Genomic DNA, 115,343 nt, shown 5'->3' with positions numbered 1-115,343 from the left:
CAGCAGTGCCCGGCAGGGCGATGAGCTTACGGTAAGGCTACGGCTGCGTAGCACCAATAATAGCTGGCACAACAATGTGGCAGTGGTGGATTTGCTGCCTGCAGGCTTTAGTGTGGTGCGCAGCTCGGTACCCCGCCAGCAAGGGCGCTGGCGTGCCGATTATGTTGATATTCGTGAAGACAGGGTAGTGTATTATGCGGGCTTCGGGCCGCAGATGACGGAGCTGCGCTACCAGGTAAGAGTGACCGCAGTGGGTGATTTTACCTTGCCGGCAGTCACTGCTGAGTCAATGTATGATCGCAGTGTCCGGGCTAATACTGCCGCCGGGCGCTTTGTGGTTGCAGCGGCGCAGTAAGGCCAGCCGGGAATGAAGGCGCTGACTGTTTGGTCGGGCTGGCGCAGCAGATTTTTATTGCTGCTGCGCTGGCTGCTATTGCCGCTGCTGGCACTGCTACTGCTGGCGGTTTTGCTGCTGGGGTTGTCCGGCAAGCCTGATTTATATGCCAATTACCAGCAAGGTAGTGCGTATTTTGCCAGCGATGGCGAGCTGCTGAGTTTACGGTTAGCACCGGATCAGCGGTATCGCTTAAAACTGCCGCTGGCAGACATTGCCCCCGCCTTACAACAAGCCACCCTGTTATACGAAGATAGGCGTTTTTATCAGCATTTTGGCCTGGATATCAATGCCGTTGGCCGGGCGTTATGGCAAGGGGTAGTGCTTAGGGGGCGCCGTCAGGGCGCTTCTACTCTCAGCATGCAACTGGCGCGGCTGCGCTTTGGTTTAAACACCAGCAACCTGGCTGGTAAGCTGCAGCAGCTGGGTTATGCGCTGTATCTGGAGCGGCATTTTAGTAAAGATGAGTTGCTTGAAGCCTATTTTAACTATGCACCCTATGGTGGCAATATTGAAGGTGTGGCTGCTGCCAGCCTGATTTACTTTGGTAAAGAAGCGCGCGAGCTAACGTTACCTGAGGCGCTGGCGCTTAGTGTGATCCCGCAAAACCCTAACCAGCGCAGCCCCCTTAGCCAAAGCGGCCAGCAACAGTTAGAGCTGGCCCGCCAACGCTTAACCCTTATCTGGCAACAACAGCATGGTGCGAGCTTGCCCGCCGGCGCTTTACCGCTGGATTTGCCCTTGCGCTATTTCAATCGCAGCGACTTACCTCAGCAAGCGCCACATTTTATTAATCAGTTACGCCAGCAGGGCCACTTGCAAGGGCGTTTTTACACCAGTTTAACCTTATCGGTGCAACACCAATTTGAGCGGCAATTAAGCCGCTATTTAAAACGCCACCAGGCACAGGGTTTTAGTAATGGCAGCGCTTTATTAATAAAACGCAGCACCCTGCAGGTGCAGGCCTGGCTGGGCTCTGCTGATTTTAATAGTGAAGCCATTGCCGGCCAGGTAGACGGTGTCACGGCGTCGCGCTCGCCGGGTTCGGCATTAAAGCCCTTCGTTTATGCGCTGGCGCTGCAGCAAGGCCATATTCATCCCAACAGCCTGTTGACGGACGTGCCGCGCCGCTTCGGCAGTTTTAATCCGGAGAATTTCGACCGCCAGTTTGTCGGGCCGATAAGTGCCACCGCCGCCTTGATCAACAGCCGTAACCTGCCGGCGGTGCAGCTGCAGGCCAGGCTGCAACAGCCTGATTTTTATCAGTGGCTGCAAGGTGCCGGTGTGCCGCTAAGTCAGCCTGCCAGCCACTACGGCCTGGCATTAGTATTAGGTGGCATGGAGCTGAGCATGGCGCAACTGGTGCAACTATATGCGATGCTGGGCAATGGTGGCAGCTGGCAAGCATGGCAGTGGTTAGCTGAGCCGGCAACGCCGCAAGGCCGGCAGCTATTAAGCCCGGAAGCAGCCTTCTTAACCCTGGATATGTTGCGCCAGCACCCCGGGGTACAAAGCGCGCTGCTGACCACCTTGACAGACAGCAAGCCGGTCGCCTGGAAAACCGGTACCTCGTACGCGTTTCGTGATGCCTGGGCTATTGCGCTAAGTGGTGACTACGTGCTGGCCGTATGGCTGGGTAATTTTGATGGCAGCAGCAACCCCAACCTGGTGGGGCGCACAGCTGCAGGCCCTTTATTATTTGAATTACTGTCACTATTGCCACAAAACCGGCAGGCCGAGCAGCAGTTATTCAGCCCGGCGGCCAGTTTAAATTTGAAAAAAGTTCCCTTGTGCAGCCGCAGTGGTGATTTACCCAATAAATTCTGCCCGCAAACAGAGCCAGGTTGGTTTATTCCGGGAGTATCGCCGATTAAAGTATCCGAAGTGCATCGGGCCGTACCAATTGATCTGAACAGCGGCCTGCGCGCTTGTAGTCATCAGCCTGGGGTGACTGAGCTGAAAGTATTTGAATTCTGGCCCTCTGAAATAAGCCGCGCGATGCAGCAGGCCGGTATTATGCTGGCGCAGCCACCGCGTTATCAACAGCCATGCCCTGATCAGTTGTTGCGAAGCCGCCAGCCGCCACAAATCCGCTCGCCCCAGCCCCAGCTCACCTATTTGCTGGGAGAGCAACGTGAGCAGCAGCAAATTGCGCTTAAGGCCAGTTTTGATGGAGCCGTTACGCAGGCCTACTGGTTTGCCGACAGCCGTTACCTGGGTTCTGTCGCGCCAGCAGAAACGTTATTCTGGCAGGCTGAAAGCGGCCGATTTGAGCTAAGGGTAGTAGATGATTTAGGTGGCGTTAGCCAGATAACGCTAAATGTCCACTGATGGCCGAAGATTTCTGTTAAACCACGTTAAATTCGCTACTATAGGCAAATCAGAGTTTTAAGAAGCTAAACAATGAATTCAATATTTAAGCTGCTACTTTTGCCGGCAGTGCTGGTATTTACTCTGTTCCCGGCCAGGGTATGGGCCAGCAGCTCTGCTCAGGTTAGTGAGAAGTTAGCCCCAACCTTAATCATCATTTCGATTGATGGTATGCGTTACGACTATCTGGAGCTGCACCAGGCGCCATTTTTAAGTAACCTGGCTAAGCAAGGGGTGCATGTTAAACAGCTGCAACCGGTGTTTCCAAGTAAAACCTTTCCCAATCACTACTCCTTAGTGACCGGCTTACATCCACAAAAGCACGGTATTACCGACAACAGCATGTATGACCCTAAGTGGGATGCACGCTTTGCGATGAGTATGCCCGAAGAAGTCGGTAATGGCCGCTGGTGGCAAGGCGAGCCTATCTGGATCACTGCTGAGTTGCAGGGTGTTACTGCCGCGACCTATTTTTTTCCGGGTTCAGAGGCAGAAATAAAGGGCACAAGGCCAAGTTACTGGTTTAAGTACCAGCACGACACCCCCAACCGGCAGCGGGTAGACACAGTGCTAAACTGGTTGCAATTACCCCAGGGCGAACGGCCGCAGCTTATTACCTTATATTTTAGTGATGTCGATTCAGCCGGCCATATGTATGGCCCGGCTTCAAAAGAGGTGGCGGAAGCGCTGGAGCATGTTGACAACGAACTGGCTTATTTAGTGGCAGAGTTAACTGAGCTGGGGTTGTTTGACCAGGTTAACCTGATTATCAGCTCAGATCACGGCATGGCAGAGGTAGATCAACGAAAGCATATTGTGCTGGACAGCCTGTTTAGTGCCAACTTAGCCCAGAATGTTCGATATTCGCGGGAGATAGTCAGTATTTTCCCCAAAGAAGGCCAAAAAGAAGCCTTATACCAGCAACTGGCGGCTTCGGTGCCAGAGCAGGTGCGGTTATATCGTAAAAGTGAACTGCCGGCGCGCTTTCATTATCAGCAGCACCGGCGCATAGCGCCGATTATTTTACTGGCAGAGCAACCGTGGATTTTTGTCCGGCAAAGCTTTTTACCTGAAGCGATGAATGATCCGAGTTTTTTACGCGCCCGGGGCAGCCATGGTTATGACAATGAAGAATTGCTGATGCAGGGCATGCTGATTGCCCATGGCCCGGCGTTTAAACAGCGGCAGCAGCTGGAGCGCTTAAGCATGGTTGATATTTACAATGTAATGACTGCTGTACTGGGCTTAACACCAGCGGACAATGACGGTGATGCCAGTATAGTACCGTTATTGTTAAAAGAGTCTGGCAACTAAGGATGTACTGTCCGCATTTTCAGGCTGGGCGTTGTCAGTCTTGTCACTGGCTGGATAAGCCCTATACTCAGCAATTGCAGCTAAAACAGCAACAACTGACGCTGTTAATGGCACCGTTTTCGCCGGTTGAACTGTTAGCGCCGCAGGCAAGTGAAGAGCAGGGGTTTCGTTATAAAGCGAAGATGGTGGTGCTGGGCAGTGTTGACGTGCCGGTGCTGGGGATTATCAACCCACAAGGCGAGCAGATCGATTTAGCCGATTGCCCGTTATATCCGGCCAGCTTTGCGCCGGTATTCGCGCTGTGTAAAGCCATGATCAGCCGCGCCAGGCTTACGCCCTACGATATTGCCAACCGCCGCGGTGAGCTAAAGTATATTTTGCTGAGCCAAAGCCTGCACAGTGGCCGTTTTATGCTGCGCTTTGTGCTGCGCTCGAAAAATTGTCTGGCGTCAATAAGCAAGCATTTGCCCTGGCTATTGCAGCAATTGCCTGAACTGGAGCTGTGTTCAGTCAATTTACAGCCGGCGGCAGCGGCAATTCTGGAAGGTGCTGAAGAAATTATCTTAACGAGCCAAAACGTATTGGCAGAGCAGCTGAATCAGGTGCCTTTGTATTTGCAGCCACAAAGTTTTTTTCAAACCCAGCCGGTATTGGCGGCCAGGTTGTATCAAACCGCAGCCCGTTGGGCAATGGCTATTCAACAACAGCAGGGTGCTTTTAGCCAGATCTGGGATTTATTTTGTGGGGTGGGTGGCTTTGGCTTGCATCTGGTTCAACCCGGCCAACGTTTAGTAGGTATAGAAATAGCGCCAGCGGCTATTAACAGCGCACAGCGTTCGGCAGCTGAGTTGGGTTTGGCGAATGTTAGTTTTCAGGCCCTGGATGCCAGTGCTTTTGCCAGTGCAGCGGCTACAGCGCCCGATTTACTGGTGGTTAACCCGCCACGACGCGGTTTGGGGCAGGCGCTTTGCCAGGATATCGAGCGGCTGGCGCCGGCCTGGCTGCTATATTCCAGTTGTAATGCAGCAAGCCTGGCACAAGATTTAGCCAGGCTTAAGCAATACAAATTAGTTAAAGTGCAGCTGTTTGATATGTTCGCCCATAGCAGCCACTATGAAGTGTTAACGCTGCTGAAAAGAAATGCTTAACGGCTGCTATTCATAACACGTACAATTTCGCGAGTGTTTTCAAATAACTCAATAATAGTATCTTCAATCTGTACACTGATAATACCCTCAGCATTAGGCTGCTTAATAATCCTGGCATGCCGATAGTAATCTTCTGCCAAAAACTGGCCAGGTGCCAGCTTTTTCTGCCAACCGGGTGGCAAAGGCTGACCTCTTTCCAGCTTTTTCTCTAAGCCAGGTGGTAAGCTTTTTTCCTGGTCTGGCTTGGCCATTGCCAACTGACTAAACAGTAAGGTTGAGCTGCAAAGCACTAACATGAAAACTTTCATAAATACTTACCTTTGAGTGATATAACACCCTTTATAACAGCTGGGGCTTAATGCCACCTTAACTGTAATGGTTTAATTCAGCCATCACAGCCGCTACTTGCATCCTGCTTTCGATAATATATACTGTTTATATGTACAGTGCTTTTCTGGTGGTTTATGTCAGCATTATTAGAGCAACTTGCCCGGCGTCAGCTGCTATGGCATGGCGATAGTCAGCAACTGGCTTATCAGGCGGTCAGCTCGGGTTTTCCTGAGCTGGATCAGCAGTTAGGCGGCGGCTTGCCTGCCAGTGGCCTGATTGATATTCAAACGGCAGCCGGCATTGGCGAACTGCGCCTGTTATTACCTTATTTACGGCAGCAACAGCAACAATCGCAGCGTTTACTGGTGTTTATTGCGCCGCCGGCTGAGCTTAGCGCCGATATGCTGGCCGGTGCCGGGCTGGATCTGAGCCAGCTGCTGATTATTACCCCCGGCCAACCTATTAGCCCGCCTAAACCGGCTGGCCGCCATACCAAAGCGGCTAAAAAACTAAACGCTAAGCAAGAAGCCTTGTGGGCTGCGGAGCAGTGTCTGCAAAGTGGCTGTTGCGCCACTGTGCTGATCTGGCCTGCGGCGATTAGTTTAGCGCAGGCCCGGCGCCTGCAACTGGCAGCAGAGCAGGGCGCAGCCAGCATGATATTGTTTAGAAAGCCCAGCCAGACCCTCAGCTTACCGGTTAATTTAAGTATCAGTTTACAGCCGGATCCACAGGGGCTGCAGTTAACGGTACTTAAGCGTAAAGGCTGCTGGCCGGCAGCACCCATTCGGCTGAATATGCAAAGCCGCTGGCCGGCATTGTGTTTAGCTGATGCGCCTGCAGAACCCATGCGCCAGGCAAGCTAAGATGGCGCTGTTTTTGTATTTGCATTTTCCGTCGCTGCAGCTGGATAACCTGCAGCTATCAGCTGAAAATAGCCAGAATTTAGCTATTGCTGTGGTTGACCAGCAGCACCAGCTATTGCAGTTAAATCAGTCCGCTATCAATGCCGGCCTGAAACTGCAAATGGGCCTGGCCAGCGCAGCGGCGCTATGTCCGGATTTGCAGTTACTGCCGTATCAGAGTGAGCAACAACTTAAAGTCCTGAACAGCGCAGCCCAGCAGTTATACCAGTTAAGCGGTGATATTGCGCTTGACCCGCCAGCCGGGCTGATTTTACGGCTGGATGGCATGCTGCAGCTGTATAGCGGCCTTGCCCCTTACTGGCAGGCGCTAAGTGCAAAACTGCACGAGCTGGCTTATCGCTACCAGTACAGCTGCGGTGCCACCCCTTATGCCGCTAAATGTCTGGCGTATCAACAGGCGGCTTTAATCACTAACGATGCTAAGCGATTAAGTGCCGCGCTTCATGCCAGCCCGCTGACTGCTACTGAGCTAACAGCGCCACTACAGCAGCAAATGGCCCGGCTGGGTATTCATACTCTGGGCCAGTTGTTGGCGTTGCCGCCGGCTGAGCTGGCGCGACGCTTTGACAGCCAGCTGCTCAGTTATCTGGGCCGGCTGCGCGGCGATTATTACCATGCATTGGAATATGTGCAGCCAGAATCCGGCTTTAGCCGCTACCTTGAGCTGTTGTATGACATCAGCGATAGTGCTGTGCTGGCAAGGCCCCTGGTGAAATTATTACAGCAGCTTGAGCAGCAGCTCAGCCGGGCTAGCTGTCAGTGTCATCAATTGTTGCTGACTTTGTTTTTCCGGGATAATCCCAAATTGCAGTTGTGTATTGGCTCAGCCCAGGGCGAGTATAAAGCGGCGGCCTGGCTGCAGTTGTGTCAGCTGCAATTGCAAAACCTGACGTTGCCCGAGCCGGTGTATGGCTTGCAGTTAGATGTAAACCGTTTTGCCGGCCAGCAGCGGCCCACTGAGGGGCTGTTTGCGCAGCAGCAGGCCAGTATGTCAGCCTTGCAGTTACTATCCTTATTGCAAGCGCGTTTAGGCCGCGCAGCGGTAAGTGGTTTAACTTTACAAAACCAACATTTACCGGAACAGGCCAGCCAGCGCAGCCTGCCACTGGTGAAAGGCTATGTAGTAAAAGGCCAGGCCGGGCTGGCGGCCTTAGCGCTGCGCCCGGCATTTTTACTGCCTAAACCGCAACCATTAACTGAAGCTGTCACCATCAGCCAGGGGCCGGAACGCTTGTGCCCCGATGGCTGGCAGCTGGGGGCACAGCGCGATTACTATATTGGCCGCAACCGGCAGGGCCAGTGGTTATGGTTGTTTCGTACTGCCAGCCAGCAATGGTTTGTACATGGCTGGTTTAGCTAAGTGCCGGGGGTAAGCTATGGATTACGCTGAACTGTTTTGCCAAAGCTATTTTAGTTTTCTGCAAGGGGCCTCGAGTCCGCAGGAGCTGGTGACCCAGGCCGCCGCGCTGGGATATCAGGCACTGGCTATTACGGATGAGTGTTCGGTAGCGGGAGTAGTGCGGGCTTACCGGGCGGTTAACGAGCAGCAACTGCCACTTCAGCTAATTGTTGGCAGTGTCTTTATGCTGGATAAACTGCAACTGGTGCTGTTATGCCCAACTAAAGCCGCTTACAGCGAGTTGGGGCGGGTGATTACTAATGCGCGGCGGCGGAGTAGTAAAGGCGACTATCAGCTCACTGAGTGGGATTTAATGTCGGTGAGCCACTGCTTTATGTTATGGCTGCCCAGTGGCGATCAGGAGAGTGATCAGTACTGGGCACAATGGCTGCAAAAATATCACGCCGGGCGGCTATGGCTGGCGATGCGTCGGCAGTTAAGTCATAACGAACAACACTTTATCGATTATTGCCAGCAATTAGCCGGCCAATATCAGTTAACGCAGGTAAGCTGTGGCGCGGTATTAATGCACCGGCCCGAGCGGCTGGCATTGCAACACTGCGTTAGTGCTATCCGCGCCGGCAAGCCGCTGCGTGAGCTTGGCCGTGAGTTACTCAGTAATGCTGAACGGGCGCTTAGGCCCTTGCCGAAACTGGCGAAATTGTTTCCACAGAGTTGGCTTAATGAAAGCTCTGCCATTGCCGCGCGCTGCAATTTTAACCTTAGTGAGCTGAAATACCAGTATCCGGCCGAGCTGGTGCCTGCAGGCCAAAGTGCCAGCAGTTACTTGCGACAGCTAGTGGCGCAGGGCAGTAAAATACGCTTTGCCGATGGCGTGCCGCCCCGGGTGCAGGCGCTGATAGATAAAGAGCTGGCACTGATTAGCGAGTTAAAATACGAGTATTTTTTTCTGACCATTTACGATCTGGTGCAGTTTGCCCAGCAGCGCCACATTTTATATCAGGGCCGTGGCTCCGCGGCTAATTCGGTGGTGTGCTACTGCCTGCAAATTACCGCAGTCGATCCACGGCAAATACAGGTGTTGTTTGAACGGTTTTTATCAAAAGAGCGGCAGGAGCCGCCGGATATCGATGTTGATTTTGAACATGAGCGGCGCGAAGAAGTGATCCAGTATCTGTATCAGAAATACGGCCGCGAGCGGGCGGCGCTGGTTGCTACTGTTATTAGCTATCGCTTTAAAAGTGCGCTGCGCGATGTTGGTAAAGCACTGGGCTTACCGGTGAGCCAGCTGGATTTTCTGATTAAAAATATTCAGCGGCGTAACCCGGCCAGCAGCTGGCAGCAGCAACTGGGAACACTGGGGCTGGACAGTAACAGCCAGACCAGCCGCCAGCTGGTACAATTAGTAGACGAGTTGCGCGGTTTTCCACGGCATTTATCGCAGCATGTGGGCGGCTTTGTTATCTCTGAAGGGCCCTTGTACGAGCTGGTGCCGGTGGAGAACGCCGCCATGGCGGACAGAACCGTGATCCAATGGGATAAGGATGATTTAGAAACGCTGCAATTGCTAAAAGTGGATGTACTGGCACTGGGTATGCTGACTGCTATTCGTAAGTGTTTTAAGCTGGTGCAGCAGCATTATCAGCGGTCGCTTAGTATTGCAGGCATTAATGCGCTGGGGGATGATCAGGCGGTGTATCAGCTGATCCAAAAAGCCGATACCGTTGGCCTGTTTCAGATTGAATCGCGGGCGCAAATGAGCATGTTACCGCGCTTAAAGCCGGCCTGTTATTACGATTTAGTGGTGCAAATTGCCATAGTGCGGCCCGGGCCTATTCAGGGCGATATGGTGCACCCTTATTTAAAGCGGCGCAACGGCCTTGAGCCGGTAAGCTATCCGTCAGCGGCAGTGGAGCAGGTGCTAAGCCGCACCCTGGGCGTGCCGATATTTCAGGAGCAGGTGATTGCGCTGGCGATGGTGGCGGCGGGCTTTAGTGGCGGCGAGGCTGATCAGTTGCGCCGGGCCATGGCCAGCTGGCAGAAAACCGGCGAGCTGCTGCAATTTAAAGACAAGCTGATTAACGGCATGCAAAGCCGCGGCTATCAGCTGGAATTTGCCGAGCGGATTTACCAGCAAATTTGTGGTTTTGGCGAGTACGGCTTTCCTGAATCGCACTCGGCCAGCTTTGCTGTGCTGGCGTATGTATCGGCCTGGTTAAAGCATTATTATCCGGCGGCCTTTTATACGGCGTTACTCAACAGCTTACCTATGGGGTTTTACAGCCCATCGCAGCTGTTACAGGATGCGAAAAGGCATCAGGTTGTGGTGTTGCCGGTGTGCGTTAATGGCTCGCAGTGGGATTATACTTTACAGCCTCAGCCTCAGCCTTATGCTATCCGGCTGGGGTTACGCCAGGTAAAAGGCTTAAGCGCCGCCGGCGCTGCGTTGTTGTTACAACACCGGCCGCTGGCCGGTTATAAAGAGCTGCAGCAGTTACGCCAGGCAGGCCTTAACAGCTGTGACTTACAGGCGCTGGCAAGTGCCAATGCCTTAGCGGCCATCAGTGGTGACAGGTACAACAGTCGCTGGCAGTTGCTGGATAAGCAGCAGAGCTTGCCATTATTTTCTAATCAGCAGACTGAAGACGTAAGCACGGTCGCTGCGGTGGCTGAACAGCCCGCTCACTATCAATCTGCGCTCTTGCCAGCCCCCTCCGAGATGGATGAGGTACTGGAAGACTATGCCGCCACCGGCCTTAGTTTACAGCAGCACCCGCTGGCACTGCTGCGCCTGGCCGGCAAATTACCGCGCAGTACTACTGTAGCTGGCCTTAGCGCTGTGCGGCATAAAAGCCCGGTGCGGATTAGCGGCCTGGTGACTTTACGGCAACGGCCGGGTACTGCCGCCGGGGTCACTTTTATCTCACTGGAAGATGAAACCGGTACCGCTAATGTGGTGGTCTGGCTGGCTACCGCCCAGGCCCAGCAGCAGGCGTTTTTAACCGCGCAAATATTGCAGGTAGACGGTATTTTAGAGCGCGAAGGCGAGGTAACCCATGTGATCGCCGGCCGGCTGACTGATTTAAGCAGCGAATTAACCGCCTTTGTCAGCAAGTCGCGCGATTTTCATTAGCTGATATTTAAACTACCGCATTATTAACTCAGCCCGATAATCTGCTACAGTGCCTGCTTTTTAGTGTTCAGGGTAACGACGGTAAATGTTGTTTGGCTATTTTTCATTGTTTGCGACCGGCTTTATTGCCGCAACCCTATTACCTGCATCGTCAGAGCTGTTGTTAATAGCCTTGCAGCAGCAAGGTTATGCTGTTTTGGGCTTATGGCTGGCCGCTACCAGCGGCAATACCCTGGGTTCTTGCGTTAACTGGTATCTGGGCAAAGAGTTACTGCGTTTTCAGCATAAACGCTGGTTTCCGGTAAGCCCTGAGCAGTTAGCCAAAGCGGAGCTGCAGTTTAACCGCTACGGCAGCTGGAGTTTGTTACTGGCCTGGTTGCCGATAGTGGGTGATCCGTTAACTCTGGTAGCCGGTACCCTGCGGGTACGTTTTGGGCTGTTCTTACTGTTGGTTACCCTGGGCAAAGGGGCCCGTTATGCGCTGCTGTTATATTTAGCTAGTAAGCTGTTTTAATGCTTCTGTTGCAATGATCGCTTTTACCTTTAGCCTCAGACAAAAAACGAGACCTGCCCATATATAAAATTGCAGATAGTCGTTTGGCAAAGTGGCGTTAGGTCGCTTCTTTTTATTGGCTTTATAGGGTCAGATCCGTCATCATTAGCCAATATTTTCTGACAGGACACTATTATGGAATACCAATTATCAACCGAAGAGCTGGGCCGGATTTTGGCACTGGATGCCGAGCAGCGTTATGATTACTTTGTTCAGGCGGTAGCTGATTTAGAAGAAATCTGGATATTAACCGACGAAGAAGGCTTTGTGCTGGTTAGCGCCGAAGATGATCGCTGCATTCCGGTATGGCCACATGCTGAGCTGGCCGAGCAATGGATTGAAGGTGAATGGCAACATTGCACCGCCAAGTCTATTGATGTTGCCACCTGGCTGGATAAATGGACCTCAGGCTTAAATGGCGACGAGCTGGCCATTGCGGTACTGCCTGATGCCGATGGCCCGGGTGTTGTAGTAACACCGGATGAACTGGCGGAAACCTTAATTGATGAAATGAGCGACGACGCCTGAGCGCCGCGCTTGCTGCACTAATTTAGTAGTTAGGGTACTAATTCGTTGCCGGTGGTGTTACCGCCGGCAAATGCCATTAGGTTGTCACTGGTAATACTACTGATTTGCTGGAGCGCTTCTTTGGTGAAAAATGCCTGATGGCTGGTGATCAGCACATTGGGAAAGGTTAGCAGCCGTTTAAATACTTCATCGTCTATCACCTGCTCGGATAAATTCTCGAAAAAGATATCGGCTTCCTGTTCGTACACATCCAGCCCCAGATAACCAATTTTGCGGCTTTTTAAGCCTTCAATCACCGTCTTGGTATTGACTAAACCACCGCGGCTGGTATTGATCAGCATCACGCCATCGCGCATTTTCGCCAACGAGTCGGTATTAATCAGGTGTTTGGTGGCCGGGTTAAGTGGGCAGTGCAGGCTGATAATATCGCTTTGGGCATAAATCTCGTTCAGGCTGACATAGTGGCCTGCCAGTTCCTCTGCTGGCTCAACGTCATAACACAGTAGCTTACAGCCAAAGCCTTTTAAAATGCGGGCGGTGGCCTGGCCAATCCGGCCGGTACCAATTAAGCCGACCGTTTTGCCGTGCATATTAAAGCCCAGTAAGCCGTCGATGGCAAAGTTATCATCCCGTACCCGGTTAAAGGCTTTATGCAGCTTACGGTTTAAGGTTAGCATCATGGCTACGGTATGCTCGGCCACGGCTTCCGGTGAGTAGGCCGGTACCCGCGCAATCCGGATGCCTAAGGCTTTGGCTGTGTCCAAATCCACATTGTTAAAGCCGGCACAGCGCAAGGCGACCATTTCGATGCCCATCACCGACATTTGCTGTAATACCTCTGCCGATAAATCATCGTTTACAAAGGCACAAATAGCATGACAACCCTGTGCCAGTTTGACATTAAGTGAATTTAAGCGGCTGTCAAAATAGCTAAATTGCAGACTGGGATCAGCCCACTGCCCAAAGCCATCCTGATCATATTTTTTTGCACTAAACACAGCAACTTTCATCGGTAACCTCGTACTTTCTGGCCCGCTATTGTGTGGTAAGTGTAAATCAGTTGAACTTGTCATAATTAGCGCCAGATCAAAGTTACAGCAGTTCTTCTATCGCCTGGGCGATGCTGCCGGGTTTAGTGCGGGGGGCGTAGCGTTTAACCACTTCGCCCTGCTTATTGATCAGAAACTTAGTAAAGTTCCATTTAATCGCCCGGGTTTTCAGTAAGCCCCGGGCGCTGTCTTTTAAATGCTCAAACAGCGGTGCCGCTTTTACGCCATTAACATTAAGTTTGGCCATTACCTCAAAGCTTAACCCATAGTTTAGCTGACAAAACTGCTGAATGTCCTGATTATCACCAGGCTCCTGACCGCCAAACTGGTTACAGGGAAAGGCCAGAACCACAAAATCGCGATCTTTGTACTGCTGATACAACTCTTCTAACTGCTGGTACTGTGGGGTAAAACCGCACTGGCTGGCGGTATTAACGATTAACACCACTTTACCGCGATAGGACGCCAGATCCACTTCCTTGCCCTGGCCATTTTTAACTTTAAACTGATGTATATTGGTCATGCTACTTCCTGATTATGCTTTAAGCTGCTTTCTTTTATGACGCTAAGTTTGTAAGCTAACAGCCTATCATTTCACAGCTATAAGTCATTTTTATGTCAATTGAAAGCAAAGGTAAAGTCGCTTTTATCGGTTTGGGCGTTATGGGCTATCCGATGGCAGGATATCTGCAGCAAAAAGGCTATCAGGTTTGCGTGTATAACCGCACGCTTAGCAAGGCTGAAGCCTGGGCTAAGCAACACACTGGCCGTTACGCGGCCACACCGGCCGAAGCTGCGGCGGGGGCGGACCTGGTGTTTATATGTGTAGGTAATGACGATGATGTGCGCTCGGTAGCATATGGCGTTGATGGTGTACTGGCAACGATGCAGCCAGACAGTGTGCTGATTGACCATACCACGGCCTCGGCCGAGTTAGCCCGCGAGCTGAGTACGGCTTGTTTGGCGCAAGGTGTTGGCTTTTTAGATGCGCCAGTATCCGGTGGCCAGGCCGGTGCTGAAAATGGTGTGTTAACAGTGATGCTCGGCGGCGAGCCAGCCGCTTTTGCCAAAGCTGAAACGGCCATTATGAGTTATGCCCGCTGTGCGAAATTGCTGGGCCCGGCCGGCTCTGGCCAGCTGGCAAAAATGGTCAATCAGATTTGCATCGCTGGCGTAGTGCAGGGCCTGGCCGAGGCACTTAATTTTGCCCAGCATGCCGGCTTAGATGGTGCGGCGGTAGTGGAAGTGATTTCACAAGGTGCGGCGCAGTCATGGCAAATGCAGAACCGCTATAAAACTATGCTCGATGGCAAATACGATTTTGGTTTTGCGGTTGACTGGATGCGTAAAGACTTGGGCATAGCGTTAAACGAAGCCCGTAAAAACGGCAGTCATTTGCCATTAACGGCTTTGGTTGATCAGTTTTACAGCGAAGTACAACAACTGGGCGGCGGCCGCTGGGATACCTCCAGCTTACTGGCGCGTTTGAAGAAATAAGATTAAAAATAAAAGGGGCGCTTTTTAGCGCCCTGTTTATCAGTTATTAGCAGTCGCCATTTTAACCCAGAACATCAGCAAACCTCCGCCAACTATTCCTGTTTTTGCCACATAGAAAAGCGTACCAATATCTGCTGAACCACCCAAGCCAAACACAAAAGTACATAGCAGGACAAAAAAACCAATATAACTGTACAGTGTTTGTTCGTATAACTTAGTCTTGTTTTTCATGGTGCTATTTGTGCCAGCAATCACCAGGAAGGGGCTCATAATATCCGATAGAAACACAAAATCATCAAATTCATTGGTGATAAGCAACCAGCGCCCGATAACCAGCAGTAGAAAAGACAAAAACGCTGTGATAATTACCCGGCGCCAGCTGAATTTGTTTGAGTTAAATGCTTCGTTAATTTGCTCCGCCGTTAATTCCGGTTGTTGCAAAATTTTTCTCACCTGACATAAACGACTATAAGCCTTTATTGGTGAAGGAGATAACGCAGTTTGACTAGCATTGTTAATGCAAACACAGGTGATAAAAACCTGACTTTTGGGATTGAATCTTATTGTCAGCTTCGCAGCATCCTGCAACATTGCACTGTCGTCCTGGCCAATAAAAAACACTTCATATTGCATGATAAACTTCATCGGGCCAGAGGGTTGAGTTTCATTTTCGGCCAGCAGTTTATCGCGCAGGGCTATCGCCTGTTCAATAAATTCCTGTTTGGTTGGCAAGTTCGCAGCACTGTAGTTAATAAACAGGGCGATCTTACAGGTCATTGGGCTTAATTTAACTAAAATGCGGCGGGCGTAAGGTTTAAAGTACAGTAGTTCTGGTAAACTGATAGGCATCAATACAGCGGTGTCATTATCATCTGTGGCTACTTCCACATTTTCAAACTGTCCACCAACCGGTTGCCATTGCAGGCGGTGTTCCAGCACTTTTTGTTCAAGCTCCTCGAGCAAGCCGGGTAGTTCATCCTCAGTACAGTGTTCTGTTTTTTCCAGCCATTCTGCCTGATCAGGAAGTGACATTTCTTCTTCTGTTACGTCGGCGAGCAAGGTATATTGCTGCTCTATCATCAGGTGCAACATTAGTTGTCTTAGGAAAGACGGATCTAAGGTATGCAGCGACGGCGAACCTTCTTGTAAGGTATCGATAGTAACTAACGAGCTTTCCATAGCGATGTTTCCGGTTATTAAGCAAATCATAATAAAGGTGGAATGTTATTTAGTTGTGATGCTGGTGTCAACTAGATATTTCGGTGGCTTGCTGGCACGGTTAAAGCGTTAGGCGTAGGTCGGGAATAAAATCCAGTTCAGTAATATTGCTAAGGCACTGGCTGAATTTGGGATGTTGCGGGTTTAGCAATATATTGTGTTCCCGCGGCGCCAGGACACTGGGTACTGATAAAGCGAGACTGGCTTGTTTTGCCAGCCAGTCATCGCCAATGCGGGCAGTGTCTGCGGTTGCTGGCTGTGCCTGCCAGCTGTCTGGCAGTTTGCTTAAATCTATTCGCAGTAAGTCCTGCTTAGCTATATTCAGTTGAAACAACCGGAACTGAGTGAGTGCCGCGCGGTTATTTAGGTGGACCAGAATTTCCAGAATAGCTAAGGCTTCAGAGCCTGCGGTGTAAATACAGCGTTGGCCTTTGCTGTTCCAGCGACCACCGTACAAGCGAGCACCTTCGCCATCAAAGGCCTGAGACGCCCATTTAGTGTGGACTAAGCGATAGAGTTGCACTGAACTTATGCTGCGAAAGGGTTATGGTGTGCATTGCCGGTTGCAACACCCGCCGTGCTCGTTACAGTAACTTGGGCTTGCCTCAGACACTCTGTGCCTGCGCTAATGGGGTTCCAACCTTGATGCGCATAAAGTATCGTCATGAAAAGACACCATGTTCCAGGCGACCAATTAAATCGAGCACAGCCTGAGTTTCAGCTGAGGTGGCCAGCATCTCCAGCGGCGCTTTATCACCCAGGCCATATACCGGCTCGGTAAGCCAGCGCTTCGTTGCTGCCATATCGTCATTAAACAACGCATTGGCGGCCACCAGCACAGTGGTAAAACGGTGCAGCCGGTCACTTTCATCCTGGGTGAACTTACCCGTTTTAGCCCGCCGTGCCAGCGTGGCAGGCGCTAACTGACATACTGCCGCCAGCTGCTTCTTATCCAGAGTTGATAGTGTAGCCAGCTTATCAAATACGCTGTAACTAAAGCCATTGTGCAGCGCCTGATATAATTTAGGACCCCGCTCAGCAATACCCAACTGTTGCCACAGATTTTGTATAGTATATAAACTGGGCGTGTATTCTTTAACTAAGGCTGTCATTAGCCACCCCGCTGCCAAGTGATATGGTTTTAGTTTATCACTTGATTTTAATGTGGTCAAAAAAAGAGCGCGCTGATCGTAGTTATCAGCGTGCTCTTATTCATGCTAAATGCCGAAAAACGGCAACTTAGTTAAACACCATCTCCGGTATCTCGCCGTCGACGACCAGCTTGCCAGCGGTTTTTTGCTGAATTTCTTCAACAGTAATACCGGGGGCGCGCTCCAATAAATGGAAAGCGCCGTTGCGCACTTCCAGTACTGCTAAATCGGTAACAATTTTCTTCACGCAACCGACACCAGTTAATGGCAGGCTGCAGCTTTCTAACAGTTTGCTGTTGCCGTATTTGTCAGCGTGGGTCATGGTGACCACGATGTTCTGCGCACCCGCCACTAAGTCCATAGCGCCGCCCATGCCTTTAACCAGTTTGCCCGGGATCATCCAGCTGGCGATATTACCGTTCTGGTCCACTTCAAAAGCGCCTAGTACGGTTAAATCAACATGGCCGCCACGGATCATGGCAAAGCTTTCCGCTGAGCTGAAAATGGCCGCGCCCTTAATGGCGGTAACCGTTTCTTTGCCGGCGTTAATCATATCGGCGTCAAGCTCTGCTTCAGTCGGGTAGGGGCCCATGCCGAGCAGGCCGTTTTCTGATTGCAGCATCACTTCAATGCCTTTTGGCACGTAGTTGGCGACCAGGGTAGGAATACCAATACCCAGGTTAACGTAGTAACCGTCTTGCAGCTCTTGCGCCACGCGCATTGCTACCTGTTCACGAGATAAAGCCATGGTTGCCTCCTTAACCTTGTTGCACCATACGACGTTCGATGCGCTTCTCAAAGTTGCCTTTGATCACGCGCTGCACGTAAATACCCGGGGTATGAATTTGCGAGGGTTCCAGCTCACCTGGCTCGACAATTTCTTCCACTTCTGCCACGGTGATTTTACCGGCAGTGGCGGCCATGGGGTTAAAGTTCATTGAGGTATGGCGAAATACCAGGTTGCCGTAACGGTCGGCTTTCCAGGCGCGTACTATGGCAAAATCGCCGGTAATCGCCGGCTCCAGCACGTAGTTACGGCCATTAATTTCGCGGGTTTCTTTGCCCTCAGCAACTGGCGTGCCGTAGCCGGTGGCGGTGAAAAATGCCGGTATGCCGGCACCGCCGGCGCGCATTTTTTCCGCCAGGGTGCCTTGGGGGGTCAGTTCTACTTCCAGCTCGCCGCTAAGCAGCTGTTTTTCAAACAGCGCGTTTTCGCCAACATACGAGGCGACCATTTTTTTAATTTGGCGATCTTCCAGCAGAATACCCAAACCAAACCCATCCACGCCGCAGTTGTTAGAGACTACGGTTAAGTCGGTAGTACCCATTTTTTTAATCTGGGCAATTAAGCCTTCCGGAATACCGCATAAACCAAAGCCACCGGCAATCACGGTCATGCCGTCTTGCAGGCCTGCCATGGCGTCTTCGTAGCTATGTACGACTTTATTAAACCCTGCCATTTGTTGTCCCCTGTGCGATATTTTAGTTAATAGTTTGCGTGCACTTCGCCTTAAGTGCCAATCCTACTTTAGAACTAGGCTGCTTCCCCAGCTTGTCGGTAATAAACCAACCGGCCTGCGCCAGCGCGGTTAAATCTACTCCGTGGCGAATACCCAGGCCATTCAGTAAATACACCACATCTTCAGTGGCCACGTTGCCAGAGGCACCGGCAGCGTATGGGCAGCCGCCGAGGCCTGCTACTGCACTGTCGACAACAGCAACACCGCGGTTTAGCGCCACGTAAATATTAGTTAACGCCTGGCCGTAAGTATCATGAAAATGCACCGCTAACTTTTCTGCCGGCACCATCGACAGCACCGCATCCAGCATCGCATTCACTTTTTGCGGCGTGCCGACACCGATAGTATCGCCCAGTGATATTTCATAACAGCCCAATTCCAGCAGCGCTTTCGCCACCAGCGCCACTTCGGTTGGTGCAACCTCGCCCTGATAGGGGCAGCCCACCACGCAGGACACATAGCCACGCACCTTAATGCCATCGGCTTTTGCCGCTTCTAGCACAGGCGCAAAGCGCTCCAGGCTTTCACTAATTGAGCAGTTAATATTTTTCTGACTAAAGGCTTCAGAGGCAGCGCCAAAAATCGCCACCTCAGTGGCGCCGGCTGCCTTAGCTGCCTGATAGCCCTTTAGGTTGGGGGTAAGTGCGGCATAAGTAACACCGGCTTGGCGGGCAATGCCGGCAAATACCTCGGCGGCGTCGGCCATTTGTGGCACCCACTTGGGGGAGACAAAGGCGCCGCTTTCAATGTAGCTAAGGCCAGCAGCGCTAAGCATGTCGATTAAGGTAATTTTATCGGCGGTGCTAACGCTGTGCTCGTTTTGCAGGCCATCACGCGGGCCTACTTCGACGATACGGACACTTGCGGGTAAGCTCATGCTTCCTCCGGACTAAAATCAACCAGCTCGGCGCCATCTTTTACCAAGTCACCGGCGGCATAAAACACCTCATTTACCAGGCCATCTTTGGGCGCTTTAATGCTGTACTCCATTTTCATCGCCTCCATAATGACCAGGGTATCACCGGCTTTAACCATGGCGCCGGGCTTAGTCATCACCGCCACTATAGTGCCGTTCATCGGTGCCGTTAAGCTACCGGCATGCTCACTGCCATCTTGCTCGGTGGTGACTTCAGTACGGTAAATAAAGTCGTAGCGATGGTGTTTAATAAATACGCTAATGGTGTCCTGGTAGCGGCTAACCCGCACCTTGGTTTTATGATCGCCCAAGGTCGCGCTAAGCTCATCACTATTCAGTTCGGCCAGACAGCAAATTTGCTGGCCTTGCAGCTCAACCACATAGTGCTGTTGCTGCTCGCGAATGGTTAATTGCTCAGCCTTGTCGCCGCACAGTAACGTCAGCAGTACAGTAGGCGTTTCATTTAAACGCCAGCCATGGCTGTATTGCCAGGGGCTGGGTGTCGACGGCGCTGTTACGGGGGCTTTTTGTTGCTCCAGAATAAACAATGCTGCCAGCACCAGCGCCTGGTTATTTTCGCTATTGGCCGGGGCAAATAAGCTAGCCTGGTGCTGGTTAATAAAGTTGGTATCCAGCTCAGCAGCTTTAAACGCCGGGTGCTCGGTTAAGCTGGTTAAAAAACTCAGGTTGGTGGTTACGCCGGCAATCCGGTAGTCATCCAAGGCGCGCAGCATACGGGCGATAGCGCGGTCACGGCTTTCATCCCAGACAATGAGCTTGGCTATCATTGGGTCGTAGTAGGGTGACACTTCGTCATTTTCCACCACACCGGTATCTACCCGCACATAACGGCTCTGTTCAGGCTGGCGTAAATAGGTCAGTTTACCGGTCGCCGGCATAAAGTCGTTATCAGGATCTTCTGCGTATACCCGCACTTCAATGGCGTGGCCATCAATTTGCACTTCATCTTGGCTTAACGGCAGTTTTTCACCGGCAGCCACTAACAGTTGCCATTTAACTAAATCCTGACCGGTGATCATTTCGGTAACCGGATGCTCCACCTGCAGCCGGGTGTTCATTTCCATAAAATAAAATGAACCGTCTTCATCAAACAAAAACTCGACCGTACCAGCACCACGATAATCGATAGCTTTGGCCGCTTTTACTGCTGCTTCGCCCATCGCCTGGCGCTGCTCAGCGCTAAAATTAGGTGCCGGCGCTTCTTCAATAACTTTTTGGTGGCGGCGCTGAATCGAGCAGTCGCGCTCGGCTAAATACACCGCATTGCCGTGGTTGTCACAAAATACCTGAATTTCAATGTGGCGGGGTTTGGTTAAATAGCGCTCCAGCAACATTTTATCGTTGCCAAAACCGGCTTTGGCCTCGCGGCGGGCACTGGCCAGCGCATCGGCAAATTCCTCTTTTTTCCAGACCACCCGCATGCCTTTACCACCGCCACCATAGGCGGCTTTTAGTAGCTGCGGATAACCAATTTTCGCTGACTCAGCGGCCAGTAACACATCGGACTGATCATCACCGTGATAACCCGGCACCAGTGGCACGCCAGCTTTGGCCATAATATGTTTGGCAGCGCTTTTTGAGCCCATGGCGGTAATGGCGCTAACCGGCGGGCCAATAAATACTACACCGGCGTCGCTACAGGCTTTGGCGAAATCTTCGTTTTCGGATAAAAAGCCATAGCCCGGGTGAATGGCTTCGGCGCCACTTTGTTTGGCAATGGCAATAATTTTATCGCTGCGCAGGTAAGAGTCTTTACTCGGCGCCGGGCCCAATAAGTAGGCTTCGTCGGCCATTCGCACATGACGGGCATTGGCGTCGGCTTCTGAATAAACAGCCACACAACGAATACCCAGTTTGTGGGCCGTGTCGATAACCCGGCAGGCAATTTCGCCACGGTTAGCGATTAATATTTTGCGAAACATAAGTTATTTATCCTGTGACGTATGCGGCAACCAACCAGGGCGGCGTTTTTCAAGAAAGGCACTCAGGCCTTCCTGGCCTTCTGCCGACACCCGAATTTCAGCAATGGCCTGCGTAGTATGCGCTACCACATTGTTGCTGATTTTACGGTTATAAATATTGTGCAGTAGGGTTTTCGCGGCGCTGATCGCAGCCGGGCTGTTTTGTAACAGGTTGTCGATAAACCCGTTAGTTTTATCGGTTAACTCGCTGGGGGTTGTTACTTCATGCAGCAGCCCCAGGGTTTTCGCCGTATCGGCACTAAAGCGCTCGGCGGTTAAAAAGTAACGCCGGCTTTGCCGTTCACCCAGCGCGCGCATTACATAGGGGCTTATTACGGCTGGAATAAGGCCAATTTTCACTTCGCTTAAACAAAAGCTGGCCGTGTCGCTGGCAACAGCGATATCGCAACACGCCACTAAACCGACAGCGCCGCCAAAGGCGGCGCCTTGTACCATAGCAACGGTGGGCTTGGGAAATTTATCCAGCTTATGCATCAGCAGGGCCAGCTCGTTGGCATCGTCCAGATTTTGCTGATAGTCTTTTTCAGCCATCGAGCGCATCCAGTTTAAATCGGCGCCGGCAGAGAAATTTTTGCCATTGGCGCTAAGCAATAGCACTTTTACCTGATCATTGGCGGCCAGGCTGTCCAGTACCTGAATAAGCTCGGCAATCATCAAGTCGTCAAAGGCGTTATGCACTTCTGGCCGGTTAAGTACCAGGTTGGCCACGCCGCGCTGGTCGATACTTACTTGGGTGTAAACCTGGTTCATCTTTTCTCCGAAAGTGTTTTAGCTTTTGGTATGGCTCAATAAAAACCGGCAATCGAATCTCTCCGACATCGCGGTTGCTGCGTCTATGGCCGAAGCGCCTTGCAACTAACTACATCCGAAACACACCAAACTTAGTCTCTTCAATTGGCGCATTAAGAGCTGCCGCCAACGCCAGACCCACTGTCATCCGGGTTTGGGCCGGGTCGATAATACCGTCATCCCACAAGCGACCACTGGCGTAGTAAGGGTGGCCCTGCTTCTCGTATTGCTCAATAATCGGCTGCTTCAGCGCTTTTTCCGCCTCTGCCGACAGCGTCTCGCCTTTACGGGCCAAACCATCTTTGGTGACCTGCGCCATTACGCCGGCGGCTTGCTCGCCGCCCATAACTGAAATGCGCGCATTGGGCCACATCCACATCATGGTAGGGTCGTAAGCGCGGCCGCACATACCGTAGTTGCCAGCACCATAGCTGCCGCCAATTAACACGGTAAATTTCGGCACCTTGGCACAGCTTACCGCCATCACCATCTTGGCGCCGTGTTTGGCAATGCCTTCAGCTTCATACTTTTTACCAACCATAAAGCCGGTAATGTTCTGTAAAAACAGCAGTGGAATTTTGCGCTGGGCACACAGCTCAATAAAGTGCGCACCTTTTTGCGCCGACTCAGAAAATAAAATCCCGTTATTGGCAACTATGCCTACCGGATAACCGAAAATCCGTGCAAAACCGCATACCAGGGTGGCGCCGTAAAGTTGTTTAAACTCGTCAAAATCAGAGCTATCAACAATCCGGGCGATCACTTCTTTGACATCAAAAGGTTTGCGTAAATCGGTGCCAACAATGCCGTATAACTCTTTGGCATCATACAGAGGCTCTTGCGCGGGTTTGACATCCATTTGCTCTGCGGCAGGGCGGTTTAAGCGGGATACTGCATTACGGGCCAGCTGCAGCGCGTGCTCGTCATTTAAGGCATAGTGATCGGCCACGCCGGAAATTTTACAGTGCACATCGGCACCGCCCAGCTCTTCTGCCGACACTTCTTCACCGGTGGCGGCTTTCACCAGCGGCGGCCCGGCTAAGAAAATGGTGCCCTGATCTTTAACAATAATGCTCTCATCCGCCATCGCTGGTACGTAAGCACCGCCGGCGGTACATAAGCCCATCACCGCCGCAATTTGCGGAATGCCTTTGGCTGACATATTGGCCTGGTTAAAGAAAATACGGCCAAAGTGCAGTTTGTCGGGAAACACATCGTCTTGACGCGGCAGGTTAGCACCACCCGAATCAACCAGATATATGCAGGGCAGGTGACAGCGCTCGGCAATCTCCTGCGCCCGCAGGTGTTTTTTCACGGTAAGCGGATAGTAAGTACCGCCTTTTACCGTGGCGTCGTTAGCAACAATCATGCACTCAATACCGCTAACCCGGCCAATACCGGCAACGACACCAGCACAGGGCACATAATCTTCATAACATTCCCAGCCGGCAAACTGACCCACTTCTAAAAAGGGCGAGCCCGGGTCGAGCAGCTTTTGGATCCGATCGCGTACAAATAATTTACCGCGGGCGGTGTGGCGGGCAATTAACGCCTCACCGCCGCCCAGTTTAATCTGTTGCACCTTAGCATTCAGATCGTCGACCACGGTCTGCATCGCCGCCGCGTTTTTCAAAAACTCTTCGCTACGCGGATTAACCTTGCTGATAAATTTGCTCATATCAGTTCGACTCAGTAAATAACTCGCGGCCAATTAACATACGGCGGATTTCAGAGGTGCCGGCGCCAATTTCATATAGCTTGGCATCGCGCAGTAAACGGCCGGTAGGGTATTCGTTAATGTAGCCATTACCGCCTAATAACTGAATAGCATCCAGCGCCATCTTGGTAGCCAGCTCAGCGGAATATAAAATAACCGCAGCCGCGTCTTTACGGGTGGTTTCACCGCGGTCGCAGGCTTTAGCGACGGTATAAACATAAGATTTAGCCGCGTTCATCTGGGTGTACATATCGGCCAGTTTGCCTTGAACCAGTTGGAATTCACCAATAGCCTGGCCAAACTGTTTGCGGTCGTGAATATAGGGTACTACCACGTCCATACAGGCTTGCATAATGCCCAGCGGGCCAGCTGCCAGCACTACGCGCTCGTAATCCAGGCCGCTCATTAATACTTTAACGCCGCCACCTACCTGGCCCAGCACGTTTTCGGCCGGTACTTCGCAGTCAACAAACACCAGCTCGCAGGTGTTAGAACCGCGCATGCCTAGCTTATCCAGCTTTTGAGCGGTGCTAAAGCCTTTAGTGCCGCGCTCCACAATAAAGGCAGTAATGCCTTTGCTGCCGGCATTAATGTCGGTTTTGGCGTAAATCACATAGGTATGGGCATCGGGGCCATTGGTGATCCACATTTTATTGCCGTTTAAGACATAAACATCGCCTTTTTTATCGGCGCGCAGCTTCATACTTACCACGTCCGAGCCGGCATTAGGCTCGCTCATGGCCAGGGCACCGATATGCTCGCCAGTGCAAAGCTTAGGCAGGTACTTCATTTTCTGTTCTTCCGTGCCGTTACGGAAAATCTGGTTAACACACAGATTAGAATGGGCACCGTACGATAGGCCTACTGAAGCTGAGGCCCGGCTAATTTCTTCCAGAGCGACCACGTGCTCTACATAACCCAGCCCCGAGCCACCGTATTTTTCGTCAACGGTAATGCCAAGCAGGCCTAAATCACCAAACTTGCGCCACAGCTCATTCGGGAATTCGTTTACCTGGTCAATGTGTTCAGCACGCGGTGCTATTTCTTCCCGGGCAAAGGCGTTAACCTGCTCGCGGATCATATCGACGGTTTCGCCTAAATCGAAGTTAAGGCCTTTGTAACTGCTAATCATGGTAAATCCCCGTTTGCTAAATACTGAAAACCGCCTAAGCGGTTTTGGATTGTTTGGCGTCGGCTAAGGTGTCGCGGCATCGTTTTTCAACGGTGACCAGCTCCATTAGCACCACTTTAATGTCGTCCAGTTGCTGATGCAGTTCGGTTTTCTTCTGCTCGATTAATTTCAGCATGGTACTTAATTGGGTGACGCTGCTTTTGTCAGCATCGTACAACTCAAATAACTGGCCGGTTTCAGCCAGGCTAAAACCCAGCCGTTTGCCACGCAAAATAAGTTTTAAACGTACCCGGTCGCGTTTACTGTAAATGCGGGTCTGGCCATTACGCAGCGGCGCAAGCAGCCGCTGATCTTCGTAAAACCGAATGCTGCGGGTAGTAATGTCGAACTCTTTAGCCAGCTCGCTGATACTGTAGGTTTTTTCTTCTTTTTCTGTCATAACCGCCTTCCCGAAAAACGCCATCAACTATAAGTGAAGTTTACGTAAAGGTAAAGCTGACTGCGGGCGCTTGAAATGAACAAAAGGGCGATTTGACTGGCTTTGTAAAGCAAAAATGCCAGATTTTACTGATCCGACTGTACAGTTTACTGCACCATTTCCAGAACTATAACCAGCAGACACTACCATAGTGTTAGATAGTTGACGTTGGCGTAAACGTAAATTTGGTGTAGGCTCTTGGGCATCTTTTCAGGCCAACCTTATACAGGAGAGCAAAATGGCTTCTGACAATAAAGAACATAACTCAGCAAACAATATTGTGATCGTTGCCGCCAAACGCACCGCCATGGGCGGCTTTATGGGCGGCTTAACCGAAGTTGACGCCACGGTACTGGGCGCAACTGCGATTAAAGCGGCATTAGAGCAGGCTGGCGTAAGCGGCGATAAGGTCAGCGAAGTGATTATGGGTAACGTGCTGCCAGCCGGTTTAGGCCAGGCCCCGGCACGCCAGGCCACTTTAAAAGCCGGCTTACCGTTAAGCGCCGGTGCCACCACTATTAACAAAGTATGTGGTTCAGGCTTAAAGGCGGTAATGCTGGCCAGCGATTTACTTAAAGCCGGCAGTGCTGATGTAGTAGTGGCTGGCGGTATGGAGTCAATGAGCAACGCGCCTTATCTGTTGCCTAAAGCCCGTGCTGGTTATCGCATGGGCCACGGCGAGATAAAAGATCATATGATGTTAGACGGCCTGGAAAATGCCTATGACGGCAAAGCCATGGGCTGTTTTGCTCAGGGCACTGCTGATGAGAAAGGCATCACCCGCGAGCAAATGGACGCCTTTGCGGTGCAATCTACCACCCGTGCTCAGCAGGCCATTAGCAATGGTGCTTTTGAAGCCGAAATTGCCCCGGTAACCTTCCAGACCCGTAAAGGCGAAGTGACCTTTAAGGTGGACGAGCAGCCAGGTAATGCCAAACTGGATAAAATACCCAGCTTACGCCCGGCCTTTGCCAAAGACGGTACCATTACCGCGGCGAACTCCAGCTCTATTTCAGATGGCGCAGCCGCACTGGTGTTGATGCGTGAAGCAGATGCCAAGGCCCAGGGCTTAACGCCACTGGTGCGGGTAGTAGCACATGCAACCAATGCAATGGAACCGGCGCTGTTTACGGTGGCGCCGGTTGGCGCTATGCAAAAAGTACTGCAAAAAGCCGGCTGGGATAAAGAACAAGTCGATTTATGGGAAATTAACGAAGCCTTTGCCATGGTAACCATGCTGGCGATTAACGAACTGGGCCTGGATCACGCCAAAGTAAACGTTAACGGCGGTGCCTGTGCGCTGGGCCACCCGATAGGTGCTTCAGGCGCCCGTATTCTGGTTACCCTTATTCATGCGCTGCGACAGCGCGGCCTGAGTAAAGGCGTGGCCTCGCTGTGTATCGGTGGCGGCGAAGCGGTCGCCTTAGCCGTAGAAGTTTTATAACGATTTTCAGAAAGATTATCGACACGAAAAATAAGAGTGAGGTTGGGAACCCGATAGCGCAGCCACAGAGTGTTTGAGTGAGCGCGCAAGCAGCGAGCGAGTTGCTGTGGTGAGCATAGCGGGTATCGCAACCGATCTCTTTGCACCAAACTCAAATTTAGCGTGAGAGTAAATCTCAACCCGCGGCGTAAATAGTGTATTAAAAATTTTAATAATGCCGGCGGCAAAACCCAACAACCGGGAGAAGCAAGATGACACAACAGGTTAAGCATTTTATCGACGGCGAGTTCGTCACATCAAACAGTGACAAACTGATCCCCGTCACCAACCCGGCCACCCAGGAAGTAATAGCGCAGGTACCTTGCGCCACGCCTGAAGAAATGACCCGCGCGGTTGAATCGGCCAAAGCGGCCTTTTTAACCTGGAAAGAAGTGCCGGTATCAGAGCGCGCCCGCTTAATGATGCGCTTTGCCCATTTATTAAAAGAGCATCAGGGCGAAATTGCCGACATTATTTGTCAGGAACTGGGTAAAACAGTAGAAGACGCTAAAGGCGATGTCTGGCGTGGCATTGAAGTGGTCGAGCAAGCGGCTAATATTCCGTCATTAATGATGGGCGAAACGGTTGAAAACGTGGCGCGCAGTATCGATACCTACAGCTATATTCAGCCACTGGGTGTCTGTGCCGGTATTACCCCGTTTAACTTCCCGGCGATGATCCCATTGTGGATGTTCCCGATGGCCATTGCCTGTGGTAACACCTTTATTTTAAAACCGTCAGAGCAAGACCCGATGACGGTAAACAAAATTGCCGAGCTGTTTGTCAAAGCCGGTGCACCCAAAGGCGTATTACAAGTAGTGCACGGCGCGAAAGAGCAGGTCGATGCCATACTGCACCACCCGGATATTAAAGCCATTTCCTTTGTTGGCTCTGTTAACGTGGGCCAGTATATCTACAAAACCGGCACTGATAATTTAAAACGGGTGCAAGCCTTTGCCGGCGCGAAAAACCATATGGTGATTATGCCCGATGCCAATAAGCAGCAGGTAGTAAACGCCCTGGTCGGCGCTTCAGTCGGCGCAGCCGGTCAGCGTTGTATGGCCATATCCGTTGCCGTGTTTGTTGGTGCCGCCGCAGAGTGGATCCCGGAAGTGGCCGCTGCCATTGGCAAAGTACGGCCAGGTGTCTATACCGACCCGAATGCCGCTTATGGCCCGCAAATCAGCCCGCAGGCACGTGCCCGGGTGTTGTCGTTAATTGAGCAAGGCAAAAAAGAAGGCGCAACCTGCGTACTGGATGGCTCAAATTGCACCGTTGAAGGCTACCCGAACGGTAACTGGGTTGGCCCAACCGTGTTTAGCAATGTCACCACCGAGATGGAAATTTATAAGCAGGAAATTTTTGGCCCGGTATTAACCACTATGCAGGTGGATTCACTGGCTGAAGCGTTAAAAGTAGTTAACGACAGCCCATACGGTAACGGTACTTCAATATTTACCGCCAGCGGCGCTGCTGCCCGTAAGTATCAGCATGAAGTGGAAGTAGGCCAGGTGGGTATTAACATTCCTATTCCGGTGCCACTGCCGTTTTTCTCGTTCACCGGCTGGAAAGGCTCGTTCTATGGCGACCAGCATGCTTATGGTAAACAGGCGGTGCGTTTCTATACCGAGACCAAAACCATTACTGCCCGTTGGTTTGATGACGATATTCCGGTATCTGGCCCAAATATGTCGATTAACCTGCGTTAGGCTCAGGGCTTAGAGTAATTAAGCGGCGTGGCAGACTTTACTAAGCCGACCGTTGTAGGCCATGGATGGCCGGAAAGGAGCCCCAGGGACGGTTTATGGCGTGTCGGCGTGTAAAGTGTGCCTAAGCCCGCTGTAAATACTATTTAGTAAAAATGCAGGTGTGAAAATACCTCAACCTGAAAAGGTGTAGCAATGAATTTCAATTTAACAGAAGACCAACAAGCCTTTGTTGATGTGGCCAAACAGTTTGCCGAACAAGAACTGGCGCCACATGCCGCCCAGTGGGACCGCGACCATCATTTCCCGAAAGACGTGATTCAAAAAGCCGGTGAGCTGGGATTTTGCTCGCTATATACCGCCGAAGAAGATGGCGGCATGGGCTTATCCCGCTTAGATTCGTCGATTATTTTCGAGCAACTGGCGATGGGCTGTACTGCCACTACCGCTATGTTAACTATTCACAATATGGCCACCTGGATGATTGCCACCTGGGGCACGGCGAACGCCAAAGCCGAATGGGTAGAGCATTTGGTCACCGGCCAGAAGCTGGCGTCTTATTGCTTAACCGAGCCGGGTTCAGGCTCGGATGCTGCGGGTTTGCGTACCTCTGCCAAAAAAGATGGCAACGACTACATTTTAAATGGCTCGAAGATGTTTATTTCTGGCGCCGGTGAAACCGAAGTGTTAGTGGTAATGGCGCGTACCGGTGAAGCGGGCCCGAGAGGCATTTCAGCCTTTATCGTGCCGGCCGATGCTAAAGGCGTCATTTACGGCAAAGCGGAAGAGAAAATGGGCTGGAACGCTCAGCCAACCCGCTTAATTACGTTTGAAGACGTGCGTATTCCTGCGCATTACCTGCTGGGCAACGAAGGCGAAGGTTTTGGCTTTGCGATGAAAGGCCTGGACGGCGGCCGGATTAATATCGCTACCTGTTCGATTGGTACCGCCCAGCAGGCGCTGAATACCGCCCGTAACTATATGCTGGAGCGCCAGCAATTTGGTAAGCCACTGGCGGCGTTTCAGGCATTGCAGTTTAAACTGGCCGATATGGCCACTGAGTTAGTTGCGGCCCGCCAGTTGGTGCGCTTAGCGGCATTTAAACTGGACCAGAAAGACGGTGAAGCCACCGCTTATTGTGCAATGGCTAAACGCTTTGCGACCGACGTGGGCTTTCAGGTGTGTGACCAGGCGCTGCAATTGCACGGTGGTTATGGCTACATTAAGGAATACCCGCTGGAGCGGCATTTCCGTGATGTGCGGGTGCATCAGATTTTGGAAGGTACCAATGAAATTATGCGGCTGATTATAGGCCGGCGGTTACTGGATGAAGCCGCAGGCGACATTCTGTAACCAAGACAACGGATAATGTGTAGGGACAATACTGAAAGGTGAAACCGGTTTGCTCTAAGCCGACCGTTGAAGCCCTGGACGGGCGGAAACGAGCCCCCAGGGATGGGTTTACGGCGTGTCGGCGTGAACAAACCGGTTTTACCTAAGCTCCTGCCTGCATACTGCCAAAAAAGGAGACATTAATGGCTCAATTAAAATTAGAAAAGCGCGGCCACACAGCGCTTATCACCATGGCGAACCCGCCAGCCAACACCTGGACCCACGCCAGCTTAACCGAGCTGCGCGACACGGTTATCAGCCTGAACAACGATAAAAATATTTATGCGTTAGTGATTACCGGCGAAGGTGACAAATTCTTTTCAGCTGGCGCCGATTTAAAACTGTTTGCCGATGGCGACAAAGCCGTGGCCAGTGATATGGCACGTATATTCGGCGAAGCTTTTCAAACCTTAAGCGCCTTTCGTGGCGTGTCGATTGCGGCTATTAACGGCTATGCCATGGGCGGCGGTTTAGAAGTGGCGCTGGCCTGTGATATCCGTATTGCTGAGCAACAAGCGCAAATGGCGCTGCCTGAAGCCAAAGTAGGCTTATTGCCTTGCGCCGGCGGCACCCAGAACCTGGCCTGGCTGGTGGGTGAAGGTTGGGCTAAGCGAATGATATTATGCGGCGAGCGGCTTAACGCTGAAAAGGCGCTGCAAATAGGCCTGGTAGAAGAAGTAGTGCCAACCGGTACTGTATTAGAGGCCGCAATGGCGTTAGCCGACAAAGTGGCCGGCCAAAGCCCGGTGGCGGTAACTGCCTGTAAAAAACTGATCCAGCAAGGGCGCAGTGGCAGCATAAACGCCGCCTTACCGTTGGAGCGCGAGCTGTTTGTTGGCTTGTTCGACAGTAAAGATCAGGTTGAAGGCGTGCAGGCCTTTTTGGAAAAACGCCAGGCTAACTGGATAAACGGGTGATAAACATGAGCACAGACGTAGTGTTATACCAGGAACTTACGGCTGACAATGGCAAAAAAATTGCGGTTGCTACCCTTAACTCAGAAAAATCGTTAAATGCGTTAAGTTTGCCGATGGTGGAGTCGTTATTACCCCAGATGCAAGCCTGGAAAGACGACCCGAGCATTGCCATGGTATTGCTGCAAGGTGCCGGTGACAAAGCCTTTTGTGCCGGCGGCGATATTCGTGATTTATACCAGGCAATGAAAGAGAGCCCCGATTATTATCATCCGTATGTGGAAGAGTTTTTCACCAAAGAATATACCCTGGATTATTTAATTCACACCTTTGACAAGCCGGTGCTGGTTTGGGGTAACGGTATTGTGATGGGCGGCGGTTTAGGCCTGATGGCTGGCGCCTCGCACCGGGTGGTTACTGCTACCAGCCGCATCGCCATGCCGGAAATGGCCATTGGCTTATACCCTGATGTCGGTGCCAGCTGGTTTTTAAACCGGATGCCGCCGGGCTGCGGTATCTTTTTAGGCTTAACCGGCGCGTCGATTAATGCCGCTGATGCTAAATTTATTCATCTGGCCGATCATTTTATCGAACATGAAGATAAAGCCGCGCTGCTAGATAAACTGTTAACTGTGAAGTGGGGCGAGACGGTCTCACTGAATCATCAGAAGCTGTCGGATATGCTGCGAAGTGCTGAAGAGCAATGTCGGCATAAAATGCCGTTAAGTCAGATCAGGCCGCACCAGAGTGCCATTACTGCGTTGCATGACATTAGCAGTTTGCCAGCGGTGATTAGCGCCATTAATGGCATTGAAGGCGATGATAAATGGCTGGCAAAAGCCAAGCAGTCACTGGCCTATGGCAGCCCTATTACCGCCCACATTGTGTTTAAACTGCTGCAATTGGGCCAAAGCAAAATACTGGCCGACAGTTTCCGGCTGGAGCTGGGCATTAGTGTGCAGTGCGGCCAGCTGGGCGAGTTTCAGGAAGGCGTGCGGGCGCTGCTGATTGATAAAGATTTAACACCCGCCTGGCAGTACCAGACAGTAGATGCGGTGCCGGCAGCGGTAATCGAGCTGTTATTCAGCTCGCCATGGCCTGAAAATGAGCATCCGCTAAAAGAACTAGGCCGGTTAGATAGTTAATTTAACAAGACAACTGCAAGGAATTAAACATGGCTAAAGTTGCGTTTATTGGTTTAGGAAATATGGGTGGCCCGATGGCCATCAACCTGGTTAAAGCCGGCCACGATGTTTCTGCTTTTGATTTATCTGCAGCTGCACTGGCACAGGTGCAGGCTGAAGGGGCTAAGGTTGCCAGCTCAGCCATAGATGCTGTTACGGGTGCCGATTATGTTATTTCCATGCTGCCCGCCGGCAAGCATGTTATTGGCCTGTATTTGGGCGAGCAGGGCATTGCCAGTGCTATCAGCAAACAGGCACTGGTTATTGATTGCTCTACCATTGATGCTGACAGCGCCCGTAAAGTGGGTGCAGGTTTGGCTGAGCAAGGCATTGCCTTTATTGATGCGCCGGTATCCGGTGGCGTAGGCGGTGCCAAAGCCGGCACCTTAACCTTTATTATTGGTGGCACTGCAGCCGATTTTGAGAATGCCAAAACGGTGCTGGGTAATATGGGTAAAAACCTGTTTCATGCCGGCGATGTGGGGGCGGGCCAGGTAGCAAAAATTTGCAATAATATGCTACTGAGTATTTTAATGGCAGGTACCTCTGAAGCGCTGCAAATGGGTATCGATAATGGTCTGGATCCGAAAACCCTGTCAGAGATTATGCTGAAAAGCTCGGGCCGGAACTGGACACTGGAGCTATATAACCCTTGTCCGGATGTACTGCCGAATGTGCCATCCAGTAATGGTTATCAGGGCGGCTTTATGGTCGATTTAATGGCTAAAGATTTAGGCCTGGCACTGGAAGCGGCTACTCAGAGTGGCAGCAGTACGCCAATGGGCGCCCTGGCGCGCAACCTGTACGTCACCCACCAGCGGGCTGGCAATGGCAAACTGGATTTTTCCAGTATTTTTAAGATGTTCGGGAAAAAATGAATGAAGCTGCAAAACAAAACCATCGTAATTACTGGCGGCGCTCAAGGTTTAGGCCTGGAAATGGCGCGTATGTGTGCTGCTGCAGGTGCCAAACTGGCATTAATTGATATGAATGCCGACCAGTTAGCGGCGGCCAAGGCTGAGCTTTCAGCCAGCACCACAGTGCATACTTACAGCGCCAACGTGGCTGACGAAGCGCAGGTAGAAGCAACCTTTGGCCAAATCGATAACGACTTTAACGGCATCGACGGCCTGATTAACAATGCCGGTATTTTACGCGATGGCTTGCTGCTGAAATACAAAGACGGCGAGCTAGTCAGCAAAATGTCACTGGCGCAGTTTCAGTCGGTTATCGACGTGAACTTAACCGGGGTATTCCTGTGTGGCCGTGAAGCTGCAGCCATTATGGTTAAACGCGGTACCAAGGGTGTTATTATTAATATGTCGAGCGTCGCCCGTGGCGGCAATATGGGCCAGACTAACTACGCCGCTTCAAAAGCCGGCGTGGTGGCGATGACCGTCACCTGGGCGCGTGAGCTCGGCCGTTATGGTATCCGGGTCGGTGCTATTGCTCCGGGCGTTATTCGCACCGCGATGACCGACGCGATGAAGCCAGAAGCGCGCGACCGCTTAGAAAAAATGAAGCCTGTTGGCCGGTTGGGTGAGGCCAGCGAAATCGCCCACACTGCCAAATACATTTTCGAAAACGATTTTTTTACCGGCCGGGTAGTAGAAATCGACGGCGGCATCAGCATGTAAGCTGCGCGCTACGGATACTAAAAAAGACGCTGCGGCGTCTTTTTTGTTTTAATCTGCTATTTGTTCTAACATCAGGCAAACATATTTCTTATCTGCCCCTTCGGGTAGTCTCGCAAGCTGATTATCATTTACTTTGACATAAATCAGGCTTTTACCTCTGGATACCCTCGAAATTGACCTGGGGTTATCGCACGCAACATAACTGGCTTTTTCAAACCGGCTTTTCTGTAACTGAGGAATACTGTAGGCGATAACCAAAGTTGCAATAAACCAGGCCAATACAAATTCATTGGCGCGTTTGAAAACAATACTTTTGCTTTTTCTTAGCCCCAAAAATTGGATCAGGCTGAATAACCAGAACACTGAGGATAACAATAGAAAACTGTTACCAGAATCGTATGAAATTATCTCTGCTTGAAGCCGTATAGCCTGTTCAACCCGGTATATGTCATACCCTAAGTAACCCACAGCCATACATGCCAGCAGGTTTAAGCCAATAAACGCTACCTGAGCTGTTTTAAGTGACATTAAAATCCTCTTATGCCCGCACAAGGCCCAAATAGGCAGGGAATAAATTGCGGATTGCGTTCAAGGAAGTTAAGGTTGCGATTAACTTCATATTTAGCCGCTTCAATATCACTTTTTATTTCTTCAAGCGTGTGGCCAAGCCTACTATAGGCTCGGATTAGGGCTTCTTCCTTAATGTTCGCACTTGGTGTTCAAGTTGCTTTTGCTTGCCCAGTAGTTTGCTTTTGCCGGTTCTTTTTCAGCGACAACACCCCTGCAGTAAAAATAGCTGGCGATATAGGCCGCTCTTATATGGCCGCTTTGTGCTGCGGCCAAATACCAATTTAGTGCAGCGTTACGATCAACTGAGGTAAGCTGTCCTTTGTCATAAAGAGCGGCAACACTGAATTGAGCAGCGGTGTCGCCAGCTTGAGCCTTCATTAGCAAATATTCAAAGTACTCTGCTGGTTGATATTCGGTTAACGCACCATCTGGCTCGGTTACAAAAAAAACAGTTTCATCTGGCAAGTTAGAATGTTGCTCTGATTTTCTAAACCAATCCATAGCAATGTATTGGTTCTGAGCAACACCATCACCTGCTTCATAAGCGATACCAAGTTCCCACATTGCCAGTGCATGTCCCAGACTCGCGGCTTTTTCAAAATGTGCCAGCATATTTTTCCTGTTTCGCTGCTTTGCACTGGACATTTTTTCGATAAGACCGAGGTAGTAATGAGCATTTGGGTGTTCAGTTTGTGCTAATTCAGCATAATAGTTTTTTGCAACAACGAGATCGCCTGCATAAAAGGCTTGCTCGGCTTTAATGGCTAAGTCTTCTGAGTTTGCGAGGAGTGGCATAAAGACAAAAATAATTGCGAGTAGTGATTTAAGTAGGAGCATTGCAGCAGAATCTGTTAAACGCATAAGAGATAGCTCATTTAAAGAAATTGCTAAAATTTATATTATTTGTATATTTTTTGCAAATATATTAATTTTAAATTTTGCTTGTAACTCCTCTGAATGGGGTCTGTTATTTCGCTTAGAGCAAATGAAGCCTGTTGGCCGGTTGGGTGAGGCCAGCGAAATCGCCCACACCGCCAAGTACATTTTCGAAAACGACTTTTTCACTGGTCGGGTAGTAGAAATCGACGGCGGTATCAGCATGTAAGCTGCGCGCTACGGATACTAAAAAAGACGCTGCGGCGTCTTTTTTTTTTTTAATGTGACCCGCTAATCTAATCTTTATGCTCAACCTGGCTCTGCCGTCACCGCATTGCGCACTGAAGGGATCAGGCGGCGACTAACCGGGATCTGCTGACCATTAGTTAACAATAATGATGCCGCGCTGCCACTACGCTTGTCTGTGCTGGTTGTCAGCCGTTTCACTTGTTCTAAATTAACCAGGTAAGAGCGATGCACCCGCAAAAAAGTACTGGGTAGCTCCGACTCCAGGGTTTTCAGGGTGCCACTGTATAAATGCTGGCGGCCATCTGTCAGATTAATTTCGCTGTAATCACCGGCTGCCTGACAAAAGCTGATTTGGACGGTATTGATAATATCTACTTTACCCACACCGGCTATTTTCAGTATTGTAGGTTTAGTATGTTGCCGATCCTGCTCCAGCCGTAGCATGAGCTTGGCTATTTTTTCCTGGTCAAGTTGGCGGCTACTTAGCTGAAGATTGAAGTCCCATGCCTGCTGCGCAAATAAAAAGCTAAGTAGCAGCGTTATCAGCACAAAGTACCAGGTTTCATGAAAGTAAGCAGCCGTTAATACCATTACTACTAAAAACAGTACTAAGGCCGCTGATGTTGCGGCGGATTGAAAGGCTTTAGTCCGATACCAATGCAAAAAGGTCAGTACTGCAGAGATTAACACCGGACAGAATGTTGCCGCTGTGGTTTTACTGTCAAAGCCTGATATCAGCAATACCGTGAGTAAAGTAACAATAGCGCCAGCATAAATCCAGTGCAGGGCATAGCGGCTGGCAAAGCGTAGCGCTATAAATATCAACAAACAAAGGCCGAATGCCAATGACATTGCGGTGATAATTAGCAGCCGCAGATCATGTAGTGGGTAGGAATAGGTAAATAAACCGCGCGATATTTCGCTAAACAACTGCAAGGCGGCAAACAGGCTCATTAGTACCAGCAGCACATGGCGGACACGTTGTAATGGCTGCAAGCTGCGGACGGCAAAATACAGGGTTGCGGTCAGTAATATGCCCAGCAGCACCAGCATGCCATTGCTGTAACGTTGTAAATAATGCTGGGGCGCATTGTAGTGGCCGAGGCCGATAAAATGGATCGGGCCAGGCAGTGTCAGTACACCCTGTTGGGCAGACATTTTAATAGCAAGCTGATTGTCACCAATCTGCAGCAGTTCCAGCGGAACATAAAATCGTGCATCCATATCACCGGCTACTTCGTCTGACGGATTGCCGGGCAGGCCATTATTGCCCAGATGATAGCCGTTTAAATAAGTACTACTGGATGCTTTAGCATTTAAATACAGTGCTAACGGTGGCTCAAGCTGAGCCAATGTCTGCTGGTTAAGGTGTAAAGAAAGGCGCAACCATATTACTTTTCCCTGCGGATTTACGCGGGACAACGGCATTTGCTGACACCCCGCTGCAGAAAAATTAACCGGCCAATCTGGCTGTATTGCCACGTCACACACGGTAACCGGCTGTTGTGGCAGCAACGTGGTCGAAGCTATAGCAAGTGAACTAAACAGCGCGAATACACTAATCAGCAACGCAACCACGATAGAGGTAACTCTGGTAAATATCCGTAATCTGTTCTGCATAATCTTTGCTACCGCTTATCGACAATGTGCTACCGCTAACCGGTTTTGCCCGGCAATGGTATACCGGCGGGCGAATAGGGCTGGCCTGCTCGATATTATTTTTGCTGTACTGTCAGCAAGTTAATCATGGAGAGCATGTTATGTTATTGATAAAAAAATTAATAGCGGTACCTTTTTACCTGCTAAAACTGTGTTGCCTGTTACTGCTGACTTTATTGGTTGCCGGGCCGGTGTTGGCGGCTGACAACGAAACCGCAATGACCTTTACTGCAGACAATGGTAAAAGTACCGACGCTTATGCCGGTTCCTATCAGGTACCGGAAAACCGAAACAACCCCGACAGTCGCCAACTGACCATTCACTATGTGCGTTTTCCTGCGCTGCATAATAAACCGGCTGCGCCAATAGTGTATTTGGCCGGTGGCCCTGGGGGCTCTGGTATTACTACCGCTAAAGGACGACGTTTTGAGCTGTTTATGGCACTGCGTCAGCATGCCGATGTGATAGCACTGGATCAACGCGGTACCGGTTTATCGGAGCAGGTAGCTCCCTGTCAGTCCAGTCAGATTATGGATAGCGCCGCCTCATGGAATGAGCAAACTTTGACCGCGCTGCATCAGCAGGCACTGGCAGAATGCAGCGCATTCTGGCAAGCAGCTGGCGCTGATATCCATGGTTATACTACTGTGCAGAATGCGTTGGATATTAATGATCTGCGCACGCACTTAAAGGCAGAAAAAATCAGTTTATGGGGTATATCTTACGGTAGCCATTTGGCACTGGCCAGTATTAAGCTATTTGGTTCGCAACTAGATAAAGTTGTTCTGGCCAGTGCCGAAGGCCTGGACCAAACCGTAAAGCTGCCACAGCATACCGATGCCTATTTTGCCTCCTTGCAGCGGGTAATTGATCAACAACCCCCGCTTAAGGCACGTTACCCTGATATTGTCACAACGATGAAAAGTGTACTGCAAAAACTCGAGCAGGCACCGCTGCTGGTAAAACTGACTGCGGACGATGGTCAGCAAACCGATTTCTTATTTCAGAAACTGCATTTGCAGCTGTTATCGTCGATGCTGATAGCCGATCCCAGCCGCTCTGTTGCCTTATTGCTGGAGCTTTACCGCAGCCTGGATCACGGCGAAACCGAGATGCTACAGTTTGCGTTAAAGCGGGGCTTTTTTTCCAACCAACCGATAACAATGCGCATTATGCCAACGGCGATGGATCTTGCCTCGGGCATATCTGATGGCCGCTTGCAGCTGTTTACCCAGCAAAGTGCCAGCTCGTTACTGGGGGGGGTATTAAACTTTCCCATGCCGCACCTGCACGGCCAAATGCCACAGCTTGATTTGGGGCCAAGCTTTCGCCAGCCACTTAGTTCTGACGTACCCACTTTATTGCTAAGTGGTACCCTGGATGGCAGAACATATCTGGCAGAGCAAGTGGAGGCAGTAGCCGGCTTAACGAGGCTTAGTCAGGTAGTGGTGGAAAACGCCGGCCATAACCTGTTAATGGCATCGCCAGAGGTGGCAACTGCAATACTGCAGTTTCTGACAGAAAGCCAAACTGACATTAGCCATATTGCGCTGCCATTACCAAATTTTGGCATTTAACTGAGGTGGGGTATGCAGCCCGCCATGATTAAAAAGACGCTGCGGTGTCTTTTTAATCATCAGGTTTTGTTATTTACTTTGCTATGTAAATAGGGCTTGCGTATCACTTGCATTGGCTTTTGGTTTGCTGCAAGAAACAAATGTTAATATTTTGATGTTGACAGTGTGCATTCTGGGAACTAGTCTGTTTAAAATAAAATCATATTCACATCGGGACTAGTGATGATAAAAAATAGCAGACTACTATTAGCGACAGCCCTGTTTGTCACACTAATGCAGTTTCCGGTCAATGCGCAGTCAAATGCTCCTGATTCAGTCGACATGGCTTGCAGTGATGGCCAATGCAATAGTGAAATTATAACCCTGCACCGCATGGCGCGTTTTGGTAGTTTTGAAGCCATGACGTTGCTCGGTATGGTCTATGCCACGGGCGATGGCCGTGAAGCTGATCCTGAAAAGGCGCTGAGTTATTTAGAACGTGCTGCAAGCCATCGGCATCCCATGGCCGTCTTTTTGCTTTCAGAGTGGTATCGGCAAGGATTTGTTGTCGCTCAGGATCTGCAACAAGCGGAGACCTTGTTGGCTGATGCCGTGAAATTAAAACACCCACCTGCACAATACAAAAAGGCGTTACTACTATTACAGCAAGTTGATGAGAGCAACATTGCCGAGGGCATGGCGTTGTTGGAACTCGCAAGTGACAAACGCTTAGTTGAAGCTATGTTCCTACTGGCAAGGTTAAAACAGCAAGGTACCTACACTAATACCGATCTGGAAGGGGCAGCCCAACTGTTTAAAAACCTGGTGTTGTCTGGCCATGAAGAGTCGCGGCCTTTTTTACGGGAAAGCATCGCAATGCTGACCCCTAAACCTGAAGCAGCAGAGCTGGTGGCAGATTTACAACAATCATATGATATAGAAGTTATTCAGGTGATAGGCCGTGATTTTAAACCTGATACAGTACTGACCGATGTGGTCACGCAACTGCGACGTACCGGTCTTTACACTAGGGGCAGTTTAAGCAGGATCAGAACGGTTCAATGTGATGGTCGCTTTGGTTGTTATTCGACTACTCCGCAAAGAGGTGACAGAGACCTTAATCAAACGCTTAGTGGTCAACCTTAACGAAGTTAACTTAATTTGCTGCTAAAAAACGCCAGCTAACAGTGCTGGCGTTTTTATTACTGCTTACTACACCAGCATTACTTACCCCAACCTTTGCCATCGCCGACGATAAAGCCTGGCTGATGCAATCAGTAAAATGCATTTTCAGGTTAGGCTTGTTAACTTATATCAGGCAAGGCGATATGTACTTTAAAGGAACTAATGTAAACATATTGAATATTGACAGTATACAATTTGAACGCTAGTCTGTTTAAAAAACAACAACAACACTTAATATTGAGGATTAAAAATGAAATCTTTCAGTAAAGTACTACTTGCTACAAGCTTACTCATTGTTTCACCTCTATTCCCTGTGAGCGCTCAGCCGGATACCCCTGATGCAGTCAATTTGGCTTGTATTGATGGCCAATGTGATCGCGACATTAGAAGCCTGCAGAAAATGGCTCGTTATAACAATTTTGAAGCAATGACCTTGCTTAGTATGATTTATGCCACCGGGGACGGGCTGGATGCCGACCCCAAAAAGGCATTGAGTTACCTGGAACGAGCTGCCAAGCATCGTTCCCCAATGGCGGTATTTCTGTTATCTGAGTGGTATCGTGAAGGGTTTGTTGTTGCTCAGGATCCACAGCAATCTGATAAGCTGTTGTCAGAGGCAGTTAAACTAAACCATCCACCAGCGCAATACAGAAAAGCCCTGCAGCTGCTGCAGCAGGCCGATACGACTGACGTTGCCAGCGCCATTACGCTATTGGAGCAGGCAAGTGAGAAACGATTAGTGGATGCTATGTTTTTGCTTGCCAGATTAAAACAGAATGGTGCATTTGTTGCGCAAGATATTGAGGGTGCCGCTCAGCTGTTTAAAAATTTGGTGTTGTCAGGTCATGATCAATCAAGGCCTTACTTGCGGAATACTATCGAGATGCTGGCAGCTGAGCCAAACAAATCAGCACTCGTAGCAAATCTGCAACAATCTTATGATGTCGAAGTTATCCGGATTATTGACCGGGATTTTAATGCTACCTCGTTGTTGAGTAATGCTGTTAGTCAGATGAATCGGACTGGGCTCTATTCTCGCGGCAGTATGACCAAGTTTCCCGAGATTTCTTGTGATGTCACCAATACCTGCCTGTCATTCAGGCCACAGCCTGGTGAAAAAAGCGTCAGGCAAGCCTTAATCAGCCAAAAATGAATCAGAAATAGATCTTGTTGTGTAAAGCGCCAGCTATCAGAGCTGGCGTTTTCTATGGCACAGGGTGTAGTCGTGACTCAAAGCCCGTATCCCTGGTTACCTTAATGACAAATTATGTGATAGCTTAACTTTCCACAATAAGAGCTATGCCCAACACCCCTGCTGCTTCAAGGATGATGGGTATATAACAGGGAACCCACCATGAGAAATAGCTTATTGCTTGTTACGCTAGTACTGATACCCGCATTACTGACCTCAACCTCTGTCATCGCCGATGATAAAGCTGAACTTACTGCCTTACTGGCCGAGTTTTTAGACGGTGCCACCCGCAACGACCCGGCTATTCATAATAAATACTGGGCTGACGAGCTTATTTACACCAGCTCCGCTGGCACCCGTTTTGATAAAGCGTTTTTAATGCAATCAGTAACCAGCCGCGGCGAACTGAAACCCGATGACATAGGCATGCGCTACAGCAGTGAAGATGTGCAAATTCTGCAATACGGCGACACCGCTGTTATTGCTTTTACCCTGGTAGGAAAATCAGCTACCGAAACCCTGCGCTTTTTAAACAGCGGCACTTTTATCCGTAAAAATGGCCATTGGCAGGCAGTAAACTGGCAGGCGACCAAAAAAGCAGAGTAATGCTGATGCACTATTTACTGATATACGAAACCGCACCCGATTATCTGCTGCGCCGCGCTGAATTTCGCTCGGCTCATCTGGTATTGGCCTGGCAGGCTGCTGAACGTGGCGAGTTGTTACTCGGTGGCGCCACAGGTGAACCGGCAGACAGCGCACTGCTGCTGTTTTGTTGCGACAGTGCCGACATTCCAGCAGCGTTTGCCAAGGCAGACCCATACGTAGTAAACGGCCTGGTAAAAAGCTGGCAGGTGAAACCCTGGCATACGGTGGTAGGTGAGGGCGCCGCCAACCCGGTAAAAATATAGGTAGCAAAATAATGCCAGGGGTAAAACAACAATTAGTGCGCTGCTAAAGCAATCTGCGGCTTGCCCTGTGGCAGAAATACATTGGCGTTACGGCTGCTTTGTGCCAATAGCGGTCTCTGGATATAGCCGTTTCTCCCTCTGATGAGTTATTCTTTAGATATTGAAAAACAGCTTTCAGTTTCTTGGTCAAAGAATTCTCTAGCCCAATGAAACCCTGATAAATAATCACAAAACCAAAGAAATTGTTTTACAGACTCCAATAGTTCATATATCAGCATATCTTTTGGGCCTTCAGCACCTAAATGAGAGGTTTCATTTCTTTTCTCAATTTGTTTATCAATTAATTTAAAGTGTTTTGTTTTTTTAAAAGCTTCTATTTCACTCTTATATTCATCAAATAACTCCGGCAAGTATCTGGCAACTATTTTCACAACCGGAGGACTCGGTATAGACTTGATTAGCCATTCACTGCTCGGAGAGCGTGAGCTAATAAGGTCTTTTAATCTCACTTCAACAGAAGCAATTGCCATGATTAAAGAAGCCCTTACACTAATATTTGATACTTCTTTTGCTTCCCTTAATAGCTCATGCCCAGTCGGCTCTCCGTCTTCAGCTACAGATAACTCTAGAGTATCTTCGGCTGTCGCCAAATCAATCGGAATTACGTTGTCCCCAGCGTATCGAATATGAGTTTCAAGGGGGCTAATTATCCTCCAGTTAGATTTGCCATCGCCTGAGCATAGAGAGTTAATCTTTGACCAAGGTTTCAATTTTGAGTCTATGTTAAACCTCCACCTTAATGTGGAAATGAAGGTTTTGAGTCTATTGGAAGCTTGGTATACCTCATCCTTTAAGAATTGTTCAAGTTGCTTAGGGTACATTGATAAAGGAAGCTCTGGGCCGTCGTGGTTAGTTAAATCACATACTGAAATTGCTCTAGAATTACTGTTTGATTTTGGTTTTTTACCAGAACAATATGCATCAACTAGTTTCTTTAATTGTTCAGAGACCAACACCTCTTTGATATAGGTAAGTTTAAAGCTTCCCCTACACCCATCACTATAATTGTCACGCACATCAAAGAACTCTATTTCGACATCTCCAAATGGAAAAGATACCGATCGCTTATGGTTTCCTCCAGTCGAACGGGCGCTCAATTTAATATCTTCAACGACCGCTGTTGTCTTCAAATACATATCAGTACCTTCCATTTTTTGGGTGAGGTGTCATCGCACTAACCCAAAAGGGATGCATTAGAATTTACATTCTTAGATTCCCAAGATCATTCGAAGAAAGCAAATAAAATCACACGCTAATGTCGGCAATTCGCTCCTTGCTGCCGGTTAACTGACAAGCCGTTGAGTGCCAAAAGCGGACATGCATACACCTTTAGCCAAATTACAAGCGCCCTGATTTTATCAATCCAGTTCATGTCTGGATGCCCTTGGCGCATGTTAGACGTGATAGTCTTTATTTGCAGCTTACTCAAATATTAGCTGTACCTATAAATTGTTGTAAATTTTAAAGATACGGTATAGTGTTTTGTACATTAAATTTACAAAGACAGATTTATCCGGATGAGTTTGTGCGCAAATTCGTATAACCGAGTGTCTACGTTTTATGGATAAGAACAAACATCGGAGTTGTAAATGGTATATTTTCTCGGAATCCTCATGGGGTATTTTATAGGAACAAACTCTCTCGTTGAAAAACAAGCCAAACGATTTGTGGGGTGCCATTATTCCAATAAAACTGTGGGGTTAATGTCAGAACTAGGTGTATTTGGTGGTTGGTTGTGCATTCTTCCAGCGGCATACTTTGTAAGTTCAGATTACGGAAATGGCTTTTTAGAGGGTTTATACTTTATTTTGGCTGTTTTTGGTGGGGCTTTTGTTTCAGGTCTACTACAAATCCCGGGTGTTAATTACCTTTTTAGTGCCCTAACTATATTTATTAACATTGGCTTAGTAATTGCTATATATTCAGTCACTTAATGCTGGCAAGGTAAGTCAGCCTCGTACCTTATCTTTAGTGCTGATCTCGCTATCTCTCGCCACTACTTCCAGTGTTAGCATAAAAAGAGGTTCAAAATGAGAACAATGATTTTCCTTATGTTATTTTCACTAACAAGCTCATCTTTTGGCTCAGATAGATATCAAATGTACAAATGTACAGTCAGTGAGCTTTCAGGAATAAGCGAGTATGAATCTGAAAATTTTGGCGTATCAAATGGTTCGGTAGATGGAGATATCTATATTATCAAAATTCATGATAATGAGCTGGGTTTCACCAATACCAGCAATGACGCCTCCATGACCATGAGTTACGATAAAACATCAGACACCTACATCGAATCTTGGTATACCCTCAGTCTCAACAAAAAAACTATGGAATTCGTCTTTAGTGTAGACAAACCTAATTATTCGGTAGATTACAGAGGATCATGTCAATTTAGTGTGCCACTACATGAGGAGTGCCTAAGTAAATATACGAAGACAGATGTATGCGAATACGCCAGAAACTTAGCAAACGAAATGGCTCCAAGTCTGCCAATGCAACTAAATCAGAATATGTCGTTGGAATCCATAATAGCTATTAAAAACGTTATCCAATTAGTGGCTCAGTTGCATTTCGATAGGACGTATATTGAAAATTTATACGCTTCACGTGGTTTGAAGCTATCCGACTTCGAAGCAGCAATGAGAAAATCTGTAGACAATATGTGTTCTAGAGGAAATCCTGTCGGCGCTTTTATCGGATTAGGTGGTGAATTGAGATATGTGTATAGATTCATTGATGGTGAGCAATTCTTAACAGTGAGCAAGGAGACGTGTGAATGAAGCACCACAAAACCTTTTTGCAACACTCCAGTTGGTCGCGGAAACTCAGTATTCGGCTGAGCTCCGTGCATTAATGACTGCTAATCGCTCGTAGCTGCCAGTAAACCTATGCCGCCTAGCGGCTAAGTGCCAAAAGCGGACTGAATGAGTCTAGTGTTTTAGGGGAAGTCCAATATTAAAACAAAAAAACTATAAAAAATTGTACATACAGGGAATACTTCAGAATGGAACAATCTATGATTCAGCTCCTGCAAAGCCTAAATGCTGGAAGTAATTCAATATGTCAAATGTGTCGGATTGAAAATCCAGATATTGCAAATGCAGTTGGGCCTTGGTTTAGCTGTAAGCTAGCTAATCGAGGAAATTGCATCGCTTTTGTTGGTAAAATTGCACGTGGTGATGACATGGGGGTTTTAGTATCAGATAAGCTGATTGATGTTGAATCTTCTGGAATTAATCTTATTAAGGAAAAAAATTGGGCGTATTGGGCATATACCAGAGCTATCATGGAGAAGGTTTATGGCTCATTAGATATTGCTTTGCTGCACACCAGTTTTACCAATTTGATCAAGTGCAATAACTCGACGACACAAGATACATCAACGTCTTCGCAGGTAAACCGGTGTGTTAAAGAGAACCAGTTTACATTTAAGGAGCTAGAGGTCGTCAGTCCAAAGGTCGTAGTGTTTTATACAGGCAGAGCATATGATGAATACATTAGAGGCATGCAACCTAAGGCCGCTGTACAATATGTGGATGAGTCAGACGTAGATGTGAGCATTCCAATTGGGCAAAAGCAACTTTCATGGTGGTCGCGGAAATATTACGCTGCTGACGGAAGTTTACTGACTTGCTTTTTGAGGGTAGGTCATCCAGAAAGAATGAATAAAGAAGACTATGTTACAGAAGTTGCCAATTGGGTAACTGACTCACTCAATTCGTTTGAGCCAAATAAAGTGATAAATTGGATTTGATAATGGTTGCAACTTCTCGATTGAAAAGCGAAAAAATAATTGTTAAGTGGGTATCACAAGAATGAATGATGGTAGGTGTTTAAAGAAAATATTCACTGTTGGAAATTCTTGTAGCTCAGTTGTTGAGTGTTTTTCAATTGATTGGAAGTTTGGTTGGATTGAGCACATCCGTTTGTCAGATACTCCAAACGATTTCTTTACACTCGAAAATCAAAGTGATTTTTTTAGCATTTTTGTAATTGATGCAGAGATCCGATCTTTAAACTTATTTAAATCAGTTATAGAGAAGTTTGGAAAAAATGTAGCTTCTGAAGTTGTCGTTCTATGTGAGATGTCGCTGACATATGAACAGCAGGAAATCATCAACGAAGTTAACGAAAATACCACTTCATCCGTAATCATAGCCGCTAATAGAGAGTCATTGGATTCCATTATTGAATGCTACGCTCATCTTCTTTGCGGTGAATCATATTGCTGCGTAGACTTCGATGACATGCACGAATGGCTTCATGCAGGAACCACCTTTATGTCTGCCGGTAGCTATATAGACGCAATTGTTAAAAACGAATTGCCTTATATGTTGTATTTGCAGCTTACTGAGCTTAAAGAGCGATCTGAAAAATCAGATCTTGAAGTTGCTGCTATTAATGTGGTTTTTTTAGGTGAATATATTTCTCAAGACTTATTTTCGGCATCATTGGCCATGATATCGGGCAGTTTTTCTCGTGACTTAAACCTTTCTGTTCACAGCAATATTCATGACTCACACCAAAATGGGAAGGTTGGTTTCAGAATATTTGCATCTTTGAAAAAGAAAACACCGCTCTCGTTCGACCATAATGAAATACCACCTTTTCTTTTAGCGTAATGACAGCTGCTCGCTCTTAGTTGCCGTTAGTGACTTTCAGCTTGCTGCTAAGTGCCAACAGCTTACATAGAAAATTAATTATAAATCCGTTAGCTGAAAGGCTACAGCTTACAATTAGCTAAAAGGTGTGAAAATGAGATGCAAGTATACATTTGAGGTTGATGGCACGGTTAAACCTGAAAGGATCATGGCTTTTGAATTAGATGATTATCGTTTTGAGTTTGAGGTGGCAGACGGTTTTATCACAAAGATTTTCTTATCTTTCCCTATTGATATTAGCGAGTTGCCGACTATTGAGAAAGCAGCTTCTGAATTGATTACACCTCAAATAAATCTCAGTTATCCCAAATTTAATGAAGTGATTGAAATTGTCAGTGGGATAGAGGGATCTTGGAGTTTATGGGGAGCCGAAAGAATTGACATTGACGAACCTCTAATATCATTTGAAGCAGAATCAAAAGATGAACAGACGCTTATAACAATTAACAATATAAAAGTATCCATTGCCGATTATGATCATTCAAACTTACCAAGAATCCCTCCGGAACTGTTAATTAAACCAATAATAGCTTCTGTTAAGGAGAAAAGTCATGATGTACGGCTCTCGTTTTACAGACGAGGTATTTTAGATCTCAAAAGCAGAGAATACATAGAGGCGTTTTATGATTTTTATCTGATGCTAGAATCAACATTTAGTGAGGGGAAAACCAAAAACTCACAAATAGAACAGAAACTAATTGAATCAACTATATTGCGAGATTGTGTACTGCAAACAGTATTGTCTTCAGGATATGCTAATACATTGCCTCATGAGATAAAGCCTCTATATTTGAATAAATACGACTCATTGAAATATGAAGAATTTATTAAGAAATTAGTAAGAATTAGAGGTTTCCTTCATCATCATAATATGAAAAGGTCGGATAATTGGAGTCCTACTAAACAAGGAACTTACCGTTTAGAAGCTACTATGCTGTCTGAAATCTGCTGTAGAGTTGGGATGCATATATTCTTTGAAACTAATGAGAGAACAAAAGCAGACGGTGCTTACTTAGAACTGATAAAACGCTTTCTTTCTGATGATGCTGCTTCAATATCTCTGTGTAAGTAGCGTCCGCTTGTCGCTCATAGCAGACTTTCAGTTAAACAAGCTACACTTAGGCTTATTGGTTTTAATGGAGCCGGCTTATGCCTGAGATACACGGCCATATTGGCCAGATTGCACTTACTGTCAGCGATGTTGATAGTGCATTGCGGTTTTACCGCGATGTGCTGGGTTTGCCCTTTTTGTTTCAGCCATCGCCTGAACTGGCTTTTTTGCAAGCGGGTACTATCCGCCTGGTGCTGAGTACGCCCCAGGGGGCGGGCGCTGTTGGCGCCAACTCGGTGTTGTATTTCAATGTGAGTGATATTAATGCGACCTATCAGGAGTTAATTGCCAAAGGGGCTGTGGCCGAGCGGGCGCCGCATCTGGTGACCAAAATGCCGGATCATGATCTGTGGCTTGGCTTTATCCGCGATTTTGATGGCAATCTGCTTGGTTTGATGGAAGAGCAGCGCTGATAGCGGAGGGTAAAGCATGCGCCAGGTAACAAAAAGTAATTTCAGTATTAGCAGGGCTCTGGCAATACTGGCCCGGGACACTGCAAAAAATTAAAGAGATTATGCGAGCAGGCCTAAGGTCAGCATACTTAAAATGAGCGCTACGCTAACCGTAGCGCTTTATCGGCGTTAAAGCTGATTTAACGGCTTAAAAGAAGCCTAAGGGATCTTCACTGTAGCTAACCAGTAAGTTCTTTGTTTGCTGATAATGATTTAACGCCAGCTTGTGGGTTTCGCGGCCAATGCCGGATTTTTTATAGCCGCCAAAGGCGGCGTGTGCCGGGTACATGTGGTAACAGTTGGTCCATACCCGGCCTGCTTCAATTTTACGGCCAAAGTGATATGCCCGGTTCATATTGCGGGTCCAGACACCGGCGCCTAAACCAAATTCTGAACTGTTAGCAAGTTGCAGCGCTTCGGCTTCATCCTTAAAGGTCGACATGGAGATAACCGGGCCAAAAATTTCCTCCTGAAATACCCGCATATCATTGGTCCCTTTCAGGATAGTCGGTTGAATGTAGTAACCCCCGTTTAGCTCATCGCTTAACTGCTCAATGCCACCACCGGTAAGCACCGTTGCGCCTTCTTTTTTACCAATTTCTATGTAGCTTAAGATTTTTTCAAACTGGGCTTGCGAGGCCTGGGCGCCCACCATGGTTTCGCTATCCAGTGGGTTACCGCGTTTTATTTGTAAGGTACGCGCCAGAATTCGCTCAATAAATTGCTCGTAGATATCTTCCTGAATAAACAGCCGTGACGGACAGGTGCATACTTCACCCTGATTAAAGTAGGCTAGCACCGCGCCCTCAATGGCTTTACTTAAAAAGGCATCATCTTTGTCCATTACATCGTTGAAAAAGATATTCGGTGACTTGCCGCCGAGTTCTACGGTAGAGGGAATAATGTTTTCCGCAGCACATTTAAGAATATGAGATCCTACCGGCGTTGAGCCGGTAAAAGCAATTTTGGCAATACGGGTACTGGTGGCGAGCGCTTCACCGGCTTCTCTGCCAAAGCCATTGACCACGTTTAGTACGCCTGCTGGCAGTAAATCACCAATCAGTTCCATCAGCACTAAGATAGAAACCGGTGTTTGTTCGGCCGGCTTTAATACCACGCAATTGCCTGCTGCCAGGGCGGGGGCCAGTTTCCAGGCTGCCATTAGAATCGGGAAATTCCACGGTATGATCTGGCCAACCACCCCTAACGGCTCGTGAAAATGGTAAGCCACTGTGCTTTCATCTATTTCACCAATACTGCCTTCCTGGGCGCGAATGCAGCCGGCAAAATAGCGAAAATGATCGGCCGCCAACGGAATATCAGCAGCCAGGGTTTCGCGAATTGCCTTGCCGTTATCCCAGGATTCTGCCACCGCCAGCATCTCTAAGTTTTGCTCAATGCGATCGGCGATTTTCAGCAAAATATTGCTGCGTGCCGTGACTGACGTCGTGCCCCAGGCTGCTTTTGCCTGATGCGCTTTATCTATAGCTAACTCGATGTCTTCTTTGCCGGAACGCGGAATTTGACAAAATACCTTACCGTTAACCGGGCTAATATTGTCGAAGTATTTACCTTTAACCGGCGCAAGCCATTCCCCCCCAATATAATTGCCATACTGGGCTTTAAAGTGAATGAGGGCGCCTGCTGTACCTGGATTTGCATAAATCATGATGTATCCTCTGTCCAAATTGTTGACTAAATCTGGCGGTACGTTATTGTTTGTTTAGCCGCCGTCACACCACCTTAGCTGAGCCGGTGAATGCAGGCTTGCTTTGCAGTCCAGACTATTTGACTATTTGTCCAGATTTACGGTGTGGTAATGAGAGGTATTATGAATACATCGGTACTCGCAAGAAAACGGCAACGCCTCGATGTACTTATTGAAAACAAAGTGAGCTTTGCCGGAGAAAACGCAGAGCTGAGTATCTACGATACCTATCAGGATGCGCAAAAAGTGGCTTTGCAATCTACTGAGTTACTCTTTTGCGGTATGATCAGCGGCAAAAAGATTATGCATGTTGCCGATAGCCAGTACCACAGTGCTTTTATGCCTCATCAATCCTTTGTGCTGGCGCCGGGGCAACAGGTACTGATCGACTTTCCTGATGCCTCACTCAATAAACCCACCACTTGCTTAGCGATAGAGATTAGTACCGATAAAATCCGCAAAGTTGTTGATGCACTAAATTTTCAGCAGGAAATCAGCCATGCAGATTTTTTTCAGTACGTACCAAAGTTAGTGCATAGCCAGCATAATCCGCAAACCCAGCAATTGTTGCAGCGGATGATCACATTGTTCAGTGAAAACGAGCAGCACCGGGATTACCTGATCGACTTGTCATTAAATGAACTGATTACCCGTTTATTGCAGCAACAAAGCCGTGACCTTATGCTGGCCAGTTGTCAGCAGCAAACCAGGTTAACACCGCTTGGAAACGTATTACTTTATATTGAACAGCACCTGAGCGAGGCCATTGACATAACGACGTTGTGCAAAATTGCCTGCATGAGCCGCAGCAAGTTTTATCAGCAGTTTAAACTGGCGTTTGGGGTGACACCCGCAGTGTGGCAGCAACAACTACGCTTACAAAAGGCCTACGGTTTATTGCAGACGGGTGAGCGTATCAGCCAGGTGTGTTATCAATTAGGTTTTAATGACCCTAGTCACTTTAGCCGGGTGTTTAAGCATGCCTTTGGCTCCGCTCCAAAAAATGTTTGCAAACAGCGCCATTAGAATCTGAAAATCTTCTAGCCGCAGCTGTGAACCTGCTGGCGGGATAAGGGTCTTACTGAGCGGCTGAGCTCGTAAAAGCCGGTAAACGTGAATAACCTGAAAAGTAACAGACAAGGGACGTTATGAATAAACTAAAACAGCTGTGGCGCGCTAACCGCGGCCTTATTGTTTTTATCTGCTTAATGTTTGTATTCAGAAGTGCAGTGGCCGACTGGAACGATGTACCGACCGGGTCAATGCAGCCGACCATTGAAATTGGTGACCGCATTCTGGTGAATAAAATGGCATACGACCTGCGCTTGCCGTTTAGCACGGTATCGATGCTGAAGCGGGCTGATCCTAAGCGCGGTGATATTGTGATTTTTGCCTCTGAAGCTGCGGGCAGCAGGCTGGTAAAGCGGGTTATCGGCGTGCCGGGCGATGTGGTGGCAATGCAGCAAAATGTATTGAGTATTAACGGTCAGCAGCTGGCGTATGAGGCCGAGGACATGGCGAAAGCACGGGTGGATGCCGCAGCAGAGCATGCTGTGCTGCTAACCGAACAACTGGAGGGTATTCGTCATGCGGTAAAGCTGGCACCGGCCTCCGGTGGCCTGGCCAGCTTTGCGCCGGTGCGGGTGCCAGAGGGCCATTACCTGGTGTTGGGTGATAACCGCGATAACAGTGCCGACTCGCGGGTGATTGGTTTTGTACCGCGGCATGAAATTGTCGGCCGTGCCGGTAAGGTGCTGTTTTCCCTTGATTATGACAATTATTACCTGCCAAGATCAGAGCGATTTCTAGCCGCATTATAGTCTGTTAAAAGCCGCTTTGCGGCTTTGGCTTCTTCCACCTTGTAGCAGCTGCCGTTGCTGTATCACACCGCCATCCAACGCAGCCGGCCGTTTTCGGTAAGTGCGCCAGCGCACCGACGACAGGCGCCTGTTGGCCTAATCTAATGGCTCATCCTGAATAGCAGAACATATGGCGATTCAGACTCTTCCTCGTAATATTGCCGGGAAGTAAGCTGTGATGAAAAGGTTATATCGGACATGTTGCCCGACAGCCACAGTCGAATCGACGGAGATTCATATGAAAAAGCTCAATTCAATTATTTTTTATACCCTGATTACCCCAGCCATCAGCCTGGCGACAGGTTCTGTTCTGGCTGAGCAATCAACCACCAAAAATGATCAGAGTACCCCACGGACCAGTCAGGCAGAGCTGCAAAAGCAGACGGATCGGAAAAACATGCCTGGCCAGGCTCAAGTGCAAAAGCGAGGCTACATTGACACCGTTCCTGCTAATGGTATTCAAGCCAGCAACCTGATTGGAGCTGATGTTCGTACCAGTAATAATGAAGATATCGGCTCGGTGCAGGATTTGATTATTGATGGCAATGGTCAGGTAGTGGCTATAGTGGTTAGTGTGGGTGGTTTCCTGGGCATGGGCGAGAAAGACGTTGCTATTAGCTGGAGCAATGTTACCCGTTCTGGCAGTGCTGATGACCAGCAGTTGCGGATCAATGCCACCCGCGAAGACTTAACCTCGGCAACGACTTTTGCTAAGCGAGACTAAGTTTCTGTTATAAAAAAATTATATAAAAACGGCATAGGCATTAGTCTCTGCCGTTTTCTATTACATTAAAAAAAGATATTACCAGCATCGGCTGTGTGTACGACAACGCACACTGCTGCCAGCCGAGTGCAGTAAGTCATATTTGCCAGCATCAAATAAAACGTTGCTTATGTTAGCTGGCGCACAGAATGAGAGTGTCAATTCCGGGTATCGTCAACAGTTTCCCCCACCCATCAGAAAGAGATTGAAATAATGAACAATAGAATTGTCGCGATAGTGTTACTGGTAGTTGGTTTGTTACTGCTTTTCTTTGCGTACCAGTCATCGCAAAGTATGGGCGATCAGCTAAAAGAAGCCGTTACCGGCAGCTTCACCGACTCTACTACCTGGTTTATGATCCTTGGTGCCGCTGCTGCGGTGGCGGGTGTGGGCATGCTGGTGCTTGGTAAATCTGCCCGTCGTTAAGCGAGCAGTGACGTTATACAGGAAGTCACTATGCCCCTGTCCATCCAGCAAAGCGCCAGTGTTGTGCAGGTGCCTGAGGGGCATTACCTGGTGCAGGGTGATCACCGCGATAACAGTGCCTACTGCGGGCGACAAAAATTAAGTTTGTAGTGGATGGTTGCCAGCTAAGTAGCGCTGCGCAGCAATGGCTTTAATAAACGTTAAAGCAACTCCAGCAACATCAGAACTGTTAGCGAGTAAGACACCGTCGTCTTGATTAGAGGCTTTAATAGCGGCTCTATCCAATAGCTGCCTGCCTGAGCCTAAAGCCAGAATGGTTTTGCCATTGCGATACAGATTTTTGATAAATTCGCTGGTATCCAGGCTGGTTGCCAGCGCATGTACAGCTTTATTGCCGTCGGGCAATATCAGGGCATCGAACAGTACTGACGGTGTATGCTCCAACGACTGATTAACCGCTATATTTTCGCCGTTAGTACCAACAAAAATGCCAATTCTGGTGCCGACTAAATGGACTATCGCTCCGGCATCTGTTAATGCACCATAAAGGGCTGCCAGTGAGGCATGCTCGACACCATTTTCGATTAATATGGCAATCTGCCGCTGGCGGATGCTTAGAGCAGTCAGTGCTATCAGTACGGGCATAATCGCATCTGGTTCAGGCAGCGTAGCACTTGTTTTTGGCATGCATTAAATCGCCTCAGGTTATTGCCTTTGAAGAAAAGTAAAAGTCCTTCTCAAACAAAATATTGTCCAATAGGAACGCCATCAGCGTCTTAACCCATTTTGTCGCCGCAGCATCGGCTTGTCTGTGCGCTAGCGAACACTAAAGACAAATGAGAGCCGTTAGCCGGCTTCGGGGATTGGCATATCGGGTCAGGGTTAAAATTGCTGTTTGGGTTACACCATGCGCCCGAACAAAAATCACGTTGCTTACGTTGGCTAGCGTACAGATCATCCGGTATATGCAAGCTAATCTGATGCTTCACCCTGCAGCACTACCTATTGATAGTTGCAGCAGAAGCGAAATGGAACACTTAACAGGAAGGAATCAATATGAACAATGTGATAACCCACCTTAACAGCGGGGCGAGCGCTGCAGGTAACATTTCGCCACACGCCCTGTTACTGAGCGCGGACAGTATTACCGGTGATGAAGTTTGCAATATGCAGGACGAAAAACTTGGCAAGATCCAGGACATCATGCTTGATACCACTGAGGGCAAGATCCGTTACGCTGTGTTGTCTGCAGGCGGGTTTCTGGGCATGGGCGATCGCCTGTTTGCAGTGCCGTGGCAGGCTTTAAAATTGGATGCGGCAAACAAGCGTTTTATGCTGGATGTCGATGCCGAGCGAATTAAGAATGCCCCTGGCTTTGACAAAGATAGCTGGCCGAATATGGCTGATGCAAGCTGGAACTCGACGGTAGAGTCTTACTACGCCCGTTAATGCTACCCCGGGTAACGTGACGAAGTAAAATCGGTACTACCGCTCACTATGATGAGCAAAATAAGTATGTTAACAACTATCAGGAGGCCTATCATGGCTAATCAAAAAGATCAAAGCGGCCGTCCGGCCATGGATGAAGAAAAGCGTCAAAGTGGTAATAAAGATCAAAAAAATCAACAAAAACCTGACCAGCAGAAACCAGGCAGCGGCCCTGGCAAAAGTCAGAAACCCGGCCAGTAATCAGTTCGTCACTGGTTACTGACTAACCCGGCTTAAACGCCGGGTTTTCTTTGTTGAGTTTTCGCTGTTAGCTATTAGCCTTAGGCCGGCGAGTGCGAACCACCAACTCAGGATATTGCTCGCATAGTAATTTAACGTAATGCTGAAACTTCAACAGATTTGGCTTTTCCAGTTCGCTGGCCTGCAGTAACTTAATAGCGTGTTTGCAATAGCGCAACGATGGCGTGGCCAGGGTGCTGCATTTTGTGGCGGTTTGCAGGATATTCAGCGCCAGAATGCTATTTGTTGGCATATGGTCAAAGGTTTCACAAAACAGGCTGAATGCCTGGTTAAAAAAGCCATCTTCGTAAGCCTCTGCCGCCTCAGCACTAATTTGTTTAATGGTTGCTTTAAGTGCTTCATGGCGAACCTTTTCCATCTTCAGCATGATTTTCTGGGTTTCGGTCAGATAATCATCATTAATTAAATAGCCAGCCAGCTTATCAATGTAAAACTGGCTGCTGTGAATATCGCCCAGTTCAAAATAGGCTTTGGCGGCGTCCATGCAGCTATCGATGGTCATTTTTTCTGCTTTGTCGGCCACGCCATTATCCAGCAGCGGCTGGCGTGCTTCGATAAGCTGGCCTTTGGCCGCCAGAATACGACTGCGCAGCACATTAACGGCTTTTTGCCAGCTGCCGTCGGCAAAGCGTTTGCTAACGATATCGACCAGCTGACTGGCATTCTGCAGAACAACTGTGCGTTCCAGCGGGTTTTTGCTATAAGCAACGTCCACTAAACTGCGGGCATGGTTCAGGTAGTTTTCGGCCGAGTCATCCACCGAGTAGCGGGCTGCGGCTACTAACTTGGCGTTAATTCGCGCAGCGGCTTCCTTATCACCAATAATAACGTTCAGGTTACACAGTGTGCGCTGGCGTTTAATATTTTTAGGTGACAGCAGTACGGCCTGATACAGCGTTTGCTGAGCACTGTCGTAGCGGCCATGTTTTACCATCAGGTGCGATAGCCAGTCGAGTGCTTCCACTTTGGTGATGTCAAACTGGGTTAAATCGGCCAGTTGCAGCTCGGTATCGTCCCAGCGCTCCAGATAAAAAGCTGCAATAGCCGCCCCCAGCCTGGCCCAGGGCAGGGGTTTATGCGCTAGTACGCTTTTATAAAAGTGTTCAGCTTGCTGGTACTGGCCGGTTTTCAGCAATAACTCGCCTTTTAACCGCTGTGCCTGTGCAGAAAACTCTGGTTTGTTGATTACCACACTGTCACATTCCCTTATGGCATCGGCGTCGTTGTTGGCAAATAAATTTAAATACACTTTTCGAAGGGCGATTTTTTGTTTAACGGCGCGGATCAGCCGTTCGTTTAATATCGGATAAGTGAAAGGTTTTAAAATGTAGTCGTCGGGCTGTAACTCGATAACCCCATGCACCAGTTGTCGTTGGCTCTCGGCGCTGATCATAACGAAGCAACACAGTGGTGGCATTAAAACTTGCTGTTTTAAGGTTTCAAACAGTTGATAACCGTCTTTACCGTCACCTAAATTAAAATCACACAGAATAAAGTCAAATGGAATGTTATGACATCGGCTAAGGGCATCGTTTGCATCCCGGCTTAAATGTATTGCTTCAAAACCCATGGTTTGCAGCATGGCTTTTACTGAAGCGCGCATTGCTGCGCTGCTTTCGATTACAAGAACTTGTTTACAGCGAAAAAAACTGGCATCCATGGCAGTACTCAAAAAAACGACGCCCTTGGGCATAGCGCAAACGATGTCGCTGATAGTAGCGTCATTTTAAGCCGCAGGTAAAGTAATGAATAGCTTGATCGCGATGGCTAAAAACAGCAGTGGCAAAACAATCTATAATTTATCTTGTTACGTAGGTATCAGGGTTAACCCGTCATAAATATAAATTCACACGGAGAACTGGCATGAATTACCATCGCGTTGCTCATTTAAACCGGCAAGATGTCCGAATTGATGAAATTACTATTCACTCCTTTGAAATGGGGGTGTATCTGGTAGAAGCGCTGTTTGATAGCCGCAAAGGCTTTATTGTCGATGATAAAGACCGACCACAGCAGTTTCATAGTGTAGAAGAGGTAAAGCAGGCCCTGACAGAATGCATGGTGCGCCAGGCATTTCTGGTGCACCAATCGGCTTATGATGAGATGTGTGGCGGGCCAGAGAAAGTGGATAACACCCTTCGTCTGGCCGTGCATTTCAGCAACAAAGGTGAGTAAGCTTTTAGCCAACCCTAGCCGGCAATAAGTGCTGCTGTAACAACTGCCACATATGCTGATTAGCCTGTTTTAGTTGCCCGGCGCGTTCAGCTAACTGCGGTAAAATATCGGTTTTGTTGGCCAGTAATAAGTCGATAGCCAGGCACAGACTGTCAGGGCTCAGGTCTTCGACACAGAAGTCGGCCATCGCAAAATCGCTCATCATGGCGTGGTATTTATGGCTCCAGCTGGTCGCGATGCAGGGAACCCCCTGGCTTAAAGCGTTAACCGCGCCATGAAAACGTGAGCTTATCACCAATTCGGCGCCGCCAATAAAGGCTTTTACCGCTAATGGGTTGTCAATTTGCACTAAACCACAAGGTGACAACTTGGCAATTTCAGCACAAAGCTCTGCGTCTTCCCGCCCTTCATGATTTACCAACACCACCTGATAGCCTAACACTGTCAGCTTGTCTGCGGCCGCAGCAAAGGCGCCAACATAACTTGCCCGCATGGCTTCAGCGTCGGCATGATTATACTTTGACACTACTTTGGAGTTAGGGATGAGGGCGACATAGGGTTTGGGGATAGCCGGCACTTCTTCATTGCTAACCGGTGACAGGCCAACGGTGAAATCGGGGGTTAGCACAACGCTTGCAGGCAAGGGATTAACGCAGCTTTGTAAATGTGACAAGGATACCGGGTCTCGCACAAAAATCAGCCGGGCATGTTGAATAATAGTGCGCATGGCCGCTTTGCTTTGTTCGCTGGCAAAAGGGCCAAACGCTTGCGGCATAAAAATAAAGGGCTTACCGGCTTCGCTGAAGCGTTTTACTTCTTTGGCGGTATTTTGTAAAAACTGCAGCGGCCACTGGTCGCCGTAAGCAAAGCCACTGGCTTCCAGCACAATATCAACATCGCGCTCGGTAACCATACCGTAGCGCTTAAACAGCCGTTGCAATGCGGCAGGCAGTTTGGCAATCAATCCGGTTAAATCGAGGCCTTTACGGCGGAACGCCAGTTTTTGCCAGGCGCCAAGCCTCGCTCGTTCGGGATAGGGCAGGTTGGGGCCGGGTGATAACACCAGCTGATAATCTGGCAGGCTTTTTAAGCCATCCAGGCAGGCCAGTAACATCAGATATGCGCCTTTATTTCGAAACTGAACACCTTTAATTTCAACCATTAGTGGCTTGTTCATATAAAACCCTTTTAGTGTTGGCCAGTGCGGCGCACAGTAATAAGCTGCCATAGTTGTGCACGGGTGCTGGCGAAGAAAAATAAGAAGAAAAATGAGGCAAAAGCATAAGATATCAAAGTAGCCCAGGCAGCGCCGACAATGCCCATGCTGGGAATAAGCCACAGGTTGAGGCCAATATTCAGCAGGGCGCCAATACCATGGCTAACCAGCGACAGCGGTTCTTGTTCGGTGATGACCAGATGTTGGCTAATCAGGTAGCGTACAAAAATAAAGCAGCCGGCCCAGATATGAATGCGCAGTACCGCTACGGCGGCACTGAAGTCCTCTCCAAACAACAAGCTGATGAGTCCGGGCGCCGCCAGGGTCATCAATAATGCGATGCTAAACGCTGCGCCGAAAAACAACAGGGCAAAGCGGCGTAACTTTAAATAATACGGCGCGACACCTTGCTGATAAGCGTTTAACATATCCGGGTAATATCGGGTGGCCAGGGTCGCCGGAAACACATACCACAGTTCTGACAGCCGGCTGGCAGCGGCATAAATACCGGCTTGCTCGGTACCTGCCATGCTGCCTATCATCACAATATCGATTTTCAGATAAACTACCGCCACTATAGCGGATAACCATAACCAACTGGCGCGCTTCAGCAGCGGTATAACCTGAGCGGTACTAAACCAGCGCGGGTGATAAGCCGGCCAGCGCTGTTCGCCCGGTCTGAACGGCTGCTGTTTATAGCGATACAACAAATACTGCGCCAGGCCCACCAGCATAAACTCGATACCGGTCATTAGCAGTAAGCTGGCAATGCCAAAGCCGCTGTACAGTAGCAGCAGTTTGGCCGCAAAACTGAGCAGGGTAATGGCGGTCTTGCAATAGGCAGGGCTGCGAAAAGTACCCTGGTAATTTAAGTAAAATTCAAACAGTAACAGGCCAAAAAAACTCTGCAATAAAAACAATACCGGAATGGCAATGCCGGTATTGCCGCTAAGCATGTCGGGATACAGCAAATAAAATCCCAGCAGCATCAGGCTGCCGCCAAATAAGCCCAGTGCCAGCCTTACGCTTACGGCACTGTATAATAAAATCATGGCTTGCTGGCCATTATCCTGTTGCACCATACGCCGGATCACGTTGTTGTTCAGGCCCATACTGGTTAGCGGCACCAGCAAGGCGCTCCAGGCCATCACAATAGAATAGATGCCCAGCTGACTGGCTCCCAGCACCCTGGCAACAAAAATGGTCAGTACTGCTGCACAGATCAGTTTAACCAGCCGGTCACCCAACATGGCAGTTGCCCGGGCAACTAAGATTTTTTTTAGCATATACCGCTCAATAAAAAGTAGGCAACGAAAACCATGTTCAGCGCCGGTTACCCAGATTGTGGCGCAGCGCAGAGATGATTCGCCAGATGTTTTGCATTAAACCGATGTAAAGCGCAAATACCAGCAAAAACAGCACTAACATAGCCACTTCCGGCACCAGTAAATACTCACCAATAATACCTATGCAGGCAAACACCCAGGCCAGTGCGGTGATCAGAATAAGGGATTCGCGCGCATTCAGGCCCAGGCGCAACGAGATATGATGTAAATGCTCACGATCTGCCAGAAACGGCGACTGGCCTTTTAACATGCGGCGCAGCATGATGGCGACCATATCCATTAAGGGAATCGCAATTAACCACAGCGCTGTTATTGGCCGGAAACTGGCTGTTTCGCTCTGGGTGGCGATCAGCAGCAGCCAGATCACCGATAAACCGATGAGCATGCTGCCGGCGTCTCCCATAAAGATTTTTTTATGCTTAACCCAACCCAGGTTAAATGCCAGATAAGGCAATAACGCGGCAATAAACACCAGTGGTAATAACGCCTGGTTGGCCTGGCCCCAAAGCGTCATAAAAATAGCAATACTGCCAAAGCTAACCACGCTAAGTAAGCCAGCCAGGCCATCTATGCCGTCTGTCATATTAAACGCGTTGATCGCAGCAATAACGGCGAGCAAGGTTAAAGGCACACCGAACATACCCAACTTAACTTCGCCCAGACCAAATAAATTGCCTAAGCTACTGATATGTAAATCCAGGCTGTAAATCATCGCCAGCCCAACCAACAACTGGATGGCCAGACGCAGTTTCACACTTAAATCCAGCGCGTCATCAAAGGCACCAAGGATAACTATTACCGCAGCACACGCCAGATAGTAACCCAGGGTAATGTCAACCGGCACCTGTGAGGCCAGCACCAACAATAAACTGATATAAATCGCCAGGCCACCGATCAAGGGGATAGCGCCGCTATGTTGCTTACGCCCCCGGGGGATATCCAGCAGGCTTAATTTGGGCGCTATTGGCCGCAACAACAACACCGCCAGCAGACTGGCGGCTATCGTTAGCAATACACTAAAACTGGCTTCAGATATTGTCATCGTTTTTCAGTATTCCGCTTTATTCAGCCTGACGTCAGCTGCTATCGGTTTATAATCCGCTTAAGTACATACTTAACTGGTTAGTTTAAGCTAATTAGTTATAAAATAAGTGTTTTTACAGGCCGTTGCGCCTATTGTAGTCAGGAATGCCTCCTTATGGACAGCAAAACCTTGGATAGCGAACCGAACGTACTTATTATCACCAACATGGGGCCTAAACCAGCTGCGCCGTTTCAGGGGCAGTTTGTGCGCCAGCAGGTTGAGGCGTTGGCCACGCTTCAGCCTGGTTATCATTTTATGCGTTGGCATACTGACTCAAGGCTGAACCGGTTACTGAAATATCCGGTGTTTGTTGTCGATTTTATCTGGCGCTATCTGTTGAGCCGGCATAAATACACTATTGTACATGTTCACTTTTTTTATCCGACTATCTGGCTGGCGCTATTGTACCGGGCGCTGCGTAACCCGGCAGCAAAAATTATAGTGACCTGCCATGGCAGCGATATCTACAAGTATCAGCCCGCTGGGTTTTGGTATCGCTGGTGTGCCAGTCAGGTACAGCATTGGATTTTCACCAGTGCGGCGCTCAAAGCACGTTTTAGTTTACCTTGTCAGCACAGCACAATACTGTCAGCCGGCATTGCCGACAGTTTCGCGGCGCAGCCGCAGCGGGGTTTGGCCGATAAACCGGTAGATTTACTTTATGTCGGCAGTCTGGATCACAACAAAGGCATTGACCGGTTAATCGCGTTGCTACCAGCACTAACGGATAAGCAAGTGGTGATAGCCGGTACGGGGCCCTGGCTTAGCCGGTTACAGCAGGCCGCGGCGCCATACCCTAATGTCAGGTTGGCAGGAGCACAAACGGTAAGCGAACTGGCCAGCTGGTATCAGCAAGCGCGCTGCTTTATCAGCTTGTCACGCCATGAATCTTTTGGTCTGGTAATGGCCGAAGCTATGGCCTGTTATACCCCGGTGGTTGCTACCCACACTGATGGCAGTGCAGCCCAGCTGCGACACGCTGAAAATGGCTATCTGGTGGCCCAAAATACAGCAGAAACACCGCTAAATGAGCAACAGCTTATTGCTGACTTGCAGCTCGCACTGCAAACATTGTGGCAGCTGCCGCCGGCGCGTTATCAGCAAATGCAGCAGGCTGCCAGGGCCTGGGCTGAACAATGTTTAGTTAGCGATGTTGCCGCAAAGCTTAGTCGTCTTTATCAGGAAGTGTAATTTATGACAGAAACCAGTGCAGATACGATGCCGGAACAAGTGCAGATCGGGGTAGTTAATGTTGCAGTGTTTAAAGATATGAATGCGCTGTTACAGTATATCGTGCCGGCAGAAGGGCCGGTGTTTGCCGGTTCCGCTATTGCCATTAATCCTGAGAAAGTGCTGAGCGCCGCCAATAATTCACAGCTACGAGACGTGATAGCCGCCGCTGATATTCGTTACGCTGATGGTATCGGGGTGGTCAAGGCAATACGTCGCCGGCTGGGCCGGCATGTTGAGCGGATCCCGGGCTGCGAGCTATGGCAGGCTCTGATGTTAAGAGCTGCACAATTCCAGGTGCCGGTATTTATTGTCGGTGCTAAACCTGAGGTGCTGGCACAGACCCGCACGCAGCTTATAGCCGGCGGTACTAAGCTGGTTGGGGCGGTGGATGGTTATTTTAGCGATGAAGCTAAGCTTATCGCTCAGATCAAGCAAAGCGAAGCCAGAATTGTCAGTGTGGCGATGGGCTCACCCCGGCAGGAGCTGCTTATTCAACGCATTCGTCAGGCGCACCCCAATTGCTTTTATATGGGCGTAGGCGGTACCTACGATGTTTATACCGGCAATGTTAAACGCGCGCCAGCGCTGTGGTGTAAACTGAACCTGGAATGGGCATATCGTTTATTGTTACAACCAAGCCGGATCGGCAGACAACTAGGTTTGCTGCGTTATCTTTGGTGGTACTGGACCGGTAAAGTTTAAACAGGAAGATAAGTATGAATGCACAACAACAGTGGCCGTTAATCAGCGTTTATATGCCGACTTTCAACCGGGTGACGATGGCGATGCGGGCTATTGATTCGGTGCTGGCGCAGGATTATCCCAATTTTGAGTTGCTAGTGGTCGATGATGCCTCAACTGACGATACCTGGGCCAGTCTTACCAATAAATATATTAATGACGAGCGGGTGCGTTTTTTCCGCCAGAGTGAAGGTAAAGGTGCTTGTGCTGCCCGCAACCTTGCTATTAGTGAGGCAAAAGGCGATTTTGTTACTGGCATCGATGATGATGATGAATTTTTAGCACACCGACTCAGTAGTTTATTTCGTGCTTATGATCCGCAGTACAGCTGTATCTGCTCGGGCTATATCTGGGATTACGGCAGCGTGCAGAAAACCTTATTTGCCAAAGATGAAGTGGTCACCCTGAGCAGTTTACTGGATTTACATACCCTGTCGAATCAAACATTGGTGAAGCGTGAACGGATGCTGCAGTTACACGGGTTTGATGAAAGCCTGGCCGCCTTTCAGGATTATGATATGTGGGTGCGGTTAGTGGCAGCCTTTGGCCCTGCGCTGAGGATCAGCGATGCCAGCTACAAAGTAAATGTCGGGCATGAGCTTGGCCGGATCACCAATTCACCCAAGCGGCTGGATGCGCATAAACAGTTTGTAGCCAAACACCGCCCGCTGATGCATGAACGTAATTTGCAGAACCAGATGTTCTATCGCTTAATGATGGAGCAACAGCGGCTCAGTTTACTGGAATTACTGCGCCACTGCCGTTATGGTTTGCAAAAATTGAAATGGCGTTACTACCTGAAACAAAAAATGGCCTGGTTAAGCAGCTTACGCATACGGCTGTTCAGCAAAGGTGTTGCCGGGTTGTTTAAAAAATAATGTGGCAAGGGTTGTTCGCTAATACTAAGCCAGCCGACGAGCTGCCTGCCTTAGCGCCGGGCAGCTGGGCTGCGCTCCTGTTGTGTTATCTGGCCCCCTGGGTACTACTTGTCGACAGTATCAGTGGCGCGCTGCAGCAACTGCCGGCGCCGCTACCCTGGTCGTTGGTTTACAAAGCGCTGTTGCTGGGATTATTGTTATGGCAACTGCTGCTTTGGCGCAGCAAAAGCCTGTGGTTGTTGCTGGGATTGTTGCTGCTGGGGTTAATCGGGCCAGCGTTCAGTTATCTGACATTACCGGTATTACAAGGTGGTGGTATAAGCGGCTTTCTGGCCACAGAGCTGCCGTTATTAGTTAAAGCACTGGCACCGCTATTGGCCTTTAGTTTTGCTGTGCAGCTTTGCCGGCGTTACCCCGTGGCCTTTTTGCAGCTGACAGACCGGCTGATGTTCATCAGTTTCAGTATCATTATCGTTAACCTGCTATTGGGGCTGGCTGGTTTTGGCGACACTGCATATCAGCCAATGGAGAACGTTGAGCAGGCCTTTTTAGGGGTAAAAGGCTTTTTTTATTCGACTAACGAGCTGGCCGCCGTTTTACTGGTGGTCAGCGGTTGGCTATTGTGGCGCAGCTGGCCAGAGCATAAAGCGTGTTATGTGCTGATTAGCCTGTTAAGCCTAGCCAGTGCCTTGCTGTTACTGACTAAAACCGGCCTGCTGGGTAGCGTGTTACTGGTGGTGGCCATACCTTTATTGTCGGTCAGACCTGGATTTTACCGCTTGTATTGGTGGCGGATAGTGTTATGTCTGCTGCTGGTCATGACCGGGCTGCTGGTATTGGTGTGGCAGGCGGAGCCTCTGCTTCGTGCGGCAGGCTTGTTCGATAAACTGGCCTATGCTTACCAGCAACGTGGGGTACTGGGTATTGTCCTGTCATCCCGCGATCTGTATTTAACGACCATCTGGCAGCACACCGAACAATATTATGCGCCATTACACCGGGTATTTGGGGTGGGGGTGGCTGGCGTCAGTATTTTATTAAAAAAATACTTTATAGAAATCGACTTGTTTGATTTAGTGGTGTTTTATGGTTTGGCCGGTGGCCTGATTTTTGGCCTGACGTTTGGCCGGTTTTTCTATGTCAGTATCCGCCAGCTGGCCAGGCATCCGCTGGCCGCCACGGCATTATTTATCAATAGCCTATTGCTGGGTGTGGCCATGCTGGCCGGGCATATTGTCACTTCGGGCATGCTGTGGTTGCCCTGGGCCTTAATGAATGCAGCGGTGTTAAATCCGCTGTTAATGAACACAGCTGCAACTGCAACCAGTAACGCAGCTGTGCCTCGGGGGGGCGATGAAAGATCTGCTTGAACCATTTTTGTATCCGCAGAATATTTTTCTGTATGGCTTGTTAGTTGCCTGTATTTTTTATCGTAAGAAAGGCCTCTGGTTATTGCTGCTGGGGTTTTACCTGGCTGGAAACAGCTATTTTGCCAATATGGTGCGTAGCTATTATGCTACGCAAATCAGTGGCAGTAGCCTGCCATTGCGCGACAGTACCTATGTGGTGCTGGGCTGTGGCGGCTCGGCTGATACCTTACCGGCTTGCGCCCGTGCCAGGCTGGATCGGCTGGGGCAAAGCCTTGGCGGCCAGGTAGCGCCGGTGCTTATTACCACCCGTTACTGCCAGCCTTATCAGGATTATTTGTTAGGTCAGCAGCCGCAAGGGCTGGTGATTGATTGCTTTGATGGCGGCAACAATACCTATCAGGAATTCAGTCGTCTACGCCAGCGCTTAAACCAGCAACAGCGTTTGCAGTTTGTGACCAGTGATTTTCATGGCTGGCGGGTCAGCAAACTTATTAGCTACCATCAGCTAAATGCGGGCTTAAGCACTGTCAGCAGCCAAACCTTCCGGCCGCTTAACTGCAGCTGGAATTGCATGTTTACCGTGAATCTCAGTAACTACGATTTATACAGTAAGCTTAGCGCCGAGTACGCCAGCTATCTGGTGTGGCGGGTTAGCGTAACCTTTGGAGTATGGCAGCAATAGAGTGTTCCGCCCCGGTAAGATATTGCTGCAGTTGCGCCAACGGCATGGGTTTGGCGAATAAATATCCCTGAATAAGCTGGCAATGACGTTGCTTGAGATAGCTGAGTTGTTCGGCGGTTTCCACACCTTCTGCAATACAGGCAAGTGATAAATTCTCTGCCAGGGTCAGAATGGTATCTAAAATTGCATGAGGTTTGCCCGGCACTAAATCCCTGATAAAGCGCCGGTCTATTTTTATCAGATCGACCGGAAACTCCTGCAGATAGGTCAGAGACGAGTAGCCAGTGCCAAAGTCATCCAGATATAAACTAAAACCGGCCCTTTTAAGCTGGTGCATAGTGTCAACTGCCAACTTACGGTTGGTCATAATAGCGCTTTCGGTAATTTCCAGTTTAATCTGGCGCAGCAAATTTGGATGACTGGCCAGCAACGCCTGCAAATTGGCGGCTAAGTTTGCCGAACACAATTGTACCGCTGACAAGTTGACTGAGAGTGCCAGCGGGTAGCCGGCAGTATGCAGCTGCTGTAAATCAGTCAGCGCCTGGCGCAGTGACTGCCAGGTCAGCTGGTCGATCAGCCCCAGTTGCTCAGCCAGCATAATAAACTGATCCGGTGGCACCATAATGCCATTATTATTCCAACGTAGCAGCAACTCAATGCTGGTGACGTCACCTGAATTAATGTCGATCACCGGTTGATAATAATTTTGCAGCTGCTGACAGGCGAGTGCCTGCTTAAACTGGTGCTCCAGCGTCAGATTGTGCAGGGCCAATTGCTGCATTGTGTCCTGATACAATAAATAGGGCTGATGGCTCTGGTTTTTGGCGTGATACATGGCAATATCCGCTTGTTTTAGCAGATCGGCGGCATCGCTGCCATCGGCCGGGTAACGACTGACCCCGATACTGCAGCTGATACTCAATTGCTTGTTTTCCAGCGGCAGTGGCTGTTCCAGTTGCAGTAGCACCCGTTGCAACAGCTCTGCCAGTTGTTCCGGTTGCTGCAGGGTTAACACCAATACAAACTCATCACTTCCCAGATGAGCCAGGATATCAGCCTGGCGTTGCACATTCTGTAGCCAGCTGGCAATGACTTGCAATACCTGATCGCCGGTCTCATGGCCAAATGAATCGTTAATTTGTTTAAAGCGGTTCAAATCGATAAAACATATCGCCAGCATGCATTGAGGTTGCAGCGCGTCAGCCAACAGTTTTAGCAGCATTTTCCGATTAGGTAAACCGGTTAAGCCATCATGGTGAGTTAGCCGTGCCAGTGCCTGTTCGGTTAGTTTACGGGCGGTAATATTGGTATAGATACCGGTGATCTGGCGAGCGAAAGGCTGGCCGGCGGCAGTTACTTTGCCAACATCTTTAAACCACAGCCAATGTCCGTGCTGATCTTTTACCCGGTAAGTCAGGTCCAGCTGCTCGGTTTGCTGTTGCATTAACTGTTGCCAGCTGCGTTGAAAATCATCGAGATCATCCGGGTGAATAAGCTGCAGATAGTCGTGAAATGCTATGCCGGCCTGAGGCTGCCCACAACCCAATAAGGTTAACCGCGTTGCATGAATAAGCAGGTTGCTGTCGGCATGCCACTGCCAGATATTACTGTCAGCCGTTTCCAGTGCCAGCATGAGCCGCTGCTCTGATTGTTGTAATTGCAGGTTATGTGTTAGCAGTAACAAGCGTTGTTGTTGCCGACGATAGAGCCAATAGCCCATGGCAGAGAGTAATATTAACAGATATAAGAGTTTGGCCGGGGTGCTGAACCAGGGAGCGGCTTTGACCACAATTTCGACATAGGCCGGTTTAGTGTATTGCTCTGCAACCGGGTCAAAAGCCGTCACCGTTAACATATGCCGGCCTGCTTTTAACTGCGGCAACAATAACGTCGGCTGACTACTGCTAAAAGCCGGTATGGCGGAGGGGCCGCTTAACTCAAAGCGATAACGGCTTTTGTTCTGTTGTTTATAGCTAAAGGTAGATAAGTGAATTTGCAGGCCATAGTCCTGATGATCAAGCTCGATACGCGTTTTTGCCAGCGGTTGCATGACATCGGGTAGCTTTCTGGACATTAAACTTAGCTGACTTACCGCCAGTTCACTTACCTCGTGTTGTTGCTGGATAAACTGTTTGGGATCAAACAGTGTTACGCCTTTCATGGAACCAAATGCCAGTTGGCCATCAGGCAGCTTGGCATGCACCATACCGTTAAATTCATTGGTCGCCAGGCCATCGAGCACCGTAAACTGTCTGAAATTATCCGCCTTAATATTGTAACGCCATAACCCCCGGTGACTACTCAACCACAAATATCCCGCACTGTCGCCCTGCATGGCATAAAGAGAATAGGCAGGTAATTCATTACGAAATTTTTGCTGTTTTACCGTTAACGTTCTGCGGTCCAGTTCAACCAGAGCTTGCTGATAAAACAGTAACCATATGCTGTCATCCTGTAACACCATGCTTTCCAGATAACTGGATTCTCGCTGCATACCGTCAGGCAACTGATAGAGCAACTGAAGCTGGGCACTGTTTACGTTATAGCGCCAGATTGCAGCGTCAAAGCTGATAATCAGGGTGTTGTTGTGTTGTGGATCAAATGCATAAATGCTGCTGTAATTAACGTTTTTTGCCGCTTCATTCAGAACCGGCAAGGGGTGCAAGTCGGCGCCATCTGCACTGATCTGAAAAAAACCATTATCGTTTTGCAGAAATAAATTACCCTGGCTATCTGCCGCCATACTGTGCGGCAATGCTGACAGTTGGCTGACAACCTCATGGTTTAGGATCGGTACGTCCTGCCGCTTGTCACGGTTAAAAAGCCGGACGTTTTCTCCGGTCATTAGCCAGAGTAGTTGATTAGCTGCAGGCAGAATATGATAAATGCTTGCCGCTGAGCTAACCACATTGGGGTCAGGGTCAATCAGATAGCGATTGACCTGATAGCTGGACAGCTCAATCCGGTTTAAACCATTCTGACTGCCGGCCCACAGCACTTCATTGTCACTGAACAGGCTGAAAATTACCGGGTGGCTCAGTTGCTGCTGCACACCAATATTGGTAAAGCGTTGTTGCTGTGGTTGCCAGTAGTAGGCGCCGTCGCCACGGGTCGCCAGCCAGAAATTGCCATATTTATCTTGCACAAAATCATAGATGGTATTGTCGTAGTGTGGCTGAGAGGTCTGCGATGGTTGAAATAAAGTAGTGATGGCCAAATCAGTGGCCAGATGAAGTAAACCGTTGCCGGTTGCCAGTAATATGCCACCTTGTGGATCAGGTTTAATTAGCCATACATTAATACCTGCCAATAGTTGTTCGCTGTTAACCTGCAACGCGGTGTTACTAAACGCTACTGCCAGTTCGTGCTTAGGGATCCGGTGTAAGCCAGCTACGGCTCCGATATACAAATGATGCTCATCACTATACAAAGACTTACTATCGTGTTGATCCGCATTGCTACTCGACGCTAAAAACTGGATTTGCTGTTGCTGGCCGCTGCTGATGTCCAGTCGCCATAGTTGTTTGTTGGTGGCAATATATACTTGTTGTCCAATGTGCAGCACATCGCGAATATAATGCTGGTTTATATCACTATCGGGGAGTGTGAAAATGCTGACCAGCTGCTTATCCTGCAACTGAAATATCGTATTGAAGTTGGCATAAAGTACCTTCCCTGTTGCATCCCGGCGGATCAGATAAATCATCTGGCTGTACTTGTCAGGCAGGTTCTCGTCAATTTGTTGCAGCGCATTAATGCTATTGTCGTTTAAATTAAGCTGTAACAAACCGTGTCTGCCAGACGCCAGTTGCATAACGCCCGGACGAACCAACAAAAAATCTTCGATAGAGGTGGTGGTGGCTAACAAACCAAAGCGGATGGGGTTTACCCGATAGCCATCATAGCTGTCGAGGCCATCCTCGTTCGCCAACCAGAGTTTGTTATGCTGGTCCAACGCCAATTTAAAAACGTTACCCTGGCTTAAATCGTTGTCGGGTGACAGGCGATGGACGTGTTGTAACGGCGCAGGTAACAGCTGCTCAGCTGTTGTTGCTGCTGCCAGATACCAGGGTATGCTAAGCAATATCACCGCTAAACAATTAATAAGCTGTCTGAATATGATATCTCTTATTAACAAGAAAATGACCGCATACTACTGGCTGAATTTTATTACGCTAACGAGGTTACGGATGAATTGCAATAACAATTAATCATGGTCTGGCTGGTCAGCGTCGGTACTGCCGCCTTTGCGTATGGTTGTTTTACCCCAAACGTATTTCAGATACAGCAAAGCAAATAATACCGCTCCGCTGATTACGCCATAGAGATGGGCATCGATAGCTACGGTGGCATTGATAAGCTGACCCAGCTCTGCATCCGGGCCCTGATATTGCTCGTAGCCTATCTTGGCCAGGATCCCCAGCGTTAATAACACACCGCCGGTTTTGCCGGTTTTAATATCCAGCAGCGCCCCAAAGAACAGCAAACCGTGCAATACGCCGGATAGTCCGACATATTGCTGTACCTGAGGCTGCAACCAATATAGCAGGCCGCTTATCCATAACGCATGGAACAGTAATTGCCAGATCAGGTGCAGCTGCCGCTGATAATTGCCGTGCAGCAGCATTATGATCAGCAAACCACCAGCATTGAGCAGCAAATGGTAAAAATTAGAATGCAGCAAATGGCCACTGAGCAAACGCCAGAGTTCACCATCAGCCAGCGGTTGGCGCTGATAAGCTAACAGTTGCTGCGCTGCATCTGGCAACATAAACAACAATATTGCCAGCAAAAGTACTACGTAATAGGAGAGATAACCCGGTTTGGTGCTAAATAAAGCCAGCATTTACGCCTGTCGTTAAACGGTTGCCAAATATGTAGCGGTATCCCAAACTAAAATGACGTCAATATCAAGCGCTATTTCGTTCAGGCGCAGTGAAAACTGGCTAATCATGCTTGATTTGACCCATGCTTCTGGTTAGGGTGTAAAGCTGCTTGTAACGAGAGTGACTTATGAAACCCTGTTATCTGTTGCTATCTGCTGTCAGCCTGTTGCTGGCGAGCCATAGTGCCAATGCTGCTGCGCCAGTTCAGCAGGAAATTCGCGAGCCGGAAGCGGCAACGGGTTTAACGCAACAGCAGTTAGTGCAAAGCAAACATGCGATGGTAGCGGCAGCGCATCCACTGGCTGTTGCGGCTGGTCAGCGGATGCTGGCCAAAGGCGGCAGTGCTATTGATGCCGCTATTGCAACTCAGCTGATGCTTGGCCTGGTAGAGCCGCAAAGTTCAGGTATTGGTGGCGGCGCCTTTATTCTGCATTGGGACAACCTTGGCCAGCGTTTAACCAGTTTTGATGGCCGCGAAACGGCGCCGGCTGCAGCGAACAGCGAATTATTTACCGATAATGGCAGCACGCTGGATTGGCGCATAGCTTATGTCGGCGGTAAGTCGGTTGGGGTGCCCGGCGTATTGCACGCCATGGCGCTGGCGCATCAGCAATATGGCCGATTGCCATGGCCGGCATTATTTGACGATACAATTAGCGCCGCTGAGCAAGGCTTTGTGGTAACACCGCGGATGGCCAGGCACCTGGCAATGGGCTGGAATGAAGGGCTGAAAACCCTGGCGCCGGCCAATGCCTATTTTTACCCTGCTGGCCAGCCGCTGCAGGCGGGCCAGCAGATCACTAACCCTGAGTATGCCCGGCTACTGCGTGCTATCGCCAAAGAGGGCATCAGTGCTTTTTATCAGGGAGCAAATGCCGAGGCGCTGGTAACAGCAGTGCGTCAGGCGGCGACGAACCCCGGTCAGTTAAGCCTGGAAGACCTGGCAAATTACCGGGCAGTGGAGCGCGACGTTTTGTGCCAGGCCTACCGGCAATATCAGGTCTGTGGCATGGCGCCGCCCAGCTCTGGTGGCATAGCGGTACTGCAGATTTTAGGGATGTTATCTGGCTTTGAGCTGGATAAATTAGCACCCGATTCGGTTGAGGCCGTGCATTTAATCAGTCAGGCCGCCCGGTTGGCTTTTGCTGATCGTGAACGCTATCTGGCAGATGCTGATTTTAGTCCGGTACCGGTAGCGGGTTTACTGGACCCGGCATACTTAACTGCCAGGGCTAAGTTGATTAAGCCCGGGCAAAATTTAACGACGGCAGTGGCGGGCCAACCTGACGGGGCTGTGCCGCTGGCCGATGCGCCGGCAATAGAGTTTGAAAATACCAGCCATTTATCGGTGGTGGACCAGTATGGTAATGGCGTTAGTATGACCACTAGTATAGAAAATGTGTTCGGCTCTGGTTTAATGGTAAATGGTTACCTGCTGAATAATCAGCTGACGGATTTTAGTTTGGCGGCAAAGCATAACGGCAAACTGGTGGCTAACCGGGTTGAGGGCAATAAGCGGCCACGCAGTTCTATGGCACCGATGATGGTATTTAATCACGACAATAGCCTGAAGTTATTAACCGGTTCACCAGGTGGCAGCCGGATTATTAATTACGTGGCGCAAAATCTGGTAGCGGTACTCGACTGGCAGTTGAATTTAGAGCAGGCGGTAAATTTACCACGTTTTACCCATCGTAACGATTATCTGGCGCTGGAGTCGGGCACAGCCCTGACTGAACTTAAACCACTGTTAGAGGCCATGGGTTATCAGGTGCGGCTGCAGGATTTAAATTCGGGTATTCACGCCATCGAAGTCAGCACTGATACTTTACAAGGTGTCGCCGATCCCCGGCGCGAAGGCACTGCAGCAGGTCATTAACGTCAGTTATGACGAAACTAAGAAGAGCAGAATAAATGAGTGTAGACATTAGCCAGAATGCGGCGGGCGTATTAACCCTGAGCTTGCAGCGGCCAGATAAAAAAAATGCATTAAGTCTGGCGATGTACCGCCAGCTAACCACTGCATTGCAGCAGGCAGAACGCGATCCGGCAATAAAAGTCGTAGTATTGCAGGGCTCTGCCAGCTGTTTTTCCAGTGGCAACGATTTACAGGATTTTCTCAGTGCCGGGCCGCTGGATGCAAATCATCCGACGGTGGCATTTTTATACCAGCTAAATGCCTTTAGTAAGCCGATAGTGGCTGCCGTAGCGGGGCTGGCTATCGGTATTGGCACTACGGCACTGTTACATTGCGATTTAGTGTATGCGGCACCTGGCTGTCGGTTTCAAATGCCTTTTAGCCAGTTAGGTTTATGTCCGGAAGCGGCCTCCAGTTTACTGTTGCCGCAATTGGTTGGTTATCAGCGTGCTGCGCAATATTTATTGCTGGGTGACGCTTTTGATACAGATAAAGCAGAGGCGATGGGGCTGGTGAATCAGCAGGTGGCCAGCGACGCTTTACTGGCTTTTGCCGCTGACAAGGCGCTACAGCTGGCAAAACTCCCAGCTGAAGCAGTGCAGCAGAGCAAGGCATTAATGCGGGGCAAAATTAAGCGTAAAGCAGAGAAAACCATCGCTACCGAGCTGGAAATATTCAGTGAGCTATTACAAGCCGATGCCTGTCAGCAACAACTGCATAGTTTTTTTGCTAAAAAATAGTATAACGCAGGCGGCTATACTAAGCCGCATCTGTTACTAGAAGGTGGCAGTATTACTAAAACGGTCGTTTTTAACGGTTTTTACCAGCCATTTGCCACTTTGTTTTACCATACTGACTGTACGCAGATTATCAACCTGGCGGCCATCGAGCTGGCCACTGAATACCAGAGTAACATCGGCATCATTATCATATTGCTGGCGCAGGTTCTGGCCACTGCGGTTTACTTCAATGGTGACTTCATCATATGACATGTTCAGTAAGGTTCGGGCGGCCTGACGGGCGGTAACATAAGATGCCAGCAAGGCAGCAAACTCCTCGGTGCTGAGGCTTTTGGCTTTGTCCAGGTCTTTTTCATTGTACAGCGCATGAAAAAATTCAGTGGCGATATGCTCGGGAGTACCCCAGTGTACGTTGCTTTTTGGTCTTTCACCGCAAGCGCCCAGCAGCAACAAGCTCAGGATTAACGGCAGGATTAATTTCATCAGCAGCGTACCTTAGTAACCAGTTAAGTAAGCAGTGTGGAAGCTTTTTGGCCAGCTGTAAAGCAAAAAGGCCGCAAAATGCGGCCTTAAAACTGACAACAGCATGCTTAAGGCTGCAGTTCCTGCTCGGTAAAGATGTTAGCAAACAAGGGGCTGGATAAATAACGTTCTGCGGCGCTGGCCAGAATCACCACAATATTTTTACCGGCGTTTTCTGGTTTGGCTGCCTGGCGCTGTGCTGCCACTAAAGCGGCACCAGATGAGATCCCTGCCAGAATACCTTCTTCACGCATTAAGCGATGGGTGGCGGCTATGGCATCATCACTGCTAACAGTTTCAACTTCATCAATCAGGCTTAAATCAAGGTTACCCGGAATAAAGCCGGCACCAATACCCTGAATTTTATGCGGCCCAGGTTTTAATTCTTCACCGGCTTTGGCCTGGCTAATTACTGGTGATTCTACCGGCTCAACGGCGACGCTGTGCAGTGGCAGATTTTTAACCTGCTTTAAATAACGGCTTACCCCGGTAATGGTACCACCGGTGCCAACGCCGGCAATAAAGATATCCACTTTGCCGTCTAAATCGTTAAAAATTTCCGGGCCTGTGGTATCAACGTGAATTTGTGGGTTAGCCGGGTTTTCAAACTGTTGCAGCAACACATAGCGGTTTGGATCTGACGCCAGAATTTCATTGGCTTTTTCAATTGCGCCTTTCATACCTTTCGGGCCTTCGGTCAACACCAGGTTGGCTCCGAGCGCTTTTAACAGTTTGCGACGTTCAAGGCTCATGGTGGCCGGCATGGTCAGGGTGAGTTTGTAACCGCGGCTGGCTGCGACAAACGCCAGCGCAATACCGGTGTTGCCTGAGGTGGGTTCAATAATTTCTTTGTCGGCAGTTAACACGCCACGCTTTTCTGCATCCCAAATCAGCGCAGCACCTAAGCGACACTTGACACTAAAGCTGGGGTTACGCGCTTCAATCTTTGCGTAAACATTAGCACCGCCGGGAACGGTCCGGTTTAATTTGACCAAAGGGGTGCGGCCGATAGACAATGTGTTGTCTGCAAATACGTTTGCCATTAATAGCTCCAATTACAAAGAATTTGGTTATAAGGATACGCCACCAGTACAAAAGGTGAAGTAGCGTTTGGCTATAACTTATATCATTTCACGTTAGCTTGAAGCATAGCCAGAAGAGGATCAAGATGGCATTTGAAAGCACCGACAATTATATCGTATCAACTGAGCTGGCACTGGCGGTAAATGCCGCGGTGATCCTGGAGAAGCCATTACTGATTAAAGGCGAGCCGGGTACCGGTAAAACCCGGCTGGCCGAAGAGCTGGCGGCCAGTTTAGGTACCGAATTAATTCAGTGGCATATTAAATCGACCACCAAGGCGCAGCATGGCCTGTACGAGTATGATGCGGTATCCCGCTTACGCGACAGCCAGTTAGGCAGTGACAAAGTGCAGGATATCAACAACTATATCAGGCCCGGTAAGTTATGGCAGGCTTTTAGCGCAGCAAAGCGCCCGGTGCTGCTGATTGACGAAATAGACAAAGCCGATATTGAGTTCCCGAATGACTTACTGCACGAGCTGGATCAGATGGCGTTTTACGTGCACGAGACCGGCGAGCAAATCCGCGCTATTGACCGGCCGATTGTTATTATTACTTCAAACAACGAAAAAGAGCTGCCGGATGCGTTTTTACGCCGTTGTTTCTTTCATTACATTCGTTTCCCGGATGCCGACACGCTGCGGGATATTGTCGCCGTGCATTACCCTAATATTCAGCAGCAGTTGTTAAGCACCGCGCTGGAGATATTTTTTGAGCTGCGCGAGCTGCCAGGTTTAAAGAAAAAGCCGTCTACCTCGGAGTTATTAGACTGGCTGAAGCTGTTGCTGGCAGAGGATATACCGGCCGACGTACTGACCGATAAACAGCAAAAAGGCGGCTTAATGCCGATGTTTGGTGCCTTGCTTAAAAACGAGCAGGATGTGGCACTGGTAGAAAAGCTGGCATTTTTAGCCAAGCGGCAAGGAAGGTAGTTGGTGAATTTATATTGCGGTGATATCGGTGCAACAAGAGCCGACCACAATATTTGCCCTGGCTCGTCGCAGCAACTCGCTGCGGCTGGCGCCTGCGCTCAGACACTCTGCGCCGACCAGAACAAATTTCTGGTCGTCTCTTTTGATGGTTTAGCTAATGACCAATAGAATATGCTAATTGATTTCTTTTTTACCCTGCGAAAATACGGCTTAAAAACCAGTATTACTGAACTGCTGGATTTAATTAATGCGCTGAAGCAGCAGGTTATCTTTGCCGACACTGAGGCCTTTTATCAGCTGGCCAGATTATGTCTGGTCAAAGATGAAACCCAGTACGATAAATTCGACCGCGCCTTTGCCGACTATTTTCAAGGGGTGGCCGAGGTGGATATCGCCGCCAGTATTCCGCCCGAGTGGTTAGTGCCAGAGGTACTGCGCAAGCTAAGCGACGAAGATAAAGCCAAACTGCAGGCGCTGGGTGGCCTGGATAAACTGCTGCAAACCCTGCGCGAGCGTTTAGCCGAGCAGCAAAAAAAGCATGCCGGTGGCAATAAATGGATTGGTACCGGCGGCACCTCACCTTTTGGCGCTTATGGCTTTAACCCTGAGGGGGTGCGGATTGGCCAGCAGGGCAGTGGCCAGCGGCGCGCGGTTAAAGTGTGGGATAAGCGTGAGTTTAAAGACTTAGACACCGATGTTGATCTGAATAACCGCAGTATTAAACTGGCGCTAAAGCAACTGCGCAAATTTGCCCGCAGCGGCGCGGAAACTGAGCTCGATTTACACGGTACGATACAGGCCACGTCAGAGCAAGCCGGCTGGCTGGATTTACGCTTTATCCGCGAGCGACACAACGCCATTAAGCTATTAGTGTTTTTCGATGTGGGCGGCTCAATGGACGATCATATCGAGCAATGCCAGAAATTGTTTGCGGCGGTAAAAACCGAGTTTAAGCACCTGGAATTCTTCTATTTTCATAACTGCGTGTACGAAGGGGTCTGGCGCGACAATAAACGCCGCTACACTGAGCAGGTGAAGGTAGACGATATTATTCATACCTATGGCAGCGACTATAAGCTGATTTTTGTCGGTGATGCCACCATGGGCCCTTATGAAATTGACTATCCGGGTGGCAGTGTTGAGCACTACAATGAATTGCCGGGCAAAGTGTGGTTACAGCGTCTGTTAAACCAGTACCCTAAAGCAGTATGGCTTAATCCGCAGCCGCAGCAGTGGTGGAACCATTATTATTCCATTGACATGATTAATCAGTTGATGGCCAAACGAATGCATCCATTAACGCTGGATGGTTTAAGCAGCGCGATAAAAACGTTGTTATAAAACCATCTACATACTCAGGAAGTGCCGCATGACAGTACCCTTACCAACAAAACCACCATTAAAGCAAAAATTATGGATTTGGTTGCTGTGGTTAGCCGGTTTTTATGCGGTGTGGCTGTATTTAGTGGCGGGTCAGGGCTATTGGCCCACAGCGGTAGCGCACTGGCCCATGGCTGTTGCCATGGCGATTGGCAGCTATGCGGCGGGCTCGACGCCAATGGGGGGCGGTACCGTTGGCTTTCCGGTGCTGGTACTGTTGTTTGAATTGCCGGCCAGCCTGGGGCGGGACTTCAGCTTTGCGATTCAGTCAATCGGCATGACCAGTGCGGCAATTTTTATTCTGGCCAGGCGCCAGCCGCTGGCCTGGGCCATTTTAAAAGGCGCCATGCTGGGGTCGCTAATTGGCACACCCTTTGGTATTTTCTTGATTGCCCCTTACATTCCTGAGCTGTGGATTAAGCTGGTATTTGCCATCGTCTGGGCCAGTTTTGGCTTGCTGCATTTATTTCGCTTAAATGAAATTGCCGGCCATAGTGGGATTACTGACTTTGACGAGCGTTGGGATTTTAAACTGGGCCTGTGGATTGGTCTGTTGGCGGGCGCCACGGTGGCGGCGGTAACCGGTGTTGGTATTGATATGGTGCTTTACACCGCGCTGGTATTACTGTGCCGGGCCGATTTAAAAATTGCTATTCCAACGTCAGTGGTGATTATGGCCTTTACCTCAGTACTGGGGGTAGTGGTAAAAATGGTATCAGGCCAGGGCCTGGCGCCGGGCGTATTTGAAAACTGGCTGGCGGCTGCGCCGGTGGTGGCAATTGGCGCACCGCTTGGGGTGTTTATTGTCGCGAAAATTGGTCGTAAACCCACTTTGCTGGTAGTGGCAACGTTGTGCGTTGGCCAGTTTATCTGGACCTTGTTTACTGAGCAGCAACGATTGGGGCTTAGCGGCATGCTATGGGCTTTACTGGCGGTAGCCGCCTGCCTGGCAGGCTTTGAGCTGTTGCGCCGCTGGGGCGCGGTGCTGGTTGGGGAGAAAGCCGCTAAAGCTGACGCGGCATTATTGACTAAGGCACCGCCAAAAACAGAGTTACCCCAAAGCTGACAGCCCTCCCTTATTAGGGTAACGTGGTGTTTTTAGTAAAAAATGGACGGCGATGTTTAATTCTTTAACCCAGATTGGTTTGCCGCTGGCGCTGATCCTGATTATGAGCGGTGTAGGTATGAGCCTGCGCCCGGCCGACTTTTCCCGGGTATTTGCGGCGCCAAAAGGGTTTATATTAGGCGCTTTAGCCCAGTTATTAGTGTTGCCAGTAACTGCAATAGCGGTTATCGCGCTATTTGGTTTACAGGCTGAGCTGGCAATTGGGCTGTTTATTTTAGCGCTGTGCCCGGGCGGTACCACGTCTAATTTATACAGTTACTTAAGCAAGGCCGATGTTGGCTTGTCGGTATCGTTAACTGCAGTGGTGGGCTTTATTACGCCTTTTAGCATACCGCTGCTGGCCGCCTGGGCCATTGGTTTTTACGGCGGGGCCCAGTCGCACTTGCAGCTGCCAGTGTTGCAAACCTGGTTAACCCTGATGATTGTCAGTGTACTACCGGTGTTGCTGGGCATGGCGCTGCGGGCCAAATGGCCGGGCTTTGCCAAAGCTGCTGAGCCGGTGATCAGTAATTTCTCAATCCTTGTGCTGCTGTTGCTGATTATCAGCATTTCGGTCGATTTAGGTGATGACTTATGGCGCTTTATCGGCAAAGCAGGACCGGCCGCATTAACGCTTAACCTGCTGACCATGTTGCTGGGTTATCTGCTGGGTAAATGGCTGTTGCAGCAAGAGCGCCAGGCCCGGACAATTTGTCTGGAAGTGGGCCTGCAAAATGGCACTTTGGCCTTGCTTATCACCACCGGTATTTTACAAAGTTCCGCCATGTCGATAGCCCCCAGCGTATACAGCCTGCTGATGTTTGGTAGTGCTTCATTGTTTGCGCTTTGGGCCAGGCGAAATACGCCAGCCTGATTTAGTGTAGCGCCTGGATCCATTCTGCGAGCTGGCTGGCGGGCAGGTAGCTGTTATGGCTGCCCGGGTAGCGCATAAGCCGGGCGGTATCGGCATTAAAGGCGCGGTAAAGCGCTTCGCTGCGTCTGCTGTTAATGATCTCATCCTGATCAGCCACCAGCAGTAGTGCAGGGCAGCGAATGTCTGCAGCAAAATAGTGTGACTCAAAGCGGTCTTTTAGCAGCCAGCTTATTGGTACATAAGGCATTTGCTGGCGGGCTACGGCGCTCAGGCTGTCAAAGGGGGTGATCAGCACCAATTGCGCGACAGGCCGGCGTGCGGCAAGTTGCACGGCCACACCAGAGCCAAGGCTGCGGCCTATCACAGTAATAGCCTGATGTTTGCTGTACAGCTGGTCAAACAACGCCAGCGCATCGCCAACCAATGCTGCCTCTGATGGCTTACCACTGCTGCCACCATAGCCACGGTAATGCATCAGATAAATGGCATGGCGGGGGAAGGCCGCAGCAAACTCGGGCAGGGAAACACTGACATCTTCAGCATTGCCACCAAAATAGAATAGTGCCTGCTGGCTATCCAGTGGCCGCTGGCTTATCAGTAAGCTTGCGTTGGGCCGCGGTAAAATCAGCGGCTCGGCTGGTGGCAGCTGCGCTGGTACCGGGAAGTAAATCAGCTGGCGTTGCAGCAGATATAACACCAGGCAAAGCAGGCAATAGATGGCCAGTAAATAGCCGCACAGGGTCAGCAAGGCTCGCATTAAGCTCACAGATATTGGTAGACAGTGAGTATGAGCTTAGCTGGAACCTGCTGAAGATTACAGTGTATTTATAACTCCAGGTATTGCGGCCAGCCCAGTAGCGGGTTGGTTAAGCCTTGTTTGCCTTCAAAACTGTCGAGCTTTTCCGGTGAGGCGTCCTGCCGGGCCAGCGTCTGATAATCTTTAGCAAATTGCAGGGTGCGTAGCAGCGCCGGCACAAAGTGCTGGCCTAAATCGCTGCGGATGGCCTCAGCATTAGCGGCAGGCAGCTCGGCCAGAGCCGCTTCGGTTTGCAGTGCAAAAAAGGTGTCGTTAAACCAATGCGGTTGCAGGCTAATATTAAGCAAACGCTTTTTTAAATCCTGCCGCACCATATCGCCACCGGTTAGCGCGCGATAAAATACCACTTCGGCCAGTACCTCTTCCAGGCTGAAATGCTCAAATTCGTCAAAGTGGCTGCGGGCATAAAACTGCTGTTGCAGCAGCTGCATCGACTGGTTACGCCGGTGTTCAGTTAACGCCTGCTGATAATGCTGCCAGCCGGGCCAGTCTTCGGCATCGGGAGGGCTCGACAATTGCTGCAATAATTGCGCGTCTACCTCGCCATACAGCGATTTTGCGCCACTATGTCGGCTAACGGTACTGAGCATGTTCCAGCCTTTTTGAAAGGGTTTTACCAGGCCTTCCGGCGCCAGCAATAGCGCCAGCGCGCGCTCAGAGTCTTTATCTGCCAGCTCCAGCAGGCCCAGGCTTACCACGCCAATCACATCGTGAGCGGCTTGCTCCAGCAGGTGCATTTTGTATTTATTATAAAATTTGTCGGCAAATTTCAGGCTCATCAGCACGGCTTTGCTTTTAATTTGCGTCAGCTGCAACGCACTGAGTTGCTCTGTTGCCAGTGCTTTATTGATAACCTGGCTTAAAAACGGGCCGGTGCTGCCGTCACGTACCATTAACTGCATTAGTGTTGTCCTATTAATGGGCCTTTCATATCCGGTTTAGTCCAGAAAACTAAACATATCGTCTACTTCAGCAAATTCATCACTGGCCTGATTTTTCTCTTTCGCCTGCATCACCAGCTCGGTGGCAAATTTATTAATAATGCCTTCCCAGCCGGAGTTTTCATTGCGAATAAGGGCTTTAATGGCTTGTTCTACCTGCGGCGTCAATTGCCGGATAAGGGCCAGCAGGCTGCGCGGGTCGTCAATGCCTAAGCCGTGAGCGTCTTCGTTCAGCTGGCGCTCGGTATAACGCACCGCTTCTTCTAAGTCTTCTTCTTCGTCATGCAGCATATCGTGCAGGCCCTCGTCATCAGGCACGGCTTCAGCGCGGTACAGCTCAATAAAAGGAATGGACAGATAAAACAGCCCGGCCGGATCCTCAGCAATGCACTCTAAAATCTCAGCTTGTTTATCTTCGCTGTCCTGAGTACGGATCAGGTAAGTGAGAAAATCGAAGGTATGCTGCTGCAACTCATCGGCATTATTTTTAATTTTCTCTTCCCAGTACAGCGGTTGCTGACAGACAATATCGCGAATGCGCTCCGGGCTCATCAGCTCAGAAATAATCGACGGAAACGAAATGTCATGCTGGCTGTTCATCTGGGTCAGGGTGACAATATCAATATTTTCAATCACTTCAACCAGCTGCTCATCGCTCATGGTATTGGCAATCAGCTCAAACTTTTTACTGGCCTGCTTCGGTTCAATTACCGCCAGTTCTTTAATTTCGGCAACCGCAATTTCAATTAAATTGGTCATTCAGGTTTCTCTCTGTTAAAGCGAATGTCGTCGTACTGGTTGTCGTAACCCGGCTCGTCTGGATCCTCATCATCCTGATAATCATCACTGTCATAGCCATTGGCAGCAAACTCGTCATCATCTGCCTGTTCGTCATGGTCGTTATCTGCGGCAGGAGTAGCGCCAGTGCTGCCAATACTGTCAGCATGCGCCATTAAAAACAGCACGGCACAGCTTTCAATCAGCAGCGGCTCTGAATAAGCGCGGATAGCTTTAACCAGCTCCAGATCAGCGTTGTTAAAGGCCGCCGAGGTTTTAAATTCATCCCAGTCCGGGGCCGTGCCTGTGCTGAGCCATTGCTGCCATTTTACCTTGGCGGCCGGGGGAAACTTTACCCGGCCGAACAATGCCACAGGCAGGTATTCAGGAAGCGATTCCAGCAATTTGGGGTCGCGCAGCAGTACCGCTTTCATTTTGGCGGTGTATTGCTCCAGTGCCCTGGGCGTTTCCGGATCCGAGTATGACTCGATATTTTCTCTGGCGTCGGTTTGCAGGGCGCGAATGCGTGTTAAATTCAGTTTTGCAGCCATAATCAGGTAACAACCCTATTGTAGTAAGCTAGCGATATTAAAAGTAATAATAAATCCTGCTGGCAATAGCAAGTGGCTTAATAGTATTGATCCCACAGCTCCTGCATGGCAGCAGCCGGGTCGGTGACGATAACGTTGTTAAAGTCTTTAATAAAGGCCGATTTGTGTTTCGGATCAGACAGCACATCATAGGCTTGTTTTACCCGTTGCAGCTGGCTGGCGGCCTGCTCTTTCTCGTCTTCGTTCAGCCCCAGCAGTTTATCCGGGTGGTAGCGGTTGGCCAGGCGCTTATAGGCTTTTTTAATGTCGTCATCGCTGGCATTGGTTTTTACTCCAAGTACGCGAAAATGGTTAATCATGGGCGGTCCTGCAAAACGGTTGTGTAAGTGCTGGCGTTATCTGTCAGCTATCAGTTAACAGCTGGCGCTGGTTAGCCAGCAATAATAGCAGAAGCCAGCAGCACCACCTAGTGTTGCTTACTGGCTGTTGGGTCAGACGGCATAAACCAGCGCGGGTCGATATGCAGTTGAAACAATAGCGGCGAAAACTGGTTAAAATTGGCAGCATTGGCCGGGCATTGAATATTTTTAGCATACTGACTTTGCCAGGGGTCATTGATCAGATAAAGCCTGTTGCCGGCAACCGCGACGCCCTCAATCGAGGTATTGCGCAATTTTTCATAAGGCGGGCAGCCAGCGCTCAGGCCAAACTGGTAAGTTGGCGCATAAAAATGCAGCTGCTGCACAAAGGGCGCCTGTTGCTGGCTGATATCAATAAGCCATAACTGGTCATCATTGCGCGCGGCGGCCACTAAATAACCGGGATGTTCTGGGTTCGGGTGCGGCAGATAATCCAGACCATTAATCGGGTGATTGTTAGCATCGGGTACCGGCAGCTTAAAGCCACTGTCGGTGACGGATACAAACTCTTCATTCTGCCAGAAATCAGTGGTATAGGGCGTAACAAAAATCATCGGTGCATTGGCCTGGTTTTTCTCCAGAGCCAGATACAAATTACCGTTGTTATCAAAGGCCAGGCCCTCAATGCCATCATTGGCAAAATTACCCACTTCGGCTGCTTTTGGAAACTGAACCGGGCGTACGGCGACAATTTCCGCTTTAGTAAGCGCTTTATCGGTTGTTATTTTTACCAGTAAGGTCGGGTAGGGCGTTGAGTGAGTATCAGCATAGCGGCTGGCGCACTCAGCACTCAGCTGATAGTCGGAGGAATCCTCTGTTACGGTAATTAAGCTGGTATCGTCCTTACGGTCCCAGCTTAAGGATTCCCAGTCCGGGTAGCCCATTAATAATTCGCCAAAGCAGCCTTGGGTTAATGGCGCAGCCACCGTAAGTTGCACCGGCGGCGCCGTCAGCTGGCCGGTTGCCGGGTTAATTTTCAGCAGCACATTGCGCATCGGCAGGGCAGCACTGTTATCACCAATATGGATCAGTTCACCATGGCGCAGGGTTAAGCCCGAGCTTTGCGGGTCAAGCAGTGGCGTTGCTGCGGTATCGGTTAGCCAGGTGCCGCGCAGGTGTAAGTCGCTGGCATTTGCCAGGGTTACAGTGCCGGCAAGCAGCAGGCTGGTGATCAGGCTAAAGCGCAAAGCATGCATAAACTGAACTCTTAATAAAGGCAAATAAGGCTGATGGCATTGTGCCAGTTAATGCGGCTAATACCAATATCAGCTTGCCAGCATTGCTGCTGCTCATTAAACATGGCCGCAATAAAAAAGGCCACGGTTAGGTGGCCTTAAACGGGCATTCGCTTAGCTTAGTAGCCTTGTGAGTGCACATCACGGACTGCCCGGCCCGATGGATCGGTCATTTCCGCCATTTTGGCATCCCAGGCCAGGGCCTCAGGGGTGGAGCAGGCAACGGATTTACCGCCCGGTACACAGCTGATAGCGCCGGCGTGTGGGAAGTGCTCTTCAAAAATAACCCGGTAGTAATAGGCTTCTTTACTGTCTGGCGTGTTAACCGGAAAGCGGAAGCTGGCGGTGGCCATTTGCTGATCGCTGACTTCTTTGGCGGCGTGGGCCTTTAAGCTGTCAATCCAGTTATAGCCAACCCCGTCTGAGAACTGCTCTTTCTGGCGCCATAAAATTTCGTTTGGCAATAAACCATCAAAGGCCTGGCGCAGAATATGCTTCTCCATTTTGCCGCCACCACACATTTTTGCCTGGGGGTTTAAGCGCATGGCTACGTCCATAAACTCTTTATCGAGAAATGGCACCCGTGCTTCTATGCCCCAGGCGGCCATGGCTTTGTTGGCCCGGTTACAGTCGAACATATGCAATCTGTCTAGCTTGCGCAGGGTTTCTTCATGAAACTCGCGGGCATTTGGTGCTTTATGGAAATACAGATAGCCACCAAACAGCTCGTCAGAGCCTTCGCCTGACAACACCATTTTAATGCCCATCGCCTTAATTTTACGGGCCATCAGGTACATCGGGGTAGAGGCCCGGATGGTAGTAACATCATAGGTTTCCAGGAAGTAAATCACATCGCGCAGCGCATCTAATGCTTCCTGCACGGTAAAGTGCACGGTGTGATGCACGGTGCCAATGGCATCAGCCACTTTTTGCGCGGCAATTAAATCGGGCGAACCCGGTAAGCCTACCGCAAAAGAGTGCAGGCGCGGCCACCAGGCTTCAGACTGATCATCATCTTCTATCCGCCGTTTGGCGTATTGCTGGGCGATAGCAGAAATCAGCGATGAATCCAGGCCACCCGATAACAGCACGCCATAAGGTACATCAGACATCAGATGGGTTTTAACGCTGTGTTCCAGAGCGGCTTTAAGCTCTGCTTCGCTGGCCGGGTTGTCTTTTACCGCGTCATAATCCTGCCAGTCGCGTTTATAGTAGCTGCGCAACTCGCCAATCTTGCTGTCGAAGTAATGACCTGGCGGGAATTCTTTAATTTGCTTGCATACCGGCACCAGCGCTTTTAATTCTGAGGCAACAAATAACTGGCCGTTTTCGTCATAGCCATAGTACAGCGGAATAATGCCAATATGGTCACGGGCAATAAGGTAACGGCTTTGCTCCGCATCATACAAAATAAAGGCAAACATGCCGTGCAGCTGATCAATAAAATCGGCACCATGCTCTAAATACAGCGGCAGGATCACCTCACAATCTGATTTGGTTTTGAATGGATAGGGCGTCGCAAGCGCCTGCTCGAGTTGCTTATGATTGTAGATCTCGCCATTCACTGCCAGAATGTGATTTCGATTATCATTGATAAGGGGTTGGGCTCCATTTTCAGTATCTACAATGGCCAGACGCTCGTGTACCAGAATGGCATTATCGTCATTCCAAATGCCCGACCAGTCCGGACCGCGATGACGTAATAACTTAGATAACTGCAGCGCCTGCTGGCGCAACGCTTTAACATCAGTACTGATGTCAAGCACCCCAAATATCGAACACATGATAACCTCTATTAATTATTTTTGAATAAACACATTAGTTTGGCAGTATGTACGTCTAAACGCACCCATTGAATGTGCCATGCCAGCATAAAATTGCAAGTGCTTTTTGCCGGTTTGGCCAACTAATTCCGCGAAATGAAACCGCTAAGCAGTCAGACAGGATAACAACAGCAGACGATGAGTAGCAAAAACACGAAAAACCGCTTTGTCGCCCCGGCGCACTGGTCAGGCCGGTTGTTGCAGCAAAACCCGATATTCCGGGATTTAACAGCGCACTATCCGCTGACTAACTGCAACGACTGGCCAAGCCTGGCAACATTAAATCAGTGGCTGGAGCACAGCGCCTGTCAGCTGGTGGCCAACGAGATCCTGGCAGAAGATGGCCGCTATTATGAGCAGTTTATTTATGCCACCAGGCAGGTGCCTACCAGGTTGCATAACTGGCACGATTTTTTTGGCGCCTGCATCTGGGGGCTGTTTCCGGCAACCAAAGCCTTGCTAAACCAGCTGCATATGGCAGAAATAGCAGAACATGGCCTGCAGCAACGCAGCAAGCTGCGCCATAAAATAACCTTGTTTGATGAGTGCGGGGTGATTATTTGTCTGGAGAGCGCAGCGGCACAGCACGGCGGGCTATTGAGAACACATCAGTGGCAGCAAAGTTTTGTTACCCGGCGCAGTGACTGGTGGCATGGCATCCGGCCGCTGATTTTCGGCCATGCTATTTATGAAATGGCCACGTTGCCTTTTCTGGGGTTAACCGCTAAATGTCTGTTTATTGATGTACCTGCCGGCTTTTGCCAATGGTCTTTAACAGATGCTTACAGTTTTGTTGACCAAAAACTGCAGCAACAAATTGCTAACGGCGCGTTACTTCTTGATAATCAGCAACTGACCCCGTTGCCATTGCTGGGGGTGCCCGGTTGGTGGGATGCCAACCGGCAGGCTGATTTTTACCAGAATACAGAGTATTTTCGAGCGCTAAGCACAAGAAAAATAAGCACAAGAGAAACAAGCGCAAAAATCTAAGCAATAATCAGGAAGCTTACATGATAGAAATAAAAGGGTTGGCTAAGGCGTTTGCCATTAGCAAAAGCAACAAATTATCCGCAACTGAAAAGCAGGATGTACGCTACAGCGACAAGGCGTTTCATTCGGTGCGTGATGTCAGTTTTCAGTGTGGGCCAGGTGAAGTGCTGGGGTTGCTGGGGCCAAATGGCGCAGGCAAAACCACCACGCTGCGCATGTTATCCACGGCGCTGAAGCAAGACAGTGGCTCGGTGTTTATCAACGGTATAGATGTGCTGCAAAAGCCGATACAAGCCCGTAAGGAAATAGGCTTTTTATCTGCCGATACCGGCTTATATGGCAAATTAACTGCTTTTGAAAACATAGCGTACTTTGCCAGGCTGCATGGCATGAAAGAGGCCGCGTTAAAAACCCGGATCGACGAGCTGTTTACCCTGTTGGACATGCACAACTTTGCAAACCGGCGGGTGGATACGATGTCTACCGGTATGAAACAAAAAACTGCCATTGCCCGCGCCGTAGTGCATTCGCCAAAGGTGGTTATTTTAGATGAACCGACCACCGGGCTTGATATTATGACGGTGCAAACCGTGCTGGATTTTATTACGTCATTAAAAGAGCAGGGCACACCAGTGATTTTCTCCACCCACCATTTAGATGAAGTGAGTGCTTTGTGTGACCGGGTGGTGGTGATAGACAAAGGCATCAGCAGCTTTGCCGGCAGCCTGGAACAGTTTAAGCAGCTGACACCAGATGGTGATTTACGCCAGGCATTTCTCGCCGTTATCGCTAATCAACCTCAGCAGGGAGCAGCCTAAGATGTGGCAGGTTTACTTTAAAGAATTGACTGAATTATTACGTGATAAAAAAACCCTTATTTTCGTTATTTTATTACCCATTCTGATTTTTCCGGTGCTGTTTGGCATTGTTGGCCTGGTGATGGCCACCACCACCAGTAAAGCAATGGAGCAACAACACCGCTACGTGATTATTAACGAGCAACAGGCACCAGAGTTTGCCGAAGCTTTGTTTTACCATAAAAACTTTAAGAAGGTTGACACTACCTTAAGCACTGAGCAAGAGCTGGTGGCCGCTATTCGTAATAATGAGTTTGATGTGGCTCTGGTGATCCCAGCCGATTTTGCCAGTCGCAAAGCCGCGGTGCAGCAGACCGAGTGGCAGCTGATTTATAACCGCTCGTCACAGCTTGATTTTATGTACAACTATTTCGACGACATGCTGAGCAGCTATACCGCAGAATTACAGCGCGCCACCCTGAGCCAGCTGGGCGTGGACCCGGCCAATTTAAACGCCATTATCAAGCCGGTACAGCTTAGCCGGGTAAATACGGCTGAGCAGCGGGAAAATCTGGGTGAAAGTATGGGCGCCATTTTAGCTTATGCGCTGGTGCTGTTGTGTTTAACCGGCGCCATGTATCCGGCGGTAGATATGGGCGCCGGCGAGAAAGAACGCGGCACCCTGGAGACCTTGTTAATTTGCCCGGTAAGCCGCACTGCTATTGTATTAGGTAAGTTTTTAACCGTGCTGACGACTGCCTTAATGACGGCGCTGATAACCGTGGTCAGTTTGGGGGTGTGGGGGGCTATTATCAGTGCCTTTGCCGATTTATCTAAAGTATCCGAAGCGCTGGCCAGTATTACTGTATTGGATTTAGTGCTGATGTTCTCGTTGTTGCTGCCAACGGCGGCCATTTTTGCGTCGTTATTGCTGGCCATTTCCATTTATGCCCGTACCTTTAAAGAAGCGCAAAACTATATGAGCCCGTTGACCATTTTGGTGATAGTACCTTTAATGGTGGCGATGGCGCCCGGCATGGAGCTAAGCGTGACCACTGCATTAATTCCGCTGACCAATATCGCGCTGGCTATTAAAGAGCTGTTAAAAGGTACGGCTGATTATGGCTTACTGGCCTTGATATTTGCATCGACCACCGCGCTGGCTTGTGCGCTGATTGCCTTTTGTGTGCATTGGTTCCAGCAGGAAAAAGTATTGTTTCGCTAACCATTCTGGCAAAATGGTATTGATAACAATTCGTAGTTAGATTAAAATGGCGCGGTCTTCTTAGTAAAAGGCCGCGCCATGTATGTTTGTTTATGCAAAGCAGTTTCCGATAAAGCTATTAAGCAACACATTGCTAATGGTGCCTGCACCATGCGTGAATTAAAAGCCGGCCTGGGTGTGGGTAGCCAATGCGGTAAATGTGTGTGTCAGGCCAGTGCTATTTTACACAACGAACTGGTTAAGCAACCGCGCGAAATCGATAATCTGGCTAAACCCGCCGCCTGAACAGCAGGATCCCTGCTTTACCCGCTTAGTTGTTCATCTCACATCTTTAAAGCTTTAATTTACAGAATTAAAAGATGTTTTTTATTCTGCCGGGTTCTGTTTTCTGCAGCTTGTGTTCATAATGGTGCCTTGATTATCGGCTAAGCTTAAGCAATGTAGCTCACCTTCCAGGTGGAATAGCAGCGGAGTAATAATGGATAAAATAAAGCAGGTAGCCATCATCGGTGGGGTGCATGGCAATGAATTTACGGGTATTTATTTAATTAAACAGTACCAGGCTAAGCCAGAGCTGATTAGCCGCAGCAGCTTTACCAGCCGCTGTGTCTGGGCCAATCCGCAAGCGCACCATGCCAATAAACGCTATTTACACAGCGATTTAAACCGCCAGTTTAAAAATGTTGATCTGGCCAATCCAGCCTTAACTAATTATGAGCAAAGCCGGGCCAAGGTGCTCAATGCCGAATTAGGCCCTAAAGGCGCCGCCAAAACCGACCTGCTGATTGATTTACACAATACCACCAGCAATATGGGAGCCTGTTTAATTCTGACTCAGGCTGGCCCATTTTATAACCAGTTGGCGGCGTACGTAAAAATGGTGATGCCTGAAGCTATTATTTCCTGCGATGAAGACCATTTTGCAGCAGAAGATCATGCGCTGATGTGTACGCTGGGCCGCTATGGCGTGCTGGTGGAGGTAGGGCCACAGCCACAATCAGTATTGCGCCACGATGTGCTGGAGCTGATGGATAGCATGACCCGGCATATTCTGGACTTTGTTGAATTGTATAATACTGATAGTGTGCCGGCGTTACCAAAACAGACCGAAGCCTTTCGCTATCTTTACAGCATAAAGTTGCCGATGAACGAGCACGGCGAGCGGTTGGGTATGGTGCATAAAAATGTGCAGGATAAAGACTATCAGCCCATTAACCCGGGCGATCCGATCTTTAAGTTGTTCGATGGCGCGGAAATCTATTACGAGGGCGAGCAGACGGTATATCCTACCTTTATCAACGAGGCGGCCTATTACGATAATAATCTGGCCATGTCGCTGAATGAAAAAGTGCTGATTACGCTTGAGTAGAAATTGCCATTAATCTTATTGTCAAATTAGTAGTGTCAGCCGTGGGCTGTGCCTGTTAGCGCAAATGGCAAACTAAACAGGAGGTAGTGGCATGCGGCAGTTTCTGCTGAGAAAATTGTGGATTATTTTATCGCTGTTACTGAGTTGTGCAACGGTTAGCGCTGCTGAGCCTGAAACGCAACTATTACGCTTATATACCGAGCACAGCCCGCCAGGTGAGTATCTGGATGCCCGCGGTGAGGTTGCCGGGGCAACGGTTGAATTGATCCGCTTGCTGTTGCAGCGGCTGGATCAGCCCGCGACCATTGAATTACTCCCTTGGGCCCGGGCGTTCGAGCTGGCGCAGTCGCAGCAAAATACCGCCTTATTTGAAACCGTTCGCAACAAGGAGCGGGAAGCGCGCTTTAAGTGGGTTGGGCCTTTAAAGGTTTACACCATAGGTTTATATGGTCGCAGTGATGTTTTTCAGGGCAACCAGATTAATCCTGGAGCCAGCAGCAGGTATCTGGCCTGTGAATACCGCGATTCGGTGCATGTTAATGCCTTAAAAAGGCTGGGGTTTACCGAAGGGCGCAATTTGATCCTGACGGTAAACCATGGTGATTGCCTTAACTTATTGCGCCACGGCAGGGTGCACCTGACCGCAATGAACGATACCAGTGCTGCCGGGTACGCGTTGCAAATGCAGCAGAGCGGCCATGAATTAGTCATGGTACAAGCCTTAACTGAAGCCAGGTTGTATCTGGCGTTTTCCCGAGATATTGACGACAGCACTATAGCCCGCTGGCAACAGGTACTGGAACATAGCTACCTGGATGGCAGTATGCGCGGTCTTTATCAGGGTATTTATACTGAGCAGATGATTAGCCGGCTGGAAGCCTTTGCTAAAACCAGCGCGGCAAGTCAGCAATAATAGCGTTGTTTATAAAGGTGCCGCTGCACCTTTAGTCAGGCGTACCCGCCAGAGCCTGTATTTGCGGTTCTGTTAAGCGATAGCCCACCCATTCTGTTTTCGCACTGGCGCCAAGCGCCTGGTAAAATTTAATTGCCGGGGTATTCCAGTCCAGCACGCTCCATTCAAAGCGGCCACAATTGTTGGCCGTAGCAATTTTGGCCAGCGCTTTAAACAGGGCTTTGCCGGCGCCACTGCGCCTGGCCGGCGGCGTAATATATAAATCTTCCAGATACAGACCATACTTACCCAGCCAGGTGGAGTAATTGTAAAAGTACACCGCGAAACCAATCGGCTGGCCGGCCTGCTCGCAAATCAGTGCATGGGCTTTGGCATCGCTGTTAAACAGAGTTTGCTGGATTAACGCCTCTGAGGTGAGTACCTCATGTTCAGCTTTTTCAAAAATCGCCAGCTCAGTAATAAATTGCAAAATCGTGGCGGCGTCGTCCGGGCTGGCCGGGCGCACAGTAAGATCGGTCATGGTTGCTCCGTTGTCTTTAAGGTAGAGTGAGTTACAGGCTATCGTAGCGCGTTTTCTTTTGAATCAGCTCAATGGCATAGTTGTCCGGGTCACGCACAAAGGCTATCTCAGTGCTGCCACCTTTCACCGGGCCAGGTTCGCGGCTAATTACCCCACCTTTGGCGCGGATGTTGTCGCAAGCCTCGTATACATTTTCCACTTCCAGCGCAATATGGCCAAAGGCATTGCCTAAATCGTAACTGGCGGTGCCCCAGTTGTAGGTGAGCTCCAGCACGGTATGTTCGCTCTCATCGCCATAACCGACAAAGGCCAGGGTATATTTATACTCAGTATTTTCAGACTGACGCAGCAGCTGCATGCCCAGCACTTGCGTATAAAACGCGATAGATTTCTCCAGGTTGCCCACGCGCAGCATAGTGTGTAACATTCTCATAACAGGTTCCTAATCGGTTTTATCTTTAAATTCGCATAGATCTTCAATAATACAGCTGCCACAGCGTGGTTTGCGTGCTACGCAGGTGTAGCGACCGTGCAGAATAAGCCAGTGGTGCACGTCGAGTTTAAACTCCGCTGGTACCACTTTTAATAACTTTTGTTCAACCAGGTCGACGTTTTTGCCGACAGCGAGCTTAGTACGGTTCGATACCCGGAAGATATGGGTGTCTACGGCGATGGTGGGCCAGCGAAAAGCGGTATTGAGCACCACGTTGGCGGTTTTGCGGCCAACGCCGGGTAAAGCCTCTAACGCTTCGCGGTTTTCCGGCACCTCGCCGCCGTGTTGTTCGACCAAGATACGACAGGTTTTAATAACGTTTTCGGCTTTGGTATTAAATAAGCCAATGGTTTTGATGTAGTGCTTTACGCCGTCTACACCCAAATCCAGCATCGCTTGTGGGGTGCGTGCCACCGGGAATAAATGTTTGGTGGCTTTGTTAACGCCAACATCGGTGGCCTGGGCAGACAGCAATACCGCAATCAGCAACTCAAACGGCGAGCTGTATTCCAGCTCGGTGGTGGGCTCTGGATTGGCGGCGCGCAGGCGGCTGAGCATTTCGATACGTTTTTGCTTATTCATACGTTATTGCGCCGCACCGGTTACCCGGGCCCGGGTAATACCGGCGGCGGCACTTTGTCGTTGTTGTAATCTGGCATCAATCACGTTTTTCAGGGCAATAAGTAGCCCCATGCCAATAAAGGCGCCGGGCGGCAGCATTGCCAGTAAAAACTGAGTGTCCAGTGCAAACAGCTCAATGCGCAGTACTGCTGCCCAGGGGCCCAGTAGCAGGTCGGCGCCATCAAACAGGGTACCCTGGCCCAGAATTTCCCGCATGGCACCCAGTGCCAGCAGCACCAGCATAAATCCCAGGCCCATCATCAATGCATCAATCGCCGCTGGCAGCACAGCATTTTTTGAGGCAAAAGCCTCGGCCCGGCCAATAATGGCGCAGTTAGTAACAATGAGCGGAATAAAAATACCCAGTGACTGATATAAGCCAAAGGTGAACGCATTCATCAGTAACTGAATTACCGTCACGAAGCTGGCGATAATCAGTACAAATACCGGAATGCGGATTTCCGAAGGTACCAGCTTGCGCACCATTGACACTACTATATTCGAGCCCAGTAACACCAACAGTGTAGCCAGGCCCAGGCCAAGAGCGTTGGTGACAGTGCCGGTAACGGCCAGCAAAGGGCATAACCCCAGCAGTTGCACCAGGCCTGGGTTATTGCGCCACAGCCCCTGCACTGTCAGCTCACGCATACTATTGGGGTTATCGCTCATAAGCTTGCCTCACAATTGGCAGACCGGCTGGCCAGCTCTGGCTGTTGCTGAACGAACAGACCGGCATTGTAAATAGCAGCAATCACTGCCCGCGGGGTAATGGTTGCGCCGGTAAACTGATCAAACTGACCACCGTCTTTTTTCACTGCCCAGTTGTTTTTATTAGCCTGGCTAACCTGCTGGCCACTGAAGCTATCAATCCAGGCAGAGCGGCGGCGCTCTATTTTATCGCCCAGGCCCGGCGTTTCCTGATGGTTTAATACCCGGCTACCGAGAATGGTGCCGTCCGGGGTTACTGCCACCATTAAATCAATATTGCCGCTATAGCCATCCGGCGCCGTTGTTTCTACCACAAAGGCACTGATCTGCTCGCCATCCCGTAAACGATAGACCGCTTGCGGGGTAGGCCGGCCCAGTAATTGCGGCTGGGTTACCAGAACGCAATCGGCCAGCAGGCTGGCACTGGCACTGTTTTGCGGTAGTACATCATTTAAAATAGCCAGTTTATTGGCCAGCTGCTGCTGGGCAATTCTGGGCTGGGCCAGCTGGTTAACCAAGCCAAGGATTGAGACACACACCAGCGCGATCCCCGCGAGTATCAGCGCATTTTTGGAGACAGGGATGATCATTTACCGGCTCCTTTCGCTTGGTGGCCATAAGTACGGGGACGGGTGTAGTAGTCAATTAAGGGTACAGCCATATTCGCCAGCAGAACCGCAAAAGCCACCCCGTCCGGATAACCGCCATACTTACGGATAATAAATATCATCAAGCCAATTAACATACCGTACAGGATCCGGCCCTGATTGGTGGTAGAGGCCGAGACCGGGTCGGTAGCAATAAAAAAGGCAGCCAGCATAGTAGCACCGGAGAACAACTGAAATAACGGGCTGGGGTTGGTGTCAGCTGCGGCCAGCCAGCTAAGCAAACTTAAACCAAACAAGGTGCCAAGCACCGCCAGCGGAATGCGCCAGCCAATGACCTGCAGTTTTAACAATACTAAGCCGCCAGCCAGGTAGGCCAGGTTTACCCACAGCCAGCCGGCGCCGGCAAACCCGTAAAATACTGGTTGTTGCAGGCTTTCTGTTAAGGTTCTACCTGCCGCCAGATCGGTGCGCAGGGTATCCAGCGGCGTTGCCATAGATATACCATCTATACCGGTTTGCAACTGGCTGACACTAAAACCACTGCAACTGTACTGGCTGAACACAGTACAGACTGCATCCAGCAGGGTTAAGGCTTCCGGCTGGAGACTGGCACTGGGCAGCCACTGGGTCATCTGCAATGGAAACGAAATTAATAGCATCACATAGGCGGCCATCGCCGGATTAAATAAGTTGTTGCCAAGGCCGCCATACAGCTGCTTAACAATAATGATGGCAAAGCCGGTACCAATTATGATTAACCACCAGGGCGCGTAAGGTGGAATAGCCACCGCCAGCAATACGCCGGTTAGCAGAGCGCTATGATCTTTTAACCTGGGCAGTACCGGTTTGGCCCGCAGGCGCATGATCAGGGCTTCAGCTGCCCAGGCTGTGGCAATGGCCAGTACCAGTTGTACCAGTACGCCATAACCAAACAGCAAGGCCTGCACGATAATACCCGGCAGGCAGGCCAGTACCACCAGCAACATGAGTTGTGAAGTGCTGCGGCTGATCCTGTTATGCGGCGAGCTGGCAATTTTAAAACTCATGATTTCTCGCTGTCTGCTTGTTTTTTGGCTTTAGCCCGGGCTATAGCGGCTGCAATGGCGGCTTTGCGCGGATCGATGTCGGCCTGTGCTGCTGGCGGTGCTATCGCCTCAGGCTGTTTGGTTTGTTCGGCCTCGACAACCTGGCTTTGCTGCTCTGCCTGAACCTGGGCAGCCTTGCGTGCTTTGGCGCGGGCGACGGCGGCCGCTACTGCGGCATTTTTGGCAGCGGCCGGTTCGGTAGTGGTGGTTTCGCCGCTGGCAGTATTATTCTGTTGCGCTGCTGGAGCTGCTCGCTCTGTTGGCAGCAGGTCGGCAGCCCTGGCCGCCTGATAAGCACGGGCCTGCTGCTTCTTGGCTTCGCGTTCTGCCAGCATCTGCTCGCGATCAGCCGGTGCTGCGCTTTGCTCAGCTTGTTTGGCTTTTATCCGGGCCAGCGCTGCGGCGACTGCATCACTGTTGCCAGCGCCTTGCTGTGCCTGCTCGCGAGCCTGAGCCAGTTTTTGGTTACGAGCCATTCGCTCTTGCTTCTCGCGCTCCAGCCGGGCATTACGGGCTTCAAAACGGGCTTTGGCTTGCTCGGCTTTAACAGCTTCACGTTGCTGCTCCCGGATATCGGCTTTAGCTACCCGGTAATATTGCACCAGCGGAATTTCACTGGGGCAGACATAGGCACAGGCGCCGCATTCAATACAGTCGAATAAGTTGTACTCATCCAGCTTAGCCGGATCTTTGGCTTTGCTATACCACAGCAATTGCTGCGGCAATAAGCTGGCCGGACAAACATCAGCACAGGCGCTGCAGCGAATGCAATCGGTCTCTTTGCCGGGGGCCGGCAGCTCAATACTGGTTGGTGCCAGAATGCAGTTAGTGGTTTTAATCACCGGCACGGTTAAGTCGGGCAGGGTAAAGCCCATCATTGGCCCGCCCATAATCACTTTTTCTTCGGCCTGGTGCTGATAACCGCAAAAATTCAGTAAATCAATAACCGGGGTGCCGATTAACGCCAGCACATTTTGAGGCTGACGCAAGGTTTCACCGGTCACGGTAACCACCCGCGACAACAGCGGATGGTCATCCAGTACGGCCTGGGCAATAGCAAAGGCCGTACCGACATTTAGCATCACTATACCAATATCAATCGGTCGGCGCCCGGCAGGCACCTCTTTATTGGTTAACAGCTGAATCAGCTGCTTTTCGCCGCCCGACGGGTACTTAGTTGGCAGGTCTCGCACGTAATAATGTTCACGCTGGCTGCAGGCTGCTTTTAATGATGCGCTGGCAATCGGTTTATCGTCTTCAATGCCAATCAATACGGCTTTAGGGTTAAGCAGCTTACATAAAATGTCGATGCCTTTAACAATGGTAATGGCGCCTTCCTGCATTAATGCGTCATCGGCACTGATATAGGGCTCACACTCCACGGCGTTGATGATCAGATAATCCACCGGCTGGGTTAAGCCGGCCTTTAAATGGGTGGGAAAACCAGCGCCGCCCATACCGGCAATGCCGCTTTCCTGAATACGTTCTAACAGGCTGAGGTTATCGCTGGTTGCCAGATTCAGCGGAAATAGTTCGCGCCACTCATCCTGGCCATCCGGTGCCAGAGTAATAGTGGGCTCGGGTAAAGCCGAAGGGTGGGCGCTGATATGCTCATTAATGGCAATAATAGTACCCGAGGTAGGTGCATGCACCGGCACTGCCATCGAGTTATCGGCGTTGGTCAGCGGCTGGCCTTTTAGCACCCGTTGACCAACCCTGACCAACAGTTTACCAGGCACGCCAATATGCTGGCGCAGCGGAATATAAAGCCGGTCGGGCAGTGGTAATACACCGATAGGTTTTTGCGCGGTTTGGGCTTTACGGAGCGGCGGATGAATACCGCCGTGAAAATCCCATAATTTGCCAGCCTGAATTTGCTGAAATAAACTTGGCACCTGTTACTCCACCTGGGTTATCGGAATGGCTTGTAAATCCCATTTCCAGCGCTCTGGCGTAGGGCTGACCGGTAACATGTCAATACAATCCACCGGGCAGGGTTCGACACAGAGATCGCAGCCGGTGCACTCATCAACAATCACGGTATGCATCAGTTTTGAAGCGCCGACGATGGCATCTACCGGGCAGGCCTGAATACATTTGGTGCAGCCAATGCATTCATCTTCGCGAATATAGGCTACCCGCTTGATGGCAATAGTTTGTGCCGCATTGAGAGGCTTCGCTTCCACGCCCATTAAATCAGCGAGCTTGCGAATAGTGCTGTCCCCACCAGGCGGGCATTTGTTAATATCATCGCCGTTGGCAATGGCTTCGGCATAGGGCCGGCAGCCCGGGTAGCCACACTGGCCACATTGCGTTTGCGGTAAAATATCATCTATCTGTTCTACCAGCGGGTCGCTTTCAACCTTAAAACGAATGGCCGCAAAACCGAGTAAGCCCCCAAAGACTAACGCCAGCCCCCCCAAAATAAGCAGCGCGGTAAATAAGCTCATCAGACTTTCACCAGGCCGGTAAAGCCCATAAAGGCCAATGACATTAATCCGGCGGTGATCATAGCAATGGCGGCACCTTTAAATGGCACCGGCACATCGGCAGCGGCCAGACGCTCGCGCATAGCGGCAAATAAAATTAATACCAGCGAAAAGCCGACTGCTGCACCAAAACCATATACGACGGAGTTAATAAAGTTATGTCGCTCATTGACATTTAATAAGGCTACGCCCAGTACCGCGCAGTTGGTTGTGATTAAGGGCAAAAAAATGCCTAATAAGCGATACAGGGTGGGGCTGGTTTTATGCACCACCATTTCGGTGAACTGTACTACTACGGCAATCACCAGAATAAAGCTTAAGGTGCGCAGATACAGCAGATTGAAAGGCGCCAGTAAGTAACTGTCGACCAGATAGCTGCAGATAGAGGCCAGGGTTAGCACAAAGGTGGTGGCCAGCGCCATGCCAATAGCCGTTTCCAGTTTGGCAGAAACGCCCATAAAGGGGCACAGGCCAAGAAACTTAACCAACACAAAGTTGTTTACCAGCACCGTACTAATAAGTAAAAGCAAAAATTCGGTCATAGTGCGACTTAGCCTGAACACAGGCCGGTATTATGCAATGATGTCAAAGTGGTTACAACCAAACAAACTGTAGGGGTATTGGCTTTGCTGTGCGTTTTGTCAGCTTAAACGGGCAGTTAACCCAGTCAGGCGGCCGGGTTAACTGCCAGAGCATAGCGGGTGTTACATCGGGGCCGGCTTACCGACGTAGTAACCCTGGTTGCCATCAATAAACAAGGACTCCAGCATATGTTTCTCTTCCTGAGTTTCGACACTTTCAGCGAAGACACCCACACCAATGCGGTGCGCCAGATCAATCATCAGCCGCATAAAATACTGATTGTTTTTATCTTCATCAATATGGCGGGTGTAGCTGCCATCCATTTTCACGAAATCCGGCTTTAAATCGCGGAAAAACTTGAAGGAGGTAATACCCACCCCAAATTTTTCGACCGTGATCCGCGCACCGGCCCGATGCACCATATCGATAAAGCGCTTACTGGTTTTCAGATTTTGCTGTAAACCAAACTCCGATACTTCAAAAATTAATTTAGAGGCAATATGCGCATCTTTTAACAGGCGACGTTCCAGCCAAATCACAAACTGGTCGTCATGCACACAACGTGGCGACAGGTTTAAGCCAAAATACTGATCCTGCAAGTTACGGTTTTTAATGGTGGTCAGGGCCGTTTCAATGATCAAGCGGTCAACGGCGATAATTTTATCCAGTTTTTCCGCCATCGCTAAAAATGACGCCGTTGGCAGTACCTGGTTTTCCACCGTTTTAAACCGAACCAGAATTTCTGAGTAGGCTTTTGCGGAGCGGTTAGACGGTTGGATCAGTTGGGTCAGCAAGGAAATCCGGTTATTGCTTAACACCTCTTCAATCACGTTGCGCCAGTTCTGGTTTCCATAGCCGCTGCTGGCCATTTCCAGGCCGGCTGAATCTTTTTGTAAATGCCAGGCGTTGGTTTGTTTTGTTTGCGCCAGACTGATAGACGTATCAGCTACTGCCAAGAGCTCGCCCAGCGCTTTACCGCTTTCGTAGGTCACCAGACCGGTATAGGCGATGGAATCGAGCTCGGCATTTTTTTGGTATTCGTTAAAGCGGCTTTGTAATTGCAGTGCAAAGTTTTCCGCTTCTTTGGGGGTGATCCTGGGTAATAAAATACCAAAATCTGAACTGTTCAGCCGGAACAAGCGGGCATCTTTATAGGCATCAGCCACTTTGCGCACAATATTGGCTACATCTTTGATGTACTGATCACCTTCCTGATAGCCGCGGGTCTGGTTCAGGCCCTGCAACTCTGTACAGCGGGTGATGGCAAAAACGCCAAAATCAGTATCTTTCGACTGTTTGCAATGATCTTCATAATACTGCACAAAACGGTTGCGATTTGGTAACTCAGTAACCGGATCTTTGTAGGCTTCCTCTGCTATCTGGTAAGCCGCTGTGGTCATTTCGCTGTATTGTTTTTTACTGTAACTGGCAAGCTTTTGCAGGGCGATATTAATATCGGCAAATTCCGGTGGCAGGGTATTCCAGTTTGGCTCGTTTTTTTGTGGATCGGTAATAAAGCCATCAATCAGTTGATTGACCGCACTGGACGTTTTGCGATAGTTACGGTTGATGCTGCTTTTGGCAACAAATACTGTAAGCCAGCCCACCACAAAAGGCGCTATCAGCAACACAAAACCCAGTTGCTGCAATGGTGCTAACAAGCGACGGTGATTAAGCTGATATGTAAGCTGAATGTCATGCTCTTCATTGCGTAACTGGACTGGCCGAAACTGACTGCCTGCTGTTTGCAAGGCCCACATGGCTGCGGTGGTTGGCATTCTGGCACTGTTTTGTTCATGCAATACAGTATTATCCAGCTGGCTGATCCTCAGGCTTTGAAAAGCAAAACTGCGATCAAGCTGGCGGCTAAGCACCTTGGCATCGCCAGAGAGGTGATGATTAAGAATTTGTTCTATGGTGTTACGTGCATCCCTGTCACGATTTTCAACCAGTTGCTGACTGTATATCACCAGCGCATACACCCCAATCGCTGCTAAAATAAGTGCAGTTAGCAATTGTGCTATTAATAAAGTTTTAAATATCTTCATACGCCCTGACCACCAAACATAATTCGCTTCCTTGTGTAACGCTTAATATAGTGTAGCCAAAAAGAATAGAAAGCTAATTAAATCAAAAAAATACCTAGAAAGGAATAAATAACGACAGATAGCAGGAAAAACAGCTGAAATAAGCGCAGTGGCTCCCCAAGTTGGACTCGAACCAACGACCTACGGATTAACAGTCCGCCGCTCTAACCAGCTGAGCTATTGGGGAAATGACATAATGAGTAACAGTACCTTTTGGCTCCCCAAGTTGGACTCGAACCAACGACCTACGGATTAACAGTCCGCCGCTCTAACCAGCTGAGCTATTGGGGAAAGGTAGAAAATTGTTGTTGCTGTTGGCTCCCCAAGTTGGACTCGAACCAACGACCTACGGATTAACAGTCCGCCGCTCTAACCAGCTGAGCTATTGGGGAACAGCATTCAACGGGGCGCAATACTAATGCCAGCTATGGAGCCTGTCAACACTTTGCTGCAGTGATTTGGCTCTGACTGGTTTACTTGCGTATTGTTTAAGCAAAAGCCACCGTTTTCAGCTAAAAACAGCGACCTTTGCCACTTGATCCTGCCGCATCTGCCGCATTGTTTTCGTCCCGTAATTGCTGCCAGCACTGATGGTTGCAGGCTTGTCGGGAGTTACCCACAGAAGTTGTGGATAAGTCTGTGCGTTACTCTGTATTTAGAGGGGGCAGGCCTTGCCTGCTGTGCCTTTCAGGGGGGTCAAGCCAGAAAGTGAAAAATATAATAGTCAATTAAAACAGTCGGTTACAAATAATGTGGCTGGCGGCCGTTTACCGCAAAGCGTTCCAAACTGGCACAAAATAAGCAGGGGCCGAATTGTGAACTATTTACCATCCTGGTAGGATTATCTGGCTAAAATATCGCTAATCTGGCGCTTTTTAAGGCTTTGCCATAGCCTTTTTTAGGCTTTGCCATAGTATGGCCCGGCGCTTTTCACTACAATAGCGGCTTGTTCTCCAGCAGGCTCGGTGTATGAGTAACCAGGCGTCGCCCGCCAATCATATTTTACATGCTGATATCGGCAAGACTTTGCGCCACATGACGGTGCCAGTGCTGGCTGGTATGTTAACCCTGATGACTTTTAACCTGGTCGACACTTTTTTTATTAGTATGCTGGGTACCACGCCGCTGGCAGCGATAAGTTTTACCTTTCCGGTGACCTTCACCGTGATCAGTCTTGCTATTGGCCTGAGTATTGGCACGTCGGCCGTGATCGCGAAGGCATTGGGGGCGGGTGACAGTAAAGAAGCCCAGGCTGATGCGTTAGGGGCGTTATGGCTGGCCACCTACTTAGTACTGGCGCTGAGTTTACTGGGGATGGCGCTGATAAACCCAATGTTCCGGCTGCTGGGAGCGGGCACCGATACCCTGCTTTATATCCATGACTATATGCTGATCTGGTTTGCCGGCGCGGTATTACTGGTGACCCCTATGGTGGGCAATGCAGTACTCCGGGCCTCAGGTGATACCAAAACACCCAGTATTATTATGGCCTCGGGCGGGGTAATGAATGCCATTTTAGATCCCATCTTTATTTTCGGGCTGGGGCCTGTGCCCGCCATGGGTATGCAAGGTGCCGCCGTGGCGTCGGTATTGTCCTGGACACTGGGTTGTGGCTTGATTATCTGGCTGTTGTTTAAACGCGGTTTATTGATCGGCGCCTGGCAGCCGTTGGCAATTTGTCTGCCCATTTACCGGAAAATCCTGCGTATTGGCATGCCGGCCGCCGGTGCCAATATGCTAACGCCGCTGGCGATGGCGATTTTAACGGCAATTATGGCGACTCATGGTGCAGCGGCGGTAGCCGCCTTTGGGGTGGGCGCCAGGCTGGAAAGTATTGCCTCGTTAGTGGTACTGGCTTTATCGATGACCTTACCGCCCTTTATCAGTCAGAATTTTGGTGCTAATCAGTTACAGCGGGTACAACAGGCCTATCAACAGACCACATTCTTTATCATTCGCTGGCAGTTTGCCGTTTACCTGCTGTTAGCGGCGCTGGCGTGGCCTATCGCCGGGTTGTTTACCGATGACCCGGAAGTGGCCCGCTTTATTCGCTGGTTTCTGTGGATAGTGCCGCTGGCCTATGGCTTACAAGGCATTACCATCTTAACCAACTCTTCATTTAATGCTTTGCATTTACCGGCAAAGGCGCTGTGGCTGAGCTTAATCAGGTTATTTGTTTTTTATGTGCCGCTGGCCTTTGCCGGCGGCAAGTTGTTTGGTGTTATCGGCGTGTTCGCCGGTTGTGTTATCGCCAATATTTTTACCGCCGCTATTGCTTACAACTGGTTTACCCGGGTTAGTTTATTTAAGTTAAAGGAGACAGTATGAGCCGTGCATTTGAGTTGGTATCTGACTATCAACCAGCCGGGGATCAGCCTGAAGCCATAACTAAATTGGTTGATGGCCTGGACGCTGGCCTGGCGCATCAGGTACTGCTTGGCGTAACGGGCTCAGGTAAAACCTTCACCATGGCCAATGTAATTGCCAGTGTAAACCGGCCCACGCTGATTATGGCGCATAACAAAACCCTGGCGGCGCAACTCTATGGTGAAATGAAGGCGTTTTTTCCACATAACTCGGTGGAGTATTTTGTTTCTTACTACGATTACTACCAGCCGGAAGCTTATGTGCCGTCCACCGATACCTTTATTGAAAAAGATGCCTCTATTAATGAGCACATCGAGCAGATGCGCTTGTCGGCGACCAAGGCACTGATGGAACGGCGCGATGTGGTGATTATTGCCTCAGTGTCGGCCATTTATGGTTTGGGCGACCCTGAGTCTTATATGAAAATGCTGCTGCATTTAAAAGTGGGCGATATTGTTGATCAGCGCTTTATTTTACGCCGTTTAGCTGAGCTGCAATACAGCCGCAATGATATTGAATTTCAACGCGCGACCTACCGGGTACGCGGCGATGTTATTGATATTTTTCCGGCAGAGTCAGATGAGATTGCGGTCAGGGTTGAGTTGTTTGATGAAGAAATTGAACGGATAAGTCTGTTTGACCCGTTAACTGGAGCTGTTGAGCAGGTAGTAACCCGTTATACCATTTATCCGAAAACGCACTATGTGACACCCCGCGAGAAAATCCTGGCTGCGGTGGAGCAGATTAAAACGGAACTGACAGCAAGACGTGCCGATTTACTCAGCGCCAATAAATTGATTGAAGAGCAGCGGATAGCTCAGCGCACCCAATTTGATATTGAGATGATGGTTGAGTTGGGTTATTGCTCGGGGATTGAAAATTATTCCCGCTATTTATCCGGCCGTGCTAATGGCGAGCCACCACCTACCTTGCTGGATTACTTTCCCGCCGATGGTCTGATGTTTATTGATGAGTCGCATGTCACGGTGTCACAAATTGGCGCCATGTATAAAGGCGATCGCTCGCGCAAGGAAAACCTGGTGAATTATGGTTTCCGGTTGCCTTCCGCCTTGGATAACCGGCCACTAAAATTCGACGAGTTTGAAGCGATAGCGCCACAGCGGGTGTATGTGTCGGCTACCCCGGCTAAGTATGAACTGGAGCAAGCCGGTGGTGAAGTGATTGAGCAGGTAGTGCGGCCTACCGGCCTGCTTGACCCGGTGATTGACATCCGGCCGGTGGCAACTCAGGTAGATGATTTAATGTCAGAGGCGATAGCGCGGGCGGCATTGGGCGAGCGGGTACTGGTGACTACCTTAACCAAAAAGATGGCGGAGGATTTAACCGAATATCTGAGTGAACATCAGATCCGGGTGCGTTATCTGCATTCAGATATTGATACAGTAGAACGAATGGAGATTATCCGCGATTTACGCCTCGGGGTATTTGATGTGCTGGTGGGGATTAATTTATTGCGCGAGGGTCTGGATATTCCCGAAGTGTCGTTAGTCGCCATTCTGGACGCTGATAAAGAGGGCTTTTTACGCTCAGACCGCTCCCTGATTCAAACCATGGGCAGGGCGGCGCGTAATTTGAAGGGAACTGCCATTTTATACGCTGATCGGATCACCGGCTCAATGCAACGGGCAATAGATGAAACCGAACGGCGCCGGGCTAAACAAATTGCCCATAATCTGCAGCAGGGCATAGTGCCAACGGCTATCCGGAAGAAAATCTCAGATGTGATGGATTTAGGCCAGGCGCCTACCGCGCCGACGGCACTGCGCAAAGTGGCTGAGCAAATTAAGCTGATTAAAGGCAAAACCCCTTATCAGCTGCAGGCGCAAATGAAACAGATTGAGCAAAAAATGCTGCAGCATGCCAAAGATCTGGAGTTTGAACAGGCGGCAGCGCTGCGTGATGAGTTGCATCAGCTAAAACAGGCCTTGTTAGAGCTGTAAGCCTGCGCTAAAAAATTGCTGTGTATTGCTCATTTTTGCTGTTTAATAAGCGATACTGGTCTGATGTCATTGGGCCAACTTAAATATGGCTTCTGCCAACTTTATTTCAGGATGATGGTTATGCTGCGTGTATCTTTAATAGTGTTGTTTGCAAGTTTAAGCCTGGTATTGCAAGGCTGTACTGAACCGGAAACTGACAGAAAAGAACCCCTGGTCCGGCCGGTTAAATTGCATCAGGTAGACAATACTGGCAGCAGCGCTGTGCGCCAGTTTCCGGCGGTGGTAGAACCCACCGAGCGGGCAAACTTAACCTTCCGGGTGCATGGTAAACTGGTACAGCTAATTGCCCGGCCCGGTCAGGCGGTACAAAAAGGCGACCTGTTAGCCCGGCTGGATGATACCGATTTTAATTTAAAGTTAGATCAGGCCAGGGCCCGTTTTGAACTGGCGCAAACCCAGTTTACCCGCAGTGAACAGCTGATAGCCCAGAAATTGGTATCTCAGGCAGTATTTGACGAGGCCAGAGCGCAGTTACAGGTGGCGCAGGCGGATTTGTCCACCGCAGAAACCGCGCTCAGCTATACCCGGTTAGAAGCGCCGTTTGCCGGCATTATTTCCCGCTTGTTGGTCGAGAACCACGAAAATATCGCGGCACAGCAAGCCATAATGGAGCTGCAGGTTCGGGATCAGGTTGATGTGGTGATCCAGGTGCCGGAAGACGTGATATCGAACGTCCGCAAAGATTTTGACTATCAGCCGGAAGTCGTATTTGACTCGCACCCAACTTATCGCTATCGCGCCCGGATCCGCGAGTGGGACAGCCGTGCTGATCCTGCTACCAACAGTTTTAAAGTGGTGTTTAGTATGGCCACGCCCAGCGAATTTAACGTGCTCTCAGGTATGACTGCTAACGTGATTGCTGAAGTCAGTAAAATTAATGCCGCTTATGTCAATGCCCTGTTTATTCCGGCCAGTGCGATTTTTATGCCTGACGATATCAGCCTGAGCAGCCAGCAAAGCTTTGTCTGGGTTTATAACCCTGATAATGGCCAGGTTAACCGGCGTGAGATTGCTATCAGCAGTTTAACCAGCGCTGGCGCAGCGGTAACCGCAGGCTTAAACGAAGGGGAGATGATTGTCAGTGCCGGCGTGCAGCACCTGAGTGAAGGCCAGCAAGTCAGGCCCTGGGTGCGTGAGCGGGGGCTGTAAGCATGGATTTGGCTCGCTATTTTATCCGCTACCGCACCTCATCCTGGTTGTTTGCAGCCATTTTGCTGTTTGGCGGCATAGTGTCCTATACCGGGCTGGGCCGGTTGGAAGATCCGCAGTTTACCCTAAAACAAGCGTTGATCATTACCCAGTATCCTGGCGCGTCGCCCACCCAGGTTGAGGAAGAAGTCAGCTTTATTCTGGAAAGCGCCATTCAACAGCTACCTTATGTTTATCATGTCAGTTCCGTATCTACTGCCGGTTTGTCGCAACTGATGGTTGAGATGAAAGACACCTACCGGGCAAAAGAATTAAAGCAAATCTGGGATGAATTGCGGCACAAAGTGAACGACTTACAAGCGCAATTGCCACCCGGGGTGAAAACACCACAGGTTAAAGATGACTTTGGCGATGTATACGGCATTTTATTTGCGCTTACCGGTGAGGGCTACAGCGATGATGAGCTGCGGGACTATGTCGATTTTCTGCGGCGTGAACTGGTGTTGGTGCCCAGCGTTGGTAAGGTGGCAGTGGGGGGCACCCAGCAAGAGCAGGTGATTGTTGAGATCTCCCGGCCACGCTTAACCGCTTTGGGTATAGCGCCGCAAACCTTGTCGGCTTTATTACAAAGCCAGAATATGGTGGCGAATGCTGGTTCTATCAGAGTGGGGCCGGACCGGCTGCGGATTTATCCTACCGGCGAATTTCAAGCCGTCTCCGAACTGGAGAATCTGATTATCTCCAGCCCTGATTCCAAAGAGCTGATTTATCTGGGCGATGTGGCGCGGGTTTATCGCGAAAATGCCGAAGTACCCAATCAGCTGATCCGCTTTAATGGTCAGAATGCTTTAACCCTGGGCGTGTCGTTTGCCGGTGGGGTAAATGTGGTCGATGCCGGGGCGCAGGTGCAACAGCGTTTAGCCGAGCTGGAATACAATAAACCTGTCGGTATGCTGTTAAATACCATTTATAACCAGCCAGATGAAGTGGCCAGCTCGGTTAGTGGTTTTATTATCAATCTGGCGGCGGCCGTGGCCATTGTTATCGTGGTGCTGTTGCTGTTTATGGGGCTGCGCAGCGGTATTTTAATTGGCCTGATTTTACTGCTGACCGTGCTGGGTACCTTTATTTTTATGCGGCAGATGAATATTGAGTTGCAGCGGGTGTCGCTGGGTGCCCTGATTATCGCGCTGGGGATGCTGGTCGACAACGCCATCGTCATTACCGAAGGTATTTTAATTGGTATGCAGCGCCGCTTAAAACTGGCTGACGCGGCCAGTTTAATTGTGAAGCAAACCCAGTGGCCATTATTGGGCGCCACGGTTATTGCTATTGCCGCCTTTGCGCCGATAGGCTTATCCAGCGATGCCACCGGCGAATTTGCCGGCAGCTTATTTTGGGTTTTGCTGGTGTCCTTGCTGCTAAGCTGGGTAACCGCCATTACCTTAACGCCATTTTTTGCCAGCATGCTGTTTAAAGATAAGGCCCTGCCATCAGACAGTGCACCTGAGCCGTTATATCAGGGGGTTATTTTCAACGTTTACCGCAAGGTGCTTTTGCTGGCTCTGCGCTACCGGGCGGTGACCTATGTGCTGACGCTTAGCCTGCTGCTGGTGGCGGTTATTGGTTTTGGTAAGGTGAAACAGGTGTTTTTCCCACCGTCTAATACCCCAATTTTCCTGGTGGATTTATGGCAACCTGAAGGTACCGATATTCGCCATGCCAGCGAGGATGCGCTGACGCTGATGAATTATCTAAGTAGCCTTGATGGGGTAAGTCACGTTACCAGTACCAGTGGCCGCGGTGCTGAGCGCTTTATGCTGACTTATCAGCCGGAGAAAAATTTTGCCGCCTACAGCCAGCTGATTGTTCGCGCCGGGCAGCGAGAGCAGCTGCCGCTGTTAATGCAGCAAACCCGCGATTACATTACTGAGCAGTTGCCCAGGCTGCAGCATAAGCTGCTGCGCTTAGAAGTTGGGCCTTCCACCCCGGCAAAAATTGAAGCGCGCTTTAGTGGCGCTGATCCGGATGTGCTGCGCTCTCTGGCAGAACAGGCAAAAGCGATTTTGCTGGCCGACGGCCAGGCAGTGAGTGTACGGGATAACTGGCGCGAGCGCGCCAAAGTGATCCGGCCCCACTTTAACGAAGCAATGGCACGCCGGGTAGGGGTTAGCAAGCAGGATATTGACGAGGTGCTGCTAACCAGTATGTCTGGCCGCACTGTGGGCATATACCGGGATGGCACCCATTTGTTGCCGATTATTGCCCGTTCACCGCTGGCCGAGCGCGATAACGTGGACGCCTTGTACGACTTGCAGGTATATAGCAATAAATTGCAGCGATATGTGCCGATCACCCAGGTTGTAACCGGTTTTGATCTGGTGTGGGAAGATGCGCAAATTCAGCGCCGTGACCGGAAAAGAACCATTACCGTGATGGCAGATCACGATACGCTGTCAGATGATACTGCCTCGGCGCTGCAAGCCAGAGTGCAGGCTAAAATTGCCGCAATAGCATTGCCCACCGGCTATTTTCTGAGTTGGGGCGGGGAGTATGACGCACAGCAAAAAGCCCAGAGTGCGCTGTTTAGCTCATTACCGCTTGGCTACCTGTTTATGTTTGTGGTAACGGTGCTGCTGTTTAATTCGCTGCGCAGTGCCCTGGTAATTTGGGCCTGCGTGCCGCTGGCGATTATTGGCGTCAGTTTTGGCTTGTTGTTACTGGGGGCACCCTTTGGCTTTATTGCCTTGCTCGGCTTTTTAAGCCTATCCGGCATGCTGGTTAAAAACTGTATTGTGTTGCTGGAGCAAATTAAGCTGGAACTGGCAGAGGGCAAGGCGGCATTTGCTGCGGTATTTGACAGTGCTGTCAGCCGGGTCAGGCCGGTGGCCATGGCCGCCATTACCACGATTCTGGGGATGATCCCGCTGCTGGGTGATGTGTTTTTTGCCAGTCTGGCGGTAGTCATTATGTTTGGTTTGGGCTTTGCAACGCTGTTAACGCTGCTATTCTTGCCGGTGCTGTATTGCACGGTATTTAAAATTAAAACCGTCGAAGGACTCTGATGAAATCGTTATTACCATCGCTACTTGGCAGCGTGCTGCTAACCAGTATTAGCTGCCATGCCGGTGACTGGCTGCCTCCGCTGCCAGCCTGGCAGGGCAGCAGTGAAGCGCTTATACAAACCCAGGATAACCCCTGGCTAACACCGGCAGAGCTAAACGGTTTAACCGACAGCCCGGATTATGCTGCCACCATGGCTTATCTTAAGGCGCTGGTTGCCAGCTCAGAGCTGCTGCAGTTAGAGCAATTTGGACTCAGTGCCCAGGGCCGGCCACTGATGCTGGTAAAAGCCAGTAAGCGGTTGGCCAAGATTGCCAATAATCCGGACCGGCCTTTATTGCTGGTGCAAGCGGGCATTCACAGTGGTGAAATTGACGGCAAAGATGCCGGTTTAATGCTGTTACGCGATATTGTTCATGGTAACCAGGGCCACTTGCTGGCAAACGCCGACCTGATTTTTATTCCCATTTTATCGGTCGACGGCCACGAGCGTCGCTCAGCGTATAACCGGATGAATCAGCGCGGCCCGTTGCAGCAGGGCTGGAGAACAACAGCGCAAAACCTGAATTTAAACCGCGATTATGCCAAGGCTGACGCGCCAGAGATGCAGGCACTGCTGGGCGTGTTACAGCAGTATCAGCCAGATTTGTATATTGATGTGCACGTAACGGACGGTGAGGATTATCAGTACGACATTACCTATGGCTTTAATGAGCCCTTTGCTGCCATTAGCCCTAACGGCGCCAGTTGGCTGGCGCAAGTGTATCGACCAGCGGTTAACGCCGCGCTGACAGAGGCCGGGCATATCCCGGGGCCACTGGTATTTGGCGTTGACAACAAAGACTTCAGCAAAGGTATTGGCGGCTGGACCGCCAGCCCCCGCTTTTCCAATGGTTATGGCGATGTGCGGCATTTACCGACAGTACTGGTTGAGAACCACAGTTTGAAACCCTACCGCCAGCGTGTGCTGGGCACCTATGTGTTGTTAGAGCGCAGTCTGCAGGTATTAAATGAGCAAGGTAAAGCATTGATTATGGCGCGCCAGGCCGATTTAAACGCCAGGCCAAAACGGATGGCATTAAGTTTTAAAGCCAGTGAGCAGCCTGACTATATTGATTTTAAAGGTATGAGCTATGAAGTGCGGCAGTCGGCGATCAGCGGCGAGAGCTATGTGGCCTGGACCGGTGAACCACGGCTATACCAGAAGTTACCGATATATTGGGATAAAGTAGTGACCAGGGACATTATTATTCCTAAAGCCTATTGGTTACCACCCGAGCAGCAGCAGGTTATGCAGCGGCTAAAACAACATGGTATTGAACTGACGCTGTTAACCAAAGCCACCAACATTAGCGTACAGCAGCTGAGTGTTAGCCGTTACCGTTTTGCTGAGCAGCCGTTTGAAAGCCGGTTAATGCTGCAGGATGCCAGCTTCAGCCGTGACAACATCAGCCGCACTGTACCAGCGGGCTGGGTTAAAGTGAGTACCGACCAGGCCTTAGGGCGGTTGGCGGTGGCCTTGCTGGAACCCACTGCACCCGACTCGTTTTTTAGCTGGGGCTTTTTCCCCGGCATGTTTGAGCGCACGGAATACTTTGAGCCCTATGCTATAGAGCCATTAATTGCCCGTATGCTGCAGGATCAACCGGCGCTGCAGCAACAATTTGAGCAGGCATTGGCAGAAGACGAGGCGCTGCGCAATAGTCCGCGCGAGCGCTATAACTGGTTCTACCGGCAAATGCCGTTTTATGATCAGCAGTACCTGAAATACCCGGTACTGATTGAGCCATAACGGTGGATTACCTGGCGACAGGTTATGCCGTACGTTATCGTTTTGCTGATTGCCAGCCACAAAAAAGCCCCGCCGGTTTGCACCGGTGGGGCTTTTTACAGCGTTACTGCTTAGTTTTTAGCAGCGGCCGCTTTCTTTTCTTTTTCTTTCTGGATTACTGCTTCAGCGACGTTAGTCGGGCACGGTGAATAGTGCGAGAACTCCATAGAGAACTGACCACGGCCAGAGGTCATAGTACGCAGAGTACTGATATAACCGAACATTTCTGACAGTGGTACGTCAGCTTTGATCCGTACACCAGTGACGCCAGCTTCCTGGCCAGAGATCATGCCGCGACGACGGTTTAAGTCACCGATAACATCACCTACGTGATCTTCCGGGGTGAACACGTCAACCTTCATGATAGGCTCAAGCAGTTGTGCGCCAGCTTTTGGAATTGACTGCCGGAAAGCGCCTTTAGCGGCGATTTCAAAGGCGATAGCTGATGAGTCAACGGCGTGGAAACCACCGTCAAATACTTCAACTTCCACGTCTAATACCGGGAAACCAGCCAGGGTACCTGTGGTCATCATAGAGGCAAAGCCTTTCTCGATAGCAGGCATAAACTCTTTTGGTACGCTACCGCCAACTACCGTTGATTTAAAGGTAAAGCCAGAATTCTGCTCGCCCGGACGAATGCGGTAATCAATTTTACCGTATTGGCCTGAACCACCAGATTGTTTCTTGTGGGTGTAGCTGTCTTCGATTTCACGGGTAATGGTTTCGCGGTAAGCCACCTGTGGCTGGCCTACTACTAATTCTACGCCGTAAGTCCGCTTTAAGATGTCTACTTTGATATCTAAGTGCAGCTCGCCCATACCTTTAAGGATGGTTTCGCCAGAATCAATATCAGTTTCAACCCGGAACGTTGGATCTTCAGCCACCATCTTACCGATAGCGATACCCATTTTTTCCACTGAACCTTTGTCTTTTGGCGTCACAGAGATAGAAATTACCGGCTCTGGGAATACCATTGGCTCAAGCGTACAAGGGTGCTTAGGATCACACAGAGTGTGACCAGTCTGGGTGTTGTTTTTCATACCTACTAAGGCAATGATGTCACCGGCCTGAGCAGAGGTCAGGTCGATACGGTCATTGGCGTACATTTCAACCATACGGCCGATACGCTCAGTTTTACCGGTGAAAGAGTTCAGGATGGTATCACCCTTGTTCAGTACACCAGAGTAAATACGGATAAAGGTCAGGGCGCCGAAACGGTCATCCATGATTTTGAACGCTAAGGCGCGGAAAGGCTCATCAGCAGAAACGATGGCATGCTCGCCGTTCTCATTACCTTCTTCGTCAGTCAGTGGCTGCGGAACAACTTCAGTCGGGCTTGGCAGATAATCAACAACTGCATCTAACACTAACTGCATACCTTTGTTTTTAAAGGCAGAACCACAGTAAGTAGGGAAGAATGCCAGGTCACGGGTACCTTTGCGAACACAACGCTGAATGTCTTCAACAGAGGGCATTTCACCTTCCATGTAAGCCATTAACAGGTCATCGTCCTGCTCTAATGCGGTTTCGATTAACTGGGTACGGTACATTTCAACGTCATCAAGCATATCTGCTGGTACGTCGGTAACTTCGTAGTTTTCTGGCAGGCCGGTTTCATCCCAGATATACGCTTTCTGGGTTAACAGGTCAACCACGCCTTTGAAGGTATCTTCACGGCCAATAGGTAACACCATAATCAATGGGTTTGCGCCCAGTACTTTTTTCACCTGCTCGGTAACACGGATAAAGTCAGCACCGATCCGGTCCAGCTTGTTGACGAAGATCAGACGAGATACTTCAGCATCGTTGGCATAACGCCAGTTGGTTTCTGACTGCGGTTCAACACCGCCAGAACCACAGAATACACCAATGCCGCCATCCAGTACTTTCAATGAACGGTACACTTCAACGGTGAAGTCAACGTGTCCCGGGGTATCGATAACGTTAAAACGGTAGCCTTTCCAGAAACAGCTAACAGCTGCTGACTGGATAGTTATACCGCGCTCGGCTTCCTGTTCCATAAAGTCGGTAGTTGATTCACCTTCGTGAACTTCGCCTAACTTATGGATTTTACCGGTCAGTTTCAGGATACGCTCGGTAGTAGTGGTTTTGCCGGCATCAACGTGGGCGAAGATACCAATGTTTCTGTATAGGGATAAATCTGCTGACATAGTAATCTCAATAAGCTAGGGTTTGAAAATAGTGCGACAATATACAGGATTTTAAAAAGATTTGCAGGGAAAAAATGTTGTCGGTGGCTAAATTTTTATCCATGCTGTCAATGCAGACATACAGGCGTTGCGTTGCTCGTTTAGCAAGTTGCAGCGGCTGTTATCAATTGCTTAGCTCTGTTGCCGCTGACATTGCCACTTAATATTGTGTTTCAGGAAGGTTAACGATGCAGATTATTCCCGGGTTGCTTGATTCAGTAGCGGTAATCCAACTATTGCAGGGCCATTTAGATGATATGTATGCCACGTCTCCGCCAGAGAGTGTGCATGCGCTGGATATCAGTAAACTGCAGGCGCCGGATATCCGCTTCTGGGGTGCCTGGCAGGGCGAGATGTTACTGGGCTGCGTAGCGTTAAAGCAGCACAGTGCCCAGATGGCCGAAATTAAATCAATGCGCACGGCACCCGAAGCACGGAAGCAGGGCGTAGGGCGCGCTTTATTGCAGTTTTTACTCGAGCAAGCCCGCCAGAGCGGCATTCGTCAGCTTTATCTGGAAACGGGTTCAATGGATTTTTTCCTGCCGGCCCGCACCTTGTACCAAAGCGCCGGTTTTGAGTACTGTGGCCCCTTTGCTGATTACCCGGAAGATCCGAATAGTCTGTTTATGACCAAAGCGCTGTACTGACAAAAAGTCTTGTGTGATTGGTAAAGATGCGCAATTTGACGCACACTTATGCTTTATTTGATGCCGAGGTCAACATGCGTACCACTGTGACCATTGACGATGAGTTATATCAACAGGCACTGGCGCTGGCTGATCCCGATATGGATAAAGCGGAATTATTTCGTGAGGCTATTAGAACCTATATCCGGGTGCAAGCGGGCCGCAGACTGGCGTCGCTGGGCGGAACTGCACCCGATATGCTGCAACCTAAACGATACCCTGAACAACCGGCATGAATCCGGGTTTGACACGCTGGACACAAGATAACAGCCTGCTGCAATTAGCCCGGCGTTTTAACATTGAGTTTTCTGAATATGACCAATAAAACAGACCCGGTACAGCGTCAGCTCGACGCCTACAACGCAAAAGATCTTGACGCCTTTATTGGCTGTTACCACCCGGATATTGCCATTTACCGCATGCCTGCTATCGCGCCAACGCTTATTGGCCGTGACGCCCTGGCTGCCTTTTATCAAACTGAACGCTTTAGCATAGCGGCACTACGCGCTGAGGTGCTGCAGCGCATGATGGTGGGCAATAAAGTAATAGATCATGAAAGGGTATACGGCCTGGCCGAACAGCCGTACGAGGTAATCGTGGTGTATGAGGTACAAGATGGTTTGATTTTGAATGCGTGGTTTTATTCGGTTGGCTGAAACGCAGGAAAGGGCAGTTGGCTGACAATAGCGGGCAGATAACTTCACTATGTTATCTTCGTATGCCGGATACAACACTCTTCCTCACTCGCCGGGGCAACTCGCCCATTGTCTGCGTCAGGGGCTCAGACACTCCCCAGCTCCTTCAAAAGAGGTTCTATCCTCTATTGCTCAAGCTGATTCTCTCCGCAAGTGCCCACTTGTTGCGGTACGGAGGTTTCACTTGTTATTTATATCAAATATATCTGTACCCATAAGTTATTGAAAATAAGCCAAACCCGATGTAGTGTCATCAAATTCAAATTTACAAAGCTGGAAATATGCGTGTTTAAATTCGGATATTCCGGCCGGGCAAAACCAGGAAATTATATTGTTGGTGACATTTAAACCCACAACAGATTTGGCAAAAGCGGCTCGTTATACCCTTAGCAATATGCGGCCTTATTATGAACAGTACTCGGTCGAATGGGATGCAGCTGAAATTGAAAAAATGACAGCAGAACTGGTCAATCTCGATATTTTATTGGCCGGTGAGCCGGTGGGTGTTATCAGGTTGTCTTTTGACAGTGAAGGCTGTTATCTGCGCGATTTGCAAATCGATCAAAGTTGTCAGAATCAAGGTATAGGTTCTCAGGCAATTGCTGAAGCAGACCGCCTTGCCAGAGAACATTGCTTACCTCTGCTTAAACTCAGAGTGTTTAAAAATAGTCCGGCTGTGCAGTTGTATAAACGACAGGGGTTTAGTTTAACCAGCGAAGATGAACGGATTTACTATATGAGCCGCCCTGTTGCCTGACTATAAATTTTTATCGCCTGTGAAAATCGCTGACTGCCACATAAGCCCGCTAGGTAGCTTTGCCTGCTGATTTTTTGCTTTATATTGTTATATTACAAAGGAGTGTGATGTGGAAATTATTTTAATTTTAATTTTAGATGTTGTTATTACCGGCCTATTTCTGTGGCTTGCCGGGAAGGTAACAACTGTTCAGGTCGGATACAAAGAAGGAGTAGTATGCGTTGGTGCCTCATCACTTCTGGCACTGATCCCTGGCTTCGGTTGGATTCTCTCGATCATTGCTTTGTTTTACTTACTTAAACAGTATACCGGCGCTGCTGTTTGGCCTGATTTAATTTTACTCGTGCTGGTGACTAAATTTCTGAGTTTTATCGCATTTATTACGTTGGTTGGAATGTAATCTGGGTTGGCCAACAAAGAATGTGGCGCAGCTTGTAAATTTAGTAAATTTAGGGTCACCCATTAGCCTCTCGGAGTCAACAGCGTAACCAAACCCGCGCGCACTATTAAGTGCGCGTATCTTT

108 protein-coding genes and 3 tRNA genes (1 of these 111 running past the window's edge) are annotated in these 115,343 nt (G+C 49.6%); 62 read left to right on the top strand and 49 right to left on the bottom strand.

What is annotated here, in order from left to right; all coding sequences use genetic code 11:
• The 4 genes from WG68_RS11360 to rlmC form a co-directional block, all read left to right on the top strand.
• On the top strand, positions 1 to 355 hold the 3' end of the coding sequence (locus tag WG68_RS11360; RefSeq protein WP_046557810.1) for an alpha-2-macroglobulin family protein. The gene continues 5,552 nt to the left of window position 1, outside the view; only the last 355 of its 5,907 coding nucleotides appear in the window; the start codon falls outside the window, past its left edge; the stop codon is at positions 353 to 355.
• Positions 356 to 367: 12 nt separating this feature from the next.
• Positions 368 to 2,725 carry a penicillin-binding protein 1C gene (gene pbpC / locus WG68_RS11355; RefSeq protein ID WP_046557809.1) on the top strand — a complete coding sequence of 786 codons (2,358 nt, stop codon included), beginning with the start codon at positions 368 to 370 and terminating at the stop codon, positions 2,723 to 2,725.
• 72 nt (positions 2,726 to 2,797) lie between these two features.
• Positions 2,798 to 4,078, top strand: a complete 1,281-nt coding sequence (locus WG68_RS11350; protein WP_046557808.1) for an alkaline phosphatase family protein — start codon at positions 2,798 to 2,800, stop codon at positions 4,076 to 4,078.
• Between the two features lie 2 nt (positions 4,079 to 4,080).
• Positions 4,081 to 5,226, top strand: a complete 1,146-nt coding sequence (rlmC, locus tag WG68_RS11345) for a 23S rRNA (uracil(747)-C(5))-methyltransferase RlmC (protein ID WP_046557807.1) — start codon at positions 4,081 to 4,083, stop codon at positions 5,224 to 5,226.
• On the opposite strand, the gene WG68_RS11340 is transcribed toward rlmC, so the two are convergent.
• A complete protein-coding gene (locus tag WG68_RS11340; protein WP_046557806.1) occupies positions 5,223 to 5,534 on the bottom strand; it encodes a hypothetical protein in 312 nt (103 codons plus the stop codon). The two genes, rlmC and WG68_RS11340, sit on opposite strands and share 4 nt — an antisense overlap.
• A 156-nt stretch (positions 5,535 to 5,690) precedes the next feature.
• On the opposite strand from WG68_RS11340, the gene imuA reads away from it, so the two are divergent.
• From imuA to WG68_RS11315, 5 genes are all read left to right on the top strand, one after another.
• The gene (gene imuA, locus WG68_RS11335) at positions 5,691 to 6,419 is read left to right on the top strand and encodes a translesion DNA synthesis-associated protein ImuA (RefSeq protein WP_046557805.1); all 729 of its coding nucleotides are present in this window, start codon (positions 5,691 to 5,693) and stop codon (positions 6,417 to 6,419) included.
• Between the two features lies 1 nt (position 6,420).
• Positions 6,421 to 7,839 carry a Y-family DNA polymerase gene (locus WG68_RS11330; RefSeq protein ID WP_046557804.1) on the top strand — a complete coding sequence of 473 codons (1,419 nt, stop codon included), beginning with the start codon at positions 6,421 to 6,423 and terminating at the stop codon, positions 7,837 to 7,839.
• 16 nt (positions 7,840 to 7,855) lie between these two features.
• Positions 7,856 to 10,972, top strand: coding sequence for an error-prone DNA polymerase (locus WG68_RS11325; protein WP_046557803.1), 3,117 nt, complete (start codon positions 7,856 to 7,858; stop codon positions 10,970 to 10,972).
• 85 nt (positions 10,973 to 11,057) lie between these two features.
• On the top strand, positions 11,058 to 11,486 hold the full coding sequence (locus WG68_RS11320) for a YqaA family protein (protein ID WP_046557802.1): 429 nt from the start codon (positions 11,058 to 11,060) through the stop codon (positions 11,484 to 11,486).
• Positions 11,487 to 11,660: 174 nt separating this feature from the next.
• Entirely contained in the window at positions 11,661 to 12,053 is a 393-nt protein-coding gene (locus WG68_RS11315) for a DUF2750 domain-containing protein (RefSeq protein ID WP_046557801.1), read from the top strand.
• 29 nt (positions 12,054 to 12,082) lie between these two features.
• On the opposite strand, the gene WG68_RS11310 is transcribed toward WG68_RS11315, so the two are convergent.
• Positions 12,083 to 13,063 carry a 2-hydroxyacid dehydrogenase gene (locus WG68_RS11310; protein ID WP_046557800.1) on the bottom strand — a complete coding sequence of 327 codons (981 nt, stop codon included), beginning with the start codon at positions 13,061 to 13,063 and terminating at the stop codon, positions 12,083 to 12,085.
• A gap of 82 nt (positions 13,064 to 13,145) precedes the next feature.
• Positions 13,146 to 13,625, bottom strand: a complete 480-nt coding sequence (locus WG68_RS11305) for a glutathione peroxidase (protein WP_046557799.1) — start codon at positions 13,623 to 13,625, stop codon at positions 13,146 to 13,148.
• Positions 13,626 to 13,717: 92 nt separating this feature from the next.
• On the opposite strand from WG68_RS11305, the gene WG68_RS11300 reads away from it, so the two are divergent.
• The gene (locus tag WG68_RS11300) at positions 13,718 to 14,599 is read left to right on the top strand and encodes an NAD(P)-dependent oxidoreductase (protein WP_046557798.1); all 882 of its coding nucleotides are present in this window, start codon (positions 13,718 to 13,720) and stop codon (positions 14,597 to 14,599) included.
• Positions 14,600 to 14,638: 39 nt separating this feature from the next.
• On the opposite strand, the gene WG68_RS11295 is transcribed toward WG68_RS11300, so the two are convergent.
• The 11 genes from WG68_RS11295 to WG68_RS11245 form a co-directional block, all read right to left on the bottom strand.
• Positions 14,639 to 15,778 (bottom strand): hypothetical protein, encoded by a 1,140-nt coding sequence (locus WG68_RS11295; protein WP_046557797.1) that lies wholly within the window; start codon positions 15,776 to 15,778, stop codon positions 14,639 to 14,641.
• A 100-nt stretch (positions 15,779 to 15,878) separates the two neighbouring features.
• On the bottom strand, positions 15,879 to 16,340 hold the full coding sequence (locus WG68_RS11290; RefSeq protein ID WP_200897578.1) for an RES family NAD+ phosphorylase: 462 nt from the start codon (positions 16,338 to 16,340) through the stop codon (positions 15,879 to 15,881).
• Between the two features lie 139 nt (positions 16,341 to 16,479).
• Positions 16,480 to 16,929 carry a type II RES/Xre toxin-antitoxin system antitoxin gene (gene parS / locus WG68_RS11285; RefSeq protein ID WP_046557795.1) on the bottom strand — a complete coding sequence of 150 codons (450 nt, stop codon included), beginning with the start codon at positions 16,927 to 16,929 and terminating at the stop codon, positions 16,480 to 16,482.
• Between the two features lie 127 nt (positions 16,930 to 17,056).
• Positions 17,057 to 17,716 (bottom strand): CoA transferase subunit B, encoded by a 660-nt coding sequence (locus WG68_RS11280; RefSeq protein WP_046557794.1) that lies wholly within the window; start codon positions 17,714 to 17,716, stop codon positions 17,057 to 17,059.
• Positions 17,717 to 17,726: 10 nt separating this feature from the next.
• Complete coding sequence (locus WG68_RS11275; protein WP_046557793.1) at positions 17,727 to 18,428, bottom strand: CoA transferase subunit A; 702 nt, start codon at positions 18,426 to 18,428, stop codon at positions 17,727 to 17,729.
• Between the two features lie 22 nt (positions 18,429 to 18,450).
• Positions 18,451 to 19,365, bottom strand: coding sequence for a hydroxymethylglutaryl-CoA lyase (locus WG68_RS11270; RefSeq protein ID WP_046557792.1), 915 nt, complete (start codon positions 19,363 to 19,365; stop codon positions 18,451 to 18,453).
• On the bottom strand, positions 19,362 to 21,347 hold the full coding sequence (locus WG68_RS11265) for an acetyl/propionyl/methylcrotonyl-CoA carboxylase subunit alpha (RefSeq protein WP_046557791.1): 1,986 nt from the start codon (positions 21,345 to 21,347) through the stop codon (positions 19,362 to 19,364). Before WG68_RS11265 ends, WG68_RS11270 begins: the two co-directional genes overlap by 4 nt.
• 3 nt (positions 21,348 to 21,350) lie before the next feature.
• The gene (locus WG68_RS11260) at positions 21,351 to 22,157 is read right to left on the bottom strand and encodes an enoyl-CoA hydratase-related protein (RefSeq protein WP_046557790.1); all 807 of its coding nucleotides are present in this window, start codon (positions 22,155 to 22,157) and stop codon (positions 21,351 to 21,353) included.
• A gap of 109 nt (positions 22,158 to 22,266) precedes the next feature.
• The gene (locus WG68_RS11255) at positions 22,267 to 23,874 is read right to left on the bottom strand and encodes a carboxyl transferase domain-containing protein (RefSeq protein WP_046557789.1); all 1,608 of its coding nucleotides are present in this window, start codon (positions 23,872 to 23,874) and stop codon (positions 22,267 to 22,269) included.
• A gap of 1 nt (position 23,875) precedes the next feature.
• A complete protein-coding gene (locus WG68_RS11250; RefSeq protein WP_046557788.1) occupies positions 23,876 to 25,045 on the bottom strand; it encodes an isovaleryl-CoA dehydrogenase in 1,170 nt (389 codons plus the stop codon).
• 34 nt (positions 25,046 to 25,079) lie between these two features.
• On the bottom strand, positions 25,080 to 25,484 hold the full coding sequence (locus WG68_RS11245) for a MerR family transcriptional regulator (protein WP_046557787.1): 405 nt from the start codon (positions 25,482 to 25,484) through the stop codon (positions 25,080 to 25,082).
• A gap of 277 nt (positions 25,485 to 25,761) precedes the next feature.
• On the opposite strand from WG68_RS11245, the gene WG68_RS11240 reads away from it, so the two are divergent.
• The 7 genes from WG68_RS11240 (at position 25,762) to WG68_RS11210 (ending at position 33,839) form a co-directional block, all read left to right on the top strand.
• Complete coding sequence (locus tag WG68_RS11240) at positions 25,762 to 26,967, top strand: thiolase family protein (RefSeq protein WP_046557786.1); 1,206 nt, start codon at positions 25,762 to 25,764, stop codon at positions 26,965 to 26,967.
• 251 nt (positions 26,968 to 27,218) lie between these two features.
• Positions 27,219 to 28,715 (top strand): CoA-acylating methylmalonate-semialdehyde dehydrogenase, encoded by a 1,497-nt coding sequence (locus tag WG68_RS11235; protein ID WP_046557785.1) that lies wholly within the window; start codon positions 27,219 to 27,221, stop codon positions 28,713 to 28,715.
• Between the two features lie 192 nt (positions 28,716 to 28,907).
• Positions 28,908 to 30,065: an acyl-CoA dehydrogenase family protein gene (locus WG68_RS11230; protein WP_046557784.1), complete on the top strand. Its 1,158-nt coding sequence runs from the start codon at positions 28,908 to 28,910 to the stop codon at positions 30,063 to 30,065.
• Positions 30,066 to 30,247: 182 nt separating this feature from the next.
• Positions 30,248 to 31,021: an enoyl-CoA hydratase gene (locus WG68_RS11225; RefSeq protein WP_046557783.1), complete on the top strand. Its 774-nt coding sequence runs from the start codon at positions 30,248 to 30,250 to the stop codon at positions 31,019 to 31,021.
• Positions 31,022 to 31,026: 5 nt separating this feature from the next.
• Positions 31,027 to 32,163, top strand: a complete 1,137-nt coding sequence (locus tag WG68_RS11220; protein ID WP_046557782.1) for an enoyl-CoA hydratase/isomerase family protein — start codon at positions 31,027 to 31,029, stop codon at positions 32,161 to 32,163.
• A gap of 29 nt (positions 32,164 to 32,192) precedes the next feature.
• Positions 32,193 to 33,080: a 3-hydroxyisobutyrate dehydrogenase gene (gene mmsB / locus WG68_RS11215; protein WP_046557781.1), complete on the top strand. Its 888-nt coding sequence runs from the start codon at positions 32,193 to 32,195 to the stop codon at positions 33,078 to 33,080.
• On the top strand, positions 33,081 to 33,839 hold the full coding sequence (locus WG68_RS11210; protein ID WP_046557780.1) for an SDR family oxidoreductase: 759 nt from the start codon (positions 33,081 to 33,083) through the stop codon (positions 33,837 to 33,839).
• A 48-nt stretch (positions 33,840 to 33,887) separates the two neighbouring features.
• Here the strand turns inward: WG68_RS11210 and WG68_RS11205 are convergent, their stop codons facing one another.
• From WG68_RS11205 to WG68_RS11190, 3 genes are all read right to left on the bottom strand, one after another.
• Complete coding sequence (locus WG68_RS11205) at positions 33,888 to 34,367, bottom strand: hypothetical protein (protein WP_046557779.1); 480 nt, start codon at positions 34,365 to 34,367, stop codon at positions 33,888 to 33,890.
• A gap of 171 nt (positions 34,368 to 34,538) precedes the next feature.
• Positions 34,539 to 35,270, bottom strand: a complete 732-nt coding sequence (locus WG68_RS11200) for a tetratricopeptide repeat protein (RefSeq protein WP_083981868.1) — start codon at positions 35,268 to 35,270, stop codon at positions 34,539 to 34,541.
• A 324-nt stretch (positions 35,271 to 35,594) separates the two neighbouring features.
• Positions 35,595 to 37,154, bottom strand: a complete 1,560-nt coding sequence (locus WG68_RS11190) for a LytTR family DNA-binding domain-containing protein (RefSeq protein ID WP_046557776.1) — start codon at positions 37,152 to 37,154, stop codon at positions 35,595 to 35,597.
• Between the two features lie 140 nt (positions 37,155 to 37,294).
• Here WG68_RS11190 and WG68_RS11185 point away from each other — a divergent pair, with 140 nt between their 5' ends.
• The 5 genes from WG68_RS11185 to WG68_RS11160 all read left to right on the top strand — a co-directional run bounded on the left by WG68_RS11185 (position 37,295) and on the right by WG68_RS11160 (position 42,037).
• Entirely contained in the window at positions 37,295 to 38,770 is a 1,476-nt protein-coding gene (locus tag WG68_RS11185) for an alpha/beta fold hydrolase (RefSeq protein ID WP_083981872.1), read from the top strand.
• Positions 38,771 to 38,992: 222 nt separating this feature from the next.
• Positions 38,993 to 39,895: a tetratricopeptide repeat protein gene (locus WG68_RS11180; RefSeq protein ID WP_046557775.1), complete on the top strand. Its 903-nt coding sequence runs from the start codon at positions 38,993 to 38,995 to the stop codon at positions 39,893 to 39,895.
• 289 nt (positions 39,896 to 40,184) lie between these two features.
• On the top strand, positions 40,185 to 41,087 hold the full coding sequence (locus tag WG68_RS11170; protein WP_083981867.1) for a tetratricopeptide repeat protein: 903 nt from the start codon (positions 40,185 to 40,187) through the stop codon (positions 41,085 to 41,087).
• A 201-nt stretch (positions 41,088 to 41,288) separates the two neighbouring features.
• On the top strand, positions 41,289 to 41,732 hold the full coding sequence (locus tag WG68_RS11165; RefSeq protein WP_046557772.1) for a nuclear transport factor 2 family protein: 444 nt from the start codon (positions 41,289 to 41,291) through the stop codon (positions 41,730 to 41,732).
• Positions 41,732 to 42,037, top strand: coding sequence for a YciI-like protein (locus tag WG68_RS11160; protein ID WP_235357722.1), 306 nt, complete (start codon positions 41,732 to 41,734; stop codon positions 42,035 to 42,037). The genes WG68_RS11165 and WG68_RS11160 overlap by 1 nt, the downstream gene beginning before the upstream one ends.
• 146 nt (positions 42,038 to 42,183) lie before the next feature.
• Here WG68_RS11160 and WG68_RS11155 read toward each other — a convergent pair whose 3' ends face one another.
• Positions 42,184 to 43,233 (bottom strand): hypothetical protein, encoded by a 1,050-nt coding sequence (locus tag WG68_RS11155; protein ID WP_046557771.1) that lies wholly within the window; start codon positions 43,231 to 43,233, stop codon positions 42,184 to 42,186.
• Positions 43,234 to 43,686: 453 nt separating this feature from the next.
• Between WG68_RS11155 and WG68_RS11150 the strand changes: the two genes are divergently transcribed.
• The 6 genes from WG68_RS11150 to WG68_RS11130 all read left to right on the top strand — a co-directional run bounded on the left by WG68_RS11150 (position 43,687) and on the right by WG68_RS11130 (position 48,282).
• On the top strand, positions 43,687 to 44,031 hold the full coding sequence (locus WG68_RS11150; RefSeq protein WP_046557770.1) for a hypothetical protein: 345 nt from the start codon (positions 43,687 to 43,689) through the stop codon (positions 44,029 to 44,031).
• Between the two features lie 96 nt (positions 44,032 to 44,127).
• Positions 44,128 to 44,877 carry a hypothetical protein gene (locus tag WG68_RS11145; RefSeq protein WP_152663080.1) on the top strand — a complete coding sequence of 250 codons (750 nt, stop codon included), beginning with the start codon at positions 44,128 to 44,130 and terminating at the stop codon, positions 44,875 to 44,877.
• A gap of 236 nt (positions 44,878 to 45,113) precedes the next feature.
• The gene (locus WG68_RS19110; RefSeq protein ID WP_052749059.1) at positions 45,114 to 45,851 is read left to right on the top strand and encodes a hypothetical protein; all 738 of its coding nucleotides are present in this window, start codon (positions 45,114 to 45,116) and stop codon (positions 45,849 to 45,851) included.
• Between the two features lie 61 nt (positions 45,852 to 45,912).
• Entirely contained in the window at positions 45,913 to 46,719 is an 807-nt protein-coding gene (locus WG68_RS11140) for a hypothetical protein (protein ID WP_046557768.1), read from the top strand.
• 133 nt (positions 46,720 to 46,852) lie between these two features.
• Positions 46,853 to 47,830 (top strand): hypothetical protein, encoded by a 978-nt coding sequence (locus tag WG68_RS11135; RefSeq protein WP_046557767.1) that lies wholly within the window; start codon positions 46,853 to 46,855, stop codon positions 47,828 to 47,830.
• 77 nt (positions 47,831 to 47,907) lie between these two features.
• Positions 47,908 to 48,282 (top strand): VOC family protein, encoded by a 375-nt coding sequence (locus WG68_RS11130; RefSeq protein ID WP_046557766.1) that lies wholly within the window; start codon positions 47,908 to 47,910, stop codon positions 48,280 to 48,282.
• Positions 48,283 to 48,469: 187 nt separating this feature from the next.
• Here the strand turns inward: WG68_RS11130 and exaC are convergent, their stop codons facing one another.
• Positions 48,470 to 49,990, bottom strand: a complete 1,521-nt coding sequence (gene exaC / locus WG68_RS11125; protein ID WP_046557765.1) for an acetaldehyde dehydrogenase ExaC — start codon at positions 49,988 to 49,990, stop codon at positions 48,470 to 48,472.
• A gap of 162 nt (positions 49,991 to 50,152) precedes the next feature.
• Between exaC and WG68_RS11120 the strand changes: the two genes are divergently transcribed.
• From WG68_RS11120 to WG68_RS11105, 4 genes are all read left to right on the top strand, one after another.
• Entirely contained in the window at positions 50,153 to 51,055 is a 903-nt protein-coding gene (locus tag WG68_RS11120) for an AraC family transcriptional regulator (protein ID WP_046557859.1), read from the top strand.
• A gap of 122 nt (positions 51,056 to 51,177) precedes the next feature.
• Positions 51,178 to 51,849 (top strand): signal peptidase I, encoded by a 672-nt coding sequence (lepB, locus tag WG68_RS11115; protein WP_046557764.1) that lies wholly within the window; start codon positions 51,178 to 51,180, stop codon positions 51,847 to 51,849.
• Positions 51,850 to 52,126: 277 nt separating this feature from the next.
• A complete protein-coding gene (locus WG68_RS11110) occupies positions 52,127 to 52,612 on the top strand; it encodes a PRC-barrel domain-containing protein (RefSeq protein WP_046557763.1) in 486 nt (161 codons plus the stop codon).
• 252 nt (positions 52,613 to 52,864) lie between these two features.
• Positions 52,865 to 53,077 (top strand): DUF3185 family protein, encoded by a 213-nt coding sequence (locus WG68_RS11105; protein ID WP_046557762.1) that lies wholly within the window; start codon positions 52,865 to 52,867, stop codon positions 53,075 to 53,077.
• A gap of 138 nt (positions 53,078 to 53,215) precedes the next feature.
• Here WG68_RS11105 and WG68_RS11100 read toward each other — a convergent pair whose 3' ends face one another.
• A complete protein-coding gene (locus WG68_RS11100; RefSeq protein ID WP_046557761.1) occupies positions 53,216 to 53,764 on the bottom strand; it encodes a DJ-1/PfpI family protein in 549 nt (182 codons plus the stop codon).
• Between the two features lie 369 nt (positions 53,765 to 54,133).
• On the opposite strand from WG68_RS11100, the gene WG68_RS11095 reads away from it, so the two are divergent.
• Together WG68_RS11095 and WG68_RS19655 are read left to right on the top strand one after the other, a co-directional pair.
• A complete protein-coding gene (locus WG68_RS11095) occupies positions 54,134 to 54,526 on the top strand; it encodes a PRC-barrel domain-containing protein (RefSeq protein WP_083981866.1) in 393 nt (130 codons plus the stop codon).
• 93 nt (positions 54,527 to 54,619) lie between these two features.
• A complete protein-coding gene (locus tag WG68_RS19655; protein WP_161796364.1) occupies positions 54,620 to 54,766 on the top strand; it encodes a hypothetical protein in 147 nt (48 codons plus the stop codon).
• 67 nt (positions 54,767 to 54,833) lie between these two features.
• On the opposite strand, the gene WG68_RS11090 is transcribed toward WG68_RS19655, so the two are convergent.
• The gene (locus WG68_RS11090) at positions 54,834 to 56,486 is read right to left on the bottom strand and encodes a response regulator (RefSeq protein ID WP_046557857.1); all 1,653 of its coding nucleotides are present in this window, start codon (positions 56,484 to 56,486) and stop codon (positions 54,834 to 54,836) included.
• A gap of 203 nt (positions 56,487 to 56,689) precedes the next feature.
• Here WG68_RS11090 and WG68_RS11085 point away from each other — a divergent pair, with 203 nt between their 5' ends.
• A complete protein-coding gene (locus tag WG68_RS11085) occupies positions 56,690 to 57,001 on the top strand; it encodes a DUF6482 family protein (protein ID WP_046557760.1) in 312 nt (103 codons plus the stop codon).
• A gap of 4 nt (positions 57,002 to 57,005) precedes the next feature.
• On the opposite strand, the gene WG68_RS11080 is transcribed toward WG68_RS11085, so the two are convergent.
• Genes WG68_RS11080 through wecA form a run of 3 tightly spaced genes read right to left on the bottom strand, consistent with a single transcriptional unit; the run spans position 57,006 to position 60,605 of the window.
• Positions 57,006 to 58,178, bottom strand: a complete 1,173-nt coding sequence (locus tag WG68_RS11080; protein ID WP_046557759.1) for a polysaccharide pyruvyl transferase family protein — start codon at positions 58,176 to 58,178, stop codon at positions 57,006 to 57,008.
• An 11-nt stretch (positions 58,179 to 58,189) separates the two neighbouring features.
• Entirely contained in the window at positions 58,190 to 59,503 is a 1,314-nt protein-coding gene (locus tag WG68_RS11075; RefSeq protein WP_046557758.1) for a flippase, read from the bottom strand.
• 37 nt (positions 59,504 to 59,540) lie between these two features.
• The gene (gene wecA / locus WG68_RS11070) at positions 59,541 to 60,605 is read right to left on the bottom strand and encodes a UDP-N-acetylglucosamine--undecaprenyl-phosphate N-acetylglucosaminephosphotransferase (protein ID WP_046557757.1); all 1,065 of its coding nucleotides are present in this window, start codon (positions 60,603 to 60,605) and stop codon (positions 59,541 to 59,543) included.
• Positions 60,606 to 60,761: 156 nt separating this feature from the next.
• Between wecA and WG68_RS11065 the strand changes: the two genes are divergently transcribed.
• Genes WG68_RS11065 through WG68_RS11045 form a run of 5 tightly spaced genes read left to right on the top strand, consistent with a single transcriptional unit; the run spans position 60,762 to position 65,551 of the window.
• Positions 60,762 to 61,838, top strand: coding sequence for a glycosyltransferase family 4 protein (locus tag WG68_RS11065; RefSeq protein ID WP_200897577.1), 1,077 nt, complete (start codon positions 60,762 to 60,764; stop codon positions 61,836 to 61,838).
• 3 nt (positions 61,839 to 61,841) lie between these two features.
• Positions 61,842 to 62,582, top strand: coding sequence for a WecB/TagA/CpsF family glycosyltransferase (locus tag WG68_RS11060; protein ID WP_046557756.1), 741 nt, complete (start codon positions 61,842 to 61,844; stop codon positions 62,580 to 62,582).
• 14 nt (positions 62,583 to 62,596) lie between these two features.
• Positions 62,597 to 63,499, top strand: a complete 903-nt coding sequence (locus WG68_RS11055) for a glycosyltransferase (protein WP_046557755.1) — start codon at positions 62,597 to 62,599, stop codon at positions 63,497 to 63,499.
• Positions 63,499 to 64,869, top strand: coding sequence for an O-antigen ligase family protein (locus tag WG68_RS11050; RefSeq protein WP_052749058.1), 1,371 nt, complete (start codon positions 63,499 to 63,501; stop codon positions 64,867 to 64,869). Before WG68_RS11055 ends, WG68_RS11050 begins: the two co-directional genes overlap by 1 nt.
• Entirely contained in the window at positions 64,853 to 65,551 is a 699-nt protein-coding gene (locus WG68_RS11045) for a hypothetical protein (protein WP_046557754.1), read from the top strand. The genes WG68_RS11050 and WG68_RS11045 overlap by 17 nt, the downstream gene beginning before the upstream one ends.
• On the opposite strand, the gene WG68_RS11040 is transcribed toward WG68_RS11045, so the two are convergent.
• Together WG68_RS11040 and rrtA are read right to left on the bottom strand one after the other, a co-directional pair.
• The gene (locus tag WG68_RS11040; protein ID WP_152663078.1) at positions 65,520 to 69,635 is read right to left on the bottom strand and encodes an EAL domain-containing protein; all 4,116 of its coding nucleotides are present in this window, start codon (positions 69,633 to 69,635) and stop codon (positions 65,520 to 65,522) included. The two genes, WG68_RS11045 and WG68_RS11040, sit on opposite strands and share 32 nt — an antisense overlap.
• Positions 69,636 to 69,758: 123 nt before the next feature.
• On the bottom strand, positions 69,759 to 70,397 hold the full coding sequence (rrtA, locus tag WG68_RS11035) for a rhombosortase (protein WP_046557752.1): 639 nt from the start codon (positions 70,395 to 70,397) through the stop codon (positions 69,759 to 69,761).
• A 167-nt stretch (positions 70,398 to 70,564) separates the two neighbouring features.
• Between rrtA and ggt the strand changes: the two genes are divergently transcribed.
• A complete protein-coding gene (ggt, locus tag WG68_RS11030; RefSeq protein WP_083981865.1) occupies positions 70,565 to 72,316 on the top strand; it encodes a gamma-glutamyltransferase in 1,752 nt (583 codons plus the stop codon).
• 35 nt (positions 72,317 to 72,351) lie between these two features.
• Positions 72,352 to 73,095 carry an enoyl-CoA hydratase-related protein gene (locus WG68_RS11025; RefSeq protein WP_046557751.1) on the top strand — a complete coding sequence of 248 codons (744 nt, stop codon included), beginning with the start codon at positions 72,352 to 72,354 and terminating at the stop codon, positions 73,093 to 73,095.
• A 36-nt stretch (positions 73,096 to 73,131) separates the two neighbouring features.
• On the opposite strand, the gene WG68_RS11020 is transcribed toward WG68_RS11025, so the two are convergent.
• A complete protein-coding gene (locus WG68_RS11020) occupies positions 73,132 to 73,578 on the bottom strand; it encodes a hypothetical protein (protein ID WP_046557750.1) in 447 nt (148 codons plus the stop codon).
• 107 nt (positions 73,579 to 73,685) lie between these two features.
• Complete coding sequence (gene cysK, locus WG68_RS11015; protein WP_046557749.1) at positions 73,686 to 74,660, bottom strand: cysteine synthase A; 975 nt, start codon at positions 74,658 to 74,660, stop codon at positions 73,686 to 73,688.
• A 125-nt stretch (positions 74,661 to 74,785) separates the two neighbouring features.
• On the opposite strand from cysK, the gene WG68_RS11010 reads away from it, so the two are divergent.
• From WG68_RS11010 to WG68_RS10995, 4 genes are all read left to right on the top strand, one after another.
• Positions 74,786 to 75,631 carry an AAA family ATPase gene (locus tag WG68_RS11010; protein WP_046557748.1) on the top strand — a complete coding sequence of 282 codons (846 nt, stop codon included), beginning with the start codon at positions 74,786 to 74,788 and terminating at the stop codon, positions 75,629 to 75,631.
• A 171-nt stretch (positions 75,632 to 75,802) separates the two neighbouring features.
• Positions 75,803 to 76,972, top strand: coding sequence for a vWA domain-containing protein (locus WG68_RS11005; RefSeq protein ID WP_046557747.1), 1,170 nt, complete (start codon positions 75,803 to 75,805; stop codon positions 76,970 to 76,972).
• A 28-nt stretch (positions 76,973 to 77,000) separates the two neighbouring features.
• Positions 77,001 to 78,077, top strand: coding sequence for a sulfite exporter TauE/SafE family protein (locus tag WG68_RS11000; protein ID WP_046557746.1), 1,077 nt, complete (start codon positions 77,001 to 77,003; stop codon positions 78,075 to 78,077).
• A gap of 52 nt (positions 78,078 to 78,129) precedes the next feature.
• Positions 78,130 to 78,990: a bile acid:sodium symporter family protein gene (locus WG68_RS10995; protein WP_046557745.1), complete on the top strand. Its 861-nt coding sequence runs from the start codon at positions 78,130 to 78,132 to the stop codon at positions 78,988 to 78,990.
• Between the two features lies 1 nt (position 78,991).
• Here WG68_RS10995 and WG68_RS10990 read toward each other — a convergent pair whose 3' ends face one another.
• The 7 genes from WG68_RS10990 to asnB form a co-directional block, all read right to left on the bottom strand.
• A complete protein-coding gene (locus WG68_RS10990) occupies positions 78,992 to 79,747 on the bottom strand; it encodes an alpha/beta hydrolase (RefSeq protein ID WP_046557853.1) in 756 nt (251 codons plus the stop codon).
• A gap of 68 nt (positions 79,748 to 79,815) precedes the next feature.
• Positions 79,816 to 80,709 (bottom strand): cold adaptation protein AtcC, encoded by an 894-nt coding sequence (gene atcC / locus WG68_RS10985; protein ID WP_046557744.1) that lies wholly within the window; start codon positions 80,707 to 80,709, stop codon positions 79,816 to 79,818.
• A gap of 36 nt (positions 80,710 to 80,745) precedes the next feature.
• Positions 80,746 to 81,507, bottom strand: a complete 762-nt coding sequence (atcB, locus tag WG68_RS10980) for a cold adaptation protein AtcB (protein WP_046557743.1) — start codon at positions 81,505 to 81,507, stop codon at positions 80,746 to 80,748.
• Positions 81,504 to 82,076, bottom strand: coding sequence for a cold adaptation protein AtcA (gene atcA, locus WG68_RS10975; RefSeq protein WP_046557742.1), 573 nt, complete (start codon positions 82,074 to 82,076; stop codon positions 81,504 to 81,506). The genes atcB and atcA overlap by 4 nt, the downstream gene beginning before the upstream one ends.
• A gap of 77 nt (positions 82,077 to 82,153) precedes the next feature.
• The gene (gene atcJ, locus WG68_RS10970; protein WP_046557741.1) at positions 82,154 to 82,435 is read right to left on the bottom strand and encodes a cold adaptation protein ActJcold adaptation protein ActJ; all 282 of its coding nucleotides are present in this window, start codon (positions 82,433 to 82,435) and stop codon (positions 82,154 to 82,156) included.
• Between the two features lie 107 nt (positions 82,436 to 82,542).
• Positions 82,543 to 83,691 carry a hypothetical protein gene (locus WG68_RS10965; RefSeq protein WP_046557740.1) on the bottom strand — a complete coding sequence of 383 codons (1,149 nt, stop codon included), beginning with the start codon at positions 83,689 to 83,691 and terminating at the stop codon, positions 82,543 to 82,545.
• Positions 83,692 to 83,849: 158 nt separating this feature from the next.
• On the bottom strand, positions 83,850 to 85,514 hold the full coding sequence (gene asnB / locus WG68_RS10960) for an asparagine synthase B (RefSeq protein WP_046557739.1): 1,665 nt from the start codon (positions 85,512 to 85,514) through the stop codon (positions 83,850 to 83,852).
• A gap of 177 nt (positions 85,515 to 85,691) precedes the next feature.
• Here asnB and WG68_RS10955 point away from each other — a divergent pair, with 177 nt between their 5' ends.
• The 6 genes from WG68_RS10955 to WG68_RS10930 all read left to right on the top strand — a co-directional run bounded on the left by WG68_RS10955 (position 85,692) and on the right by WG68_RS10930 (position 90,847).
• A complete protein-coding gene (locus WG68_RS10955; protein WP_046557738.1) occupies positions 85,692 to 86,543 on the top strand; it encodes a DUF3025 domain-containing protein in 852 nt (283 codons plus the stop codon).
• Between the two features lie 20 nt (positions 86,544 to 86,563).
• Positions 86,564 to 87,361 (top strand): ABC transporter ATP-binding protein, encoded by a 798-nt coding sequence (locus WG68_RS10950; protein ID WP_046557737.1) that lies wholly within the window; start codon positions 86,564 to 86,566, stop codon positions 87,359 to 87,361.
• Position 87,362: 1 nt separating this feature from the next.
• Entirely contained in the window at positions 87,363 to 88,565 is a 1,203-nt protein-coding gene (locus tag WG68_RS10945) for an ABC transporter permease (RefSeq protein WP_046557736.1), read from the top strand.
• 78 nt (positions 88,566 to 88,643) lie between these two features.
• Complete coding sequence (locus WG68_RS10940; RefSeq protein ID WP_046557735.1) at positions 88,644 to 88,850, top strand: bacterioferritin-associated ferredoxin; 207 nt, start codon at positions 88,644 to 88,646, stop codon at positions 88,848 to 88,850.
• A 193-nt stretch (positions 88,851 to 89,043) separates the two neighbouring features.
• Positions 89,044 to 89,934: an aspartoacylase gene (locus tag WG68_RS10935; RefSeq protein ID WP_046557734.1), complete on the top strand. Its 891-nt coding sequence runs from the start codon at positions 89,044 to 89,046 to the stop codon at positions 89,932 to 89,934.
• A gap of 91 nt (positions 89,935 to 90,025) precedes the next feature.
• Positions 90,026 to 90,847, top strand: coding sequence for a substrate-binding periplasmic protein (locus WG68_RS10930; protein WP_046557733.1), 822 nt, complete (start codon positions 90,026 to 90,028; stop codon positions 90,845 to 90,847).
• A gap of 31 nt (positions 90,848 to 90,878) precedes the next feature.
• Here WG68_RS10930 and WG68_RS10925 read toward each other — a convergent pair whose 3' ends face one another.
• The 13 genes from WG68_RS10925 to WG68_RS10865 all read right to left on the bottom strand — a co-directional run bounded on the left by WG68_RS10925 (position 90,879) and on the right by WG68_RS10865 (position 100,432).
• Positions 90,879 to 91,367 (bottom strand): GNAT family N-acetyltransferase, encoded by a 489-nt coding sequence (locus WG68_RS10925; protein ID WP_046557732.1) that lies wholly within the window; start codon positions 91,365 to 91,367, stop codon positions 90,879 to 90,881.
• 31 nt (positions 91,368 to 91,398) lie between these two features.
• Entirely contained in the window at positions 91,399 to 91,800 is a 402-nt protein-coding gene (gloA, locus tag WG68_RS10920) for a lactoylglutathione lyase (protein ID WP_046557731.1), read from the bottom strand.
• 9 nt (positions 91,801 to 91,809) lie between these two features.
• Positions 91,810 to 92,442 carry an endonuclease III gene (gene nth / locus WG68_RS10915; RefSeq protein WP_046557730.1) on the bottom strand — a complete coding sequence of 211 codons (633 nt, stop codon included), beginning with the start codon at positions 92,440 to 92,442 and terminating at the stop codon, positions 91,810 to 91,812.
• A gap of 3 nt (positions 92,443 to 92,445) precedes the next feature.
• Complete coding sequence (locus WG68_RS10910; protein ID WP_046557729.1) at positions 92,446 to 93,150, bottom strand: electron transport complex subunit E; 705 nt, start codon at positions 93,148 to 93,150, stop codon at positions 92,446 to 92,448.
• Positions 93,147 to 93,779 (bottom strand): electron transport complex subunit RsxG, encoded by a 633-nt coding sequence (gene rsxG, locus WG68_RS10905; RefSeq protein ID WP_046557728.1) that lies wholly within the window; start codon positions 93,777 to 93,779, stop codon positions 93,147 to 93,149. The genes WG68_RS10910 and rsxG overlap by 4 nt, the downstream gene beginning before the upstream one ends.
• Positions 93,776 to 94,843, bottom strand: a complete 1,068-nt coding sequence (gene rsxD / locus WG68_RS10900) for an electron transport complex subunit RsxD (protein WP_046557727.1) — start codon at positions 94,841 to 94,843, stop codon at positions 93,776 to 93,778. The genes rsxG and rsxD overlap by 4 nt, the downstream gene beginning before the upstream one ends.
• Positions 94,840 to 96,777 (bottom strand): electron transport complex subunit RsxC, encoded by a 1,938-nt coding sequence (gene rsxC, locus WG68_RS10895; protein WP_046557726.1) that lies wholly within the window; start codon positions 96,775 to 96,777, stop codon positions 94,840 to 94,842. The genes rsxD and rsxC overlap by 4 nt, the downstream gene beginning before the upstream one ends.
• Positions 96,778 to 96,780: 3 nt before the next feature.
• Positions 96,781 to 97,332: an electron transport complex subunit RsxB gene (gene rsxB / locus WG68_RS10890; RefSeq protein ID WP_046557725.1), complete on the bottom strand. Its 552-nt coding sequence runs from the start codon at positions 97,330 to 97,332 to the stop codon at positions 96,781 to 96,783.
• Positions 97,332 to 97,913: an electron transport complex subunit RsxA gene (gene rsxA / locus WG68_RS10885; protein ID WP_046557724.1), complete on the bottom strand. Its 582-nt coding sequence runs from the start codon at positions 97,911 to 97,913 to the stop codon at positions 97,332 to 97,334. Before rsxA ends, rsxB begins: the two co-directional genes overlap by 1 nt.
• 162 nt (positions 97,914 to 98,075) lie before the next feature.
• On the bottom strand, positions 98,076 to 100,001 hold the full coding sequence (locus WG68_RS10880) for an EAL domain-containing protein (protein WP_046557723.1): 1,926 nt from the start codon (positions 99,999 to 100,001) through the stop codon (positions 98,076 to 98,078).
• Between the two features lie 149 nt (positions 100,002 to 100,150).
• Positions 100,151 to 100,227, bottom strand: a tRNA-Asn gene (locus WG68_RS10875).
• Positions 100,228 to 100,254: 27 nt separating this feature from the next.
• Positions 100,255 to 100,331, bottom strand: a tRNA-Asn gene (locus WG68_RS10870).
• Positions 100,332 to 100,355: 24 nt separating this feature from the next.
• Positions 100,356 to 100,432: transfer RNA gene (locus tag WG68_RS10865), tRNA-Asn, on the bottom strand.
• A gap of 577 nt (positions 100,433 to 101,009) precedes the next feature.
• On the opposite strand from WG68_RS10865, the gene WG68_RS10860 reads away from it, so the two are divergent.
• The 5 genes from WG68_RS10860 to WG68_RS10840 all read left to right on the top strand — a co-directional run bounded on the left by WG68_RS10860 (position 101,010) and on the right by WG68_RS10840 (position 110,432).
• The gene (locus tag WG68_RS10860; RefSeq protein ID WP_046557722.1) at positions 101,010 to 102,368 is read left to right on the top strand and encodes an MATE family efflux transporter; all 1,359 of its coding nucleotides are present in this window, start codon (positions 101,010 to 101,012) and stop codon (positions 102,366 to 102,368) included.
• On the top strand, positions 102,365 to 104,368 hold the full coding sequence (gene uvrB / locus WG68_RS10855) for an excinuclease ABC subunit UvrB (RefSeq protein WP_046557721.1): 2,004 nt from the start codon (positions 102,365 to 102,367) through the stop codon (positions 104,366 to 104,368). Before WG68_RS10860 ends, uvrB begins: the two co-directional genes overlap by 4 nt.
• Positions 104,369 to 104,488: 120 nt before the next feature.
• Positions 104,489 to 105,577 (top strand): efflux RND transporter periplasmic adaptor subunit, encoded by a 1,089-nt coding sequence (locus WG68_RS10850; protein ID WP_046557720.1) that lies wholly within the window; start codon positions 104,489 to 104,491, stop codon positions 105,575 to 105,577.
• A gap of 2 nt (positions 105,578 to 105,579) precedes the next feature.
• A complete protein-coding gene (locus tag WG68_RS10845) occupies positions 105,580 to 108,642 on the top strand; it encodes an efflux RND transporter permease subunit (protein ID WP_046557719.1) in 3,063 nt (1,020 codons plus the stop codon).
• Positions 108,642 to 110,432: a M14 family metallopeptidase gene (locus WG68_RS10840; protein ID WP_046557718.1), complete on the top strand. Its 1,791-nt coding sequence runs from the start codon at positions 108,642 to 108,644 to the stop codon at positions 110,430 to 110,432. The genes WG68_RS10845 and WG68_RS10840 overlap by 1 nt, the downstream gene beginning before the upstream one ends.
• 110 nt (positions 110,433 to 110,542) lie before the next feature.
• On the opposite strand, the gene fusA is transcribed toward WG68_RS10840, so the two are convergent.
• The gene (gene fusA / locus WG68_RS10835; RefSeq protein ID WP_407637675.1) at positions 110,543 to 112,648 is read right to left on the bottom strand and encodes an elongation factor G; all 2,106 of its coding nucleotides are present in this window, start codon (positions 112,646 to 112,648) and stop codon (positions 110,543 to 110,545) included.
• A 221-nt stretch (positions 112,649 to 112,869) separates the two neighbouring features.
• Here fusA and WG68_RS10830 point away from each other — a divergent pair, with 221 nt between their 5' ends.
• The 5 genes from WG68_RS10830 to WG68_RS10810 all read left to right on the top strand — a co-directional run bounded on the left by WG68_RS10830 (position 112,870) and on the right by WG68_RS10810 (position 115,219).
• The gene (locus tag WG68_RS10830; RefSeq protein WP_046557716.1) at positions 112,870 to 113,328 is read left to right on the top strand and encodes a GNAT family N-acetyltransferase; all 459 of its coding nucleotides are present in this window, start codon (positions 112,870 to 112,872) and stop codon (positions 113,326 to 113,328) included.
• Positions 113,329 to 113,363: 35 nt separating this feature from the next.
• Entirely contained in the window at positions 113,364 to 113,603 is a 240-nt protein-coding gene (locus WG68_RS10825; RefSeq protein ID WP_200897576.1) for a type II toxin-antitoxin system VapB family antitoxin, read from the top strand.
• A gap of 78 nt (positions 113,604 to 113,681) precedes the next feature.
• Positions 113,682 to 114,023 carry a nuclear transport factor 2 family protein gene (locus WG68_RS10820; protein WP_046557715.1) on the top strand — a complete coding sequence of 114 codons (342 nt, stop codon included), beginning with the start codon at positions 113,682 to 113,684 and terminating at the stop codon, positions 114,021 to 114,023.
• Positions 114,024 to 114,399: 376 nt separating this feature from the next.
• Entirely contained in the window at positions 114,400 to 114,819 is a 420-nt protein-coding gene (locus tag WG68_RS10815) for a GNAT family N-acetyltransferase (protein ID WP_235357725.1), read from the top strand.
• A gap of 109 nt (positions 114,820 to 114,928) precedes the next feature.
• Positions 114,929 to 115,219: a hypothetical protein gene (locus WG68_RS10810; protein ID WP_046557714.1), complete on the top strand. Its 291-nt coding sequence runs from the start codon at positions 114,929 to 114,931 to the stop codon at positions 115,217 to 115,219.
• Positions 115,220 to 115,343: the final 124 nt, after the last annotated feature.

It is taken from the genome of Arsukibacterium ikkense (assembly GCF_000987775.1).
In the GTDB taxonomy this organism is placed as follows: domain Bacteria; phylum Pseudomonadota; class Gammaproteobacteria; order Enterobacterales; family Alteromonadaceae; genus Alishewanella; species Alishewanella ikkense.
The sequence above is the reverse complement of the archived record's forward strand: the minus strand, read 5'-3'. Positions and strand labels throughout refer to the sequence as shown.

Bases quoted from the DNA above. Each gene is read 5' to 3' on its own strand.
- pbpC (WP_046557809.1), top strand. From the start codon at position 368: ATGAAGGCGCTGACTGTTTGGTCGGGCTGGCGCAGCAGATTTTTATTG.
- WG68_RS11350 (WP_046557808.1), top strand. From the start codon at position 2,798: ATGAATTCAATATTTAAGCTGCTACTTTTGCCGGCAGTGCTGGTATTT.
- rlmC (WP_046557807.1), top strand. From the start codon at position 4,081: ATGTACTGTCCGCATTTTCAGGCTGGGCGTTGTCAGTCTTGTCACTGG.
- WG68_RS11340 (WP_046557806.1), bottom strand. From the start codon at position 5,534: ATGAAAGTTTTCATGTTAGTGCTTTGCAGCTCAACCTTACTGTTTAGT.
- imuA (WP_046557805.1), top strand. From the start codon at position 5,691: ATGTCAGCATTATTAGAGCAACTTGCCCGGCGTCAGCTGCTATGGCAT.
- WG68_RS11330 (WP_046557804.1), top strand. From the start codon at position 6,421: ATGGCGCTGTTTTTGTATTTGCATTTTCCGTCGCTGCAGCTGGATAAC.
- WG68_RS11325 (WP_046557803.1), top strand. From the start codon at position 7,856: ATGGATTACGCTGAACTGTTTTGCCAAAGCTATTTTAGTTTTCTGCAA.
- WG68_RS11320 (WP_046557802.1), top strand. From the start codon at position 11,058: ATGTTGTTTGGCTATTTTTCATTGTTTGCGACCGGCTTTATTGCCGCA.
- WG68_RS11315 (WP_046557801.1), top strand. From the start codon at position 11,661: ATGGAATACCAATTATCAACCGAAGAGCTGGGCCGGATTTTGGCACTG.
- WG68_RS11310 (WP_046557800.1), bottom strand. From the start codon at position 13,063: ATGAAAGTTGCTGTGTTTAGTGCAAAAAAATATGATCAGGATGGCTTT.
- WG68_RS11305 (WP_046557799.1), bottom strand. From the start codon at position 13,625: ATGACCAATATACATCAGTTTAAAGTTAAAAATGGCCAGGGCAAGGAA.
- WG68_RS11300 (WP_046557798.1), top strand. From the start codon at position 13,718: ATGTCAATTGAAAGCAAAGGTAAAGTCGCTTTTATCGGTTTGGGCGTT.
- WG68_RS11295 (WP_046557797.1), bottom strand. From the start codon at position 15,778: ATGGAAAGCTCGTTAGTTACTATCGATACCTTACAAGAAGGTTCGCCG.
- parS (WP_046557795.1), bottom strand. From the start codon at position 16,929: ATGACAGCCTTAGTTAAAGAATACACGCCCAGTTTATATACTATACAA.
- WG68_RS11280 (WP_046557794.1), bottom strand. From the start codon at position 17,716: ATGGCTTTATCTCGTGAACAGGTAGCAATGCGCGTGGCGCAAGAGCTG.
- WG68_RS11275 (WP_046557793.1), bottom strand. From the start codon at position 18,428: ATGGCAGGGTTTAATAAAGTCGTACATAGCTACGAAGACGCCATGGCA.
- WG68_RS11270 (WP_046557792.1), bottom strand. From the start codon at position 19,365: ATGAGCTTACCCGCAAGTGTCCGTATCGTCGAAGTAGGCCCGCGTGAT.
- WG68_RS11265 (WP_046557791.1), bottom strand. From the start codon at position 21,347: ATGTTTCGCAAAATATTAATCGCTAACCGTGGCGAAATTGCCTGCCGG.
- WG68_RS11260 (WP_046557790.1), bottom strand. From the start codon at position 22,157: ATGAACCAGGTTTACACCCAAGTAAGTATCGACCAGCGCGGCGTGGCC.
- WG68_RS11255 (WP_046557789.1), bottom strand. From the start codon at position 23,874: ATGAGCAAATTTATCAGCAAGGTTAATCCGCGTAGCGAAGAGTTTTTG.
- WG68_RS11250 (WP_046557788.1), bottom strand. From the start codon at position 25,045: ATGATTAGCAGTTACAAAGGCCTTAACTTCGATTTAGGCGAAACCGTC.
- WG68_RS11245 (WP_046557787.1), bottom strand. From the start codon at position 25,484: ATGACAGAAAAAGAAGAAAAAACCTACAGTATCAGCGAGCTGGCTAAA.
- WG68_RS11240 (WP_046557786.1), top strand. From the start codon at position 25,762: ATGGCTTCTGACAATAAAGAACATAACTCAGCAAACAATATTGTGATC.
- WG68_RS11235 (WP_046557785.1), top strand. From the start codon at position 27,219: ATGACACAACAGGTTAAGCATTTTATCGACGGCGAGTTCGTCACATCA.
- WG68_RS11230 (WP_046557784.1), top strand. From the start codon at position 28,908: ATGAATTTCAATTTAACAGAAGACCAACAAGCCTTTGTTGATGTGGCC.
- WG68_RS11225 (WP_046557783.1), top strand. From the start codon at position 30,248: ATGGCTCAATTAAAATTAGAAAAGCGCGGCCACACAGCGCTTATCACC.
- WG68_RS11220 (WP_046557782.1), top strand. From the start codon at position 31,027: ATGAGCACAGACGTAGTGTTATACCAGGAACTTACGGCTGACAATGGC.
- mmsB (WP_046557781.1), top strand. From the start codon at position 32,193: ATGGCTAAAGTTGCGTTTATTGGTTTAGGAAATATGGGTGGCCCGATG.
- WG68_RS11210 (WP_046557780.1), top strand. From the start codon at position 33,081: ATGAAGCTGCAAAACAAAACCATCGTAATTACTGGCGGCGCTCAAGGT.
- WG68_RS11205 (WP_046557779.1), bottom strand. From the start codon at position 34,367: ATGTCACTTAAAACAGCTCAGGTAGCGTTTATTGGCTTAAACCTGCTG.
- WG68_RS11200 (WP_083981868.1), bottom strand. From the start codon at position 35,270: ATGCGTTTAACAGATTCTGCTGCAATGCTCCTACTTAAATCACTACTC.
- WG68_RS11190 (WP_046557776.1), bottom strand. From the start codon at position 37,154: ATGCAGAACAGATTACGGATATTTACCAGAGTTACCTCTATCGTGGTT.
- WG68_RS11185 (WP_083981872.1), top strand. From the start codon at position 37,295: ATGTTATTGATAAAAAAATTAATAGCGGTACCTTTTTACCTGCTAAAA.
- WG68_RS11180 (WP_046557775.1), top strand. From the start codon at position 38,993: ATGATAAAAAATAGCAGACTACTATTAGCGACAGCCCTGTTTGTCACA.
- WG68_RS11170 (WP_083981867.1), top strand. From the start codon at position 40,185: ATGAAATCTTTCAGTAAAGTACTACTTGCTACAAGCTTACTCATTGTT.
- WG68_RS11165 (WP_046557772.1), top strand. From the start codon at position 41,289: ATGAGAAATAGCTTATTGCTTGTTACGCTAGTACTGATACCCGCATTA.
- WG68_RS11160 (WP_235357722.1), top strand. From the start codon at position 41,732: ATGCTGATGCACTATTTACTGATATACGAAACCGCACCCGATTATCTG.
- WG68_RS11155 (WP_046557771.1), bottom strand. From the start codon at position 43,233: ATGTATTTGAAGACAACAGCGGTCGTTGAAGATATTAAATTGAGCGCC.
- WG68_RS11150 (WP_046557770.1), top strand. From the start codon at position 43,687: ATGGTATATTTTCTCGGAATCCTCATGGGGTATTTTATAGGAACAAAC.
- WG68_RS11145 (WP_152663080.1), top strand. From the start codon at position 44,128: ATGAGAACAATGATTTTCCTTATGTTATTTTCACTAACAAGCTCATCT.
- WG68_RS19110 (WP_052749059.1), top strand. From the start codon at position 45,114: ATGATTCAGCTCCTGCAAAGCCTAAATGCTGGAAGTAATTCAATATGT.
- WG68_RS11140 (WP_046557768.1), top strand. From the start codon at position 45,913: ATGAATGATGGTAGGTGTTTAAAGAAAATATTCACTGTTGGAAATTCT.
- WG68_RS11135 (WP_046557767.1), top strand. From the start codon at position 46,853: ATGAGATGCAAGTATACATTTGAGGTTGATGGCACGGTTAAACCTGAA.
- WG68_RS11130 (WP_046557766.1), top strand. From the start codon at position 47,908: ATGCCTGAGATACACGGCCATATTGGCCAGATTGCACTTACTGTCAGC.
- exaC (WP_046557765.1), bottom strand. From the start codon at position 49,990: ATGATTTATGCAAATCCAGGTACAGCAGGCGCCCTCATTCACTTTAAA.
- WG68_RS11120 (WP_046557859.1), top strand. From the start codon at position 50,153: ATGAATACATCGGTACTCGCAAGAAAACGGCAACGCCTCGATGTACTT.
- lepB (WP_046557764.1), top strand. From the start codon at position 51,178: ATGAATAAACTAAAACAGCTGTGGCGCGCTAACCGCGGCCTTATTGTT.
- WG68_RS11110 (WP_046557763.1), top strand. From the start codon at position 52,127: ATGAAAAAGCTCAATTCAATTATTTTTTATACCCTGATTACCCCAGCC.
- WG68_RS11105 (WP_046557762.1), top strand. From the start codon at position 52,865: ATGAACAATAGAATTGTCGCGATAGTGTTACTGGTAGTTGGTTTGTTA.
- WG68_RS11100 (WP_046557761.1), bottom strand. From the start codon at position 53,764: ATGCCAAAAACAAGTGCTACGCTGCCTGAACCAGATGCGATTATGCCC.
- WG68_RS11095 (WP_083981866.1), top strand. From the start codon at position 54,134: ATGAACAATGTGATAACCCACCTTAACAGCGGGGCGAGCGCTGCAGGT.
- WG68_RS19655 (WP_161796364.1), top strand. From the start codon at position 54,620: ATGGCTAATCAAAAAGATCAAAGCGGCCGTCCGGCCATGGATGAAGAA.
- WG68_RS11090 (WP_046557857.1), bottom strand. From the start codon at position 56,486: ATGGATGCCAGTTTTTTTCGCTGTAAACAAGTTCTTGTAATCGAAAGC.
- WG68_RS11085 (WP_046557760.1), top strand. From the start codon at position 56,690: ATGAATTACCATCGCGTTGCTCATTTAAACCGGCAAGATGTCCGAATT.
- WG68_RS11080 (WP_046557759.1), bottom strand. From the start codon at position 58,178: ATGAACAAGCCACTAATGGTTGAAATTAAAGGTGTTCAGTTTCGAAAT.
- WG68_RS11075 (WP_046557758.1), bottom strand. From the start codon at position 59,503: ATGCTAAAAAAAATCTTAGTTGCCCGGGCAACTGCCATGTTGGGTGAC.
- wecA (WP_046557757.1), bottom strand. From the start codon at position 60,605: ATGACAATATCTGAAGCCAGTTTTAGTGTATTGCTAACGATAGCCGCC.
- WG68_RS11065 (WP_200897577.1), top strand. From the start codon at position 60,762: ATGGACAGCAAAACCTTGGATAGCGAACCGAACGTACTTATTATCACC.
- WG68_RS11060 (WP_046557756.1), top strand. From the start codon at position 61,842: ATGACAGAAACCAGTGCAGATACGATGCCGGAACAAGTGCAGATCGGG.
- WG68_RS11055 (WP_046557755.1), top strand. From the start codon at position 62,597: ATGAATGCACAACAACAGTGGCCGTTAATCAGCGTTTATATGCCGACT.
- WG68_RS11050 (WP_052749058.1), top strand. From the start codon at position 63,499: ATGTGGCAAGGGTTGTTCGCTAATACTAAGCCAGCCGACGAGCTGCCT.
- WG68_RS11045 (WP_046557754.1), top strand. From the start codon at position 64,853: ATGAAAGATCTGCTTGAACCATTTTTGTATCCGCAGAATATTTTTCTG.
- rrtA (WP_046557752.1), bottom strand. From the start codon at position 70,397: ATGCTGGCTTTATTTAGCACCAAACCGGGTTATCTCTCCTATTACGTA.
- ggt (WP_083981865.1), top strand. From the start codon at position 70,565: ATGAAACCCTGTTATCTGTTGCTATCTGCTGTCAGCCTGTTGCTGGCG.
- WG68_RS11025 (WP_046557751.1), top strand. From the start codon at position 72,352: ATGAGTGTAGACATTAGCCAGAATGCGGCGGGCGTATTAACCCTGAGC.
- WG68_RS11020 (WP_046557750.1), bottom strand. From the start codon at position 73,578: ATGAAATTAATCCTGCCGTTAATCCTGAGCTTGTTGCTGCTGGGCGCT.
- cysK (WP_046557749.1), bottom strand. From the start codon at position 74,660: ATGGCAAACGTATTTGCAGACAACACATTGTCTATCGGCCGCACCCCT.
- WG68_RS11010 (WP_046557748.1), top strand. From the start codon at position 74,786: ATGGCATTTGAAAGCACCGACAATTATATCGTATCAACTGAGCTGGCA.
- WG68_RS11005 (WP_046557747.1), top strand. From the start codon at position 75,803: ATGCTAATTGATTTCTTTTTTACCCTGCGAAAATACGGCTTAAAAACC.
- WG68_RS11000 (WP_046557746.1), top strand. From the start codon at position 77,001: ATGACAGTACCCTTACCAACAAAACCACCATTAAAGCAAAAATTATGG.
- WG68_RS10995 (WP_046557745.1), top strand. From the start codon at position 78,130: ATGTTTAATTCTTTAACCCAGATTGGTTTGCCGCTGGCGCTGATCCTG.
- WG68_RS10990 (WP_046557853.1), bottom strand. From the start codon at position 79,747: ATGCGAGCCTTGCTGACCCTGTGCGGCTATTTACTGGCCATCTATTGC.
- atcC (WP_046557744.1), bottom strand. From the start codon at position 80,709: ATGCAGTTAATGGTACGTGACGGCAGCACCGGCCCGTTTTTAAGCCAG.
- atcB (WP_046557743.1), bottom strand. From the start codon at position 81,507: ATGACCAATTTAATTGAAATTGCGGTTGCCGAAATTAAAGAACTGGCG.
- atcA (WP_046557742.1), bottom strand. From the start codon at position 82,076: ATGGCTGCAAAACTGAATTTAACACGCATTCGCGCCCTGCAAACCGAC.
- atcJ (WP_046557741.1), bottom strand. From the start codon at position 82,435: ATGATTAACCATTTTCGCGTACTTGGAGTAAAAACCAATGCCAGCGAT.
- WG68_RS10965 (WP_046557740.1), bottom strand. From the start codon at position 83,691: ATGCATGCTTTGCGCTTTAGCCTGATCACCAGCCTGCTGCTTGCCGGC.
- asnB (WP_046557739.1), bottom strand. From the start codon at position 85,514: ATGTGTTCGATATTTGGGGTGCTTGACATCAGTACTGATGTTAAAGCG.
- WG68_RS10955 (WP_046557738.1), top strand. From the start codon at position 85,692: ATGAGTAGCAAAAACACGAAAAACCGCTTTGTCGCCCCGGCGCACTGG.
- WG68_RS10950 (WP_046557737.1), top strand. From the start codon at position 86,564: ATGATAGAAATAAAAGGGTTGGCTAAGGCGTTTGCCATTAGCAAAAGC.
- WG68_RS10945 (WP_046557736.1), top strand. From the start codon at position 87,363: ATGTGGCAGGTTTACTTTAAAGAATTGACTGAATTATTACGTGATAAA.
- WG68_RS10940 (WP_046557735.1), top strand. From the start codon at position 88,644: ATGTATGTTTGTTTATGCAAAGCAGTTTCCGATAAAGCTATTAAGCAA.
- WG68_RS10935 (WP_046557734.1), top strand. From the start codon at position 89,044: ATGGATAAAATAAAGCAGGTAGCCATCATCGGTGGGGTGCATGGCAAT.
- WG68_RS10930 (WP_046557733.1), top strand. From the start codon at position 90,026: ATGCGGCAGTTTCTGCTGAGAAAATTGTGGATTATTTTATCGCTGTTA.
- WG68_RS10925 (WP_046557732.1), bottom strand. From the start codon at position 91,367: ATGACCGATCTTACTGTGCGCCCGGCCAGCCCGGACGACGCCGCCACG.
- gloA (WP_046557731.1), bottom strand. From the start codon at position 91,800: ATGAGAATGTTACACACTATGCTGCGCGTGGGCAACCTGGAGAAATCT.
- nth (WP_046557730.1), bottom strand. From the start codon at position 92,442: ATGAATAAGCAAAAACGTATCGAAATGCTCAGCCGCCTGCGCGCCGCC.
- WG68_RS10910 (WP_046557729.1), bottom strand. From the start codon at position 93,150: ATGAGCGATAACCCCAATAGTATGCGTGAGCTGACAGTGCAGGGGCTG.
- rsxG (WP_046557728.1), bottom strand. From the start codon at position 93,779: ATGATCATCCCTGTCTCCAAAAATGCGCTGATACTCGCGGGGATCGCG.
- rsxD (WP_046557727.1), bottom strand. From the start codon at position 94,843: ATGAGTTTTAAAATTGCCAGCTCGCCGCATAACAGGATCAGCCGCAGC.
- rsxB (WP_046557725.1), bottom strand. From the start codon at position 97,332: ATGAGCTTATTTACCGCGCTGCTTATTTTGGGGGGGCTGGCGTTAGTC.
- rsxA (WP_046557724.1), bottom strand. From the start codon at position 97,913: ATGACCGAATTTTTGCTTTTACTTATTAGTACGGTGCTGGTAAACAAC.
- WG68_RS10880 (WP_046557723.1), bottom strand. From the start codon at position 100,001: ATGAAGATATTTAAAACTTTATTAATAGCACAATTGCTAACTGCACTT.
- WG68_RS10860 (WP_046557722.1), top strand. From the start codon at position 101,010: ATGAGTAACCAGGCGTCGCCCGCCAATCATATTTTACATGCTGATATC.
- uvrB (WP_046557721.1), top strand. From the start codon at position 102,365: ATGAGCCGTGCATTTGAGTTGGTATCTGACTATCAACCAGCCGGGGAT.
- WG68_RS10850 (WP_046557720.1), top strand. From the start codon at position 104,489: ATGCTGCGTGTATCTTTAATAGTGTTGTTTGCAAGTTTAAGCCTGGTA.
- WG68_RS10845 (WP_046557719.1), top strand. From the start codon at position 105,580: ATGGATTTGGCTCGCTATTTTATCCGCTACCGCACCTCATCCTGGTTG.
- WG68_RS10840 (WP_046557718.1), top strand. From the start codon at position 108,642: ATGAAATCGTTATTACCATCGCTACTTGGCAGCGTGCTGCTAACCAGT.
- WG68_RS10830 (WP_046557716.1), top strand. From the start codon at position 112,870: ATGCAGATTATTCCCGGGTTGCTTGATTCAGTAGCGGTAATCCAACTA.
- WG68_RS10820 (WP_046557715.1), top strand. From the start codon at position 113,682: ATGACCAATAAAACAGACCCGGTACAGCGTCAGCTCGACGCCTACAAC.